101 protein-coding genes (2 of these 101 only partly in view) are annotated in these 115,343 nt (G+C 67.8%); 54 read left to right on the forward strand and 47 right to left on the reverse strand.

Annotation, left to right across the window (positions count from 1 at the left end):
* Together ACYVG2_RS00515 and ACYVG2_RS00520 are read left to right on the forward strand one after the other, a co-directional pair.
* Positions 1 to 125 carry the 3' portion of a hypothetical protein gene (locus tag ACYVG2_RS00515; protein ID WP_460779195.1) on the forward strand. The gene continues 142 nt to the left of window position 1, outside the view, so the window shows 125 of its 267 coding nt (coding positions 143-267); its start codon lies off the left edge, out of view; it ends in the stop codon at positions 123 to 125.
* Complete coding sequence (locus ACYVG2_RS00520; RefSeq protein ID WP_460779196.1) at positions 125 to 1,147, forward strand: MauE/DoxX family redox-associated membrane protein; 1,023 nt, start codon at positions 125 to 127, stop codon at positions 1,145 to 1,147. The genes ACYVG2_RS00515 and ACYVG2_RS00520 overlap by 1 nt, the downstream gene beginning before the upstream one ends.
* Before the next feature lie 4 nt (positions 1,148 to 1,151).
* On the opposite strand, the gene ACYVG2_RS00525 is transcribed toward ACYVG2_RS00520, so the two are convergent.
* The 3 genes from ACYVG2_RS00525 to ACYVG2_RS00535 form a co-directional block, all read right to left on the reverse strand.
* On the reverse strand, positions 1,152 to 3,011 hold the full coding sequence (locus tag ACYVG2_RS00525) for a DUF4012 domain-containing protein (protein WP_460779197.1): 1,860 nt from the start codon (positions 3,009 to 3,011) through the stop codon (positions 1,152 to 1,154).
* Between the two features lie 45 nt (positions 3,012 to 3,056).
* Complete coding sequence (locus ACYVG2_RS00530; protein WP_460779198.1) at positions 3,057 to 4,547, reverse strand: sugar transferase; 1,491 nt, start codon at positions 4,545 to 4,547, stop codon at positions 3,057 to 3,059.
* A gap of 324 nt (positions 4,548 to 4,871) precedes the next feature.
* Positions 4,872 to 5,957, reverse strand: coding sequence for a ThuA domain-containing protein (locus ACYVG2_RS00535; protein ID WP_460779199.1), 1,086 nt, complete (start codon positions 5,955 to 5,957; stop codon positions 4,872 to 4,874).
* 192 nt (positions 5,958 to 6,149) lie between these two features.
* Between ACYVG2_RS00535 and ACYVG2_RS00540 the strand changes: the two genes are divergently transcribed.
* Positions 6,150 to 7,208 (forward strand): P-loop NTPase family protein, encoded by a 1,059-nt coding sequence (locus tag ACYVG2_RS00540; protein ID WP_460779200.1) that lies wholly within the window; start codon positions 6,150 to 6,152, stop codon positions 7,206 to 7,208.
* Positions 7,209 to 7,241: 33 nt separating this feature from the next.
* Here the strand turns inward: ACYVG2_RS00540 and ACYVG2_RS00545 are convergent, their stop codons facing one another.
* A complete protein-coding gene (locus tag ACYVG2_RS00545) occupies positions 7,242 to 7,703 on the reverse strand; it encodes a VanZ family protein (RefSeq protein ID WP_448964172.1) in 462 nt (153 codons plus the stop codon).
* 180 nt (positions 7,704 to 7,883) lie between these two features.
* Between ACYVG2_RS00545 and ACYVG2_RS00550 the strand changes: the two genes are divergently transcribed.
* Positions 7,884 to 8,204: a response regulator gene (locus ACYVG2_RS00550; protein ID WP_460779201.1), complete on the forward strand. Its 321-nt coding sequence runs from the start codon at positions 7,884 to 7,886 to the stop codon at positions 8,202 to 8,204.
* An 18-nt stretch (positions 8,205 to 8,222) separates the two neighbouring features.
* Here the strand turns inward: ACYVG2_RS00550 and ACYVG2_RS00555 are convergent, their stop codons facing one another.
* The gene (locus tag ACYVG2_RS00555; protein WP_460779202.1) at positions 8,223 to 9,164 is read right to left on the reverse strand and encodes a Ppx/GppA phosphatase family protein; all 942 of its coding nucleotides are present in this window, start codon (positions 9,162 to 9,164) and stop codon (positions 8,223 to 8,225) included.
* Between the two features lie 41 nt (positions 9,165 to 9,205).
* On the opposite strand from ACYVG2_RS00555, the gene coaA reads away from it, so the two are divergent.
* Both coaA and glmS read left to right on the forward strand, forming a co-directional pair.
* Positions 9,206 to 10,150, forward strand: a complete 945-nt coding sequence (coaA, locus tag ACYVG2_RS00560; protein WP_448964169.1) for a type I pantothenate kinase — start codon at positions 9,206 to 9,208, stop codon at positions 10,148 to 10,150.
* Positions 10,151 to 10,220: 70 nt separating this feature from the next.
* Entirely contained in the window at positions 10,221 to 12,062 is a 1,842-nt protein-coding gene (gene glmS, locus ACYVG2_RS00565) for a glutamine--fructose-6-phosphate transaminase (isomerizing) (protein ID WP_460779203.1), read from the forward strand.
* Between the two features lie 142 nt (positions 12,063 to 12,204).
* On the opposite strand, the gene ACYVG2_RS00570 is transcribed toward glmS, so the two are convergent.
* On the reverse strand, positions 12,205 to 13,035 hold the full coding sequence (locus ACYVG2_RS00570) for an endonuclease domain-containing protein (RefSeq protein WP_460779204.1): 831 nt from the start codon (positions 13,033 to 13,035) through the stop codon (positions 12,205 to 12,207).
* Positions 13,036 to 13,243: 208 nt separating this feature from the next.
* Between ACYVG2_RS00570 and ACYVG2_RS00575 the strand changes: the two genes are divergently transcribed.
* The 8 genes from ACYVG2_RS00575 (at position 13,244) to ACYVG2_RS00610 (ending at position 19,499) form a co-directional block, all read left to right on the forward strand.
* Positions 13,244 to 13,603: a holo-ACP synthase gene (locus ACYVG2_RS00575; RefSeq protein ID WP_448964166.1), complete on the forward strand. Its 360-nt coding sequence runs from the start codon at positions 13,244 to 13,246 to the stop codon at positions 13,601 to 13,603.
* Positions 13,604 to 13,641: 38 nt separating this feature from the next.
* Entirely contained in the window at positions 13,642 to 14,715 is a 1,074-nt protein-coding gene (gene alr, locus ACYVG2_RS00580) for an alanine racemase (RefSeq protein ID WP_460779913.1), read from the forward strand.
* Positions 14,712 to 15,194 carry a tRNA (adenosine(37)-N6)-threonylcarbamoyltransferase complex ATPase subunit type 1 TsaE gene (tsaE, locus tag ACYVG2_RS00585; RefSeq protein ID WP_460779205.1) on the forward strand — a complete coding sequence of 161 codons (483 nt, stop codon included), beginning with the start codon at positions 14,712 to 14,714 and terminating at the stop codon, positions 15,192 to 15,194. Before alr ends, tsaE begins: the two co-directional genes overlap by 4 nt.
* A gap of 228 nt (positions 15,195 to 15,422) precedes the next feature.
* Positions 15,423 to 16,043 carry a tRNA (adenosine(37)-N6)-threonylcarbamoyltransferase complex dimerization subunit type 1 TsaB gene (gene tsaB / locus ACYVG2_RS00590; protein WP_460779206.1) on the forward strand — a complete coding sequence of 207 codons (621 nt, stop codon included), beginning with the start codon at positions 15,423 to 15,425 and terminating at the stop codon, positions 16,041 to 16,043.
* Entirely contained in the window at positions 16,040 to 16,636 is a 597-nt protein-coding gene (rimI, locus tag ACYVG2_RS00595; RefSeq protein WP_460779207.1) for a ribosomal protein S18-alanine N-acetyltransferase, read from the forward strand. The genes tsaB and rimI overlap by 4 nt, the downstream gene beginning before the upstream one ends.
* Positions 16,633 to 17,709 (forward strand): tRNA (adenosine(37)-N6)-threonylcarbamoyltransferase complex transferase subunit TsaD, encoded by a 1,077-nt coding sequence (gene tsaD / locus ACYVG2_RS00600; protein ID WP_460779208.1) that lies wholly within the window; start codon positions 16,633 to 16,635, stop codon positions 17,707 to 17,709. The genes rimI and tsaD overlap by 4 nt, the downstream gene beginning before the upstream one ends.
* On the forward strand, positions 17,706 to 18,200 hold the full coding sequence (locus tag ACYVG2_RS00605) for a hypothetical protein (RefSeq protein WP_460779209.1): 495 nt from the start codon (positions 17,706 to 17,708) through the stop codon (positions 18,198 to 18,200). Before tsaD ends, ACYVG2_RS00605 begins: the two co-directional genes overlap by 4 nt.
* Before the next feature lie 3 nt (positions 18,201 to 18,203).
* Complete coding sequence (locus tag ACYVG2_RS00610) at positions 18,204 to 19,499, forward strand: hypothetical protein (protein WP_460779210.1); 1,296 nt, start codon at positions 18,204 to 18,206, stop codon at positions 19,497 to 19,499.
* A 3-nt stretch (positions 19,500 to 19,502) separates the two neighbouring features.
* On the opposite strand, the gene ACYVG2_RS00615 is transcribed toward ACYVG2_RS00610, so the two are convergent.
* Positions 19,503 to 20,777 (reverse strand): class I SAM-dependent methyltransferase, encoded by a 1,275-nt coding sequence (locus ACYVG2_RS00615; protein ID WP_460779211.1) that lies wholly within the window; start codon positions 20,775 to 20,777, stop codon positions 19,503 to 19,505.
* Positions 20,778 to 20,914: 137 nt separating this feature from the next.
* Here ACYVG2_RS00615 and groES point away from each other — a divergent pair, with 137 nt between their 5' ends.
* The 3 genes from groES (at position 20,915) to ACYVG2_RS00630 (ending at position 23,607) form a co-directional block, all read left to right on the forward strand.
* Complete coding sequence (groES, locus tag ACYVG2_RS00620; protein WP_033104978.1) at positions 20,915 to 21,211, forward strand: co-chaperone GroES; 297 nt, start codon at positions 20,915 to 20,917, stop codon at positions 21,209 to 21,211.
* 81 nt (positions 21,212 to 21,292) lie between these two features.
* Entirely contained in the window at positions 21,293 to 22,222 is a 930-nt protein-coding gene (gene rarD, locus ACYVG2_RS00625; RefSeq protein WP_460779212.1) for an EamA family transporter RarD, read from the forward strand.
* A gap of 131 nt (positions 22,223 to 22,353) precedes the next feature.
* Entirely contained in the window at positions 22,354 to 23,607 is a 1,254-nt protein-coding gene (locus tag ACYVG2_RS00630) for an ABC transporter substrate-binding protein (protein ID WP_460779213.1), read from the forward strand.
* Positions 23,608 to 23,794: 187 nt separating this feature from the next.
* Here ACYVG2_RS00630 and ACYVG2_RS00635 read toward each other — a convergent pair whose 3' ends face one another.
* From ACYVG2_RS00635 to ACYVG2_RS00655, 5 genes are read right to left on the reverse strand one after another with little or no spacing between them, the layout of a single operon-like run.
* Positions 23,795 to 24,784, reverse strand: coding sequence for an NAD-dependent epimerase/dehydratase family protein (locus ACYVG2_RS00635; RefSeq protein WP_460779214.1), 990 nt, complete (start codon positions 24,782 to 24,784; stop codon positions 23,795 to 23,797).
* A 25-nt stretch (positions 24,785 to 24,809) separates the two neighbouring features.
* Positions 24,810 to 25,559 (reverse strand): ABC transporter ATP-binding protein, encoded by a 750-nt coding sequence (locus ACYVG2_RS00640; protein WP_448964155.1) that lies wholly within the window; start codon positions 25,557 to 25,559, stop codon positions 24,810 to 24,812.
* Positions 25,556 to 26,545: an ABC transporter ATP-binding protein gene (locus ACYVG2_RS00645; protein ID WP_460779215.1), complete on the reverse strand. Its 990-nt coding sequence runs from the start codon at positions 26,543 to 26,545 to the stop codon at positions 25,556 to 25,558. The genes ACYVG2_RS00640 and ACYVG2_RS00645 overlap by 4 nt, the downstream gene beginning before the upstream one ends.
* Complete coding sequence (locus ACYVG2_RS00650; protein ID WP_460779216.1) at positions 26,535 to 27,512, reverse strand: branched-chain amino acid ABC transporter permease; 978 nt, start codon at positions 27,510 to 27,512, stop codon at positions 26,535 to 26,537. The genes ACYVG2_RS00645 and ACYVG2_RS00650 overlap by 11 nt, the downstream gene beginning before the upstream one ends.
* 3 nt (positions 27,513 to 27,515) lie before the next feature.
* The gene (locus tag ACYVG2_RS00655; RefSeq protein ID WP_448964152.1) at positions 27,516 to 28,832 is read right to left on the reverse strand and encodes an ABC transporter permease subunit; all 1,317 of its coding nucleotides are present in this window, start codon (positions 28,830 to 28,832) and stop codon (positions 27,516 to 27,518) included.
* Between the two features lie 222 nt (positions 28,833 to 29,054).
* Here ACYVG2_RS00655 and guaB point away from each other — a divergent pair, with 222 nt between their 5' ends.
* The 12 genes from guaB (at position 29,055) to ACYVG2_RS00715 (ending at position 45,718) form a co-directional block, all read left to right on the forward strand.
* The gene (gene guaB / locus ACYVG2_RS00660) at positions 29,055 to 30,557 is read left to right on the forward strand and encodes an IMP dehydrogenase (RefSeq protein ID WP_448964151.1); all 1,503 of its coding nucleotides are present in this window, start codon (positions 29,055 to 29,057) and stop codon (positions 30,555 to 30,557) included.
* Positions 30,558 to 30,596: 39 nt separating this feature from the next.
* Positions 30,597 to 30,911 carry a DUF2277 domain-containing protein gene (locus ACYVG2_RS00665; RefSeq protein ID WP_448964150.1) on the forward strand — a complete coding sequence of 105 codons (315 nt, stop codon included), beginning with the start codon at positions 30,597 to 30,599 and terminating at the stop codon, positions 30,909 to 30,911.
* Between the two features lie 67 nt (positions 30,912 to 30,978).
* Complete coding sequence (locus ACYVG2_RS00670) at positions 30,979 to 31,530, forward strand: OsmC family protein (RefSeq protein WP_460779217.1); 552 nt, start codon at positions 30,979 to 30,981, stop codon at positions 31,528 to 31,530.
* Between the two features lie 65 nt (positions 31,531 to 31,595).
* Entirely contained in the window at positions 31,596 to 33,284 is a 1,689-nt protein-coding gene (locus tag ACYVG2_RS00675) for an ABC-F family ATP-binding cassette domain-containing protein (RefSeq protein ID WP_460779218.1), read from the forward strand.
* Positions 33,285 to 33,465: 181 nt separating this feature from the next.
* Positions 33,466 to 34,581, forward strand: coding sequence for a GuaB3 family IMP dehydrogenase-related protein (locus ACYVG2_RS00680; RefSeq protein ID WP_448964212.1), 1,116 nt, complete (start codon positions 33,466 to 33,468; stop codon positions 34,579 to 34,581).
* Positions 34,582 to 34,637: 56 nt separating this feature from the next.
* The gene (locus ACYVG2_RS00685) at positions 34,638 to 35,387 is read left to right on the forward strand and encodes an SURF1 family protein (protein ID WP_460779914.1); all 750 of its coding nucleotides are present in this window, start codon (positions 34,638 to 34,640) and stop codon (positions 35,385 to 35,387) included.
* A gap of 164 nt (positions 35,388 to 35,551) precedes the next feature.
* Positions 35,552 to 40,270, forward strand: a complete 4,719-nt coding sequence (locus tag ACYVG2_RS00690; protein ID WP_460779219.1) for an ExeM/NucH family extracellular endonuclease — start codon at positions 35,552 to 35,554, stop codon at positions 40,268 to 40,270.
* Between the two features lie 129 nt (positions 40,271 to 40,399).
* Complete coding sequence (locus tag ACYVG2_RS00695; RefSeq protein WP_448964146.1) at positions 40,400 to 40,918, forward strand: DUF3817 domain-containing protein; 519 nt, start codon at positions 40,400 to 40,402, stop codon at positions 40,916 to 40,918.
* Positions 40,915 to 42,492 carry a glutamine-hydrolyzing GMP synthase gene (gene guaA, locus ACYVG2_RS00700; RefSeq protein ID WP_448964145.1) on the forward strand — a complete coding sequence of 526 codons (1,578 nt, stop codon included), beginning with the start codon at positions 40,915 to 40,917 and terminating at the stop codon, positions 42,490 to 42,492. Before ACYVG2_RS00695 ends, guaA begins: the two co-directional genes overlap by 4 nt.
* A gap of 1 nt (position 42,493) precedes the next feature.
* Positions 42,494 to 43,894 (forward strand): glycosyltransferase, encoded by a 1,401-nt coding sequence (locus tag ACYVG2_RS00705; RefSeq protein WP_460779221.1) that lies wholly within the window; start codon positions 42,494 to 42,496, stop codon positions 43,892 to 43,894.
* A gap of 97 nt (positions 43,895 to 43,991) precedes the next feature.
* Positions 43,992 to 44,417: a YciI family protein gene (locus ACYVG2_RS00710; protein WP_460779222.1), complete on the forward strand. Its 426-nt coding sequence runs from the start codon at positions 43,992 to 43,994 to the stop codon at positions 44,415 to 44,417.
* Between the two features lie 17 nt (positions 44,418 to 44,434).
* Complete coding sequence (locus ACYVG2_RS00715) at positions 44,435 to 45,718, forward strand: RNA polymerase sigma factor (protein ID WP_460779915.1); 1,284 nt, start codon at positions 44,435 to 44,437, stop codon at positions 45,716 to 45,718.
* A 6-nt stretch (positions 45,719 to 45,724) separates the two neighbouring features.
* On the opposite strand, the gene ACYVG2_RS00720 is transcribed toward ACYVG2_RS00715, so the two are convergent.
* Complete coding sequence (locus tag ACYVG2_RS00720) at positions 45,725 to 45,997, reverse strand: GlsB/YeaQ/YmgE family stress response membrane protein (protein ID WP_448964142.1); 273 nt, start codon at positions 45,995 to 45,997, stop codon at positions 45,725 to 45,727.
* Between the two features lie 141 nt (positions 45,998 to 46,138).
* On the reverse strand, positions 46,139 to 47,038 hold the full coding sequence (locus tag ACYVG2_RS00725) for a Bax inhibitor-1/YccA family protein (RefSeq protein ID WP_448964141.1): 900 nt from the start codon (positions 47,036 to 47,038) through the stop codon (positions 46,139 to 46,141).
* Positions 47,039 to 47,126: 88 nt separating this feature from the next.
* Here ACYVG2_RS00725 and ACYVG2_RS00730 point away from each other — a divergent pair, with 88 nt between their 5' ends.
* Together ACYVG2_RS00730 and ACYVG2_RS00735 are read left to right on the forward strand one after the other, a co-directional pair.
* A complete protein-coding gene (locus ACYVG2_RS00730; RefSeq protein ID WP_460779223.1) occupies positions 47,127 to 48,113 on the forward strand; it encodes a glycerophosphodiester phosphodiesterase family protein in 987 nt (328 codons plus the stop codon).
* Positions 48,114 to 48,248: 135 nt separating this feature from the next.
* The gene (locus ACYVG2_RS00735; RefSeq protein WP_460779225.1) at positions 48,249 to 51,065 is read left to right on the forward strand and encodes a lamin tail domain-containing protein; all 2,817 of its coding nucleotides are present in this window, start codon (positions 48,249 to 48,251) and stop codon (positions 51,063 to 51,065) included.
* Between the two features lie 66 nt (positions 51,066 to 51,131).
* Here the strand turns inward: ACYVG2_RS00735 and ACYVG2_RS00740 are convergent, their stop codons facing one another.
* The 5 genes from ACYVG2_RS00740 to ACYVG2_RS00760 all read right to left on the reverse strand — a co-directional run bounded on the left by ACYVG2_RS00740 (position 51,132) and on the right by ACYVG2_RS00760 (position 55,194).
* Entirely contained in the window at positions 51,132 to 51,530 is a 399-nt protein-coding gene (locus tag ACYVG2_RS00740) for a YccF domain-containing protein (protein WP_460779226.1), read from the reverse strand.
* A 46-nt stretch (positions 51,531 to 51,576) separates the two neighbouring features.
* The gene (locus ACYVG2_RS00745; RefSeq protein WP_460779227.1) at positions 51,577 to 52,146 is read right to left on the reverse strand and encodes a hypothetical protein; all 570 of its coding nucleotides are present in this window, start codon (positions 52,144 to 52,146) and stop codon (positions 51,577 to 51,579) included.
* Positions 52,147 to 52,226: 80 nt separating this feature from the next.
* Complete coding sequence (locus ACYVG2_RS00750; protein ID WP_460779229.1) at positions 52,227 to 52,793, reverse strand: hypothetical protein; 567 nt, start codon at positions 52,791 to 52,793, stop codon at positions 52,227 to 52,229.
* A gap of 74 nt (positions 52,794 to 52,867) precedes the next feature.
* Positions 52,868 to 54,790, reverse strand: a complete 1,923-nt coding sequence (locus ACYVG2_RS00755) for an alpha/beta hydrolase (RefSeq protein ID WP_460779230.1) — start codon at positions 54,788 to 54,790, stop codon at positions 52,868 to 52,870.
* 29 nt (positions 54,791 to 54,819) lie between these two features.
* Positions 54,820 to 55,194: a DUF6507 family protein gene (locus tag ACYVG2_RS00760; protein WP_460779232.1), complete on the reverse strand. Its 375-nt coding sequence runs from the start codon at positions 55,192 to 55,194 to the stop codon at positions 54,820 to 54,822.
* A 115-nt stretch (positions 55,195 to 55,309) separates the two neighbouring features.
* On the opposite strand from ACYVG2_RS00760, the gene ACYVG2_RS00765 reads away from it, so the two are divergent.
* On the forward strand, positions 55,310 to 57,751 hold the full coding sequence (locus tag ACYVG2_RS00765; RefSeq protein ID WP_460779233.1) for an ATP-dependent helicase: 2,442 nt from the start codon (positions 55,310 to 55,312) through the stop codon (positions 57,749 to 57,751).
* 5 nt (positions 57,752 to 57,756) lie between these two features.
* Here the strand turns inward: ACYVG2_RS00765 and glsA are convergent, their stop codons facing one another.
* Positions 57,757 to 59,139, reverse strand: a complete 1,383-nt coding sequence (gene glsA / locus ACYVG2_RS00770) for a glutaminase A (RefSeq protein ID WP_460779234.1) — start codon at positions 59,137 to 59,139, stop codon at positions 57,757 to 57,759.
* Between the two features lie 93 nt (positions 59,140 to 59,232).
* On the opposite strand from glsA, the gene ACYVG2_RS00775 reads away from it, so the two are divergent.
* Together ACYVG2_RS00775 and ligD are read left to right on the forward strand one after the other, a co-directional pair.
* A complete protein-coding gene (locus ACYVG2_RS00775; protein WP_460779235.1) occupies positions 59,233 to 60,345 on the forward strand; it encodes an SseB family protein in 1,113 nt (370 codons plus the stop codon).
* Positions 60,346 to 60,383: 38 nt separating this feature from the next.
* A complete protein-coding gene (gene ligD / locus ACYVG2_RS00780) occupies positions 60,384 to 61,445 on the forward strand; it encodes a non-homologous end-joining DNA ligase (RefSeq protein ID WP_460779236.1) in 1,062 nt (353 codons plus the stop codon).
* Positions 61,446 to 61,472: 27 nt separating this feature from the next.
* Here ligD and ACYVG2_RS00785 read toward each other — a convergent pair whose 3' ends face one another.
* Complete coding sequence (locus ACYVG2_RS00785; RefSeq protein ID WP_460779237.1) at positions 61,473 to 62,213, reverse strand: hypothetical protein; 741 nt, start codon at positions 62,211 to 62,213, stop codon at positions 61,473 to 61,475.
* 64 nt (positions 62,214 to 62,277) lie between these two features.
* Positions 62,278 to 63,321, reverse strand: a complete 1,044-nt coding sequence (locus ACYVG2_RS00790) for an ATP-dependent DNA ligase (RefSeq protein WP_460779238.1) — start codon at positions 63,319 to 63,321, stop codon at positions 62,278 to 62,280.
* 97 nt (positions 63,322 to 63,418) lie between these two features.
* Here ACYVG2_RS00790 and ACYVG2_RS00795 point away from each other — a divergent pair, with 97 nt between their 5' ends.
* Both ACYVG2_RS00795 and ACYVG2_RS00800 read left to right on the forward strand, forming a co-directional pair.
* Positions 63,419 to 63,904: a hypothetical protein gene (locus ACYVG2_RS00795; RefSeq protein WP_460779239.1), complete on the forward strand. Its 486-nt coding sequence runs from the start codon at positions 63,419 to 63,421 to the stop codon at positions 63,902 to 63,904.
* A 236-nt stretch (positions 63,905 to 64,140) separates the two neighbouring features.
* Positions 64,141 to 64,632: a PadR family transcriptional regulator gene (locus ACYVG2_RS00800; RefSeq protein ID WP_460779240.1), complete on the forward strand. Its 492-nt coding sequence runs from the start codon at positions 64,141 to 64,143 to the stop codon at positions 64,630 to 64,632.
* 12 nt (positions 64,633 to 64,644) lie between these two features.
* Here the strand turns inward: ACYVG2_RS00800 and ACYVG2_RS00805 are convergent, their stop codons facing one another.
* Positions 64,645 to 65,307, reverse strand: a complete 663-nt coding sequence (locus ACYVG2_RS00805) for a TetR/AcrR family transcriptional regulator (RefSeq protein ID WP_460779241.1) — start codon at positions 65,305 to 65,307, stop codon at positions 64,645 to 64,647.
* A 63-nt stretch (positions 65,308 to 65,370) separates the two neighbouring features.
* On the reverse strand, positions 65,371 to 66,678 hold the full coding sequence (locus ACYVG2_RS00810) for an HNH endonuclease signature motif containing protein (protein WP_460779242.1): 1,308 nt from the start codon (positions 66,676 to 66,678) through the stop codon (positions 65,371 to 65,373).
* Positions 66,679 to 66,863: 185 nt separating this feature from the next.
* Between ACYVG2_RS00810 and sucC the strand changes: the two genes are divergently transcribed.
* Both sucC and sucD read left to right on the forward strand, forming a co-directional pair.
* The gene (gene sucC, locus ACYVG2_RS00815) at positions 66,864 to 68,030 is read left to right on the forward strand and encodes an ADP-forming succinate--CoA ligase subunit beta (RefSeq protein WP_448965240.1); all 1,167 of its coding nucleotides are present in this window, start codon (positions 66,864 to 66,866) and stop codon (positions 68,028 to 68,030) included.
* 29 nt (positions 68,031 to 68,059) lie between these two features.
* Positions 68,060 to 68,962: a succinate--CoA ligase subunit alpha gene (gene sucD, locus ACYVG2_RS00820; RefSeq protein WP_460779243.1), complete on the forward strand. Its 903-nt coding sequence runs from the start codon at positions 68,060 to 68,062 to the stop codon at positions 68,960 to 68,962.
* Between the two features lie 46 nt (positions 68,963 to 69,008).
* Here sucD and ACYVG2_RS00825 read toward each other — a convergent pair whose 3' ends face one another.
* Entirely contained in the window at positions 69,009 to 69,602 is a 594-nt protein-coding gene (locus ACYVG2_RS00825) for a TetR family transcriptional regulator (protein WP_460779244.1), read from the reverse strand.
* Positions 69,603 to 69,675: 73 nt separating this feature from the next.
* Here ACYVG2_RS00825 and ACYVG2_RS00830 point away from each other — a divergent pair, with 73 nt between their 5' ends.
* Positions 69,676 to 70,083, forward strand: a complete 408-nt coding sequence (locus tag ACYVG2_RS00830; protein ID WP_448965237.1) for a VOC family protein — start codon at positions 69,676 to 69,678, stop codon at positions 70,081 to 70,083.
* A 113-nt stretch (positions 70,084 to 70,196) separates the two neighbouring features.
* Positions 70,197 to 70,991 carry a hypothetical protein gene (locus tag ACYVG2_RS00835; RefSeq protein WP_460779245.1) on the forward strand — a complete coding sequence of 265 codons (795 nt, stop codon included), beginning with the start codon at positions 70,197 to 70,199 and terminating at the stop codon, positions 70,989 to 70,991.
* 57 nt (positions 70,992 to 71,048) lie between these two features.
* On the opposite strand, the gene ACYVG2_RS00840 is transcribed toward ACYVG2_RS00835, so the two are convergent.
* Positions 71,049 to 71,459: a RidA family protein gene (locus ACYVG2_RS00840; RefSeq protein WP_460779246.1), complete on the reverse strand. Its 411-nt coding sequence runs from the start codon at positions 71,457 to 71,459 to the stop codon at positions 71,049 to 71,051.
* A gap of 74 nt (positions 71,460 to 71,533) precedes the next feature.
* Here ACYVG2_RS00840 and ACYVG2_RS00845 point away from each other — a divergent pair, with 74 nt between their 5' ends.
* The gene (locus ACYVG2_RS00845) at positions 71,534 to 71,902 is read left to right on the forward strand and encodes a winged helix-turn-helix transcriptional regulator (protein WP_448965234.1); all 369 of its coding nucleotides are present in this window, start codon (positions 71,534 to 71,536) and stop codon (positions 71,900 to 71,902) included.
* Positions 71,903 to 71,943: 41 nt separating this feature from the next.
* On the opposite strand, the gene ACYVG2_RS00850 is transcribed toward ACYVG2_RS00845, so the two are convergent.
* A complete protein-coding gene (locus ACYVG2_RS00850; RefSeq protein ID WP_460779247.1) occupies positions 71,944 to 73,368 on the reverse strand; it encodes an NCS2 family permease in 1,425 nt (474 codons plus the stop codon).
* 89 nt (positions 73,369 to 73,457) lie between these two features.
* On the opposite strand from ACYVG2_RS00850, the gene ACYVG2_RS00855 reads away from it, so the two are divergent.
* From ACYVG2_RS00855 to purH, 3 genes are read left to right on the forward strand one after another with little or no spacing between them, the layout of a single operon-like run.
* A complete protein-coding gene (locus ACYVG2_RS00855; RefSeq protein WP_460779248.1) occupies positions 73,458 to 74,846 on the forward strand; it encodes a cell division protein PerM in 1,389 nt (462 codons plus the stop codon).
* A 9-nt stretch (positions 74,847 to 74,855) separates the two neighbouring features.
* Positions 74,856 to 75,437, forward strand: coding sequence for a phosphoribosylglycinamide formyltransferase (gene purN, locus ACYVG2_RS00860; protein ID WP_460779249.1), 582 nt, complete (start codon positions 74,856 to 74,858; stop codon positions 75,435 to 75,437).
* Positions 75,438 to 75,485: 48 nt separating this feature from the next.
* Positions 75,486 to 77,093, forward strand: a complete 1,608-nt coding sequence (gene purH, locus ACYVG2_RS00865) for a bifunctional phosphoribosylaminoimidazolecarboxamide formyltransferase/IMP cyclohydrolase (protein ID WP_460779250.1) — start codon at positions 75,486 to 75,488, stop codon at positions 77,091 to 77,093.
* A gap of 29 nt (positions 77,094 to 77,122) precedes the next feature.
* Here purH and ACYVG2_RS00870 read toward each other — a convergent pair whose 3' ends face one another.
* Genes ACYVG2_RS00870 through ACYVG2_RS00890 form a run of 5 tightly spaced genes read right to left on the reverse strand, consistent with a single transcriptional unit; the run spans position 77,123 to position 83,377 of the window.
* A complete protein-coding gene (locus ACYVG2_RS00870; protein WP_460779251.1) occupies positions 77,123 to 78,736 on the reverse strand; it encodes an ABC transporter ATP-binding protein in 1,614 nt (537 codons plus the stop codon).
* Positions 78,733 to 80,424, reverse strand: coding sequence for an ABC transporter ATP-binding protein/permease (locus tag ACYVG2_RS00875; protein WP_460779252.1), 1,692 nt, complete (start codon positions 80,422 to 80,424; stop codon positions 78,733 to 78,735). Before ACYVG2_RS00875 ends, ACYVG2_RS00870 begins: the two co-directional genes overlap by 4 nt.
* Before the next feature lie 3 nt (positions 80,425 to 80,427).
* Positions 80,428 to 81,444: an ABC transporter substrate-binding protein gene (locus ACYVG2_RS00880; protein ID WP_460779253.1), complete on the reverse strand. Its 1,017-nt coding sequence runs from the start codon at positions 81,442 to 81,444 to the stop codon at positions 80,428 to 80,430.
* Entirely contained in the window at positions 81,441 to 82,256 is an 816-nt protein-coding gene (locus ACYVG2_RS00885; protein ID WP_460779254.1) for an ABC transporter ATP-binding protein, read from the reverse strand. Before ACYVG2_RS00885 ends, ACYVG2_RS00880 begins: the two co-directional genes overlap by 4 nt.
* A complete protein-coding gene (locus tag ACYVG2_RS00890) occupies positions 82,253 to 83,377 on the reverse strand; it encodes a FecCD family ABC transporter permease (protein WP_460779255.1) in 1,125 nt (374 codons plus the stop codon). Before ACYVG2_RS00890 ends, ACYVG2_RS00885 begins: the two co-directional genes overlap by 4 nt.
* Positions 83,378 to 83,503: 126 nt before the next feature.
* Between ACYVG2_RS00890 and ACYVG2_RS00895 the strand changes: the two genes are divergently transcribed.
* The 5 genes from ACYVG2_RS00895 to ACYVG2_RS00915 all read left to right on the forward strand — a co-directional run bounded on the left by ACYVG2_RS00895 (position 83,504) and on the right by ACYVG2_RS00915 (position 90,447).
* The gene (locus ACYVG2_RS00895) at positions 83,504 to 84,997 is read left to right on the forward strand and encodes a DNA-3-methyladenine glycosylase 2 family protein (protein WP_460779256.1); all 1,494 of its coding nucleotides are present in this window, start codon (positions 83,504 to 83,506) and stop codon (positions 84,995 to 84,997) included.
* Positions 84,994 to 85,488, forward strand: coding sequence for a methylated-DNA--[protein]-cysteine S-methyltransferase (locus tag ACYVG2_RS00900; protein WP_460779257.1), 495 nt, complete (start codon positions 84,994 to 84,996; stop codon positions 85,486 to 85,488). Before ACYVG2_RS00895 ends, ACYVG2_RS00900 begins: the two co-directional genes overlap by 4 nt.
* Positions 85,489 to 85,781: 293 nt before the next feature.
* On the forward strand, positions 85,782 to 87,680 hold the full coding sequence (locus ACYVG2_RS00905) for an ABC transporter ATP-binding protein (protein ID WP_460779258.1): 1,899 nt from the start codon (positions 85,782 to 85,784) through the stop codon (positions 87,678 to 87,680).
* Positions 87,677 to 89,491: an ABC transporter ATP-binding protein gene (locus tag ACYVG2_RS00910; protein ID WP_460779259.1), complete on the forward strand. Its 1,815-nt coding sequence runs from the start codon at positions 87,677 to 87,679 to the stop codon at positions 89,489 to 89,491. Before ACYVG2_RS00905 ends, ACYVG2_RS00910 begins: the two co-directional genes overlap by 4 nt.
* A gap of 65 nt (positions 89,492 to 89,556) precedes the next feature.
* On the forward strand, positions 89,557 to 90,447 hold the full coding sequence (locus ACYVG2_RS00915) for a hypothetical protein (protein ID WP_460779260.1): 891 nt from the start codon (positions 89,557 to 89,559) through the stop codon (positions 90,445 to 90,447).
* 3 nt (positions 90,448 to 90,450) lie between these two features.
* Here ACYVG2_RS00915 and ACYVG2_RS00920 read toward each other — a convergent pair whose 3' ends face one another.
* From ACYVG2_RS00920 to ACYVG2_RS00950, 7 genes are all read right to left on the reverse strand, one after another.
* A complete protein-coding gene (locus tag ACYVG2_RS00920; protein WP_460779261.1) occupies positions 90,451 to 91,884 on the reverse strand; it encodes a GH1 family beta-glucosidase in 1,434 nt (477 codons plus the stop codon).
* A complete protein-coding gene (yicI, locus tag ACYVG2_RS00925) occupies positions 91,881 to 94,112 on the reverse strand; it encodes an alpha-xylosidase (RefSeq protein ID WP_460779262.1) in 2,232 nt (743 codons plus the stop codon). Before yicI ends, ACYVG2_RS00920 begins: the two co-directional genes overlap by 4 nt.
* Positions 94,112 to 94,999 carry a carbohydrate ABC transporter permease gene (locus ACYVG2_RS00930; RefSeq protein ID WP_448965211.1) on the reverse strand — a complete coding sequence of 296 codons (888 nt, stop codon included), beginning with the start codon at positions 94,997 to 94,999 and terminating at the stop codon, positions 94,112 to 94,114. Before ACYVG2_RS00930 ends, yicI begins: the two co-directional genes overlap by 1 nt.
* Positions 94,999 to 95,961: a carbohydrate ABC transporter permease gene (locus tag ACYVG2_RS00935; protein ID WP_448965257.1), complete on the reverse strand. Its 963-nt coding sequence runs from the start codon at positions 95,959 to 95,961 to the stop codon at positions 94,999 to 95,001. The genes ACYVG2_RS00930 and ACYVG2_RS00935 overlap by 1 nt, the downstream gene beginning before the upstream one ends.
* A 55-nt stretch (positions 95,962 to 96,016) precedes the next feature.
* The gene (locus ACYVG2_RS00940) at positions 96,017 to 97,324 is read right to left on the reverse strand and encodes an ABC transporter substrate-binding protein (RefSeq protein WP_460779263.1); all 1,308 of its coding nucleotides are present in this window, start codon (positions 97,322 to 97,324) and stop codon (positions 96,017 to 96,019) included.
* Positions 97,325 to 97,447: 123 nt separating this feature from the next.
* Positions 97,448 to 98,461 (reverse strand): LacI family DNA-binding transcriptional regulator, encoded by a 1,014-nt coding sequence (locus tag ACYVG2_RS00945; RefSeq protein WP_460779264.1) that lies wholly within the window; start codon positions 98,459 to 98,461, stop codon positions 97,448 to 97,450.
* 206 nt (positions 98,462 to 98,667) lie between these two features.
* Entirely contained in the window at positions 98,668 to 99,126 is a 459-nt protein-coding gene (locus ACYVG2_RS00950; RefSeq protein ID WP_448965207.1) for a GNAT family N-acetyltransferase, read from the reverse strand.
* A 119-nt stretch (positions 99,127 to 99,245) separates the two neighbouring features.
* Here ACYVG2_RS00950 and ACYVG2_RS00955 point away from each other — a divergent pair, with 119 nt between their 5' ends.
* Positions 99,246 to 101,462 carry an NADP-dependent isocitrate dehydrogenase gene (locus ACYVG2_RS00955; RefSeq protein ID WP_460779265.1) on the forward strand — a complete coding sequence of 739 codons (2,217 nt, stop codon included), beginning with the start codon at positions 99,246 to 99,248 and terminating at the stop codon, positions 101,460 to 101,462.
* A gap of 92 nt (positions 101,463 to 101,554) precedes the next feature.
* Here the strand turns inward: ACYVG2_RS00955 and ACYVG2_RS00960 are convergent, their stop codons facing one another.
* The 3 genes from ACYVG2_RS00960 to ACYVG2_RS00970 form a co-directional block, all read right to left on the reverse strand.
* Positions 101,555 to 103,003, reverse strand: a complete 1,449-nt coding sequence (locus ACYVG2_RS00960) for a L,D-transpeptidase family protein (RefSeq protein WP_460779266.1) — start codon at positions 103,001 to 103,003, stop codon at positions 101,555 to 101,557.
* A 139-nt stretch (positions 103,004 to 103,142) separates the two neighbouring features.
* Positions 103,143 to 103,616, reverse strand: a complete 474-nt coding sequence (locus ACYVG2_RS00965) for a hypothetical protein (RefSeq protein ID WP_460779267.1) — start codon at positions 103,614 to 103,616, stop codon at positions 103,143 to 103,145.
* 127 nt (positions 103,617 to 103,743) lie between these two features.
* Positions 103,744 to 104,151, reverse strand: a complete 408-nt coding sequence (locus tag ACYVG2_RS00970; protein WP_448965203.1) for a RidA family protein — start codon at positions 104,149 to 104,151, stop codon at positions 103,744 to 103,746.
* Between the two features lie 25 nt (positions 104,152 to 104,176).
* On the opposite strand from ACYVG2_RS00970, the gene ACYVG2_RS00975 reads away from it, so the two are divergent.
* The 4 genes from ACYVG2_RS00975 to ACYVG2_RS00990 all read left to right on the forward strand — a co-directional run bounded on the left by ACYVG2_RS00975 (position 104,177) and on the right by ACYVG2_RS00990 (position 110,512).
* Complete coding sequence (locus tag ACYVG2_RS00975; RefSeq protein WP_460779268.1) at positions 104,177 to 107,515, forward strand: family 20 glycosylhydrolase; 3,339 nt, start codon at positions 104,177 to 104,179, stop codon at positions 107,513 to 107,515.
* Positions 107,516 to 107,590: 75 nt separating this feature from the next.
* A complete protein-coding gene (locus tag ACYVG2_RS00980; protein WP_460779269.1) occupies positions 107,591 to 108,775 on the forward strand; it encodes an ROK family transcriptional regulator in 1,185 nt (394 codons plus the stop codon).
* On the forward strand, positions 108,775 to 109,740 hold the full coding sequence (locus ACYVG2_RS00985; RefSeq protein WP_460779270.1) for an ROK family protein: 966 nt from the start codon (positions 108,775 to 108,777) through the stop codon (positions 109,738 to 109,740). The genes ACYVG2_RS00980 and ACYVG2_RS00985 overlap by 1 nt, the downstream gene beginning before the upstream one ends.
* Positions 109,733 to 110,512 (forward strand): glucosamine-6-phosphate deaminase, encoded by a 780-nt coding sequence (locus ACYVG2_RS00990; protein WP_460779271.1) that lies wholly within the window; start codon positions 109,733 to 109,735, stop codon positions 110,510 to 110,512. The genes ACYVG2_RS00985 and ACYVG2_RS00990 overlap by 8 nt, the downstream gene beginning before the upstream one ends.
* A 13-nt stretch (positions 110,513 to 110,525) precedes the next feature.
* On the opposite strand, the gene ACYVG2_RS00995 is transcribed toward ACYVG2_RS00990, so the two are convergent.
* From ACYVG2_RS00995 to ACYVG2_RS01015, 5 genes are all read right to left on the reverse strand, one after another.
* Positions 110,526 to 110,927, reverse strand: coding sequence for an NUDIX hydrolase (locus ACYVG2_RS00995; RefSeq protein WP_460779272.1), 402 nt, complete (start codon positions 110,925 to 110,927; stop codon positions 110,526 to 110,528).
* Complete coding sequence (locus tag ACYVG2_RS01000) at positions 110,920 to 112,281, reverse strand: FAD-binding oxidoreductase (protein ID WP_460779273.1); 1,362 nt, start codon at positions 112,279 to 112,281, stop codon at positions 110,920 to 110,922. The genes ACYVG2_RS00995 and ACYVG2_RS01000 overlap by 8 nt, the downstream gene beginning before the upstream one ends.
* Complete coding sequence (locus ACYVG2_RS01005) at positions 112,278 to 112,649, reverse strand: YrdB family protein (RefSeq protein ID WP_460779274.1); 372 nt, start codon at positions 112,647 to 112,649, stop codon at positions 112,278 to 112,280. Before ACYVG2_RS01005 ends, ACYVG2_RS01000 begins: the two co-directional genes overlap by 4 nt.
* Positions 112,650 to 112,658: 9 nt before the next feature.
* Positions 112,659 to 114,812 (reverse strand): sigma-70 family RNA polymerase sigma factor, encoded by a 2,154-nt coding sequence (locus ACYVG2_RS01010; RefSeq protein WP_460779275.1) that lies wholly within the window; start codon positions 114,810 to 114,812, stop codon positions 112,659 to 112,661.
* 365 nt (positions 114,813 to 115,177) lie between these two features.
* Positions 115,178 to 115,343, reverse strand: the 3' portion of a protein-coding gene (locus ACYVG2_RS01015; RefSeq protein ID WP_460779276.1) for an N-acetylglucosamine-6-phosphate deacetylase. 983 nt of this gene lie beyond the right edge of the window; 166 of the gene's 1,149 nt are visible here — the last part of the coding sequence; the start codon falls outside the window, past its right edge; its stop codon occupies positions 115,178 to 115,180.

The following is a 115,343-nucleotide window of genomic DNA, read 5'->3' on the forward strand; positions in this document are numbered from 1 at the left end:
TGCATTCGCTCGCGACGCAGTTGGTCTCAGACGGGGTCTGCACGCAGGAGACGGCGTCGGCGGATGCCGGGCTGTTCACGCACGCGCTGATCGATGTGAAGCTGCTGCACGAGGTGGAGGACTGATGGCGTCGGTGTTCATGGTGGCGCCGCTGATATTGGCGGGCGTGCTCGTCGCCAGCGGTGTGGCGAAGCTGCGGCATCCGGAGAGCGAAGGGGCGTGGGCCGAGCTCGGAGTGCCGGCGGCGCTGCGCCGGGGTTGGCTCATCAGGCTGCATCCGTGGGCCGAACTGATGCTCGCGGGCGCGCTGCTGGAGTTCGGGAGTGCGCTGGGCGCGCTGGCCGCCGCGTGCGCGGTCGTGCTGTTCGGTGCGTATCTCGTGCTGATCGTGCGTCGACGCGCGTCGGGTTCGGATGCGTCGTGCACCTGCTTCGGTGCGCCGGAACCGATCACGACCCTCACCGTCGTGCGCAACGCCTGGTTCCTGCTGCTGGCGATCGTCACCGCCGCCGTTTCGTGGTCCGCGCCGCTGCTCGGCGGACCGCTCGCCGCGCTCGGGGGTCAGTGGCCCTGGCTCGTGGCCGCCGCTATGGCAGCGGCCACGTCCGCACTCGTGCTGTGGCATCCGGCATCCGCTGACCGGCCCGTCGCGGCCGGTGTGCCGACGGTGAAGACGAGGGGAGGGGAGGGCGGTGCCGCAGCTCAGGCCGACCCGGCGGAGTACATCCGCACCCGCACGCCGGCCGTGCCCGTCATCCTCGCCGACGGCAGCACGGTGAATCTGCGACAGCTCGCCGCACGCGGTCCGATGCTGCTGCTCGCCGTGAAAGAGGACTGCGGTGCGTGCCTTCCCGTGATCGCGGCGATGCCGCGGTGGCGCGCGCTGCTGCCGGAGGTGTCCGTGCGATTCCTGCTGTGGCCGGCACCGGAGAACAGCGCCCTCACCGAGCACGACGAGCCGCAGTCGCTGCACGATCCGTACTTCTACGTGCAGGGTTCGATCGCCGATTGGGCGACGCCCACTGCGGTTCTGATCGGCGCCGACGGCTACCTGGCCGGCGGGCCGGTGTCAGGCTACGACGAGGTCTCGGCCTTCGTCGGCGACATCTACGAGAGCTTGCACGGAGAACGCCCCGACGAGCCGTGACGGGTCAGCCGCAGCCCTCTGCGGTGAGCTGCTCTCCGACGGTGCGCACCATCGGGGTGTGACGTACCTCAAGTGGCCCGTACTCGCCAGCGGCACCATGGAACTCCACGGTGATCGTGTGGGTCTCGCCTGGGGCATTCTGCACCGGTACCTTGATCGCGGGCCGGCCGAGATGGGTCAGCGCCCTGGCCTCAGCGCTCTGGCCGTCGACGGTCACCGTGGCGCCCGTGGCGCCGACCGGGCCGTAGAGCACGAGATCCGTCGCGATCGTTCCCTTCGCGAAGAAACGGCCGGGCGCGACGTAATCGGCAAGACCTGCCACTTGATCCGCCGCTAGCGAGTTCGTCAGTGTTGCTGTCGTTGTGAACACCGGAGCATCCGGTGCCGTGCACTGTGTCGACTGCGCTGCGACGTCGAGCTGCATGTAATAGTCGAGCTTGCCTTCTGTGACATCGTTGACGTAGACGCCGACGGCCGTGGAAGCTGAGTTGTCGCTGGGCAGGCGTCCGGACAGACGTGACTCGGCCACGAGTGCGGTCTCTGCCTCCGCCGAAGGCACGTACATGAGTCGTCCCTCATCGACTGCCTTCGTCAAGCTGTCGAGCAGCGTTTTCGTGTCTGCGCTGCCAGATACGACAGCGTCGAAAACGGATGACGCAGCTGCAGCGAAGAATGCATCTTGCAACTCTGGCTCGGGGACGAGGGAATACACCTGGCTGAGTAGCAGCGGCACCGCATTCTCGCTGGTGAGCTCGATCGGCTGATCGATGACCTGATAGCTGCTCCCGTCGATCTCAGCAGGCTCGGGATTGATGACCGTCGGTCCTGTAGCGGCCAGCAGATAGCTCAGAGCGACGGGGTCAAACGAAACGACGGCATCCACAGGGGTGCCAAACGATTCAGCCCAGAAGGCTCGGATCAGCGAGGCTGTCTCAGTGAAATCGGGGCTCAGCGTGGTGTCCATCACCCAGCGGCCGATCTTGTCGCCGTACAGCGCCACGGTCTCGGGGTTCAGCTCGGTGACAGGGGTCGGTCGGGCGTTCTCGAAATCGCCGCTCGACGCCTGCTGCGTGATGCTGATGCGGCCCTGGTCGGCGGTGATGAGCACGATCGCGGCGGGGTTGCCTCCGGTGCCGCGCGACTCGGCGTTGTTCTGGAACACCATCAGGTAGTTGCGGGGTGCCTCGGCGCCGAGTGCGGTCGGGAGGATGCCGATGATGTCCTTGGCCGGCCCCAGCAGCGGCTGCATCTCGTCGACGGCTCCGGTGAGCTGACTGAGCGCGCCTTCGACCTGCGGGATGAGGGAGTCCCGGTCGATGCCGTCCAGGTCTGCCGCGGCCTTCTCGACGGCATCCGCCGCCTGCGTCACAGCCGCCTGCATGTCGGTGATCGCCGCGAGGTTGATGGCGCCGTCGACCGGCGTGAGCGCCTTGAGGCTCAGGCCCGTCGCGGGGGTCAGCGCGTCGTTGACGAGGTCGTCGGTGACGACGGCCGCGGTCCGGACGGCGTTGAGGTTGGGGCCGACGAACGGCACCCACTCGAGGTTCTTCCACATCTCGTCGTCGGTCTGCTCACGAGCATCCGCGGTGAGCGCTGACAGCGTCGCCGCGGTCGCCGCGGCACCCTCGGAATCGCCGGCGAGGATCTGATCCTTGGCGGTCGTCGCGAGCGGCAGCGCCTGCTCGAGTGAATCCCTGGCGGCCATCGCCCTGTCGTAGAGCCGGGTGCCGACGATGAGACCGACGACGGCGATCACGATGAGCAGCAGCACGATGCCGACAGGAACCCACAGGCGGAAGCTGCGAAGCAGGGGGCGGCGCTGTCGGTCGGCGCGTCGGGCGCGCTCGGCTGCTCTGGTCGTCATGAACTCATCGTACGAGCACGGGGCAGGTCGTTCCTGCGGGAGTGCTCAATACGCGCCCCGCCGCTGCAGCACCACGCGCAGCGTGCGCCACAGGATCGCCACGTCGCTCGTCAGCGAGCGGTTCTCGACGTAGTAGAGATCGAGGCGGATGCTGTCCTCCCACGACAGGTCGGAGCGGCCGCTGATCTGCCAGAGACCGGTGATGCCCGGCTTGACGAGCAGACGGCGCTGCACCCACTTCTCGTACGTGTCGACCTCGCTCATCAGGGGAGGCCGTGGCCCCACCAGTGACATGTCGCCGCGCAGCACGTTGACCAGCTGCGGCAGCTCGTCGAGGCTGAGCCGGCGCAGGGTGCGGCCGAAACGGGTCACGCGCGGGTCGCTGCGCATCTTGAACATGACGCCGTTGCCGTCGGAGTCGGCGAGCAGCCCGGGCAGGCGCTGCTCGGCATCGGTCACCATCGTGCGGAACTTGAGCATCGTGAAGCGTCGCCCCTCGAGTCCCACCCGGCGCTGGCGGAACAGGGCGGGGCCGCCGTCGCGGCGCACCATCGCCGCGAGCACGAGGAACAGCGGACTCAGCACGATCAGGGCGAGCGAGGAGACGACGATGTCGAACGCGCGCTTCGCGGCGTACCGCGAACCGGTGAAGGCCGGGTAGTCGACGTGGATGAGCGACAGCCCGGCCACAGGTCTGGCGTGGATGCGGGGACCGGCGATGTCGGTCAGCGCAGCGGCGACGATGAGATCGACGCTGCGCGACTGCAGATCCCAGCCGAACTGCCGCAGCTGCGCGGGGCTGATCAGATCGGAGCCGCTGTAGACCACGGCATCCACACCCGCGAGGTCGGCGCCGGCGACGGCATCCTCCAGGCTTCCCACGACGGGGATGCCCGGCAGCAGCTCGACACCGGGCCCGCGTTCGGTGAGGGCGCCGGTGATGACCAGCCCGGAGGCGCTGTCACGCTGCATCTCACGAGCGATGTGCAACGATTTCGCGTGCTCGCCGACGATCACGGCGCGCGACAGGTAGCGGCCAGACTCGCGCCGCGCGGCCAGCCAGCGCCGCCACAGCCAGCGGCTGGCGATCAGCGCCGCCACCCCGGCGGGCAGCGCCAGCAGCAGATAGGCGCGCGCGACGTCGATGTGCAGCAGGAACGCGAAGATCGTCAGCAGGCCGAACACGCGGATGCTGGCATCGGCCACGCGGCGGTACTCCGTCCAGCCGCTCCCGACCACCTTGGCGTCTCGCGTGTCGTACAGGCGCAGCCCGCACACCCACGCGAGGACGAACACCACCGAGACCAGGGTGTACGCGACCTCGAAACCCGCGCCCGTGACTCCCGGGATGTACAGGTCGGCGTTGCTCTGCCCGAACCGCAGGGCCTGCGCGCCGAACACGACCCCGACGATGATCAGCGAATCGGTCAGCAGCAGTCGCCACGCGTACTCGCGCTGCCATCGGCCGGCCTGCGCCGCGACGGCGGTGCTCTTCGCCGTGGTCGGTGCCGCACGCGCGATCGGTGGCGCGGTCACCAGTGGTGGTGCCGTGATCGCCGTCGTCGTCCGTTGGCCCTGCCTCCGCGTATGCGGTGACAGGATGACGTCCCCAGATATTGCCACAATCCCTCCCCAGAGAATGCGCGCCCCAGTTGCTCCCGACAGCGTCGGAAGCTGCCGCCTGCAGAACAGGTGGCGATGTCAGCGTTGCCCCAGCAAACGCCGCTTTCCTCCGGTTTGCACCGGAGGCCCAGATCCGCAGTCTATCCCCGGAGCCGGGATTGCGGAACCCGCGACTCGGTTCGTGCGACGCACTCGGGTCCGGGTGCGCAGGCGGAGCGCACCCGGACCCGAGCAGGATCAGGAGACGAGGCCCTCCTGCCACGTGATGAGGTCGGCGATCTTCTCGACGAGCACGTCGTCCTGCAGGCCGTGCGCCTTGCCCTCAGCCTGCTCGAGCGTGGCGACCGCGGCGGCATGGTCACCGGCATCCGCCGAGAGCTCGGCCTCGTCGAGGTACGCGGTCAGCTGGGCCGAGAGCTTCGTGTACTTCGTCGAGCCGTCGTCCAGGCCGGCCAGGATCTCGTCGACCTCGCCGAACGTGACGCAGTCGCCACCGCCCGTGACCAGTCCTGCGGTCCATTCGATGCCGCGGAGGATGTGCTCGAGGAAGAGCGGATCGCTCCATGATGCGTCCGTGTGACCGGCGCCCTCGTACCAGGAGCGGCCTCCCTCGAAGTTCTGGCACCACGAGATCGGGTGGTCGTCGCCCATCGCGCCGCGCCCGGGGTTGTACGTCGACTCATCGAGCGTGAGCAGCACGTGCACGTCCTCGCGCGGGTTGGTCGTGAAGTTGTACCACTCGTCGAAGCGCACCCATTCGGTCGGCAGCATCGAGGTCGACGGATGCGTCGGGCTCTCGACCCGCATCGTCGCGGTCTGCTGCTGGGGGTGGGCGACGAAACGCGCGCCGCCGCCGGTGAGCTCGCTGTACCACGGCACGGTGTGCATCGCGTCGGTCGCGGCGTGCAGTCCCACGAAGCCGCCGCCGTCGTGGATGTAGCCCTGCAGCGCCGCCAGCTCATCGTCGTTCAGCAGCCGCGGCCGCAGCGGGTCGAGGTTGTTCGTGCCGTCGACCGGCGAGGCGAAGATGATCGTCGCGTACTGGCCGAGGTCTTCCGCCGTCGTGAACGGCGTGCTCGGAAGCGTGAGGTCGGCCTGCCGTGAATCCCACACGTCGACGGTGAAGCCGTTCTCCTCTCCGAGCTGCATGATCGCGAGGGTCGTGTCGTCGATGTGCGAGTGTCGGAACCCGAGCGTCTCTCCGACGATGAGCACCTTGTATTCGTTTTCGGCCTGCGCCGCGGGCGCGGCGACGACCGTCAGGCCCAATGTCAGCCCCACCGCCGTCAATCCGGTGAGCGTGCGTCGTGCGTACCTGTTCATAGAGTCTCTCCTCGTCGAGCGGAACTGCGTGAACCGTGCTTCTGCCGACGCGTCATAAGTTGGAGATGACGACATATCGACTTCGGCTCGACTCTAGGGGAGCCCTGCGGGGTCGTCAATGAAGTGCGGGCACGTTCGAAGCCTCCCGCGCTGTAGTACGGTTGGGGCGAGAATCTGGGGGTGGATGCTGTGGTGACGAGTTCTGCGCTCGCCGTGTCCGCGCTGGGCGCCCGGATCGAACTGGCGTTCGGCGAGAACGTGCCGGAAGACGTCATCGCACGCGTTCGACGTGCGTGGTCGGGTGCGGCGATCGAGCCGGGACCCGCGTCCGATGCGGATCAGGTCGCCGATGCGCGCATCGAGATCGACGACGTGCAAGACGTCGAACGTCGTCTGGAGACGTTGTCGACGACGGTGACCCTCGACGCGCTGGTGCACAATCGCGGACGGCTCATGATGCTGCACGCGGCCGGTGTCGCGCTCGACGACGGCCGCGTGATCGCCTTCGTCGGCCCGTCGGGACGAGGGAAGACGACGCTCAGCCGCACGCTCGCGAAGCAGTACGGCTACGTCTCGGATGAGACGATCGCCTTCGACCACGAGCTGCGCGTCCTGCCGTACCGCAAGCCGCTGTCCGTCGTGCGCGCCGGCGCGCCGAAGGACCAGGTGTCACCGGCGGATGCAGGACTGCGCGAGCTGCCCGACGCCGATCTGACTCTCGCGGCGATCGTGCTGCTCGAACGCGATCCGGATGCCACCGAGCCCGAGATCGAGCACTTGCACTTCGCAGACGCGGCGCCTCTGCTCGCCGCGCAGTCGAGCTACCTGATCGAGTACGAGGGCACCGTGGGCGCTCTCGCCGAGCTGTGCGACCGGGTCGGCGGCGTGCGCCTGCTGCGCTACGCGGAAGCCGCCGATGTGCCAACCGTGATCGACGCGCTCCTCGAGCGGGATCCCGACCCCGCGCCCTGGGAGCGGATGCGTCTGGCCGGTGAGGATTCTGCCTCGACGGCGGATGCCGTGGACTTCGGCGACACGGTCGTGACGTTCTCGGAAAGCACGCTGCGCGTACTCGAGGGGATCGCTCCGACGGTGCTGCGCGCGACGCGCGGATCGACCGATCTCGACCGGGTCGTCGACGCGGTGATCGAGAGCCACGGGGCACCGCCGAACGGTGAGGCGTCGTCGATGGTGCGTGACGTGATCGACGAGCTCGCCGCCGTCGGACTCGTCGCAGCGCCCGTCGCCTGACGACTGCGCGGCGGGGTTCGCCTGCGCCGCTCGTCAGCGCACCGCTGCGCGGCGGGATTCGTCGAACGCCGGTGTCGACGCGAGGCGGGCGATGATGCGCACGAACAGGCAGCCCACGACCGCTCCCGCCGTGTTCGCGATCAGATCCGAGACGGTGGAGAACCGCGACGGCAGGAACAGCTGCACGAACTCGATCACGCCGCTGGTCACCAGGCCCAGCACTGCCAGATGCCAGGTCTTCAACCACGACCACGCCACGGCCAGCAGGAGCCCGAACGGGATGAAAAGAGCGATGTTCGCGAGGAACTCCAGCACCGTGTACGTGTACACGAACGGCACGTCGAGGCGGTACGCCAACGAGCGCGCGAGGCGCACGACGATCCCCGTGACCCGACTCGCCTGGTCGCCCGGAAGCCACACCACCAACGCCAACGCGATCGTGTAGGGGACGAGGAGGATGCGCGCGATCAGCGCGAGCATCGACACTTTGGGCATGGGGAGAGCGTAGCGAGGCGGGCTGTGCGTGGGCTTGGGAACCGGTGAGCTCTGCACAGGAGAGGACTCAGTTCCGGTTGTCCACGATTGACGGCATCAGGCCCCCGCGCTCTGATGCGCCGTCCTAGGTTGAATCCACCGCCGCGATGACCCAATCTCCGGCACAATGGGAGGATGTACATGTCCGTCGAGATGATCACGACGCTGGTCGGAGTCGTGTCGATGCTGCTCGCGCTCGCCGGTGGCTTCGGCTGGATGATCCACCGCATGGACTCGCGCATGGATTCTTGCGAGAGCCGGCTCGGCGCTCGCATCGATGACGTGGAAACGAAGCTCGGCGCGCGCATCGACGCTGTCGAGGAGAAGCTCGGCGCGCGCATCGACACTGTCGAGGAGAAGCTCGGCGCACGCATCGACAAGGTCGCGAGCGAGCAGGTGGAACTGAAGGTCGCAATCGCCCGAATCGAGGGCCCGCCGCGGCATCTCGTCTCCGCGCGCTGACACTGTGTCGGGTCCGCGTCAGATCCCGACGCCGCCCCAGCTGAGCGACTCGGTGTAGCGCAACAGCACGCCCTCGCGCAGCGCCCATGGCGACACCTCGAGCTCGTCGATGTCGAGCATCTTCATCGCGGTGTGAAGTGCGACGGCGGCGGCGACGATCTGGAACGTGCGATCGGGCGTGATTCCCGGCAGCTCCTGACGGGCGACGGCCGGAATGCGGGCGAGGCGCGGGATCCACGACTTCAGCGACGATCGCGAGAGCACAGTGCGGTCGAACCCGAGCCCTGACACCTCTCGCCCTGCGAGGTTCGCCAGCGAGCGGATCGCCTTCGACGACCCCACCATGTGGTCGGGGTCGGGGAGGGCGTTGAGTTTCTCGGCCACGGGTGCGAGAACTTCGGCTGCGTGCGCACGCAGCTGCTCGACAGCATCCTCACCGGGCGGGTCCTCGGGCAGGAACTGGACGGTCATGCGCCCGGCGCCGAGCGGGACGGATGCCGCGACCTCCGGCACCTCGTCGCCACCGGCGGCGAACTCGAAGGAGCCTCCGCCGATGTCGAGCAGCAGGATGCGCCCGGCGTCCCACCCGAACCAGCGCCGCACCGCGAGAAAGGTGAGCTCCGCCTCCTCCACACCGGTGAGCACCTGCAGCGGCTGACCGAGAGCGGCCTCGATGCGGGCGATGACCTCTTCGCCGTTGAGCGCCTCGCGCACGGCACTGGTCGCGGTCGCCAGCAGCGTCTCGACGCGCTCCGTCTCCGCGATCGCGCGCGCTCTGCTCACGGCGGCCTCCAGTGCCTGCACGCCCTCTTCGGTGATCGCACCCTCTGGCGTGAGGTAGCGCATCAGGCGCACGACGGTGCGATCGCTCGTCGTCGCCAGCGGGCGGCCACCGGGCCGGGCGTCCGCAGCGAGCAGGTGGACGGTGTTCGAACCGATGTCGAGGATTCCGAGGCGCACGGGACGAGACTACGCGTGTGGGCGCGGATACGATGTAACGCGTGACCACCGCCGACCCCACGCTGCCCCTGTCGCCGTATCGAGAGATCGGACGCGCGGAATGGGCGCGATTGGCGGCGGGCCTGGATCAGCCGCTGAGCGAGACGGAGGTCGTCGAGATCCGCGGCATCGGAGACCGGCTGAGCCTCGACGAGGTGCGCGAGGTGTACATGCCGCTGAGCAGGCTCCTCAGCCTGTACGCCACCTCGACCAAGCAGCTCGGCGCGGCGACCAGCTCCTTCCTCCAGGAGGACGACACCACCACGCCGTTCGTCGTCGGCGTCGCCGGGTCGGTCGCCGTCGGCAAGTCGACCATTGCCCGTCTGCTGCGCGAGCTCATGAGCCGGTGGCCGGGAACGCCGCGGGTGGAACTGGTCACCACCGACGGATTCCTATACCCGAACGCCGAGCTCGAGCGCCGCGGACTCATGGACCGCAAGGGCTTCCCCGAGTCGTACGACCGCCGGGCGCTGCTGTCGTTCCTCACCGAGGTGAAGTCGGGAGCGCCCGAGGTGCGCGCGCCCTTCTACTCGCACATGCGCTACGACATCGTCCCCGATGCGCACGTCGTCGTCCGGCGCCCTGACGTCGTGATCGTCGAGGGGCTGAACGTGCTGCAGCCGCCGCCCGCGCCGAACGACGTCGCAGTGAGCGACCTGTTCGACTTCTCGGTGTTCGTCGACGCCGACAGCGCCCATATCGAGAAGTGGTACGTCGACCGGTTCCTCGCGCTGCGCCAGGGCGCGTTCAGCAACCCGTCGTCGTACTTCAACGTGTTCGCGCACCTGACCGACGAAGAAGCCGTCACCACGGCCCTCGGCTATTGGAACGACATCAACATGCCCAACCTCGTCGAGAACGTGATGCCCACCAGGCACCGGGCGAGCCTCGTGCTGAACAAGGGCGCCGATCACAACGTCGAGAGCGTGCTGCTGCGCAAGCTCTGACAGGGGGGCGCAGCGTCCGTTCATAGTTCGTTCGGAACCCTCGCAAAAACCCGCGCTTATCCTTGTGACCATGTGTGGAATCGTCGGATACGTGGGCCCTCGCCCCAGCCAGGACATCCTTCTCGCCGGCCTCGCCCGTCTGGAATACCGTGGCTATGACTCTGCTGGTGTCGCCGTGATCGACGGCAACGGCGACCTCGGGATGCGCAAGAAGGCCGGCAAGCTCAGCATGCTGCGCGACTCGCTCGCCGACGCCCCGCTCGGCGACGGCACGACCGGTATCGGGCACACGCGGTGGGCGACCCACGGCGGTCCGACCGACGTCAATGCGCACCCGCATCTCGCGGACGACGACAAGCTCGCCGTCATCCACAACGGCATCATCGAGAACTTCTCGGTACTCCGCGAAGAGCTGCTCGCCGAGGGCGTCAGCTTCCGCAGCGAGACCGACACCGAGGTCGCCGCGGCGTTCCTCGGACGCGAGTACGCGAAGAGCGGCAACCTGCAGGAGGCGTTCCAGAACGTCGTCAACCGCCTCGAGGGCGCCTTCACGCTGCTCGCGATGCACGAGGACCACCCGGGCCTCGTCGTCGGCGCGCGCCGCAACTCGCCGCTGGTGATCGGCCTCGGCGAGGGCGAGAACTTCCTCGGATCCGACGTCGCCGCCTTCGTCGAGTACACCCGCAAGGCGCTCGCGATCGGTCAGGACCAGATCGTCTCGATCACGCCGTCCGAGGTCTCCGTGACCGACTTCGAGGGCAACGCCGTCGAGGCCGAGCCGTTCGACGTGTCGTGGGACGCCGCCGCCGCCGAGAAGGGCGGATGGTCGTCGTTCATGGCCAAGGAGGTCGCCGAGCAGCCAGAGGCCGTCGCCAACACGATCCTCGGCCGCGTGCACGACGGCCAAGTCGTCATCCCCGAGCTCGACGGGCTCGACGAGCTCTTCATCGGCATCAACCGTGTGATCATCACGGCCTGCGGCACGGCATCCTACGCAGCCCTCGTCGGCAAGTACGCGATCGAGCAGTGGGCCCGCGTCGCGACCGACGTCGAGCTCGCGCACGAGTTCCGCTACCGCGACCCGGTGATCGGCGACGACACGCTCGTCATCTCGATCAGCCAGTCCGGCGAGACCATGGACACGCTCATGGCCGTCAAGTACGCCCGCGAGCGCGGCGCGCGCACCCTCTCGATCTGCAACACGCAGGGCGCGACGATCCCGCGCGAATCGGATGCCGTCGTCTACACCCACGCGGGGCCGGAGGTCGCCGTGGCATCGACCAAGGCGTTCTCGGCGCAGATCACCGCGCTGCTGCTGCTCGGGCTTCACATGGGCCGCGTGCGTCAGACGCTGACCGACGACTCGGCGGTTGCGGAGCTCGCAGACCTTCCCGCCAAGATCGCCAGCGTGCTGGAGAAGGAGAACGAGCACGTCTCGCAGCTCGCCGGCTGGATGGCCGACACCCGCTCGGTGCTGTTCCTCGGTCGCCACGTGGGTTACCCGATCGCGCTCGAAGGCGCGCTCAAGCTCAAGGAGATCTCGTACATCCACGCCGAGGGCTTCGCCGCCGGTGAGCTCAAGCACGGCCCGATCGCCCTGATCGAGCCCGGCCAGCCGGTGTTCGTCATCGTGCCGTCGCCGCGCCACTCCGCGCTGATCCACTCCAAGGTGGTCTCGAACATCCAGGAGATCCGTGCCCGCGGCGCCCGCGTCATCGTGATCGCCGAAGAAGGGGATGCCGCAGTGCTGCCCTTCGCGGACGAGGTCATCCACATCCCGCTCGCGGGGCCCATGTTCGAGCCGGTGCTCGCGGTCGTGCCGCTGCAGATCTTCGCCATGGCCCTCGCCACGGCCAAGGGCCTCGACGTCGACCAGCCCCGCAACCTCGCGAAGTCCGTCACGGTCGAGTAGGTTCTCGGGTGCCTCGGCACACTTGTAGGTCGAGATGCACGGATGCATGCCGAGATCGGGAGGATGCCCCGGCATCCGTAGTTCTGGGCATGCATCCGTACCCGGGCCGTCCGGCAGTTGATCGACGTGCGGCCGGCTCGACTCATGCCCGGGCGCGGGCGAGCGCCGGCAGGATGGCAGCGACGACGGCGTCCCAGTCGTGCACGATCATCGCGTAGTCGAATCGCAGGGTCTCGTAACCGAGGGCGGATGCCGCGGCATCCCGCATCAGGTCGGCATGACGCTTGTTTCCGGTGTGGTTGTCTTTGCCATCAGCCTCGAGGATGATCCGTCCCCCGATGACGAAATCGACTCGGCCGACGCCGTCTATGACGACTTGGCAATCGAGTCGGATGCCCAGCAGATGCAGCCGGAGACGGAGCAGCGACTCCAGCCCGCTCTGGGCGTCGGATCGTGCGAGGTCCAACAGCCACTCGATGGACTTGGGCAGTTCGCGACGGATGCGCGCGCGATCGGATGCCGAGATCAGGCGCTGATTCCACGCCGATTCGTATGCGGCGAAGAACGCTTCGCGACTGAGACAGCGGAATGCATGGATCAGCGCGGTGGCCGCTGAGGCGATACCGAGGCCGGCGCGGCCGGCCGAATAGTGGGCGATGCACTCGCAGGGCTGATGCGGATGCCGGCGGCCACTGCCTCCCAGCCACACGTGGATCTCGGCATCCGGATTCGGGAGCACCCAGACGCCGTGCAAGCGAAGCGCGGCCGCGCATGTGAGTTCGCCGCCGTGCGCGGCCGCCGCGACCACACGCGCGTCGAGCGACGGAACCGCGAAGACGCCGGGGCGCACGCGGATGATGCTGCCGTTGTTCGTGTGTGCAGCCAGGTGTTTGCGGGTGCATTGGAAGCGTTGCAGAAAGGTGCCGCGAGCGATGCCGCCGAAGCGCTCGAGGAGGTCTGGGGGCTGAAACATCCTCCGATTCTGATGGTGGGTCCGAGCCGAGGAGAGTCGTCCACAGACGCTGGGCACGACTCGCGCCTGTGCAGAACGAGTCCTCGGGTACGGCTGCAGGTCAGAATCTACGGATGTATGCCGAGATCGGTGGGATGCCCCGGCATCAGTGGTTTTGGGCATACATCCGTACCAGGGGACGAGGTGAGAGGGCCGGTAGGCTGGAGCGGTGATCATCGGGACCGGCATCGACCTCGTCGACATCCCGCGGTTCGAGCGCACCATGTCCCGGACACCGCGGCTCATGGAGCGACTCTTCGCCCCGTCCGAGCGCACTCTCCGGCTGCCGTCGCTCGCCGCGCGCTACGCCGCGAAAGAGGCACTGATCAAGGCGCTCGGCGGATCGGACGGCGTGCACTGGACCGAGATCGAGATCGCGTCGGAGCCCTCCGGCAGGCCGCACTTTCTGCTCACGGGCACCACGGCCGCGGCCGTGAAGGACAAGGGCATCCTGAACCTCCACCTGACGATGTCGCACGACGCCGGCCTCGCCACCGCGTTCGTCGTCGCCGAGGGAGAGCCGCTGTGAGCGCGCACACCGTCCCGTTCCGTGAGGCCACGATCGAGATGGATGCGATCGCCGACAACACCCGGCACATCCGTCGTCTCACCGGAGTCGACGTCATCGCCGTCGTCAAGGCCAACGCGTACGGACACGGCGCCGCCTCGGCCGCCGTCGCCGCGCTCTCCGGCGGTGCCACAAGGCTCGGCGTCGCCGAGATCGCAGAGGGCATCGAGCTGCGCCGGCAGGGCATCAACGCGCCGATCATGGCGTGGCTGCACGAGCCCGGTCAGCGTTTCACCGAGGCGGCAGCGAACCGCATCGAGCTCGGCATCTCGTCCTTCGATCAGCTCGAGGCGGCCGGCGCAGCCGCCGGCGCCGACGGCCCCGTCGACGTGCACCTGAAGCTCGAGACCGGGCTCTCGCGCAACGGCGTCGCCCCGGGCGACTGGGGTCGGGTCTTCGCCGAAGCCGCGCGGCTCGAGAGGATCGGACGCATCCGCGTCGTCGGCCTCTTCAGCCACGTCTCCAACGCATCGCGTGCCGACGACCTCGAAGCGCTCGCGCGATTCGAGGAGGGGACCGCTGCCGCAGCATCCGTCGGCATCCGCCCCGAGATCAGGCACCTCGCCGCCACGGCCGCCGCGTTCGACATTCCCGAGACGAGACTGGATGCCGTGCGCATCGGCATCGGCATCTACGGGCTCTCGCCGTTCGATGACCGCTCGTCCGCCGACCTGGGGCTGCGTCCGGCCATGACCTTGCGCGCATCCGTCGCGGCCGTCCGCCGCGTACCCGCCGGCGCCGGCGTCTCGTACGGCTACGACCACAGGGCGAACCACGACACCACGCTCGCCCTGATCCCGCTCGGCTATGCCGACGGCATCCCGCGCCAGGCGTCCGGACGAGGCCCTGTGCTCATCAACGGTCGCCGGTTCACGGTCGCCGGCCGCATCGCGATGGATCAGTTCGTCGTCGACGTCGGCGACACGCATGTCGCTGTGGGCGACGAGGCCGTCGTGTTCGGGGATCCGACGCTCGGTGCGCCGTCGGCGACGGAGTGGGCGAACGCCGCGAGCACGATCAACTACGAGGTCGTCGCCCGCATCGGAAATCGAGTGCCGCGGCGGAACGCATGATCGACCCCGCCTTTCTCGGACGCCGCGAGATCGCGACGTCGGATGACATGGAGCACCTCGGCCTCGTCATCGGCGAGCAGCTGGAGCCGGGGGACCTGCTGGTGCTCACAGGTCCGCTCGGGGCCGGCAAGACCACGTTCACCCGCGGCCTCGCGGAGGGGCTCGGCGTGCGCGGACCGGTGCAGAGCCCGACGTTCGTGATCGCGCGCACGCATCCGTCGCTCGTCGGCCGTGCGCCGCTCGTGCACGTCGACGCGTACCGGCTGGGGTCGGCCGCAGAGCTCGACGATCTCGACATCGACTTCATGCGCTCCGTCGTCGTGATCGAGTGGGGGCGCGAGATGGCCCCGTCGATCGCGGACGCCTGGTGGGACATCGAACTCGAGCGCCCGGTCGGCGCCGCCGGTGACGACGTGGCGGATGAGGATCTGGATGCTGACGCACCGCGCGTCGTGACGATCGAGCGCGTCGTCCGCTAGGCGGTGCGCGCCGCGCTGGACGCCGCGGGCCTCACGCACGGCGGATGCCGGTACAGGTGTCAGTCCGGATCACAGTTGTCAGCGGAAACAGGGCAGTTCACGCTGACAGGTGTGCAGATCCACTGACAAGTGTGCGGGCGGGCGGGACCCACTCCCGGCAGTGAGCGCCGCGAAAGGGACCAGGACGCCCCTCAGCGACCACGGCGCGCGGCCGACTACCCTGGAGAGGTGATTCTCGCAGTCGACACCTCCCTGGGCACGGCCGTCGCGATCGTCGACGCCGATGGTCGTCGCCGCGCCGACGCGTCCAGCCCCGACCCGCTCGGGCACGCCGAAGTCGTCGGCACCTTGCTGCAGCGGGCTCTCGCCGAAGCGGGCGACGAGATCACGCACGTCGTCGCGGGCATGGGCCCCGGCCCGTTCACCGGCCTGCGCATCGGCATCGCCACCGCACGCGCGTTCGCGCTCGGCCGCGGCATCGACGTGATCGCCGTGCCCAGCCACTTCGGCGCCGCCCTCGCCGTTCTCGAGGAGAACCCGCAGATCGGCACGTTCGCGATCGTGACGGATGCTCGCCGCCGCGAGGTCGCGATCAGCCTGTTCCGCGGGCTCGACGACGACGGCATCCCGCATCTCATGTCCGAGACCGTGCTCGTGCCGCGCACCGGTGCCGAGGCGTACCTCGACGGACTCGACGGGCGCGAGGTCACGACGCTGGACGGGGCGGCCCTGGCCCGCGTCGGCATCCGCGCGGCGCACGCCGGACGCGAGCTCGTCGGCGCCGAACCCCTCTACCTGCGTCAGCCCGATGTCACGATGCCCGGCGCACCGAAGCGGGTGGGACTGTGACCATCCGCACTGCGACCCCCGCCGACCTCGACGCGATCATGGCGATCGAGAACGCCTCTTTTCCGACCGACGCGTGGAGCGCGGAGTCGATGGCGGCCGAGCTCGTGACCGAGTACAGCCACTACCTCGTCGACGAGGACGGCGGCGAGGTGATCGGCTACGCCGGACTCCGCTCGATCCGTGGGAATGCGGATGCCGACATCCAGACGATCGCGCTGATCGAGGCGCGGCGCGGGGAGGGGAGAGGTCGCAGGATGCTGCGGACTCTGCTCGACGAAGCATCCGCCCGTGGTGCCCGTGAGGTGTTCCTCGAGGTCCGCGCCGACAATCCCGGTGCAGAGGGCCTCTACATCTCGGAGGGGTTCGAGGAGATCGCCCGCCGCCCGCGCTACTACCAGCCGGACGGTGTCGATGCGATCGTGATGAAACTCGAGCTACGGCGGTGGGCTGCGTCGGTGGCCCCGCAGGCTCGGGCGGAGAACGCAGCCTTGGTCGGAGAGATCCCCCGCAATCCTCCGCCCGACGATGCGAACTCCGCCCATCACGGTGAGACCGAAAGTCGGGATGCCGCCTCGAAGGAGACCACGTCATGAGCGAACCCCTGGTCCTCGGCATCGAGACGAGCTGCGACGAGACGGGCATCGGCATCGTCCGCGGCCGCACGCTCCTGTCGAACACGATCGCCTCGAGCATGGACGAGCACGCCCGCTACGGCGGCGTCATCCCCGAGGTCGCCGCCCGCGCGCACCTCGAAGCGCTGCAGCCGTCGATCGAGGCCGCGCTCGCCGAGGCGCAGGTGCGGCTGGAAGATCTCGACGCCGTCGCCGTCACCAGTGGCCCAGGGCTGGCCGGTGCGCTCATGGTCGGCGTCGGTGCGGCCAAGGGACTCGCCGTATCGCTCGGCAAGCCGCTGTACGCCGTGAACCATCTCGTCGGTCACATCGCCGCCGACATCGTGACGCCGGATTCCGACCCGCTCGAGTATCCGACCATCGCGCTGCTCGTCTCGGGCGGTCACACCTCGCTGCTGCACGTGCGCGATCTCACGACCGACGTCGAACTGCTCGGCGAGACCATGGACGACGCGGCAGGCGAGGCCTTCGACAAGGTAGCCCGGCTGCTCTCGCTGCCGTACCCGGGAGGACCGGAGATCGATCGTGCGGCCGCAGAGGGCGATCCGAAGGCGATCCGCTTCCCGCGGGGCCTTTCTCGTGCCTCCGACATGGAGAAGCACCGCTACGACTTCTCGTTCTCGGGCCTGAAGACCGCCGTCGCCCGGTGGGTGGAGCGGTGCGAGGCCGCGGGCGAGGACGTGCCGGTGGCCGATGTCGCCGCGAGCTTCCGCGAGGCCGTCGTCGATGTGCTCGTCACGAAGGCGCTCGCCGCGTGCGCCGATCTGGGAGTGCCGCGACTGCTGCTCGGCGGCGGCGTGATCGCCAACAAGCGGCTGCGCGACGTCGCGATCGAGCGAGCCGCGGCTGCCGGCGTGACCGTGCGGATCCCGCCGCTTTCGCTGTGCACCGACAACGGCGCGATGATCGCCGCGCTCGCCGCTGACCTCATCAGCTCGGGCCGCCGACCGTCGACGCTCGCGTTCGGGGCCGACTCCACCCTGCCGGTCACCGAGATCCAGATCGCCGAGTCACGGGCGGAAGATGCCGCATGAGTGACAAGCGCGACATGAGCGACCCCGGCGAGCAGACCACGGCGTCGGATCAGCCGACGCTCGAGCGGCCCTCGGCGGAGGTCGAGCGCCCCGCCGGCGCGACCCGGATGCCCGGCGCCCCTCGCGACGGCTATACGAAGCTGCCCACCGGACCGGTCGGGGTCGAGCCCGTCGTCGCCAGCGGTCCTGCAGACACGGCGGGGATGCCGGCCGTGCAGTGGGCACCGAATGACGAAGCCGTCGCTGAGGACAACACCCGCCTGGCGCCGTGGGCCCTGCTGGCGGCGATCGTGGCGCTGTGCGCATCGTGGTTCGTCGGCTGGGGCATCCCGCTCGCGATCGTCGCAGTGGTGGCCGCGATCATGTCGCTCAGGCGACCGGTCGAGAGCCGCGCGATCGCGCTGTGGGCGCTGATCCTCGGCATCACCGCGACCATCTACAGTCTGGGCTGGCTCATCTGGGCCGGTATGCAGTTCGAGAATCTGGGCTGACGGATGCTGTCCGCCGACGAGACCGCAGAGCTGCGGATGCTGCAGGCCAAGGCCTACGGCCCTGACGGCGGCATCACCGCTGCGGAACTCGATCGACTGCGGGAGTTGAACCCCGTCCGACTGCGCAGCGCCGCGGTGGCGGAGGGTGCTGCGACCCCAGCGGGAGCGCCGGATCGCAGGTTGGACGCCGGGCTCGAAGTGGGCGCGGTGCCTGAGGCGAGCGGGCTCGCAACGGGCGCAGGGCCCGAGACGGCTCCGCGAACAGAGACGGATCCAGACCCCGAGCCCCGTACGACGACCTCGTCGACCTCGACGACCTCGACCACCTCGTCAGACGAGCCGAACGCTGACCCTCCCCAAGCGTCCGCTTCGACCGAGGGGCAGCCGTGGCGCAGGCATCCGCTCGCCTTCGCCGTCGCGGCATCCATCGCACTCGTCCTCGGAGTCGGGATCGGCTGGCTCGTGTTCGGCCGCGACACCGGGCCGGGCATCCCGATCACGGCCGAGCAGCAGGTGCGCGGCGAGCAGCTCGCCGAGGAATCGAATCTCGACGCCGGCTCGATCCTCCCGATGGCCGAGGACGACGACGTGCTCGTGTGGGTGGGCACGCGCGACTCGGGCGAGATCACGTGCATGATCATCGAGGACGGCGAACACGATGCGCCGTCGTGCGCGCCGACGGAGTCCATCGCCGAGACCGGCCTGTACGGGATGCTGTCCCGCGACGCACCGGCCGGTTCTCTCGAAGACGCGCCCGAGAACGCCACCGAGATGATCAGTGCGTCGATGGGCTTCGTCCGGGAGGACGAACCGGTCGTGATGATCCAGCGGGGATGGTCGTCCTCCGGGACGGACTACCTCGACCAGTTCACCGACTCCGAGCAGCGCGCGACGGCCGAGAGACTGCTCGACGACGGCCTCGACGAATGGTCGCCGATGCTCGCGGCGTACGACGGCGACACGCAGATCTGGATCGGCACGCGCGAGTCCGGTCAGCAGGCATGCATCTACTACGGGGGTGGTCCGGACGCATCCTCCGTCTGCGGGCCGATCGGAGAGGCGCAGACGGACGGGATGACGATGATGGTGCCGTACCGGGTGGGTGAGACTCCGAGCTCGGTGTCCGTCACGCTGCGCTACACCGACCAGATGATCGCGTCGGTCGTGATCACGCGCGACGCCGATGCATCCGGCGCTCCGGTCGGACCAGGGTCCGGCGACCCGATCGAGTTCACGTTCGAGGATCCGACGCACGACGACCTCGTGAGCGAGGGCGAGACCGGCGAGACCCCTCGCTGAGCCTCAGACGCGATCCGCCAGGATCGCCATCCGCCTGTCGCCCGCACGAGTGAGGATCAGCGTCGCGCTCTGCGAGCCCTTCAGAGTGAGCTTCTTGCGGAACGCCGCCGGATCGACGTCCATCCCGCGCTTCTTGATCTCGATCGTGCCGATGTCGTTGCTGCGCAGCGCCTGGCTGATGGCCTTGGGGTTCGCGGCCATCACCCCGCGCACCCGGAACGACTGCACGAACGGGCTCGTCAGCGCCGCGTCTCCAGTGAGATAGGCGATCTTCTCGTCCAGCATCCCCGCGTCGATGCTCCGCGCGACGTCCCCGATCAGGCGGGCACGGATGACGGCGCCGTCTGGCTCATGCACGAACGCGCCGAGCTCGCGGACTCCGGCATCCTCGGCATCCGCCCCCGCCGTGAGCTCGTGCGACTCGTCGCCGCGCATCACGAGCGCCGCACGCCGCACGCCTTCGCGCGCCAGAGCGCCGGACCACAGCACCAGTTCGACCACGCTGCCGTCGGCGCTGACCCACTGCGCCTCGGCATCGGCGGGAAGGGCGTCGCGATCGTGGCCGGGGCCGAGCTTGATGCCGGTCGGCATCCGCGAGGCGAGGTCGAACGCCCAGTCGAGGGAGGGGGAGTAGTCGGATGCCGTGACCCGACGCGTCTCGCTGTGACCTGTGGTGCGGCGGGCAGGGTCGAGCCACACCGCCGTACGCGTATCTCGGAGAAGTGCAGCATCTTCGGAGGAATCTGCCGAACTCGTCCGACGATGCTGCAGTTCTCCGAAGTCAGCGCTCGCGAAGTTCGCGCTCACGAACTCCTCGGCTGTGCCGTGCTGCACCGCGGCATCCTCCCCGAACGGTGCCAGGTTGTAGGCGGCGATCGCGGCGGTCACCTCATCGGCGTCCACAGCCACGACGTCGAGCCCGGCTCCTGCGAAGGCGAGGGAGTCGCCGCCGATGCCGCATCCCAGATCGGCCACGCGCGAGATCCCGGCCCGGCGCATGCGGCCGGCGTGCCGTGCGGCGACTCCCAGACGCGTCGCCTGCTCGAGGCCTGCTCTGGTGAACAGCATCCGCTCGGCGAAGCCACCGAACTTCGCCGCGCCCTTGGACCGCAGATGCGCCTGGCCGACCACAGCCGACACGAGATCAGGGGAGTGCCCGGCTCCGCGAAGGCGTGACACGGTCTGCGCGACCTCGGCGGTCGATGAGATCGTGCCCGCCTCGTCGAGCAGCCGAAGGCCCTCGGGGGTGAGCAGCGCGGTCAGCTCGGACATCTCCACCGGTTCAGCCTACGCGGCCGAAACTGGCACTCGCATTGCATGAGTGCCAGCCGACGCCCTACACTTGTGATTAGCACTCTCGGGTTGAGAGTGCGAACAAGTCTTTCGTGTCAGCGTCAAGAAAGAAGAGGTAGACCGTGTCGGTTTCCATCAAGCCGCTCGAAGACCGCATCGTCATCCAGCAGGTCGAGGCAGAGCAGACCACCGCTAGTGGCCTGGTCATCCCCGACACCGCCAAGGAGAAGCCCCAGGAGGGCGAGGTCGTGGCTGTCGGCCCCGGCCGCATCGACGACAACGGCAACCGCGTCCCGCTCGACGTCTCCGTCGGCGACCGCGTCCTGTACAGCAAGTACGGCGGAACCGAGATCAAGTTCGGCGCCGACGAGTACCTGGTGCTCTCGGCTCGCGACGTTCTCGCCGTCGTCGTTCGCTGAGCGACTCGACGACAGCGTAAAAGGCCCGGATGCTTCGGCATCCGGGCCTTTTCGCATCCCCGCCGGTCCTAGGGTGGAGCAGTGAGCCTCGAAGCATCGCCCCGCACCCGCGCAGCAGGAGCCGCGTACTCGGTGGCCGCCTACCTGATCTGGGGGCTCCTGCCGCTGTACTTCCTGCTGCTCGTGCCGACCGGGCCGTGGGAGGTCGTCGCGGCGCGCGTGGTCTTCTCGCTCGTGTTCTGCCTGCTGCTGCTCACCGTCGCGCGCGGATGGCGTCGCATCATCGCCATCATCCGGCAGCCGCGGCTGCTGGCGTGGACCGCGCTCGCCGGTCTGCTGATCTACGTCAACTGGCAGGTGTTCCTGATCGGAACCCTCAGCGGGCACGTCGTCGAGACAGCGCTGGGCTACTTCATCAACCCCATCACGACGGTGCTGCTCGGCGTCTTCGTGCTGCGCGAACGCATCCGCACACTGCAGTGGGTGGCCATCGGCATCGCGCTCGTCGCGGTGGTCGTCATCATCGTGGCGTACCGCGCGTTCCCATGGATCGCGCTGCTGCTGACGGCGTCCTTCGGCACCTACGGGCTGATCAAGAAGAAGATCGGACCCGCGGTGGATGCCGTGAGCGGTCTCACCCTCGAGTCGTTCTGGCTGATGCCGATCGCCATCGTGCAGCTGGTCGTCGTGGCGCAGACCACTGGCATCACCTTCGGCACCGTGAGCACCTGGCACACCGTGCTCATGCTCCTCGCCGGTGTCGCCACGGCTGTGCCGCTGCTGCTGTTCGCCTCCGGCGCCCGTCGCATCGATCTCACGGTGATCGGGATGATCCAGTTCATCACCCCGATCATGCAGTTCCTCACCGGTGTGCTGCTGCTGCACGAACCCATGCCCCCTGAGCGATGGATCGGTTTCATCATCGTGTGGATCGCGGTCGCGGTGTTCGTCATCGACCTGCTGCGGGCGGGTCGGCGAGGCAGACGAACCCGCGTCGCGCCGGTCGCGTGAGTGCGCGCCTGAGCGGCGTATTCAACGCGAAACAAGATCGTTAGCGCACCGATACCCAGCAAAAGCGCGCTCGCCATAAGGTGGGATCATCCGGGCATGTATCGCCATGCCCGTCGTCGCAAAGGAGCATTATGAACCGCACGCAGACGCGTACGAAGTGGCTTGCCGGCATCGCGCTGGTGGGCGCATCGGCGCTCGTGATCACGGGCTGCAGCACGCCGGCCCCGGAGTCCACAGAAGACACGGGCGGCGGCGATCGTCCGGCCGACGTCGATCTGACGCTCCAGCTGGGCTCGCTGCTTCCCTCCACAGGCTCGCTGTCCTTCCTCGGTGCGCCGATGGAGGCCGGTGTGCAGCTCGCCGTTTCCGAGATCAACGAGGCGGGCGCCGGCATCACGGTCGAGCTCACGTCCGAGGACGAGGGCGACCTCGACAACAAGGCGTACGAGACCTCGATCACCAACCTGCAGAGCGCAGGCGTCACCGCGATGGTCGGCGCAGCGTCCTCGAGTGTGACCAAGCTCATCCTCGACGGCAACGCGGGATCCGGCATCCTCACGGTCTCGCCGTCGAACACGTCGGCGGACTTCACGGGCATCAACCCGCTGTACTTCCGCACCGCACCGAGCGACAACCTCCAGGGCGAGGTGCTGGGCAACCAGGTCGCAGAGGACGGGCACAAGACGCTCGGCATCATCTACCAGAACGACCCGTACGGCACCGGCCTCTTCGAAGCCATCAAGGCGACTTTCGAGGGCACCGGCGGCGAGGTCGTCGCCGAGGCGTCGTACAACCAGGGCGACGGACAGTTCAACGCCCAGGTGCAGACGATCGCCGCGGCGAACCCGGATGCCGTCGCCATCGTGTCGTACGACCAGTTCGCCACGATCGCGCCGCTGCTCGGCAACGCGGGCGTCGACACGGGTGCGCTGTACCTCGTCGACGGAAACCTGAAGGACTGGCCGGACCTCGGTGTGAGCCTCGAGGGCTCGAAGGGCACGCGCGCAGGCGCTGAGCTGCCCGACGACTTCATCGACCAGCTGAACGAGGTCTGGACGGCCGAGGGCAACGAGCCGATCGACGCGCTGACCTACTCGGCAGAGGCGTACGACGCCACGATCCTCATTGCCCTCGCGGCGCTGCAGGCCGTGTCGGTCGAGGGCGAGGACATCGCCGGGCGCATGCAGGAGGTCTCCGGCGGTTCCGGTGAGGGTGAGAAGTGCACCAGCTTCGCCGACTGCGCCGAGATCATCAACGGTGGTGGCACGATCGACTACGACGGCTACTCCGGCGAGGTCACGTTCAACGACGACAACGACCCCGAGGGCGCCGCCATCGGCGTCTACGAGTTCGACGCCGACAACGTCCACGCGCGCATCAAGTAACACGCACTGAGAAGGGGCTCCGGATGCAGCATCCGGAGCCCCTTCTTCGTGCGTTCGCGACGGCCGAGTCGGGCGACACCTGTCAGTCGAAATGACGCTTGTCAGTCCAGATCACCGGTTATTCGCTGACATCTGTGAATGAGACTGACAACTGTGCGCCGAGCCGGCGGTGCACGTGCGGCATGCGCTACCCGGCGGACAGGGCGTGCGCCGCGATCCGGTCGAACTGCGCGTCGCGGTCGGCGTCGACACGCTGAGCATCGGGATGGCCGTCGAAGTACGACAGGATGCGGCGCGCCCCCTCATCGAACGTGATGGTCGTCCGGAACTCCGGCACCAGTGCCTGCACCTTCGAGGTGTCGAACACGATCGAGTGCGCCTTGTCGCCGAGCAGCGTCGGGCCGAGCTCCGCCGCGAACGCCGCGATCGTGTCGGAGGCGACGTGCACGAGCTGCGGCGAGGGCACGCCGGCCGCATCCGCGAGCCACCCGTAGATCTGGTTCCACGTGGGTGCGTGCGAGCCCGTGATCGTGTACGCCTCGCCAATCGCCTCCGAGCGGCCGATCAGCCCGGCGAAGGCGACGGCGAAATCGTCGGAGTGCGTGATGGTCCACTGGGTCGTCCCGTCGCCGTGCACGATGACCGGACGGCCAGCGCGCATACGGGCGACGTCGGTCCAGCCGCCCATCGTCGGGATGGACTGCGCGTCGTAGGTGTGCGACGGGCGCACCACGGTGACGGGCAGACCCCGGTCTCTGTGCGCGCCGAACAGCAGATCCTCGCACGCGATCTTGTCGCGGGAGTACTTCCAGAACGGGTTCTCCAGCGGCGTCTGCTCGGTGATCGGCAGCTGCGCCGGCGGCTTCTGGTACGCGGACGCCGAGCTGATGAACACGTACTGCCCTGTGCGGCCCTCGAAGACGCCGAGGTTGCGTTCGATGTCGGCGGGGGAGAACGAGAGGAAGTCGGCGACCGCATCGAACTCGCGACCCCCGAGCGCGGTCTGCAGCGCAGCGGCGTCGTGGATGTCGGCGGACACGACCGTGACGTCATCCGGCAGACCGCGTCGCCCGCTGCCACGGTTCACGACCGTCACATCGTGCCCACGCTCGATCGAACGGCGCACGCACGCCGCGCTGATGGTTCCCGTGCCACCCAGATACAGAATGCTCGTCATGAGGACGAGCCTAGAGGGACACGGACTACGCCGCGTCCCCCAGCGTGCCGAGGTACAGGCCGATCACCTTCGGATCGTTCAGCAGCTCGCGTCCGCTGCCCTCGTGCGCGTCGCGGCCCTGATCGAGCACGTAGCCGCGGTCGCAGATCTGCAGGCAACGCCGAGCGTTCTGCTCGACCATGATCGTGGTGACGCCGGCCTTGTTGATGTCGGAGACGCGGATGAACGCGTCATCCTGCCGCACGGGGGAGAGACCCGCTGAGGGCTCGTCGAGCAGCAACACCGACGGATCCATCATCAGCGCACGCGACATCGCCACCATCTGACGCTCGCCACCCGAGAGGGAGCCGGCGCGCTGCTTGAGCCTGGTGCCGAGCTCGGCGAAGATGCTGCTGACGAACTCCAGCCGTTCGGCGTAGATCTTGGGGTTCTGGTAGAGCCCCATCTGCAGGTTCTCCTCGATCGTCAGCGACGGGAACACGTTGTTCGTCTGCGGCACGAACGCCACACCTCGTCGGACGAGCTTGTCGGCCTTCAGGCCCACGATGCTCTCGCCGTTGACCGTGATCTCGCCGCCGCGCACCTGCACCATCCCGAAGATGGCCTTCAGCAGCGTCGACTTGCCGGCCCCGTTCGGGCCGATGATGCCGATCAGCTCGCCCTTGCGGGCGATGAGGTTGGCGCCGTTGAGGATGTTCACGCCCGGCAGATAGCCGGCGTGAACGTCGGTCATCTCGACGACGACGTCTCGTGAGTCGACGGTGTCCGCAGTCATGCCTTCCCCTCCTCGGGGTTCCCAATCTCGGCTTCCGCCTCGGCTTCTATCTGCTCACGCAGCTCGGCGGCCGCGGCATCCGAGATCACCGGCATCCGCCCGGTGACGGCGCCGAGATCGACATCCTGATGCGCACCGAGGTAGGCATCGACGACGGCCGGGTCGTCCATGACGGTGCTCGGCGGGCCCTCGGCCACGACGCGACCCTCAGCCATCACGACCACCCAGTCGGCGATGTGACGCACCATGTGCATGTCGTGCTCGACGAACAGCACGGTCATCCCGAGGTCCTTCAGATCGAGGATGTGCTCGAGCAGCGACTGCGTCAGCGCCGGGTTGACCCCTGCCATCGGCTCATCGAGCATGACCAGCTGAGGGTCGCTCATCAGCGCCCGCGCCATCTCGAGCAGCTTGCGCTGCCCGCCGGACAGCGAGGCCGCGAAATCCTTCTCCTTGGCATCGAGCTTGAAACGCGTCAGCAGGTCACGGGCGCGTTCCTCGATCTCCGCCTCCTGCGCGCGCCACAGGAACGGGAAGAGCCCGGCCCAGAAACCCTCGCCGCGCTGCCCGGGCGCCCCGAGCTTCATGTTCTCGAGCACGGTGAGCAGCGAGAGCGACTTGGTCAGCTGGAATGTGCGCACCTGCCCCATGCGGGCGACCTTGAAGGAGGGCACGCCGGACAGGTTCCTGCCGTCGAACGACCAGGTTCCCGAGTTGGGCTTGTCGAAGCCGCAGAGCAGGTTGAACAGGGTCGTCTTGCCCGCACCGTTCGGTCCGATCAGAGCCGTGATCGCGCCGCGGGGGATCTCGAGGTGATCGACGTCGACAGCGGTGAGACCGCCGAAGTGCCGCTTGACGTTGTCGGCGACGAGGATCGGGTCGACCTTGGCGACGCCTGGCTCGGCCGGCCCCTTCGCGAGACCCGTCGTCTTGGGACGCGTGACGTTGCCGGTCGCCGGAGCGCCGGGGGTGATTTCACTTGACAAAGGTCATCTCCCTCTTGTTTCCGAGGATGCCCTGCGGTCTGAAGATCACGATCAGCATCAGCACGATCCCGATCACGATGTATCGCACCACGTCGGCCTGGTTCGTCGTCATCGGCAGAGCGCCGATGCGCGCCAGCTCCGGCAGCAGGCCGCCGAGGAACGCGAACACGACCCAGAACAGCACGGCGCCCAGCGTCGGACCGAGAACGGTCGCTGCACCTCCCAGGAGCAGGATCGTCCACAGGAAGAACGTCAGCGATGTCGAGTAGCTGCCGGGGATCACCGCGGACGGGAGCACGAACACGACGCCGCCGAGGGCCCCGATCACGCCACCGACCACGAGCGCCTGCATCTTGTATGCGAAGACGTTCTTGCCGAGCGAGCGCACGGCGTCCTCGTCCTCGCGGATGCCCTTGAGCACTCGCCCCCACGGGCTGCGCATGAGCGCCCACACCAGCAGCACCGACACGGCGAGCACGAGCAGGCCGAACACGCGCACCCAGAGGTCGTTCTCGTTGTACGTCCACGGGCCGAAGCCGTAGATGCCGGGAGGGAACGGGTTCATGTCACGGAAGCTCTGGTGATAGCCAGAGAGGCCACCGGCCGAGTTCGTCCACTCGCGGAACAGCTCGGTGAGGAAGAGCAGTCTGACCACCTCCGCCGTCGCGATCGTCGCGATGGCGAGGTAGTCCGCGCGCAGTCGCAGCGTCGGGATGCCGAGCACCAGGGCGAACAGCGCACCGGCGAGGACGCCGACGAGCACGCCGGCCCACCAGGGGAATCCGAAGCTGAGAATCGAGATCGCGTACCCGTAGCCGCCGACCGCCATGAACGCCGCCATGCCGAAGTTGAGCAGGCCGCCGTACCCGAAGTGCACGGCGAGACCGGTCGCCGCGAGCGCGTACGCGATCGTGGTGGGACTGAACAGGTACGAGGCGGTGTTGCCGAAGATGTTTCCGAAGTCCATGCGTCAGCCCAGCCTTTCCCTGCGCCCGAGGAGGCCCTGGGGCCTCACGAGAAGGATCACGATCAGCGCGACCAGTGCGGTGGCGTACTTGAGGTCGGACGGTACGCCCAGCAGCGTCGAGACCTCGACGGCGAGCCCGACGATGATCGAGCCGATCAGTGCGCCGATCGCCGAACCGAGACCGCCGAGCGTGATGGCGCAGAAGATGAGCAGCAGCATCTGCATGCCCATGTCCCATTTCACGCCGGGGCGGAAGTACGCCCACAGGACGCCGGAGATCGCGGCGAGCATGCCGGCGACGATCCATACGATCCGCACGACCCTGTCGACGTCGATTCCGGATGCCGCGGCCAGCTGCGGATTGTCGGAGATGGCCCTGGTCGCCTTGCCCACGCGGGTGCGCGTGAGGAAGTAGGCCATGCCGAGGATGACGACGAGGCTCGTCCCCATCCCGATCAGGTCGATGTAGGAGAGCGAGACCGGGCCGAACTTGATCGGCGTGGGGCTCGCGCCCTGCAGCTGGTAGGTGCTGCCGCCGATCATGTACTGCATGAAGTAGCGCAGCGCGAGCGAGAGCCCGATGCTGACGATCATCAGCTGCACGATGCCGAGGCCGCGCCTTCGCAGCGGACGCCAGAGGCCGGCATCCATCGCCAGGCCCAGCAGACCACCGCCGATGACCGCGGCGATGATGCCGAGCCAGAGCGGCAGATGCCAGAACGTCGTGAACAGCAATGCGATCACTGCGCCCCAGGTGACCATCTCGCCGTGGGCGAAGTTCGACAGGCGGGTCGTGCCGTAGATGAGGGCCGCGCCCATGGACGCGAGCCCCAGCAGCAGACCGAAGTTCAGGCCGCCGACGATGCGCGAGAGCAGTTGGTCGACGAACGAGGTCGTCTCGCGCACGCCTTCGCCGAGGAAGAGGTTCACGATCTTCGTGTTGGTGAGGGCGAACTCCACCTCCTGCGATGCGGAGTCGCCTTCGACGATCACACCCTCGGGGAGGGTGTCCTCATCCACCGTCAGGGTGTAGGCGTCCTTCTCCGGAACGTAGAGTCGCCACTTGCCCTCGGCATCCGTCTCGGTCTCGGCATCGAAGCCGTTCCCCTCGATCTTGACGGTGACGTCGGGGATCGGCTCGTCATCGAACGTGATCACCCCGGCGAAGTAGAAATCGGTGATCTCCTGGCCGTCATCCGTCTCGTCGGCGAGAGCGGATGCGGGTGGTTGGAGCACCAGAGCTGACAGAGCGATCAGCACGCCGAGGAACGCGACCAACCATGGCCGGACGCGACGGACGGCTGTAGACGTGGGTCTCACGCAACCTCCACTGTGAGTGCTCGCCGCGGGTTCGGGTCGACTGCGGGCTGGGTCTGAGCGTAGTGCGGGATCGACCGATTCACTAGCCACGCGGCCGATTGGTGATCCAGGCGTGACGTGGCGGACACATGAGAGGCGACTTCGGGAATGTTCTTCAGCCTGCGGCGTTTAGAATCTGTACAGACGGCAGACCAGTCATACTCGCGCGCAGGAGGCTCATCCATGGAACAGCACGACCCCTTCGGCTTCGTCGGACTCACCTATGACGATGTGCTGCTCCTGCCAGGTCATACCGATGTGATCCCCAGCGAGGCCGACACGTCATCGCGGATCACCCGCCGCATCTCGGTCGCCACGCCGCTGCTGTCCAGCGCGATGGACACCGTCACCGAGTCCCGCATGGCCATCGCGATGGCGCGCGAGGGCGGCATCGGCATCCTCCACCGCAACCTCTCGATCGCCGACCAGGCCGCGCACGTCGATCGCGTCAAGCGCAGTGAGTCGGGCATGATCACCGACCCGATCACGACGACGCCGGACGCGACCGTCGAAGAGGTCGACAACCTGTGCGCGAAGTACCGCATCTCCGGCCTGCCGGTCGTCGACCCCGACGGGCACCTCGTCGGCATCATCACGAACCGCGACATGCGCTTCGTCTCCGGCTTCGAGCGTCAGACCACCTTCGTCAAGGACGTCATGACGTCGACGGATCTCGTCACCGCCAAGGTGGGCGTGCCGGCCGGTGAGGTCATCGCGCTGTTCGCCAAGCACCGCGTCGAGAAGCTGCCGCTGCTGGATGAGGACGGCAAGCTCGCCGGTCTCATCACGATCAAGGACTTCGACAAGAGCGAGAAGTACCCCCTGGCCACGAAGGACGACCAGGGCCGGCTGCGCGTCGGCGCCGCGATCGGCTTCTTCGGCGACGCGTGGGAGCGCGCAGAGGCGCTGCGCGACGCCGGCGTCGACGTGCTCGTCGTCGACACGGCCAACGGGCAGTCGCAGGGCGTCATCGATCTCGTGCAGCGGCTCAAGGCAGACGAGTCGTTCGCGCACATCGACATCATCGGCGGCAACGTCGCCACCCGGGAGGGCGCGCAGGCGCTCATCGACGCGGGTGTGGACGCCGTCAAGGTCGGCGTCGGACCCGGATCGATCTGCACCACCCGCGTCGTCGCCGGCGTCGGCGTGCCGCAGGTCACGGCCGTGTACGAGGCGTCTCTCGCCGCCCGCCCCGCAGGCGTGCCGGTGATCGCCGACGGCGGACTGCAGTACTCGGGTGACATCGCGAAGGCGCTCGTCGCCGGTGCGGACGCCGTCATGCTCGGTTCGCTGCTCGCCGGAACCGACGAGTCCCCGGGCGAGATCGTCTTCCAGTCCGGCAAGCAGTTCAAGCAGTACCGCGGCATGGGGTCGCTCGGTGCGATGCAGACGCGCGGCAAGCAGACCTCCTACTCGAAGGACCGCTACTTCCAGGCCGACGTGCCCAGCGACGACAAGCTCATCCCCGAGGGCATCGAGGGTCAGGTTCCGTACCGCGGACCTGTGTCTGCCGTGGCCTATCAGCTCGTCGGAGGCCTGCGTCAGTCGATGTTCTACGTCGGCGCCCGCACGATCGAAGAGCTCAAGACGCGCGGCAAGTTCGTGCGCATCACCTCGGCAGGGCTGAAGGAGTCGCACCCGCACGACGTGCAGATCGTCGTCGAGGCGCCCAACTACAAGAAGTGACCTGGCGCGCGTCGGCGGCTCGGCGTAGCGTGTGCTGGCATGTGCCGCAACATCGTCCCGCTGAACAACCTGGAACCCGCCGCGACCGACGACGAATGCCGCGACGCGGCCGTGCAGTTCGTGCGTAAGATCTCCGGATCGAATGCGCCCTCGCGCGCGAATCAGGCGGTCTTCGATCGGGCCGTCGAAGAGATCGCGCAGGCGACCCGTGCCCTCCTCGACGGTCTCGTCACCTCGGCGCCGCCGAAGAACCGCGAGCAGGAGGCCGCGAAGCGCCAGGCCAGGTCGGCCGACCGCTACGAGGCGATCCGCGTCTACCAGCAGGAGAAGCGCGCCGCGCGCGCGGCGACATAGATCCGTGATGTGACGCCGGATGACGGCATCCGCCCCGCAGCCGCCGGCGCGTCGTTATGGTCGCGTCATGACTCTTCTCCAGGACCAGATCGCACCCGTCGCCGATGTCACCCCCGAGGAGCGTGCACAGCGCCTCACCGATGCGGGCACCGCGTGGAACGAGCGCATCGCTGCTGATGCCGGAAACGCCGAACTGACCTACAAGGTCGTCGGCCGCGGCATCGGATCGGTGGCCACGGAGGTGCGCGCGGGCAAGCACCGCTTCCTCGTCGACGAGCCGGGCGCGCTCGCCGGTGACGATGCGGCGGCGAGTCCCGTCGAGTACGCCCTCGGCGCGCTCGTCTCGTGCCAGGTCGTCGTGTTCCGTCTCTACGCGCAGGCGCTGGGACTCACGATCGACGAGATCGAGATCACCGCCGAGGGCGACCTGAACGTGCAGAAGCTCTTCGGGATCGACGAGTCCGGCCGCGCCGGATTCCACGATGTGCGCCTGAAGATCGACATCTCGGGTCCGAACAGCGCCGACGAGTACGCGAACCTCCGCAAGGTCGTCGACGAGCACTGCCCTGTGCTCGACCTCTTCGCGAACCCGGTGCCGACCTCCAGCGCACTGGTCTGAGCATCCGTCCCACGGAACTGATAGCCTGATCGGCTCGCCATGCGGGCGGAAGGACGGCTTCACCCGTGGGCTACATCGACATCTCGGCCATCTCACTGACCCTGCCCGACGGCAGACCGCTGCTCGACGAAGTGACGTTCCGTGTAGGAGCGGGCTCGACGAGCGCGCTCATCGGACCGAACGGCGCCGGCAAGACCACGCTGCTGCGCATCGTCCGCGGCGATCAGGCACCGGACGCCGGTGTCGTCACGATCGACGGCGGCCTCGGCGTCATGGATCAGTTCGTCGGGCACGGCGAGGCGGGGCAGACGGTGCAGGAGCTGCTGGTGCGGGTGGCCCCTCGCCGCATCCGCGCCGCGGCTGAGTCGCTGGAGGCGGCTGAGAACGCCCTGATCGAGCGCGATGAGCACGACACGCAGATGCGGTACGCCACGGCGATCGCCGAGTACGCGGATGCGGGCGGTTACGAGCACGAGACCGTGTGGGACCAGTGCACGGTCGCGGCCCTCGGCGTGCCGTTCGAACGCGCACGTTATCGAGAGCTCGACACACTCTCCGGCGGAGAGCAGAAACGGCTCGCGCTCGAGGCCCTCCTGCGCGGACCGGATGACGTGCTGCTGCTCGACGAGCCGGACAACTACCTCGACGTCCCGGCGAAGCGCTGGCTCGAGCAGCAGCTGCGCGAGACGCCGAAGACCGTGCTGCTGGTCTCGCACGACCGCGAGCTGCTGGCCCGCGCCGCCGATCGCATCGTGACGCTCGAACCGGGCGGCGCCGGTGCATCGGCGTGGGTGCACGGCGACGGCTTCGGCAGCTATCACCAGGCCAGGTCAGACCGGATGGACCGCCTCGACGAACTGCGCCGCCGATGGGACGAGCAGCACGAGAAGCTGCGCACCCTGGTGGCGAACCTCAAGGTCAAGGCAGAGGCGAACGACGGTTTCGCTTCGCGGTACCGCGCCGCTCAGACCCGGTTGCGCAAGTTCGAGGAGGCCGGGCCGCCGGAGGAGCGTCCGCCGTCGCAGGAGTTCGACATGCGCCTGCGCGGATCGCGCACCGGCAAGCGTGCGGTCGTCGCTGAACGACTCGAGCTCACCGGCCTCATGCGGCCCTTCGACGCGGAGATCTGGTACGGCGACCGGATCGGCGTGCTCGGATCGAACGGCTCGGGCAAGTCGCACTTCCTGCGGCTTCTCGCCAGAGGCGGCACGGATCCCGATCCGACCCTCGGCCACGTGACGTCGACAGGGGAGCAGGTGGATGCCGTCGCTAATACGGGCCGCGCGACGCTCGGCGCCCGCGTGGTGCCCGGTCTGTTCGCGCAGACGCACGCGCATCCCGAGTTCATCGGACGCACGCTGCTGGAAGTGCTGCACCGTGGCGATGAGCGCAGGGCGGGGATGCCGCGCGAGGCGGCCAGCTCCGCGCTCGACCGCTACGGGCTGGTGCGGCAGGCGCAGCAGACGTTCGATTCGCTGTCGGGCGGTCAGCAGGCCCGGTTCCAGGTGCTGCTGCTCGAGCTCTCCGGCGCGACGCTGCTGCTGCTCGACGAGCCGACCGACAACCTCGATCTCGAGTCGGCCGAGGCGCTCGAGGAGGCGCTCACGCGGTTCGAGGGAACCGTGCTCGCCGTGACGCACGACCGCTGGTTCGCGCGCTCGTTCGACCGCTTCCTGGTGTTCGGCAGCGACGGCGACGTGTACGAATCGGATGCGCCGGTGTGGGACGAGCAGCGGGTCGCGCGGGCGCGCTGACCTTGCCATGTCCGTCGGCGCCCCCTCTGACCGTCCGCGCCCCCTCCGGCCGCCGCACGCGCGAGGGGGCGTGGGCGACGCGAGGGGGCGCCGACGCGTCGAAGGTGCGGCACGCGCGCCTCTGGTAGAGGAGTGCGTAGACACGCGAACCCGGCGCCCCGGGTAGGCTGGACGGGTGAGCATGGACATCGAACTCGGCCGAGGCAAGCGCGCACGTCGCGCGTACACGTTCGACGACATCGCGGTGGTGCCGTCGCGGCGCACCCGCAACCCTGAAGACGTCTCGACCGGCTGGTCGATCGACGCGTTCCAGTTCGACACACCGATCATCGGCGCGCCGATGGACTCGGTCGTCAGTCCCAGGACGGCGATCATGCTGGGCCAGCTCGGCGGCCTCGGCGTGCTCGACCTCGAGGGGGTCTGGACGCGCTACGAGGATCCGGAGCCGCTGCTGGCCGAGATCGCCGGCCTTCCGGCCGACAAGGCGACCGTGCGCATGCAGCAGCTCTACTCCGAGCCCATCAAGCCCGAACTCATCAAGGCGCGACTCGCCGAGATCCGCGATGCGGGTGTCACGGTCGCCGGGTCGCTCACGCCGCAGCGCACGCAGGAGCTCTACGAGACCGTGGTCGCCGCCGGCGTCGACCTGTTCGTCATCCGCGGCACGACGGTGTCGGCCGAGCACGTGTCGAGCGTCGCCGAGCCGCTGAACCTCAAGAAGTTCATCTACGACCTCGACGTCCCCGTCATCGTCGGCGGCGCCGCGACCTACACCGCGGCCCTGCACCTCATGCGCACTGGCGCCGCCGGAGTGCTCGTCGGATTCGGCGGGGGAGCGGCGTCCACGACACGCGCGACCCTCGGCATCCATGCGCCGATGGCCACTGCCGTCTCCGATGTCGCCGCCGCGCGCCGCGACTACCTCGACGAGTCGGGCGGACGCTACGTGCACGTGATCGCCGACGGCGGCGTCGGCACGTCCGGCGACATCGTGAAGGCGCTCGCGATGGGCGCGGATGCCGTCATGCTCGGCGTCGCGCTCGCCAGGGCGACGGACGCCCCAGGACACGGCTTCCACTGGGGGCCGGAGGCGCACCACCCGCAGCTTCCCCGCGGACGCCGCGTCGCCGTCGAGGGCATCGCCACGCTCGAGGAGATCCTGTACGGACCGGCGCCCGTCGCCGACGGCACGGCGAACCTCATCGGGGCGCTGCGCAAGTCGATGGCGACCACCGGATACTCCGACCTCAAGGAGTTCCAGCGCGTCGAGGTCGTGCTCGCGCCGTACCACTCTTGACCGGCACGCAGATCGTGACGACCCCGCAGGAGTTCCCGCCGACTCTTCGCGAGGTCATGCTGCGCCCGCGATGGATCGGCGTGCTGCTGCTCGCGCTTGTCGTGGCCGGCGTCTTCGCGTTCCTGGGGCAGTGGCAGTTCGAACGCGCGATCGACACCGAGCCCCCGCCCGCAGGGATCACGGAGGACGTGCGCCCGCTCACCGACGTCGTCCAACCGGGACAGTACCTGCCGGAACCGTATGTCGGTCAGCGCGTCGAGACAGCGGGCACCTGGGTCGCCGGTGACTTCCTCGTCGTGTCGTCCCGTTTCAACGACGGCGCCGAGGGGTATTGGGTCACCGGGCAGCTGCGCGTCGACGAGCGCACCTCGATCGCCGTCGCGGTCGGGTGGGCACCGGATCGGGAATCCGCGGATGCCGCAGCATCCGCCCTCGAGGAGAACGCCGCAGGCACCGAGGCGACGATCACCGGCCGCGTGATCTCCGACGAGGGCACCGCTCTGCCGCCTTCGGACGATCCCTTCGCGATGAACCGGATGTCTCCGGCGATGCTGCTGAGCCAGTGGCACGACACGGAGCAGCTGTCGGTCTACCGCCCGTACCTCGCATCGGTCGAGGCGCCCGACGGCCTCATCGACATCGACTCGCCAGCGCCGGACGAACTCTCCAGCGTCAATTGGCTGAACATCTTCTACGCGATCGAGTGGGCCGTGTTCGCCGGATTCGCGTTCTACATCTGGTACCGCCTGGCGAAGGATCGCTGGGAACTCGAGGTCGAGGAGTTCGAGGACCCCACCTCGCACTGACCGCTGCCGCGCCGATCGAATGACGCTCTGGTTACCGATTGGCGAATTCGATTGAGGATGTCGGCGCCGCTCCGTATGCTCACCAACATGTGTGCGCGCTGTGAGCGCGCACGACGGCAGTCTTACCCGAGCTGTCGTTCGAGTCGATCGAGGAGACAGCACCGATGATGTCCGCCCCTGACGACCGGAACCTCAAGGTCTCCGTGTCGCACCGTACAGGCAGGGGCCGCATCGGCGCCCTTGCCGCGACCTGTGTCTTCGCGCTCGGCGCAGGCGCCCTGGTCGCAACCCCCGCATTCGCCGAGACGACCGGCACGGGGGTGGTCATCAACGAGGCGTATCTGTCCGGCGGAAGCGCCGGCGCGGCCTTCACCAACAAGTTCGTCGAGCTGTACAACCCGACCGCCGCCGACATCACCCTCGACGGGATGTCGCTGCAGTACCGCTCCGCGACGGGGACGGCCGCCTTCAACGGTGTGGCGCCGCTGACCGGCACCATTCCGGCGGGTGGCTACTTCCTCGTGCAGGGAAACAGCAACGGCACCAACGGCGCTGCGCTGCCGACCCCGGATGTCGTCAGCACCCTGACGCCGAGCGGCACCAACGGCACGCTCGCCCTCGTCGAGGGCACGGACGCCGTGAACCTCGCGCCCGGCTCGGTCGCGGGTGTCGACGGCGTCGTAGACGTGCTCGGCTACGGAACGTCGAACACGTTCGAGACCGCGGCGGCGACCCCGCCGGCGGGCAACACCGACGTGAAGTCGCTCAACCGCACGAACGGCGCGGACACCGACGACAACAGCGTCGACTTCACGCTCTCGGCCACCATCACCCCTCAGGGCTCCGGTGTCACCGAGCCGACCGACCCGGTCGATCCGGTCGATCCGGTCGAGCCGACCACCGTGTCGATCGCCGAGGTGCAGGGCACGAGCGATGTCTCGCCGCTCGACGGCCAGACCGTCACGACCACGGGCATCGTCACCGGCGACTACCGCGTGGGCGGCTACAAGGGCATCTCGATCCAGACCGCCGGCAGCGGTGGCGACGCCGACGCCACCCCCGGCGCATCCGACGGCGTCTTCGTCTTCCTGAACGCGCTCGCCCCGACCCTGGCGATCGGCGACCTGGTCTCGGTCACCGGTACGGTCTCGGAGTACTTCGGTCAGACCCAGATCTCGCCGGCGGCAGTCGAGGACGTCTCGGTGGTCACGGCAGGCGTCGGTGTTCCCGAGGCGACGCCTCTGCCCGAGACGGTGAGCGGCGCCGACCGCGAGGCCTACGAGAACATGTTCGTGGCACCCGCCGGCACCTACCGCCTGGCATCGAGCCACCAGCTGTACAACTTCGGCACGCTCTGGCTCACCCCGGGCGAGCTCAATGTCAAGAGCACCGAGACGACGCGTCCCGGTGCCGACGCCGATGCCATCGCGGCCGCGAACCGCGCCGAGCGCATCCTGCTCGACGACGGCTGGAACTCGCAGGTCACCAGCGGCGCCCACACGGGTGAGCAGCCGTACTTCACCACGGGCACGGTCGTCCGCAACGGCGACGTCGTCGACTTCGCCGACGCCGGGTACGTGCTGCAGTACGGTTTCGAGGACTGGCGTCTGCAGCCTGTCGTCGCGATCGACGACGCGAGCGACGCGGCCTACAAGGCGACGTTCACGACCGAGAACCCCCGCACCGACGTGGCCCCCGAGGTGGGCGGCGACGTGCAGGTCGGCGCGTTCAACGTCTTCAACTACTTCACGACGCTGCAGAGCGAGAACCCGGAGGCGCGCGGCGCCAAGACGGCGGAGCTGTTCGCGGCGCAGAAGTCGAAGATCGTCACGGCGATCAACGACCTCGATGCGGATGTGGTCGCGCTCATGGAGATCGAGAACTCGATCCACTTCGGCAAGCCGGTCGACACGGCCCTCGCCGATCTGGTCGACGGTCTCAACGCTGACGCCGGCTCCGACGTCTGGGAGTACGTCCCTACGCCGGAGGCGCTGCTGTCGACCGACACCGATGTGATCACGAACGCGATCATCTACAAGAAGGATGCCGCGACGCCCGTCGGCGACAGCGCGACAGTGGTCGATGAGACCGTGTGGGGCAACGCCCGCGAGCCGATCGCGCAGACCTTCGACCTCGATGGCAAGATCGTCTCGGTCGTCGCGAACCACTTCAAGTCGAAGTCCGGCGACGGCGACGAGCCGGCCGACGGCCAGGGCCACTTCAACGCCGACCGCACCGCTCAGGCGCAGTCGCTGCTCGGCTTCACCGAGACGCTGGCTCAGACGAGCGGAAGTGACGACATCCTGCTGCTGGGCGACTTCAACGCCTACGGCCAGGAGGACCCGATCGACGTGTTCGCGCAGGCCGGCTGGACCGATCTCGTGCCCGCTCAGGCCGCAGGGCAGTACACGTACACGTTCGACGGCGAGCTCGGCTCGCTCGACCACGCGATCGCATCGCCTTCGCTCACCGCGTCGGTCACCGGCACAGGCGTGTGGGGGATCAACTCCGCTGAGTGGAGCGACCGCGGCTATTCGTTCGGCGCGGCCGAGTCCGGCACGCCGTTCCGATCCAGCGACCACGACCCGGTGATCGTCGGCATTTCCAGCGAGATCCCGCCGGTCAGCATCGACATCGTCACGATCAACGACTTCCACGGCCGGATCGAGGCCGACGGCGTCGCAGCCGGTGCCGCTGTTCTCGCGGGTGCCGTCAACTCCGTGCGCGATGCGAACCCGAACACGATCTTCGCCGCCAACGGCGACTCGATCGGTGCATCGACGTTCACCTCGTTCATCGACAGCGACAACCCCACGATCGATGCCCTGAACGCTGCGGGCCTCGAGGTCAGTTCGGTGGGCAACCACGAGTTCGACCAGGGCTGGGAGGACCTGCGCGACCGTGTGCAGCCCCGTGCCCAGTGGCCGTACCTCGGAGCGAACGTGTTCCTCAAGGGCACCGATGAGCACGCCGGCGACGCGTACTTCGTCAAGGAGCTCGACGGCGTGAAGGTCGGCTTCATCGGCGCCGTGACCGAGGACCTTCCGAGCCTCGTCTCCGCGGACGGGCTCGCCGACCTCGACATCCGCGACATCGCGGACTCCGTCAACGCGGTGGCCGAAGACCTCAAGGACGGCGACGAGGGCAACGGCGAAGCGGATGTCATCATCCTGCTCGTGCACGAGGGCGCGGCGAACACCGATGCCTCCAGCATCACCCCCGAAACACCGCTGGGGGAGATCCTCGACGGTCTCGACGCCGACGTGGACGCGGTCTCCACCGCGCACACGCACCAGGTCTACAACCACGTGATCGACGGTCGTCCGGTCTTCCAGGCTGGTCAGTACGGCGAGGGCTTCGCCCTCACCTCGCTGAGCGTCGACCCGAAGACGAAGGAGCTGCTCTCGATCACCAACGAGATCAAGCCCCTCACGAGGACCGAGAAGGATCCGGTCACCGGCAGGGACGTCGTCATCCCGCTGTACGACGCCGACCCCGAGGTGCAGAAGATCGTCGACGCGGCCAAGGCCCAGGCCGACGTGCTCGGAGCGGAATCCGTCGGTGAGATCACGGGCGACTTCAACCGCGCTCGCCAGAGCGACGGCACCGAGAACCGCGGTGGCGAGTCGACGATCGGCAACTTCGTGGCCGACGTGCACAAGTGGGCGACCGGTGCGGACATCGCGATGATGAACCCCGGTGGTATCCGCGCGAACCTCACATACGCGTCGTCGGGGGCCTCCGACCCCGACGGCAACGTGACGTTCCGCGAAGCCGCGACGGTGCAGCCGTTCGCTAACACCCTGGTGACGCTGAACCTCACCGGTGCACAGGTCGAGGCGGTGCTCGAGGAGCAGTGGCAGCCGGAGGAGGCGAGCCGTCCGTTCCTGAAGCTCGGCCTCTCCGAGGGGCTGCAGTACACCTACGACCCGACGGCGTCGGCGGGGGAGCGGATCACGTCCGTCACCCTGAACGGTGAGCCGATCGATCCGGCGGCGTCGTACCTCGTGGCGGCCAACTCGTTCCTCGCCGCGGGTGGAGACAACTTCTTCACCTTCGCTGAGGGCACCGGCAAGGCGGACACCGGCAAGGTCGACCTGCAGTCCACGGTCGAGTGGTTCGACGCCAACGGCACGGCGGCGCCCGGCCTCGCGCAGCGCGCGGTCGGCGTGGCGCTGAGCCCTGCGGATGCCGACGGCTACAGCGCCGGCGACGAGGTCACCATCGCGCTCTCCTCTCTGGCCTTCACGGGCGGAGATGCGGCACCGACCGAGGCCACGGTCTCGCTCGGAGACAGCGAACTCGCCGCGGGCACTGTCGACCCGACCGTGGTCGACACCACAGATGAAGCAGGGCGCGCGAGCCTGACCTTCACCGTCCCGGAGGGCGTGTTCGGCGAGCAGCGGCTCACCGTCGCCACCTCGGACGGCACGAGCGTCGAGGTGCCCGTCACCTTCGCCGCCGCGCCGGTGGCAGAGGGAGAGATCACGCTGAGCGCGACCTCGGTCGCGGCCGGCGGTTCGGTCACGATCGACGGAACCGGGTTCGACGCCGCACTGGATCTGGTGATCGAGCTGCGTTCGACGCCGGTCCAGGTCGGCACCGTGACGGTGGCCGGTGACGGCACGTTCTCGGTCAGCGTCACGATCCCGAAGAGCACAGCGGCCGGTGCGCACACGCTCGCGGTGATCCAGCCTGATGGTGCCGAGGCCACTGCGGCACTCACCGTGACGGCCGCGGCCGGAAGCGGTGGTTCCGGTGACGTTGGCGGTGAGCTGGGCGTCACGGGTGCCGACCCGACGCCGTACCTGTTGGTGGCAGCGATCCTGCTGCTGCTGGGTGCAGCGTTCGTGTTCGTCCGCCGTCGCCGCATCGAGCAGTGACCCCGCGCGCAGCGCAGTGAGATCGGAAGCGCCTGGTGCCCCTCGCGGGTGCGCCAGGCGCTTCCGCGTGCGCGGCGGCGTCCGATCGTGGCGGCGGGAGCCGCGACGACCCCGGGTAGACTTGACGGCATGCCCGAACCGAAAGCCGCCTCCTTCCCGAAGATCCGTGGGGCGCTGAAGTTCTACCAGATCGCGTCGATCATCACGGGTGTCATGCTGCTGCTGCTGCTGGCGGAGATGATCCTGAAGTACAGCCCGACGCACGTCGAGCTGTTCGCCGGCGGTTCGGGCGGATTGCTCTGGTTCGCGCCGGTCATCGTCGGCGACGGTTGCCAGTGGTTCTCGCTCTTCGTGCCGGGCGGCATGGGGTGCGACCTCGTCTCCGCGGGCGACGGCACGAACCTGTCGTTGTTCATCCTCGTGGCGCACGGCTGGTTCTACGTCGTGTACCTCTTCTCGGTCTTCCGCCTGTGGAGCCTGATGCGCTGGCCGTTCAGCCGCTTCATCACGCTCGCCCTCGGCGGCGTCATCCCCGCGCTCTCCTTCATCATGGAGGCCAAGGTCTCTCGTGAGGTCAAGGCGTACCTCGCATCACGTGAGGCGGCCGTCGCCGCCGAAGCATCAGAAAACCAGGAGGCAGCGCGATGAGCGCCGACACCGCACAGCGTCCCGTCCTCGTCGTTGACTTCGGCGCGCAATACGCACAGCTCATCGCGCGTCGCGTGCGCGAGGCCGGCGTGTACAGCGAGATCGTGCCGCACACGGTCAGTGCCGCAGACATCGCCGAGAAGAACCCCGTCGCGCTCATCCTCTCCGGCGGTCCATCGTCGGTCTACGAGGAGGGCGCCCCTGCGCTCGACGGCGACATCTTCGATCTCGGCGTCCCGACGCTCGGTATCTGCTACGGCTTCCAGGTGATGGCCCGCGCCCTCGGCGGCGAGGTCGCGAACACCGGACTCCGCGAGTACGGGGCGACGGATGCCGCGCTCACGGGCGACGGCGGCGTGCTGCTCGGCGGGCAGCCGGACACCCAGAACGTGTGGATGAGCCACGGCGATCAGGTCGCCCGCGCACCCGAGGGCTTCGATGTCCTCGCATCCACCGCCGACACCCCCGTCGCCGCCTTCGGCAGCGCCGAGAAGCGCTTCTACGGCGTGCAGTGGCACCCAGAGGTCAAGCACTCCGATCACGGCCAGGAGGTCATCGAGAACTTCCTCCACAAGGCAGCGGGACTCGCATCCGACTGGAACAGCGGCAACGTCATCGAAGAGCAGGTCGCCCGCATCCGCGAGCAGGTCGGCTCCGCCCGCGTCATCTCCGCCCTTTCCGGCGGCGTCGATTCTGCCGTGTCCACGGCGCTCGTCCACAAGGCCATCGGCGACCAGCTCACCGCGGTCTTCGTCGACCACGGCCTTCTCCGCAAGGGAGAGCGCGAGCAGGTCGAGCAGGACTACGTCGCCTCGACCGGTGTGCGACTGATCACGGTGGATGCCGCCGACACGTTCCTCGGGCACCTCAAGGGCGTCAGCGATCCGGAGCAGAAGCGCAAGATCATCGGTCGCGAGTTCATCCGCGCATTCGAGAAGGTGCAGCTCGACCTGGTCGCCGAGGCCAAGGCAGAGGGCGAGCCGATCAAGTTCCTCGTGCAGGGCACACTGTACCCCGACGTCGTCGAATCCGGCGGCGGCACCGGCACCGCGAACATCAAGTCGCACCACAACGTCGGCGGGCTGCCGGAAGACCTCGACTTCGAGCTCATCGAGCCGCTGCGCACCCTGTTCAAGGACGAGGTGCGTCAGATCGGGCGCGACCTCGGTCTCCCAGAGGCGATCGTCGGCCGCCAGCCCTTTCCGGGGCCGGGCCTCGGAATCCGCATCGTGGGTGAGGTCACCGCTGACCGTCTCGAGATTCTGCGTGAGGCCGACGCCATCGCCCGCGAAGAGCTGACCAGGGCCGGTCTCGACGGTGAGATCTGGCAGTGCCCCGTCGTGCTGCTCGCCGACGTGCGCTCGGTCGGCGTGCAGGGCGACGGCCGCACCTACGGGCACCCGATCGTGCTGCGCCCCGTCTCGAGCGAAGACGCGATGACCGCCGACTGGACCCGTCTTCCGTACGACGTGCTGTCGAAGATCTCGAACCGGATCACCAACAGCGTGCGCGACGTGAACCGAGTGGTGCTGGATGTCACGTCCAAGCCCCCGGGAACCATCGAGTGGGAGTGACGTGGGCGGGATCTCGCTAGATTCCGCACTGCCGGATGCTGAGTACCTCGTGCTCTCCAGCCGGCTCGTCCCCGATCTCGACGGGGGCTACACGATCGCGACGCTGTCGCGCGCGAAGCAGCTCGCCGCGGCCGGCGTCGCCGACGGTCGAGGACCCCTGCTGCTGACTTTCGATCCGGCGGATGCCACGGCCCATGCCGCGCATCGGGCGACGTTCGCACGGCGCGGTGCGATCGTGGATCCTGCACGCATGCGCAACCTGTTCGACGAGGCCGCATTCCCCGGCGGTGGTGCGGCCGCGTGGCTGCACGACGCGGCATCCGCAGACCTGTCGACGCCAGCGCCCGATCGCGAGTACCGGGTGCTTCGCGACGAGGAGGACCGCCCGTTCGCCGCGTTGCCCGTGATCCCGGGGAACCCTGATTGGCACCTCACGGAGGAGCCGGTGCTCGTGTACGACGCGACAGCACAGGTGATCGGCGGGGTGGCAGGGTTCCGGGCTCTGTACGCCGCATGGCTCCAGCACATCACGGCCGCCATCACCGACAAGCAGATCGTCGTGATCTGCGAGTCACGCCAGCTGGGCGAGCTCATCGCCGACTGGGATCACCCGCGCGTGCGCATCATCCACACGATCCACACCATGCACCTCGAGGCGCCGTACACACCGGATGCCGCGCTCAACGCCCTGTGGACGCGCTGGTTCGCGCTGGCGGATCACTTCGATGCCGTGGCATGGCCGACGAGGACGCAGCGTGACGATGTCGTCGCCCGGTTCGGCGACGCCACTCGCCATGTCGTGATCCCGAACGGGGCCCCCGATTCCGCAACGCGTGCGGCAACCGTGCTCGAGCGCGAACCCGGTCTCGTCGTCGTGCTCGGCCGCCTCGCGCCAGGCAAGCGCATCGACCATTCGATCCGCGCGTTCGTCGCCGCGGACGTCCCCGGATCCCGGATGGAGATCTGGGGCGGGGGAGCGGAGCACGACGCGCTGCAGACGCTGATCGACGACCTCGGCGTCGGTTCGCGGGTCATGCTCGCCGGACATACGGATTCCCCGGGGCGGGTGCTCGAGCGGGCATCGGTCGTGGTGACGTCCACGGCGTTCGAGGGCCAAGGGCTGTCGATCCTCGAGGCGCTGCTGCACGATGTGCCTGTCGTCTCGTACGACGTGCGCTACGGGCCTGGTGACCTGCTCGCCGGCGGCGGTGGGATCCTCGTACCCGACAGTGACGAGGCGGCGCTCGCCGACGCGCTGCGCCGAGTTCTCACCGATCCTGAGCTGCATGCGCGCCTGGTGGCGGAAGCACCGGTCGCGGCATCCGCGTGGAGCGCCGAGCGCGCGATCGATGCGTTCGCGGCGACGGTGCGCGAGGTTCTGACGGCGCCGTCCCGCCGCTGATCCAGATTTTTTTCTTCACGATGTCGATTCGGGTCTTTCCCGTTCGACGTCTTAGTGAGAGGGTCGAGAACGATCCCCCCGGACCAAGGAGAAAATCATGAAGTTCATGCTGATCATGCGCGCGGACGACTCGGGTGTCGATGCATACAAGGACATCCCGTTCGAGCAGATCATCGAGGCGATGGGCAAGTACAACGAGTCCATGATGAAGGCGGGGGTGCTGCTCGCCGGTGAGGGCCTGACAGACGCCGCAGAGGGCTTCGTCGTCGACTTCTCGGCGGAGGCGCCGCTGGTCACAGACGGCCCTTACGGTGAGACCAAGGAGCTGTTCAACGGCTTCTGGATCATCGAGGTCTCCACGCGCGAGGAGGCAGCGGAGTGGGCGAAGCGCGCGCCCCTCGGCCCCGGCGCGTTCCTCGAGGTGCGTCGTGTCACCGAGATGGAGGACTTCCCCGCCGACAACGAGTGGATCCAGAAGGAAGAGGGCTGGCGCGACGAGCAGGCGCAGCGCGCCCAGCAGTGAGCCCGCAGCCCGACGAGATGACCGACCTCGATCCGCACGGCGAGACGGAGCGCTCCACCAGCAGCGTGGAGCGCTCCGTCGCCGCGGTGTGGCGCATCGAATCCGCGAAGATCGTCGCCACGCTCACACGGATGGTCGGTGATTTCGGTCATGCCGAAGACCTCGCCCAGGAGGCGCTCCTCGACGCGTTGACGCAGTGGCCGTCCGAGGGCGTACCGCGAAACCCCGCCGCATGGCTCACAGCCGTGGCGAAGCGCAAGGCGATCGACGGCTGGCGCCGCCAGGAGCGGCTCGACGACAGGATCGCTGTGATCGCCCATGATCTCGAGCGGGAGCAGGCTGATGCCGCTGATGCCGACCCCTGGGATCCGGATGAGATCGACGACGACGTGCTGCGCCTCGTCTTCGTTTCGTGCCACCCCGTGCTCTCGCGAGAGGCGCGGGTCGCGCTGACACTGCGGGTGGTCGCGGGGCTGTCGACCGAGCAGATCGCTCGGGCGTTCCTAGTGCCGGTCGCCACGGTCCAGCAGCGCATCGTGCGCGCGAAGAAGACGCTGGCGGCGGCGAACGTGCCCTTCGAGGTGCCGCCGCGCGACGAGTACGCGGAGCGACTGAGTGCGATCTTCGGTGTGCTCTACCTGATCTTCAACGAAGCCCATGCCGCGAGCAGCGGCTCCGACTGGATGCGCCCCGAGCTCGGCGAAGAGGCCATCCGTCTGACACGCGTGCTCACCGCGCTCGTGCCCGAGCAGCGCGACGCCCACAGTCTGCTCGCGCTGATGGAGCTCACGGCTGCACGATTTCCCGCACGGGTCGATGCCAACGGGGAACCGGTGCTGCTGGCGGATCAGGACCGGTCACGATGGGACAGGAGCCGTATCACCCGCGGGCGTGCCGCGCTCGCCGCGGCCGACCGCCTGGGCGGAGGACGCACGGCCTACGGGTTGCAGGCGGCGATCGCGGAATGCCATGCGGTCGCGGCATCCGTCGAAGACACCGACTGGGAGCGCATCGTGGTGCTCTACGAGGCGCTGGGGCGCATCGCGCCGTCGCCCGTCATCGAGCTGAACAGGGCTGCGGCCGTGGCGATGGCCACCGGTCCGTCATCCGCTCTCCGCATCATCGACCAGCTCGCGGCATCCGACGCTCTGAAGGGCTACCATCTGCTTCCGGCGACCAGGGGGGAGATGCTGCTGCGCCTCGGACGCAGAGAAGAGGCCCGTTCCGAATTCGCCACCGCCGCGAGACTCGCGGGGAACGAAAGGGAACGGGCCCTCCTGGAGGCGAAAGCCTCCGAGTAGTCGGATCTAGTCGCGGACCTTGTCTCCGCGGCCGACGATCAGACCGTAGATCAGCAGCACGATGATCGCGCCACCGATCGCGAGAGCCCACGTGGAGAGGCTCCAGAACTCGTTGAGACCGACACCGAAGAGCATTCCGCCGATCCAGCCGCCGAGGACGGCTCCGACGACGCCGAGGATGAGAGTGACGATCCAGCCGCCACCCTGCTTACCAGGCAGGATCAGTTTTGCGATCGCTCCGGCGATCAATCCGAGGATAAGAAATGCGAGGAAACCCATGATGTAAATCCCCTTTCTGTAGCGGTGAGCCAACTATGCTCCCCACTTTGCACAAAAGCCACCCCCTTGCGCGCGTGTCGAGAATATGGGAAAAGGCCCCAACTCCGAAGAGCTGGGGCCTTTCCGCAGACCATTTCGCGGTCAGTTGCTGCCGCGGGCGATCGCGATGATGCGCAGGATCTCGATGTAGAGCCAGACAACGGTGACCATGATGCCGAAGCCGCCGACCCAGCCGTAGACGCGGGGTGCGCCGTTGCGCACGCCCTGCTGGATCTGGTCGAAGTCGAGCACCAGCGAGTACGCCGCCATGAAGACGACCAGCACGCCGATGATGACGCCGAGCGGGATGCCCATGATCTCGACGCTGCGAAGGCCGAATGCGTTGTCGTTGATGCCGGTCCACATGAGCACGAGGTTCAGCAGCGAGAAGACCAGGTAGCCGACCATGGCGATCATGAAGATCTTCGTCATCTTGGCGGACGCGCGGATCTTGCCGCTGGCGAAGAGCGCCAGGGTCACGCCGACGACGGCGACCGTCGCCAGCGTCGCCTGCACGACGATGCCGGGGTAGAGGAGTTCGAAGAACGCCGAGATGCCTCCGACGAACACGCCCTCGAACGCGGCGTAGGCGAAGATCAGCGCGGGGCGCACCTTCTTACGGGACGTGAAGGTGATGATCATCGCGAGGACGAAGCCGCCGAGTGCACCGACGATCATCGGGAGCATCGACACGCCGGCCCGCGGGTCGACGCTCACGCCGCCCAGCGTCCACACCCAGCCGACGACCGCGGTGACGAGCAGGATCGCGAACAGTCCGGCGGTCTTCCAGACCGTGTCCTCGACGCTCATGCGGTCGGTCTCGATGGCGCCTGCCGGCGGGGCGGCGTACATGCCCTCGAGCTGCGCGTTGGCTGCGGCATCCATCCCCGCGTGCGCGAGCGATGCGGTCTGCGCGGACTGGCCGGCAGCACCGGGGTACGTGGCGACGTTCCGAGGATCCTGCTTCTGGAATGCCGGGTTGTTGAATGCGAAATTGCTCATGGTGGGCCTCACTCCGAGTGGGTCTTAAGGTCGCTTTCCTCAACGATACCCGGGCTTTGTGATGTATGGGGTGTTCTACGCTGAGAGCATGCCCAGGAGGTCTCCACTCGTCATCGGTCATCGTGGCGCCCCTGGCTACCGCCCTGAGCACAGCAGGTCCTCGTACGAGCTCGCGCTCGCCATGGGCGTCGACGCCGTCGAACCCGACATCGTCGCGACCAAGGACGGCGTGCTGGTCGTGCGCCATGAGAACGAGATCTCCGGCACGACCGATGTGGCGGAGCATCCGGAGTTCGCCGACCGCAAGACGACCAAGCGCGTCGACGGGCAGGCGCTGACGGGCTGGTTCACCGAGGACTTCACCTGGGACGAGATCGCCACTTTGCGCACCACCGAGCGGATTCCTGCGGTGCGTGCGGCGAGTGCGACCTTCGACGGCGGACAGGGCGTGCTGCGGCTCATCGACCTGCTCGACATCGTGCGTGAGGGTTCCGCCGAGCACGGCCGCGAGATCGGCGTTGTGCTCGAGATCAAGCACGCCACCTACTTCGAGAGCATCGGTCTGGATCTGGTTCCGATGATCATCCACGACCTCCGAGAGGCGGGGTGGGCCGATGGAGAGCTTCCCCTGATCATCGAGGCTTTCGAATCGACGGTGCTCGCCCGTCTGCGCGCGCACGGCATCCCCGCCTCGTACGTCTACCTCATCGAGGCATCCGGTCGCCCGTACGACCAGCTCGTCGCACACGGCAAAGCCGCCGCGACGTACAAGGCCACGGTCACACCGCACGGGCTGGACGCCCTGGTCGGCGAGGTCGACGGCATCAGCGTGAACAAGCGGATGCTGCTCGCCAAAGGCAGCACGATCGTCGCCGACGCGCACGCCAGGGGCCTGAAGGTCTACACCTGGACGGCGCGGCCGGAGAACGCGTTCCTCGCGGCGGAGTTCCGCGGCGAGGGAGGCAAGGCGGCATTCGGCGACTACGAGTCGGAGTGGGCTGTGCTCGCCGACACCGGGATCGACGGGGTCTTCGTCGACCACCCCGACCTCGGCATCGCGTTCTTCCGCGGCTGACGCCGTCCGGGCGCGCGCATCGAAGCGCCCGCCGGACATGGCCCGTTCACTCGGTGTACACGTTCCCGACTCAGAAATTTAAGCGCGACTCGATGGTCTGATCCCATCCCGTTCCTCTTCTGACCCTGGAGTCACATGTCTCGCCTGCAACGCGGGCTCGCGACGACGGCGGTGTGCGCGATGAGCGCCACTCTGCTGCTCGCAGTCCCCACCTCCGCCCTCGGCGCCGAGGCGCCGCTCGGTGTCCGGATCAACGAAGTCGTCTCCAACGGCGGCAGCCCCGACGATTGGATCGAGTTCTACAACCACTCCGACGCCGACGTCGACCTGAGCGGCTACGTCGTCCAGGACAACAGCGACAAGAACCCGTACACGTTCCCCGAGGGCACGGTCGTCGCGCCGGGTGCGTACCTCGTGCTCGACACCCTGTCCGACGCGGGCGAAGGCGACTTCGACTTCGGGCTCGGCAAGGGCGACAGCGTGCGCGTGTTCGCGCCGGGAGATGCCAATGGGGCTGAGCCGCTGCTGCAGACGACCTGGCCCGATGGCACGCACGCCGTGCCGAGCTGGGGCGCGCAGGAAGTGGACGGCGAGCTGGTCTGGAGCATCACGGGTGCCTCGACCAAGGGCGCGGAGAACACGTTCGAGGTGATCCCGGAGGAGCCGGAGGAGCCCGTGGAGCCGGTGGCCGGTTCGATCTTCATCAACGAGGTCGATTCGCAGCCCGCCGACTGGGTGGAGTTCTACAACCCCGGTGACGCGGCGTTCGACGTCTCCGGGTACGAGATCCGCGACAACTCCGATGACCACCGCTGGCAGTTCGCGCCGGGCACCTCGATCCCCGCGGGCGGATTCCTGCTCGTGGAAGAGGGAACGGTCGGCATCGTCGACGGCGTCGAGACGGCGTTCCGCGACCCGATCGGGATCGGCTCAGCCGACCGCATCCGTCTCTTCGACACCTCGGGTGCGTTGATCGACGACACCCTTCCGTGGGAGGGGCACGCCGCGATCGACGGCGACTTCGCCGCCGCGACACTCGCCCGCTGCATCGACGGCGAGGGAGCCTTTGCGCTCGCGACGCCGACACCGGGCGCGCCGAACACATGCGTCACCCCTGCCGTCGTGATCAACGAGATCGAGTCGAACGGCGATGCCACCGACTGGGTCGAGGTGCACAACACCGGAGCATCCGCCGTGGACATCTCCGGTTGGAGCGTGATGGACGACAAGCCCGTCGACCACGCGGCCGAGACCACGCCGCTTCCCGCGGGCACCGTGCTCGCCGCAGGCGGATACTTCGTGTTCGATCAGCCGGCCGACTTCGTGTTCGGCCTCGGCGGCGGCGACACCGTCACGGTGCGTGACGCGAACGGCAAGACGGTCGCCGAGCACATCTACGCCGACCACGCGAAGGGCGTCTGGGCGCGCTGCGGCGACGAGTTCGTCGATGTCGCCGTCTCGACCAAGGGCGCGGTCAACGACTGCGAAGGCGGCGCTGAGCCCGAGCCGCAGCCGGAGCTCGCTCCGTGGCCCGGATCCGCTGATGTGCGCGTTCTCGACTCCGCGCCGATGTTCCTCGAGGACAGCTCGGGACTCGACGTGCAGGAGACCGCCGACGGAACGTTCCTCTGGGCCGTGGACAACGGCGAAGGCCGCATCTGGAAGCTGAAGGCCGCGGCTGACGGTTCGGTGTCGATGGTCGACGGCTGGGCCGATGGCAAGCGCGTGCGCTTCCAGAAGGACGCTGCCGATCCCGGTGCTGCCGGCCCGGACACCGAAGGCATCACCACCGATGCCGACGGCCTGGTGTACGTGGCATCCGAGCGCGACAACAGCGCCAAGGGCGTCAACCAGAACACGATCCTGCAGGTCGACCCGGAGGATCCGGGCGCTGACCTCGTCGCACTCACCGAGTGGGACCTCACTGCGCTGCTCCCGGCCGTCGGTGCGAACCTCGGCATCGAGGCGGTCGAGTGGGTGCCGGATGCCGCGCTCACCGGCACGCTCTTCGATGACAAGGCGCAGGCCGCCTACGACCCCGCGGCGTACGCCGGCAAGAACGACGGACTCTTCTTCGTCGCTGTCGAGGACAACGGCGGGGTGTACGCGTTCGCGCTGACCGCCGACGGATCGGCACAGCTCGTCTCGACGATCGATCCCGGCCTTGCGGGCGTCATGGCGCTGGACTACGACACGGTGCTCGGAGTGCTGTGGGCCGTATGCGACGACGGATGCCACGGAGCGTCGGCGCAGATCACCCTCAACGGCACGGCGGAGCCGGGCATCGCGCACTTCGCACGAGCTGCAGGCCTGCCTGACATCAACAACGAGGGCTTCGCCACGGCGCCGGCCTCGCTCGCGTCGAACGGTCAGCGTCCGGTGTGGTGGTTCGCCGACGGCTTCGCCTCCGAGGCGCTGCGCACGAGCACGCTGCCGGCCGGCGGCGGCGAGGGCCCCGGTGAAGGTCCTGGCGAGGGTCCGGGCGAGGGTCCGGGCGAGGGTCCGGGCGAGGGTGGAAACCAGCCCGGTCCTTCGATCGAGCCGCTGCCGGGCGATGCGATCGTGGAGGGCAACCGTGGGGGAGCGACGGTCGACAAGACGTCGGTCGCACCCGGTGAGCAGGTGACGATCACGGTCGCGCAGCACGCCGGCACCGACGTCGAGGTGTGGATGTACTCAGATCCGACGTTCCTCGCAGACGGCACGCTGAACGCCGCGGGAGCGATCACTGTCACGATCCCGAAGGACGCCGCAGCAGGTGCCCACCGTCTCGCGGTCTACTCCGCGGACGGTGAGCTGCTGGGCTGGGTGAACATCCAGGTCACGGCCTCGGGTGGCGGTCTCGCGGCCACGGGTTCCGAACTCCCGGCGGGCGCACTCGTGCTCGCACTGGGACTCCTGTTCGCCGGTGCGATCGCAGTGACCCTGCGCCGCCGGCGGCAGACGGCCTAGCCGAAGAACACTGAGGGCGCGTGGAGCCGATCGCTCCACGCGCCCTCAGCGCTTTCGCGCGCGCGGTCAGCGCTTCGAATCGAACGGGCCTCTCCGCGTCGAGACGATGTCCTTACCGAGCGGCATGAGCGAGATCGGCACCATCTTGAAGTCGGCGATGCCCATCGGGATGCCGATGATCGTCACGCACAGGGCGATGCCGGAGACGATGTGCCCGATCGCGAGCCACCATCCGGCCAGGACGACCCACACGACGTTGCCGAGGAAGGCTCCGACCCCGCCTCTGGGCTTCTCGATGATCTGCCGCCCGAACGGCCAGAGGGCGTAGCCCGCGATGCGGAACGAGGCGATCCCCCAGGGGATCGTGACGATCAGGATGCACAGGATGATGCCCGCGAGCGTGTAGCCCAGGAACAGCCACAATCCGGACAGGACCAGCCAGATGACGTTGAGGATCGTGCGCATGCACAGATTCTGACACCCGCGGCCGAGAAGGCGCTGGGGGTGTCGGTCAGTCGGATTCGTCTGGCCAGTACCTGGGCGTGCCGTCCTCGTTGTAGCCGAAGCTCAGGCGGGCCGTCGGATGCTCTGTTGCAGGTCGGTCTTCGACCTCGACATTCGTGGCCGTGGTGACGCCGGGGAGCTGGATCTCCGCGATCGTGGCCCAGTCGCCGGGTTCACAGGTGCTGTCCGCGTAGATGGTGGCGGAGTCGAAGAGCTCACCCGGGCTGAAGTCGATGGTGATGCGCTCCACGTGGGCGTCGGGCTTCGCGGCTTGGATGGCAACATTGGGGACCTCACCGGTGTAGGTGCGGGTCTTGATGTCGGTCCACCCGTTCTCATCCAGCCATTCTCCGATGCGGTGCGCGGCCTCGGCGGGTGTGCCGTCGATTCTCCATCCCTCGGGAGTGGTGCGGCCGAAGCGGAAGTCGTAACCGTCATTCCCGCAGGATCGTGGAGTGTCGCCGTATCGTTCGAGGCGCCATTCCCCGTCGAGGATCTGCATCTGCACGTCGGCGACCGCGGCCTTGTACTCGAAGTTCACCGTCCTGGCCCGCTCGAACAGATTCTCATCACTCACAGATTCCCCACATCCACTCAACACCAACAAGGCACCCACGAGGACGGGCATTGCTGCAACGTGCCGGGTCAGCGCACGCATCACTCGGATTCGTCGCTCCAGAATCGGCGTTCGCCGTCCACGGTGTACCCGAAGCTCGGGTCAGCGGTGGGGTGCTCCGTGGTGGGCTGAAGTTCGAGGTTCTTCTCGTCGTTCGGATATCCGGGGCGTCGCAAATCGGAAATTGCTTTCCAATCGCCGGGTTCGCAGGTGCTGTCGGCGTAGATGGTGGCGGAGTCGTAGTGTTCGCCGGGGCTGAAGTCGATGGTGATGCGCTCCACGTGGGCGTCGGGCTTCGCGGCTTGGATGGCAACATTGAGGACCTCACCGGTGTAGGTGCGGGTCTTGATGTCGGTCCACCCGTTCTCATCCAGCCATTCTCCGATGCGGTGCGCGGCCTCGGCGGGTGTGCCGTCGATTCTCCATCCCTCGGGAGTGGTGCGGCCGAAGCGGAAGTCGTAACCGTCATTCCCGCAGGATCGTGGAGTGTCGCCGTATCGTTCGAGGCGCCATTCCCCGTCGAGGATCTGCATCTGCACGTCGGCGACCGCGGCCTTGTACTCGAAGTTCACCGTCCTGGCCCGCTCGAACAGATCCTCATCACTCACAGATTCCCCACATCCACTCAACATGAGCACTGCGCTCATAGATACGGCGATCAGGCTCATCCGGCGACGACGCATCATTGCGCAACCTCCTGGGCGACCGCAGCGTCGACGAGGTCGATGATCGTCTGCTTGAAGGATTGTGACATCGGGTCAAGATACCCGACCGCCTCATCATCCATGACGGGGACGGGGTCGCCGGTCAGCGACGGCTCGAACCCGTCGAACCGGTAGTACCACTCCGTACTGCGCTGCGAGTTGTGGCCCTCGGTGCGCTCTCCATGCTCCCCGGCCCCGTCGCCGTAGCCGGGCACCCACCCGCCGTCGGCGCTGAACACCTCGACGCCATCGATCTCGCGAGGATCGATCGAATGCTCGGATACCGGCCAGCGGCCGATCGGGGCGATGAAGTCGTCTTCCGCATGAGTCGCATGCAGAACCAGAAGGCCATCATCGATCTGGCTGCTCAGCGCTCTGGCTGTGTCGTCGGTGATGCCGGCTGAACCGTAGAGCCAGGCATTCTCGACCAGTCCTGGGTTATCGGCGACCATCTGGGTTCCCGATGTCGTGCCGAGAGAGTGCAGGCCGAGATTGAGCTGCGCGTTCGGATTGTTCGCTTCGAGGCCACGGAGCAACTGCGCCATCCGCTCTGCACCGGCGTCCGGACGCTCGATGTTCCACACATTGCCTGTGTCGCCGGAGTCCCACTCCATGAACAGGACTGTCGCGGTCGTCGTAGACGAGTCGCGCTTTCCGAGTTCGCGATCGAGTTCAGCTTTCAACTCGATGGCGCTGTCTGACCATTCGCCGAGCTGACCCGTGTCTGTGGCGATACCGTGTGTCAGCGTCGTGATCTGATTCGCCGCGTCCACGTCACCGAACCCAACGCTCACCCGCGGACTGCCGTCGTCTGTCTCCAGGAATAGAGATAGCAAGGACATTGGTGGTTCTGGATTCTCAACGGCGCTCTTCAGCAGGGAATCAAGCTCCTCAAGTTGACTCCGCTGCGTCTCGTTCAGATCCCCCGCGAGCAGCTGCCTCAACGTCTCGCGATTGAACTCCGTCTTGTCGGCCGCGCGCAGCCCGTTGAGGTTGCCGATGACGAACGGAGCGAGTGCGAAGAGCTGGGCGAGCGGTCCCGTCTGCCATGCGCCTTCGCCGTCGGATCCGCGAGACGACTGAGCCTCGAGTCCCTCCCACAGTCGGATGGCACGAGCAGGGTCGACGAAGCCGACCGCGCTGGCGAAATCGGGGTGCGATGCGAGCCACGCCTCGGCCTTCGAGCTGTCGGCCGTGCTCAGCCATTCGAGCCGAGCCGCAGACGCGTCGGAGAGCGAGACCTCCAGCTGCTCGGCCAGACCGAGATGCGTGATGGGACCCATCGGATACGAAGACTCCACGACGCCCCAGTACGTCTGCGATATGCGCAACTCCTCGCCCCAAGCCCCGCGCACCTCGTCTCCGCCACTGATCCTCTTCAGTTCGCCGGCGATCGACTCCTCGGCATCATCGATGTCGCGGCGGAATCGCTCGATGTCGGACTGCAGATCGCCGACCGCGCGATCGGCGGCGTCCGCCGCGTGCAGGGCATCCATGCGATCCGCGCGCGCACTCGTCGTCGTCGAAGAATCCTGATCGGCATCGAATGCCGCCCAGTAGGCGGTCTCCGCCGTCTGAGCCTCCGCGTGCGCGTCGGCGTGGTCCTGATTCACCGTGACGTTCCGCGCGGCGAGCTCCTCACGGCGCGCCTTCAGCGACGGAAGGATGTATGTCGCGGCATCCGACAGCACACGGCGGCCTTCGAACATGGCCGTGACGAAATCCTGCATCGATGCCGTCGGCGGGTCGAGCATGATCTGGGCGCCTTCGGCGCCGGTCACGTCGAACACCTCCGGGATGCGCTTCCAGCGTTCCTGGGCGTCGAGCATCGCCGACTGCAGCGTCGTCGCGGCAGTGGTGATCCGGTCCACGAGTGCCTCGACAGCGCCGGCGTCGACCACGTGCGGAAGCGATGGAGAGACGGCCGCCCTCATCGGTATGACCCGTCGGTGACGTAGGCCGCGTAGGGCGCGATTCCCCACGCATCCTCGGCGTGCTTCTCCGCCGTCGAGACGTTGTCCGCCATCTGCTCGTCTCCGGCGACGATCGCGACCGTCGCCTCGCCCACCGCCGCCGCTGAGCCGCTGACCGAATGCATGAGCTTGCCCGGAACGAGCCGGCGCTGCGACATGAACGCTTCCCAGGCGGAGGAGAGCACGGTGCGCCCGTCCGCAGTGAGAGCCGCCCTGCCGTTCGTCGCCGCATCGTCGATGCCGGTGTATGCGCTCTCGAACTGCGGACCCAGGTCGTCTATGCCGGCGAGAACGCCGAGCACGCCGTCCGGATCGACCCGCCACTGTCCCAACGCGACCCCCCGATCGTGCGCGGATCGCGCAACCTCGGTCAGCTTATCGGCAGGGCGGATGCTTCGGCTAGAGGCGGCGACCGACGTCCGTGCCCCGGCCTAGACTCGTAAGGTCATGACCGAAGCTCCTCTCATCGTTCCCGCCGTTCCGGGCCAGCCGGGCCAGGACGACCTCCTGGCCGGCCTCAACCCCCAGCAGCTCGAGGCGGTCACGTATCGCGGCCCCGCGCTGCTCATCGTCGCCGGTGCGGGCTCGGGCAAGACCAGCGTGCTCACGCGACGAATCGCCTCGCTGCTGCGAAGCCGGGAGGCATGGCCGAGCCAGATCCTCGCGATCACCTTCACCAACAAGGCTGCGGGTGAGATGCGCGAGCGCGTGGTCGATCTCGTCGGTGATGCTGCGCGCGGCATGTGGATCTCGACGTTCCACTCCGCGTGCGTGCGGATCCTGCGTCGCGAGGCCGACCAGTTCGGCTTCACCAAGTCGTTCACGATCTACGACTCCGGTGACTCGCGCGCGCTCATCAAGCGGCTGGTGAAGGAGCACGAGGCCGACGCGTACGGGCTGACGCCGGCATCCACGCAATCGCGCATCTCGAAGCTCAAGAACGAGCTCGCCGACGCCGAGTCGTTCGCGCGCCAGGCCAACATGTCCGACCCCGCGGAGCGCAAGTTCGTCGAGATCTTCTCCGACTACCAGCGTCAGCTGCGCAAGGCCAACGCCTTCGACTTCGACGATCTCATCGGCCAGACCGTGTTCCTCTTCCGGGCGTTCCCGAAGGTCGCCGACACCTACCGACGGCGTTTCCGGCACATCCTGGTCGACGAGTACCAGGACACCAACCACGCCCAGTACGCGCTCATCCACGAGCTCACGCGACCCGTGTCGAGCGATTCTCCGGATCCATATGCCGCGAACGGCATGATGATCTTCGAGCCGGAGACCACGCCAGAGCTCCCCGGTGCTTCTCTGACCGTCGTCGGTGACTCGGACCAGTCGATCTACGCCTTCCGCGGAGCTGACATCCGCAACATCAGCGAGTTCGAACGCGACTTCCCCGGGGCCCGCGTCGTGCTCCTCGAGCAGAACTACCGCTCGACGCAGAACATCCTCTCCGCAGCCAACGCCGTCATCGGCAACAACTTCGACCGCAAGGACAAGAAGCTCTGGAGTGACAGGGGAGCGGGCGACAAGATCGTCGGCTTCACCGGCTATTCGCAGCACGACGAAGCCCAGTTCGTCGCCGACGAGGTCGAGGCGCTGCACCGTTCGGGCATGCCCTACTCCGAGATGGCGGTATTCTACCGCACGAACTCGCAGTCGCGTGCGCTGGAGGAGATCTTCATCCGCTCGGCGGTGCCGTACAAGATCATGGGCGGCACGAAGTTCTACGAGCGCGCCGAGATCAAAGACGCCATGGCCTACCTCATCGCGGTCGCGAATCCCGCAGACGAGATGTCCGTTCGCCGCATCCTCAACAAGCCGCGGCGGGGCATCGGCGACGTCACCGAGACCGCGATCGCACGTTTCGCCGAAGACCGCGGCATCTCGTTCCGCGATGCTCTGTCTGTGCCGGCCGAACTCGGTGTCGGCCCGAAGATCCAGGCGGGCATCGGCCAGCTGGACGCCGTGCTGAAAGAGGCGACCGAGATCCTGCTGCCGTCGTCAGGCGAGGTGCCGCCGTCGACCTCCGTGGCCGAGGGGCTCACGCTGCTGCTCGCGAAGAGCGGGTACCTCGACGCGCTGCGTGCCAGCCGCGACCCTCAGGACGAGGCCCGCGTCGAGAACCTCGACGAACTGGTCGCCGTCACCCGTGATTTCGCCCGCAACAACCCGGACGGCACGATCGTCGACTTCCTCACCGAGGTGGCGCTGGTCGCCGATGCTGACGACCTGGACGACGAGTCCGGCTCGGTGTCGATGATGACGATGCACACGGCCAAGGGACTGGAGTACGACGCGGTGTTCGTGACCGGCGTCGAAGAAGACCTCATCCCGCACCGCATCTCAGCCGGAGAACCCGGTGGCCCGCAGGAGGAGCGCCGTCTGTTCTACGTGGGCATCACGCGTGCGCGCAAGCGACTGCACCTTTCCCTCGCGATGACCCGCGCGCAGTTCGGCGAGGTCTCGGTGGCCATGCCGAGCCGGTTCCTGCAGGAGATCCCCGGCGACCTGGTCGACTGGCGCCAGTCTCCGGGAGACGTGAACTCCCGCGGCGGCATGCAGTCGCGTGCGCTCAACGCACGTCGCGGCGGCGGATCCGGCGGCTTCGGCTCGGGTGGTGACCGCTTCGGCGTGAAGCCGCTGGCACCGCGCGACACACTCAAGCCGCTGTCGACCTCGATGGACAAGTTCCCCAACAAGGTCACCGGCAAGGTGCGCGACAACGGCGACCTCGAACTCGCCGACGGCGACCGCATCCGTCATTCCGATTTCGGGGAGGGACGAGTGGATGCCGTCACGGGCGAGGGCGCGAAGCGCATCGCTCACGTGCGATTCGAGTCCGCCGGGCTGAAGAAGCTCCTCATCAAGATCGCACCGATCGAGAAGCTGTAGCGGGCTCAGCCGTTCGGGTTCGCGCCGGCCATGGCTGCGGCATCCCGTACGGCGTCATCGAAGCCGGCCGATTGCGACAGGCCGGCGACACCGAGACTGCGGCCCTGCGGGTCGCTCGCGATGACCCGCATGCCGCGCGCACGGCACCAAGTGGCCAGCGCGGCGAGCATCCATACCGCGACGGATTGCAGCTGCGTCACCTCGGTGAGATCCAGAACGATGACCGCCGGTGAATCGCGATCGGCCGGGCGCGCCTCGAGCCAGGTGTCGAGATCGAGCAGCAGACGCTCGGCGCCGTCGAAGTCGATGTAGCCACGCAGACGCCACACCGCCAGGTCGTCGGCGTTCTCCTGCAGGATCTGCGAGGCGACGTCGTCCTGTTCCGCGCCGAGCCCGGCGGCCAGCTCGTCATTGGCGGAGGTCACCTCGGCCGCCGACAGCGTCAACGGACGATGCAGCACGTGAAGTCCGAACCGCGTCGCGAGCTGCTGAGCCGCCGCGACGCCGCGCACGCTCGCACCGCTCGCATCCAGTCGCGGGCTGAACAGGCCCAGACCGAACTCACCGGGCGAGCTCGCGACGAGTCCACCCGCGACGCCGGATTTCGCCGGAAGGCCGGCGCGAAGCAGCCACTCGCCCGCGTAGTCGTACATGCCGCACGTGGCCATGATGGTCATGACGTGCTGGCAGGTCTCCGCACTGGTCACACGCAGCCCCGTCAGCGGGTTCACGCCGCCGTTCGCGAGAGTCGCCCCCATCACCGCGATGTCGCGCGCGGTGACGAGCACGGAGCACTGCCGGAAGTACGTGTCGAGCGTCTCGGTCACAGGCGCGGTGAGCGAGCCAGCGCCGCGCATCAGATAGGCGAGCGCGCGGTTACGGTCGCCGGATTCCTGTTCGGAGGCCAGCACGGCATCGTCCACGCTCAGCTCGCGGCCGGCGAAGGCGCTGAGGCGGGCGAGGATTCGTTCGAAGCGCTCTTCGGCCGACCGCCCTGTGACGAGCGACGTCGTCACGATCGCGCCCGCGTTGACCATCGGGTTCGGGGGTCTTCCGGTGCCTGCCTCGAGTTTGACGGAGTTGAAGGCCTCACCGCTGGGCTCCGCTCCGACTCTGTCATGCACTGCGTCCAGCCCCTGATCATCGAGCGCCAACGAGTACACGAACGGCTTCGAAGCGGACTGGATCGTGAACTCCACGCCCGTGTCGCCGCTCTCGTAGACACGGCCGTTGAGTCCGCACAGGGCGATCCCGAAACGCTCCGGATCGGCGCCCGCCAGTTCCGGGATGTAGTCGGCGACCGAACCTCGCGTGTCGCCGACGAGTCGATCGTGCACGACGTCGAGAAATGACGTGACGATGTCGGAGAGCTTCTCGGGGGCTGCCATGGGCCCATGCTACGGGCCGGGCGGGCGCCACTGATCTCGCGCACGATCAGCGTGGATGCCGGCGTCAGTGCGCTGCGGGTTAGGCTGATCGATATGGCATTGTTCTCCCGCCGCAAGAAGACCGACGACGCGCCGTCCGAGTCGCAGACGCCGATCGAGGCGAATGCTCTCGACGAAGCCGTCGAACAGGAGCAGGCACCCAGCGAACCGGTACCCGAGATCGGGATCTCGGTTCAGGCGTTCCGTGGAGTCGGCGCGACGGCCGGACCCGAGGTGAAGCTCCCGGATCCCGATGAGTCGAAGCCGAGCAGCCCTGTCGCGGCAGCGCGCCCCACGGCACCTGCGCCGGCGCCCGTACCTGAGAAGCGCTCGCTTCCGCTCGCTCCTGCGCTGCCGCCGGCGCAGACCGAATCGGTTCCCGGCATGAAGGACAACGTGCTGCTGCGCACCGCGCTCGCCGAGATCGAAGAGGGCGCGACGAACGAGCAGTTGATCGGCGTTCTGAGGCAGATGCTCCAGGGCCACCTCTTCCTGCGCGTGAGCGGCGATGCACGCGCGCAGATCAGTGAGGGCAAGCCGCTGTCGGTGGCCGTGGTGCGCGACGGCGATCGGGCGTTCATGCTCGCGTTCAGCTCGGCGGTCGCCGTGCGCGATTCCGTGCAGCGCGAGACGGATCCCACTGCGACCTCAGCCGTCGCGCAGCCGGTGACCGCTGTGCTGCAGCAGGTCATCTCCGGTGGCTTCACGGGGCTCATCGTCGATAACGCCTCAGGGGTGCACCGCGCGGTGTTCCCGGTCGAGATCCTGAAGAAGGCGCTCGAGCAGGCCGACGCCGAGATGACGATCAAGTCTCTCCTCGCCGCTCCGCGCGAGCAGGACACGGCGCAGAAGGTCGGCGACGCTCTCGCCAAGACGAAGGTCTGGGTCGCTGTCAGCGACGGCACGAGCGGTGCGCAGGTCGGCATCGCCGAGGCGCAGACCACCGATGGGCGCCGCTTCCTGCAGGTGTTCTCGCACCCGCTCGAGGTCGTCGCCCTCGGACGTGGCGACAAGCCGCTGCCGTTCAGCCCCGAGCAGCTCGCGAAGGTGCTCACCAGTCACGCGGGGATCGCCGGGGTGCTGGTCGATTCGGCAGGGCCGTCGCTCATCGTCGAACGCGATGCGCTGGGCGCGGTGCTCGTCCTCGCGGTCGATCTCGGCGACTGAGACTACCGCGTTCGGATCGCCCGCCCTAGTCTCGGAGCATGGCTTCTGAGCGCGTGACGTTGACGATCTCCGACCCGGAGGGGGAGCAGGAGATCGACCTCTCCAGCCCGAACAAGGTGATCTGGCCCGACGCCGCAGACGGCGGTATCACCAAGGGCGAGTTGGCGGACTACTTCCAGGCTGTCGCTGAGCCCTTCCTCAACGCGAACGGCAACCGGCCGGTGTCTCTGGAGCGCTTCCGCGCGGGCATCGGGGGAGAGAGCTTCTTCTCCAAGAACCCGCCCAAGGGCACCCCCGACTACGTGGATTCCGTGACGGTGACGTACAACAGCGGGCGTCAGCATCCGCAGATCGTCCTCAATCGACCCAGTGCGATCGTGTGGGCCGCGCAGATGAACACGATCGTCTTCCACCCGTGGGCGTCACTCGCGACAGATACTGACAATCCCGTCGAGCTGCGCATCGATCTCGACCCGCAGCCGGGAACCGACTTCGCGGATGCCGTCACCGCCGCGCACGGTCTGCGCGAAGTGCTGCGCGAGGGCGAGCTCGAACCGTTCATCAAGACCAGCGGCAATCGCGGCCTGCACGTGTTCTGCCCGATCCAGCCCACGCACGAGTTCCTCGACGTGCGTCACGCGGTGATCGCCGCCGGGCGAGAACTGGAGCGGCGGATGCCGAAGCAGGTCACCACGAACTGGTGGAAGGAAGAGCGCGGTGAACGCATCTTCGTCGACTTCAACCAGGCCAACCGCGACCGCACGATGGCCGGTGCCTACAGTCCGCGCGCGCTCCCCGCCGCGACGGTGTCGACGCCGGTGGGATGGGACGAACTCGACGGTCTGGATCCGACAGCGTTCACCATCCGCAGCATCCCCTCCCGTCTGGCAGAGATCGGTGACCCGTGGGCGGGTATTCAGGACGAGCCCGGTCGGATCGACACGCTGCTCAAGTGGTGGGAACGCGATCTCGAGAACGGCCTCGGCGAACTGTCGTTCCCTCCGGACTTCCCGAAGATGCCAGGTGAGCCGCCCCGTGTGCAGCCCAGCAAGAAGGTCGCGGAGAACTGGGATGCCGAGGGCAACCGCGTCGAGGACTGAGCGACCAGCGCGAATCGACTCGCTCGCTCAGTACGACGGCGCCTCGTAGGTCTTGGCGGCATCCGGGTCGCGGATGCTCTCCGGATCCTGCTCGATGTCGATGTTGTCCGTGTCGTCGCCATCACCGGCGAACCAGACGAAGACGGTGCCGCCGGCGATCGGTGCGTCCGGGATGGGCGTGTACAACTGGCCCGTCGCCTGCTGCTGCCCGGAGGGCGTCGGGTAGCTCACGGTGACGGAGAACAGCGGATGATCGCCGAGCCATGTGTTGTGGAAGTGGACATGTTCGACGACGCCCTGCACACGCCTGCCGATCTCGTGAAGGGCCTTCCTGCGCACGATGTTGTCGCCGTGGGTGCGCGTCTCGCGCGTCGCGCTGCGGATCCGTCGCCAGGCGAGAGCCGCGAAGATGATCGAGACGGCTGCGATGATGAGGATGGCCAGGGGATCGGTCGGATCGGCTGATGCGATCGAGGCCGTGGCGACGAGTGCGCCGATCGCCGCGCCCGACAGGGAGGCGGCGGTGCCTGCATCGGACATGAGCGGCAGTCTGGCCGTCCAAGTAGGCGAGTAGTCGACGGCGAATGCGGCGAGTGACCCGCCGATCAGGCAGCAGGCGGCGAGCCAGGGATCGCTCGGCCGAGCGGGCCAGAGCGGCCCGATCGGAATGATGACCGGTACCAGGTACGCGGCCAACGCCCACGCGCCGACGGCAGTGAGGGCGCCGGTGATCCCCAGCAGCACGATGAGTGCCTTCCAACCGCGCATGGTCGCCTCCTTGTGGAAAGGAGGTTATCAAGCGGGGGCGTCGCTCCCGATCACAGGTCCGCGATCACACCAGGACCTCGGCGAGGTCGTAGCCGGCCACGGTTTCGAGCTGGTCATAGGTGCACGAGCGCGCATCGCGGTCGGGTCGCCAGCGCTCGAACTGCACGGTGTGCCGGAATCTGGCACCCTCCAACTGGTCGTAGCGGACCTCGAGCACCTTCTCCGGGCGCAGCCGCACGAACGAGACATCCTTCGAGCCCGAGAACCTGCTGCGCTCGCCCTCGCCCGTCACCGCGGCGCCGTCCTCATCGCGCTCAACGAGCGGCGCGAGTTCGTCGACCAGTTCCTGGCGCCGCCTGTCGCTCCACGCGGCGACGCCGCCGACCTGACGGAGGACGCCGTCCGCGTCGTAGAGGCCCACGAGCAGCGATCCGACACCGGAGCCCGACTTGTGGATGCGGTAGCCGAGGGCCACAACATCGGCCGTGCGGGCGTGCTTGACCTTGATCAGCGTGCGCTTGCCCGGCGCGTAGGGCTGATCCAGGGGTTTCGCGACAACGCCGTCGAGGCCGGCGCCTTCGAACTCTTCGAGCCACTGCCGGGCGGTGTCGGGATCCTCGGTGGTGCGCGTGAGGTGGAGCGGATGGTGCGTCTCGCCGAGCAGCGCTTCAAGTCGCGCCCGGCGCTCTCTGAACGGCCGCTGCTGGAGATCTTCATCGCCGTCGGCGAGCAGATCGAACGCGATGAACATCGCCGGGGTCTCGGCGGCGAGCCGAGCGACGCGGGATGCTGCGGGATGGATGCGCTGGCTGAGTGCCTCCCAATCAAGTCGCTGCGCGCCCGGCTCGCCGGTGGCGACCACGATCTCGCCGTCGAGCAGGCACGGGCCGGGGAGGATCTCGGACAGCGCCTCGACGAGTTCGGGGAAGTACCGCGTGAGGGGCTTCGCCCCGCGCGAGCCGATCTCGAGCGCGTCCCCGTCCCACGCGATCAGACCGCGGAAGCCGTCCCACTTCGGTTCGAACAGCATCCCGCCGCCCGTCTTGGCAGGGTCGGGGACGGCGGCTGCGGCCTTGGCGAGCATGGGGGCAGGGATCTCGTACAACATGCGTCCATCATCCCGGTACCCGCGTCGCCGCGGAAGGGCGCTCTTCGGTGCGCAGAATGGTCTGGCGCTCACAGCCAGACGTGTCATCCTGAGAACGATGAATGAAACACAGGGGCCGACCCCCGCAGGCACGTCCCGTCCATACCGCAACCTCACCGAGGCGCTTCGCGCGCACCGCATCGACGCGCAGAACCACGAATACATCACCGCGATCACGGATGCCGTCGGCATCTCCTCGTTCATCGATCGCGGTCGCTACATCGAAGCGATCCGCACCGACGACGGTGCGCCGTTGCACATCGGCAAGACGTACACGAACGGATTCACCGAGGGCGAGCAGATCGTCGTCGGCGGGACCGTCCTGCGGCTGCGCCCGAGCGAGGGTCGTGAGCCGTACTTCTACGTGACCCATCCCAGCGAGTTCCGCCCGATCGCGGAGAAGACCGCTTCTGCGCGCGCGCCGCGCAAGGCGGCATCCGCAGTCAGTGCACCGCGCCCGACGAAGACGATCGAACGCGACTACGGCACATGCGACGTCTGCTTCATGGTGCGCAACGCATCAGGCGGGTGCAGCTGCGACTGAGTTCCTGCAATCCGCCACGGCCTCACCAGATCACTGCGATCGCGGCGTTGGCGAGTGCGAGCCCGCCGACCAGCGAGATCCAAAGGCCGATGTCCATGACAGATCTCACTTTCAGTGTGGTTGCGCGCGGGGAGGTAGTGGTCGGGAACGGTGGATGCTGAAGAGCACGGCGAGTGCGGCTGATCCGACGACCTGGTAGACGAGCCACACCGGCCCTGAACCGGAGACGCCTTGGCTTGCGCCGTGATCTGGAGTCATGGGGCGTGCAGTTCTGGGGCAACGTCCAGCAGGGTTCCATCTACCACGGGCTCCGGAAGTTGCATGATGACGGCCTACTCGCGCAGGCGGCGACGGAGCATGGTGGGGCGGGGCCGGTACGCACGACCTACACCCTCACAGCAAAGGGCGAAGCTGCCTTCCACAGACTGCTCGAGAAGGCACTCAGCTCCGATCGCGCAGACCTCGCCATGACGATCGCTGGAATCGGCTTCATGACCGAGCTGACCCGGGAACGGGTGCTGGACCTGCTGCGCATGCGCGTGCGCTCGTACACGGAGTGGCGAGCCCGCGTCGTCGATCCATATGAACAGGAACCCGACGCCGATTGGCAGCATCACGTGGAGGCGATTCGGCTCTGGGCTCACACCGCGGACAGCGCACTCGAATGGACGCGAGCCCTCATCGGTCGGCTCGAGGGCGGGGCCTACGTGATGGCGGGAGAAAGCTGAGGGATACCCGCGTCAGTTGAGGTCCGACTGCAGGCGGCGGGTGACCTCGGCGATCGGCATCGCCCGCGGGAAGACCGCGACCACCATGTCGTCAGGCGCTTCGTCCGCGCTGTCCGGAAGAACGCCGTACCTGCGACGGACATCGTCCAGGGCGCTCTGCAGCACCGAAGGGGCGACGCGCTTCGTCCCGCGGAGCAACTGACGAAGCACGTGATTGTGCACCGCGGTGACGAGGGCGGCGAAGCCGACGGCGTCGAGCGGATCGATGCCGGGCAGCGCGCCCCGAAGGTGCTCGTCGAACAGCCGCTCGTAACGGAACACCGTCACGATCTCGCGCTCGCGCAGCGCCGGCACCTGCCGTACGACCTGATAGCGCAGGCGGGCGATCTCCGGGTCGCGGGCGAAGTGGGAGAAGACGTGCTGGGATGCCTGGCAGACGGCCTCCCACGGGTCGCGGTGGCCTTCGGCGAGAAAGGCCCGCACCTCCTCGAGGAGTACTTCGTGGTCGGTGAAGACGACGTCCTCTTTGCCTCCGAACTGGCGGAAGAAGGTGGAGCGTGAGACGCCGGCGGCTTTGGCGATCTGCTCCACCGAGGTCTGGTCGAAGCCCTGGGCACGGAACAGGTCGAGCGCTGCGGCCACGACGCCGGTGCGCGGTTCTGCGTTCTGCTGCATAGCGAGAAGCCTAGACGTGTGCGCGCAGGATGCGTGTGCACACGGATGCGTGCTCAGCGCAGTTCAGAACGGTGGGGCGATTGCGGAAGAGGTCGGTGGTGGCTTGCTCTGGTGTCCGGTGGGTGTGGTGACTTGGACTGAGTTGTCTGGGCGGGTGCGGTAGATCGCTCGGGTGAGGTGTCGGTGTCTGTGGTCGCGGGGGCAGAGGGGTCGGAGTTCGTGGAGGTTGGTTTTGCCGCCGTGGGCCCAGGGGGTTTTGTGGTCGATGTCGGCGTCTTGGGCGAGGCGGTTGCAGCCGTCTCTGGCGCAGGTGCCGTGCTGAAGGGCGAGCCATTCGCGTTGTGCCCGGGTGGCGCGGCGGGAGCGGCGGTCCATGTCGATGACGACGCTGCGGATCGGGTCGATGATCACCCGGCGGAACGCGTTCGCGTCGAGGAACAGTTGCTTCGCGGTGAGCGGATCGATCGGACCATGCCCGACAAGCTCCGCCTGCCGCGGTGCCGAGTCCGCAGGGCGAGCAGCACCAGCCGCACGTTCGGCGTCGAGGAGCTCGACAGGGATGGTGACGAAGATCTTCGTCTTCACCGCCGTGTCGGTGCCGACCCCGCGCAACCACGCCGAGCACAGGTCCGCGCGGATCTGATCCCTCGTACGGCACTCGTCCGGATGCTTCTGCAGGTGCTTCGCGGTGGACGTCAACCGGCGCTTCGCGGCGATCGCCTCGACCGTCGGGATGTACGCCATGAACCAGCTCATGCCGTCCTCATCCTCCTGCACCACCACCCGACGCTCCCGCACCTTCCGGCCGTGGCGCGTGTCCACCCCGACCGGATCCAGCCGGTCCACCAGGGTGCGCAGCCGGCGCAGGAACATCGCCGGTGGACACGACAGCGCCCACTCGGACGCGGCCTCGTCGATCAGACGCATCGCCTCACGTTCGAGGTCGAGCTCCTCCTCCGACGCGCCGACATCGGCACGCACCCGCGCCAACGCGCCGACGGTGCGGCCGACGAGATACATCGACACGAACCCATCCCTGGCCTGCGCCCACAGCAACGGCAGATGCGCCATCGCCTGCTCCGCCGTGAACAGCACCCCACGCACGTACTCCTCCGAACACCGAAGCCGCAACGCGATATCGAAGATCGCCGCACGCACCGCCTGATCCACGGCATCCTTATCCGCCGTGTGGTGCACATACACCTCAGGATTACGACGCGCCAACGCGACAGCATCCACAATCCGACACGACCGCCTCGCCTCATACCGATTCAGATCGACATCCGCACACTGCAGATCATCCAACGCAGACTCGACGAAGAACGCCGCATCACGCGGCCGATCATCCACATCATCGAACCAAGGTTCCATGAATCCAGACTAGCCGAAATGTACGAACGTCACAATGGGTATGAATCGGAAAGAGGAACATACCTACGACTCTGAACGACGGGCGGGCGACGCGGAGTGCTCAGACGGAGGTAGTAGGCTTGAGGACTGGTCGATGTCTCGACATCGAGAGACTTTCCGGACCGAGACCCAGTGAAGGAAGCACAGTGGATCTGTACGAGTACCAGGCACGAGACGTTTTCGAGAAGTACGGAGTGCCGGTCCTCGCCGGTATCGTCGCGGACACCCCCGAGGAGGTGAAAGCGGCAGCAGAGAAGCTCGGTGGAGTGGTCGTCGTCAAGGCGCAGGTCAAGACCGGTGGCCGCGGCAAGGCCGGCGGCGTGAAGGTCGCCAAGACCCCCGATGAGGCGTACGAGGCCGCGAAGTCGATCCTCGGCCTCGACATCAAGGGCCACATCGTCAAGCGCGTCATGGTCGCAGCCGGCGCCCGCATCGCCGAGGAGTTCTATTTCTCCGTGCTGCTCGACCGCGCGAACCGCTCGTACCTGTCGCTCTGCAGCGTCGAGGGTGGCATGGAGATCGAGCAGCTCGCGGTCGAGAAGCCCGAAGCGCTCGCTCGCATCGAGGTCAACCCGCTGACCGGTATCGACAAGGACAAGGCCGTCGAGATCGCTCGCGCCGCGAACTTCCCCGAAGACCTCATCGAGAAGGTCTCGGACGTCTTCGTGAAGCTGTACGAGGTCTACAAGGGCGAGGACGCCACGCTCGTCGAGGTCAACCCGCTCGTCCGCACCGAAGACGGCGACATCATCGCCCTCGACGGCAAGGTGACCCTCGATGAGAACGCATCGGAGATCCGCCACCCCGAGCACGAGGCGCTCGAGGACAAGGACGCCGCAGACCCGCTCGAGGCGAAGGCCAAGGAGTCCGGGCTCAACTACGTCAAGCTCGACGGCCAGGTCGGCATCATCGGCAACGGCGCAGGACTCGTCATGTCGACGCTCGACGTCGTCGCCTACGCCGGCGAGAACCACAACGGCGTGAAGCCGGCGAACTTCCTCGACATCGGCGGTGGAGCATCCGCTGCCGTCATGGCGGCCGGTCTCGACGTCATCCTCGGTGACCCGCAGGTCAAGAGCGTGTTCGTGAACGTCTTCGGCGGCATCACCGCGTGCGATGCCGTCGCGAACGGCATCAAGGGTGCGCTGGAGACGCTCGGCGACACCGCTTCCAAGCCGCTCGTGGTGCGCCTCGACGGCAACCGCGTCGACGAGGGTCGCGCGATCCTCGCCGAGTACGCCCACCCGCTCGTCACCCTCGCCGCCACCATGGACGAGGGCGCTGACAAGGCCGCCGAGCTGGCGAACGCCTGATCCGCCGCTGAGACACAAGGACTGAAGAAATGTCGATCTACCTCAACAAGGACTCCAAGGTCATCGTCCAGGGCATCACCGGTGGCGAGGGCACGAAGCACACTGCACTCATGCTGAAGGCAGGCACCCAGGTCGTCGGCGGCGTCAACGCGCGCAAGGCCGGAACGACCGTCTCGCACACGGACAAGGACGGCGGCGCGGTCGAGCTCCCCGTCTTCGCATCCGTCGCAGAAGCCATGAAGGAGACCGGCGCCGACGTGTCGATCGCCTTCGTCCCGGGCGCCTTCACGAAGGACGCGATGATCGAGGCCATCGACGCCGAGATCCCGCTGCTCGTCGTCATCACCGAGGGCGTCCCCGTCGGTGACTCGGCAGAGGCATGGGCGTACGCGCAGAGCAAGGACAACAAGACCCGCATCATCGGCCCGAACTGCCCCGGCATCATCACGCCTGGTGAGGCGCTCGTCGGCATCACCCCGGCGAACATAACCGGCAAGGGCCCGATCGGTCTCGTCTCGAAGTCGGGCACCCTGACGTACCAGATGATGTTCGAGCTGCGCGACCTCGGCTTCTCGACCGCCATCGGCATCGGCGGCGACCCGGTCATCGGCACCACGCACATCGACGCGCTCGCAGCGTTCGAGGCCGACCCCGAGACCAAGGCCATCGTCATGATCGGCGAGATCGGTGGTGACGCTGAAGAGCGTGCCGCCGACTACATCAAGGCGCACGTCACCAAGCCGGTCGTCGGCTACGTCGCGGGCTTCACGGCTCCTGAGGGAAAGACCATGGGCCACGCCGGCGCCATCGTCTCCGGCTCCGCAGGCACCGCCCAGGCGAAGAAGGAGGCCCTTGAGGCCGCCGGAGTCAAGGTCGGAAAGACGCCGTCCGAGACGGCTGACCTGATGCGCGCGATCGTCGAAGCGCTGTAAGAGCTGTTCTGAACGACGGCCTCGGGGATATCCCCGGGGCCGTCGTTCATTTCTGGGCCCGCTGCGAGGGGCGCGACACCGCATCGAGCAGGACGTCGAGCGACTCGTGCGCGCGGGACCGCGCCACGGAGTCTCCAGGGTGCTCCGACAGCCATAGGGCGAGTTCGTTCATCGCCCCCGAAAGCGTGGCGGTGAGTGCGTCGAGAAGTGCCGCATCGACTCCAGCCTCGGCCAGTCCTTCACTCAGCAGAACCGTTGGTCCGTCGGAATCGAGGCGACGCCAGTCTTCCCAGCTCAATACCGCGGGCCCGTCGATCAGCAGGACGCGCGCCGCCGCGCCGCGGGTTATCGCGTCGAGAAATGCGTGGCTGCCGATCCGGAGGCCGTCAGTGCCGTCCCGCTCATCAGTGGCTTCCGCGATCGCTTCCGCGATGTGCTGCTGCTGCGCGGACGCGACGGCCGTGAACAGCTGCGGTTTCGAGCGGTAGTGATGATAGACCGCACCTCGCGTGACGTCAGCCGCGCGCGCCACCTCGTCGACCGAGACAGCCGCGTACCCCTTCTCGGCGAAGTGGGTGGTGGCGACTTCGAGGATGCGTCTTGCGGTCTCGGCCGCGTGTGCGGCAGATGTTCTCGCCATGTTGTTTCCTTACGTGCGGTGTGTATGTATTCTAGGTCCGTAAATACAAACACTCTGTACGTAAAGGATCAGGATGAACATCACAAGCTTCTATCCGGTACTCATGGTCGATGACGTCGCGGCATCCGCGCGGTTCTATCGGGAGGTGCTGGGTTTCGAGACGACCTTCGAGGCTGACTGGTACGTGAGTCTGAAGCACGATGCCGGTGAGTTGGCGATCCTCGACCGGACGCATGAGACGATTCCGAACGGCTTTCGAGTATCGGCCGCCGGTCTGCTGCTCAATGTGGAAGTACCGGATGCCGCCGCTGAGCATGCGCGGATGGTCGATGAGCTGCACCTGCCGGAACGGCTGGCGTTGCGCGATGAGGCATTCGGGCAACGGCACTTCATCGTGGAAGCGCCGGGCGGGCTGCTCATCGACGTGATCGAGCCGATCGAACCGTCGGACGAGTACGGCGCGGCGTACGCGGGGCAGTGATCGCATCTGGGAGCGCTCCCAAAGCCCGATAGGCTGGGTGATTCGTTGCCCCCGCGCTGTGGCTGTTCGGCCGTCGCGGGGGCATTTTCATGTGTTCTCTGGGGAGGGGAAACTTGTCTCATTTCAGCGCATTCGCGCACTCTGCATCCGATTCAGGAATCGATCGTCGCGCGGTGCTCAAGGCCACCGCATGGTCGGTTCCCGTCATCGCCGTCGCCGTCGCCACGCCGCTGGCAGCCGCATCGGTCGCGACGCCCGTCGTGTGCACCGTCGTGCCGGTGGGGGAGTTCGTCGTGTCCGGCGGCGTACTCAGCGACAACGGCGCTCAAGGGACCGTCCCGACACAGAACGGATACTTCGGCACGGGTTGGACCCCAGCGAAGGCGCCCTCTGGTGATGCGGCCAGCGGCTACACGCAGACCGATGCGGCCGTCGCTCCTGCGCCTGCCAGCTGGTGGCAGGGCGGTGGTGAGATCGACGAACCCGGCTTCTTGTCGCTGGATGACCACAACAACACCGCGGGTGCCGCATCCGATCCTGTCACCGTTACACTGCGGTTCGCGGCGGGCGTCGCCGCGGGCGTCACCTACCAGTTCGCGCTTCCGATCTACACTTCCGCTGCCTATCTCGGCACGCAGCATCTTGATGTGTCGATAGCGGGCGCCGGTGTCTCGCTGCCCAACATCGTGCAGGGCTACGTCGGCGACAGGACGACGTCGGATGTGCCAGCCGAGTTGAGCGCCTATCCTGCCTTCTCCGCATCCCAGCAGCCGGGAGCCTCGTTCACGCCGACCAGCGACGGCACCGTGATGTTCACGTACACGTTCACGCTGTCGCACGTGATCGCGGGGCAGCGTCAGAACGCGGACATGCTCGTCCAGGCGCCGAAGCTGCTCAGCTGCGCGTGAGCAGCATCTGATCCCGGGGCGGATGCTGCATGCATCCGCCCCGGGATCTCCGGCTGCTCAGTCGAGAATCGCGTATGCCTCGACCTCGACGAGCACGTCCGGCTCGAACAGGATGTCGACACCGATGAGGGATGCCGGGGGCAGAGGCAGCTCGAGTCCGATCTCCTCGGCGACGTTCTCGACCCCCTGCGTGAACGCACCCATGTGCTCGGGGCGCCATTGCGTGACGAAGAAGCGCAGCCGCACGACGTCGGCGAAGGTCGCACCGGCGCCGGCCAGAGCGCGGGCGGCGTTGCGCAGCGACTGCTCGACCTGACCGGTCAGATCGCCGGTGGCCACATGCGCGCCGTCGGCATCGCGTGCGATCTGCCCGGCGACGTGGACGTGCCGCGTGCCGGTCGCGACGGACACGTGGTGGTAGGGAACGGGCTGCAGGAGGCCGTCGGGGCTGAACGTCTTGACGGGCATGGGAAGTGTCCTCTCGTGAGTGGTATCCCATGTCTACTTGGTATGCAGCGGCTACTTCAACGAGACTAGGTTTCATGCAGGAGACCGACGACCGACCGATCATCACCGGCGCCCACCGCGAACTGCTCGACCAACTGCTCGACAAGTGGTCGCTGCATGTGCTCGACCAGTTGTGCGAGCACGGCGCACTGCGGTTCAACGCCTTGCGTCGGATGATCCCGGCGATCACGCAGAAGTCGCTCACGGCGACCTTGCGGCGTCTCGAGCGCAACGGCATGGTCGAGCGCGTCGTCGTGAGCGATCGGCCTGTCGCGGTAGAGTACCGCATCGCGCCCGTCGGTCAGGGACTGCAGGACCTCATCGACGCGTTGCTGCTCTGGACGACAGCGCACCTTCCCGAGGTGGAACGGGCGCGCGAGCGCTTCGACGGCTCGCTGATCTGAAGGGCGGATGCCGCAGCATCCGCCCTTCGAACATCAATGTGTCAGATGCCGACGCCGAAGAGCGCTTCGATCGGTCCGCGGGCGAAGAAGAGCACGAAACCGGCGGCGACGATCCACAGCAGCGGGTGGATGGTCTTCGCCTTGCCCGAGAGGGCGTTCACGACGACCCAGCTGACGAAGCCCGCGCCGATGCCGTTGGCGATCGAGTACGTCATCGGCATCACCGTGGCGGTGAGGAACACCGGCAGCAGCACGCGGAAGTCGCCGAAGTCGATGTGCCTGATCTGCGAGAGCATCATCGCACCGACCAGCACGAGCGCGGCCGCGGCGACAGCCCCGGGAACCAGGGACGTGAGCGGGGTGAAGAACATCGCGAGCAGGAACAGCGCACCGGTCACGGACGTCGCGAGACCAGTGCGTGCACCCTCGCCGATCCCGGAGCCGGATTCGACGAACACCGTCGCCGACGACGATGATGTCGCGCCACCGACGATCGCGCCGACGCCCTCGACGACCAGTGCCGACTTGATGCGCGGGAAGTCGCCCTTCGCATCCGCGAGATCGGCTTCCTTGGCGAGGCCGGTCATGGTGCCCATGGCGTCGAAGAAGTTCGAGAACACGAGAGTGAAGACGAACATGACGAGTGCGACGAAGCTGACCTTCGTGAAGTCGAAGCTGAAATCGACCGCGCCGATCAGGCTGAGATCGGGCAGGCTCATGATGCCGCCGGCGAAACCGAAATCGAGGCCGAACGGCCAGATCATGTTCACGATCGCGGCGAGCACGGTGCCGCCGACGAGAGCGATCAGGATGGCGCCCTTGAGGCGTACGGCGATCAGCACTCCGCCGAGCAGGAGCGTGATCACGAACAGCAGGGTCGGCACGGTCGCCACAGAACCGCCCACACCCAGATCAACCGGGGGAGAGGCGTTGTCCGTCGCGGTGACGAAGCCCGCGTTCACAAAGCCGATGAAGGCGATGAACAGGCCGATGCCGACGGTGATGGCGAGCTTGAGCTGCACGGGCACCGCGTCGAAGATCATCTTCCGAAGGCCGGTGGCGGCGAGCAGCACGATGATCGCGCCGTTGATCATGACGAGAGCCATGGCCTCGGGCCATGTCACCGATCCGACCACCGAGAACGCGAGGAAGGCGTTGATGCCCAGTCCTGCGGCGAACGCGAACGGCAGTCTGGTGATGATGCCGAACAGCAGCGTCATGACTCCGGCGGTCAGCGCCGTGGCCGCCGCGACCGCGCCGCCGTCGAGCACCGTGCCGTCGACGTCCGGCGTGGAGAGGATGATCGGGTTGAGGATCACGATGTAGGCCATCGTGACGAAGGTCACGACTCCGCCGCGCACCTCGGTGCCGATGGTGGAGCCTCGTCTGCTGATCTCGAAGAAGCGATCCAGCGCGTTCTTCGGCTCAGCGGTGTGCTCCGGGGCGGGCGATGGGGCAGTTGTCATCGGGAACCTCCGTGGAGACGATATCGTGTCCGCGGCGTCGCGCGCGCCACCGTGGGCCAGTCAGGTTCTCGTCGTAGTCTCGTTGAGACATGCAACGCCTCCTCGTCGCGATCCTCGCCGCGGTCGATGCCGCCATCGCGGCCGCCGTCGGCCTCGCCGTGCTGCTCGCGCCCCTCACGCTGCTGTGGACGCTCGCTTTCGGGGCGACCGCCGATTGGGGAGCGCTCTGGCCGGCATCCGCGACGCTCTGGCAGTTCGGTCACGGGGTGCCGCTGGAGATCGTCATCCCCGATGAGGTCGTGACAGCGGTCGGCATCTCACCGGATGCCGCGCGCTTCACGCTCTCGCTCACGCCGCTGGCCTTCCTGATCTTCACTCTGCTGTTCGCGGCACGCTCCGGCACGAGAGCTGCGCGCTCGGGCACGTGGCTGCTCGGCGTCATCGCCGGGTCGGTCACCTTCGCGCTGATCGCGGCAGGGGTGGCGTCGACGTCGCACATCGCCGGCGCTGAGGCATCTTTCGCGCTCTCCATCGTTCTGCCGTCGTCCGTCTATCTCGTGGGCGCGCTCTGCGGTGCCCTCCGCTACGCCTGGCGAGAGGGGGACGGCGGCATCGTCGACCGCCTGCACGACATTGCGGACGGCTGGGGCGACTGGGGCGTCCTGCCCACCGAGATCGTGCGCGGCACCACCGTGGTGATCGTGAGCCTGGCGGGGATCGCGGGCGTGGCCGTCGCCGTGGCCGTGGCCCTGCGCGGCGGCGAGGTGGTCGCCCTCTTCGAGGCCGCGCGCGTCGATGCGACGGGGGTCACCATCCTCACGCTCGGTCACCTCGCCTACCTGCCGACGCTGCTCGTGTGGGCCGTCGCGTGGCTGGCGGGTCCCGGAGTCGCGGTGGGCGCAGGCACCGCCGTCTCTCCGGCAGGTACTCAGCTCGGCGTCGTCCCCGGCATCCCCATGTTCGGCCTGCTGCCGGAGAACAGCTCCATCTGGATGCTCATCGTCGTGCTGCTCCCGGTCGGCGCCGGCGCGTTCGCCGGCTGGATCGTGCGCTCGAGGCTCGTGTGGGAGAACGTCGCCCGCCCGCTGGGTCCGCGGCTCGCGATCACGGTCGGCATCGCGCTGGGCAGCGCGGGCGTCGTCGCTATCGCCGCTGCGCTGGCATCCGGCTCCATCGGGCCCGCACGACTGGCCGAGGCCGGGCCGCACGTCGGGTGGACCGCGCTCGCGATCGGCGCAGAGGTGCTGGTGGGCGCGGCGATCCTGCTGCTCGCACCGCGGCACCGCGACGAGCTCGCGGAGGAGCGCACTGATCGCTGGGTCGCCGAGATGGGCGCGTCTCCGACTGCGGATGCCGGTGCACCATCGAGTGCTGCGGCGGGGGACACGCCTGCCGCTGACGATCCCGATGCGAACGACACGGCACCGCTGGACGAGCACGGATTCTTCGGGGACGGCAGCACTCCCACGCACCGCTAGACTGGCCGGGTGCTCACGGTCGCCGTTCTCATCTCGGGCACCGGCTCGAATCTCCGCGCTCTGCTCGAGGCCGCACGCCACCCCGACTTCCCTGCGCGGATAGTCGTGGTCGGCGCCGATCGCGACGCCGAAGGGCTCGCCCATGCTGAGGAGTTCGGCGTTCCCACCTTCACGGCCCCGTTCCGCGCCTTCGACGATCGCGAAGCATGGGGGCAGGAGCTCGGACGTCAGCTCGACGCCTGGAACCCCGACCTCCTCGTGCTCAGCGGGCTCATGCGCCTGCTGCCGGCATCGCTGGTGGCGCGCTACAGCCCGCGGATCGTCAACACTCATCCCGCATACCTGCCCGAGTTCCCCGGCGCTCACGGCGTCCGCGACGCTCTCGCCGCCGGTGCGCGGCAGACCGGTGCCAGCGTCATCGTCGTCGACGACGGCATCGACAGCGGGCCGATCCTCGCGCAGGAGCGCATTCCCGTGCTCGAGGACGACACCGAACAGACTCTGCACGAGCGCATCAAGCCCGTGGAACGGCGGCTGCTCATCGACGTCGTTCGACGCATCGCCACGGGCGATCTGGCGCTGACACACTGATTTCCGCCCCCCTGTACCGCATCCGAAAATCGCATGAAGGAGCCCTCCATGGCCGGTCCGCGCCACGACTCGTCCCTGTACCGCGAACGCGACACCGTACCGATCCGGCGCGCACTCGTCTCGGTGAGCGACAAGACAGATCTGCTCGAACTGGCGGCCGCGCTGGCCGGCGCCGGCGTCGAGATCGTGTCGACGGGGTCGACGGCGGCGACGATCCGCGACGCCGGCCATGAAGTCACCGACGTCGCAGCGGTCACCGGCGTGGCCGAGATGCTCGACGGCCGGGTCAAGACGCTGCACCCGCGCGTCCACGGCGGCCTGCTCGCCGACCTTCGCCTGGAGGACCACGAACGCCAGCTCGCCGAACTCGAGATCGAGCCGTTCGAGCTCGTCGTCGTGAACCTGTACCCCTTCGTCGAGGCTGTCGCATCCGGGGCATCCGGCGACGACGCCGTCGAGCAGATCGACATCGGTGGCCCCGCCATGGTGCGCGCTGCCGCGAAGAACCACGCCAACGTCGCGATCGTCGTGTCGCCCGAGTCGTATCCGGCGATCATCGAGGCCGTCGCCGCCGGAGGCACGACGCTTTCGCAGCGCCGAGAACTCGCCGCTCGCGCGTTCGCGCACACCTCCAGCTACGACACCGCCGTCGCCGCCTGGTTCGCGGAGGGGACGCTCAACGACGGCGGCGAGCTGCCGGAGCACTTGACGATCAAGGCCGAGCGCCTGTCGACCCTGCGCTACGGCGAGAACGCCCATCAGCGCGGCGCGATCTACACCCGCGTCGGCGGTCACGGCATCGCACAGGCCGTGCAGCTGCAGGGCAAGGAGATGTCGTACAACAACTACGTCGACGCGGATGCCGCGCTGCGCGCCGCCTTCGACATGGTGCTGCCTGCCGTCGCGATCGTGAAGCACGCGAACCCGTGCGGCATCGCGACGACGGCGCCGAACGCCCTCGACCCCATCGCCAGCGCGCACCTGCGCGCGCACGAGTGCGACCCGGTGTCGGCGTACGGCGGCGTGATCGCCACGAACGGCACAGTGACGCTGAAGATGGCCGAGAACCTCAAGGACATCTTCACCGAGGTCATCGTGGCCCCGTCGTTCGAGCCGGAGGCTCTGGCGGTGTTCAAGGCGAAGAAGAATCTACGCGTGCTGCAGTTGCCTGACGACTGGCAGCAGGAGCAGATGGATGTGCGCCTGGTGTCCGGCGGGCTCCTGCTGCAGGATGCCGACCGCTTCCCCGACGAGATCGGCGCCGTGGCGGACAACTGGCAGCTCATCACGGGCGAGCGCCCCGCGGACGACGAGATGTCGGATCTCATCTTCGCGTGGAAGGCCTGCCGCGCAGTGAAGTCCAACGCGATCGTGCTCGCGCAGGGCAAGGCCACGGTCGGCATCGGCATGGGCCAGGTCAATCGTGTCGACTCGTGCCGCCTCGCGGTCGAGCGCGCAGGCGATCGGGTCAAGGGATCGGTCGCGGCATCCGACGCGTTCTTCCCGTTCGCCGACGGCCCTCAGATCCTGATCGACGCGGGCGTCAAGACGATCATCCAGCCCGGTGGATCCGTGCGCGACAACGAGGTCATCGCTGCGGCGGAGGCCGCCGGGGTGACGATGTTCTTCACGGGGGAGCGCCACTTCTTCCACTGAGTCCGGCGGGCCCGCCGCGCGACGGATCGTCAGAGATGCACCTGGCGATCCGCCGCGGCGATCGTCGCCGGGCGGTGTGCGATCAGCAGGATCGCCCTGTCCTCGTCACCGCGCAGCAGCTCGAGGATCGCCTCGTCCGCCTCCGGATCGAGGGACGCCGTGGCCTCGTCGAGCACCAGCACTCGTGGGTCTCGGAGCAGCGCACGGGCGATCGCGACGCGCGCTCGCTGACCGCCGGAGAGCCCTGCGCCGTGCTCGCCGATCGGAGTCTCCAGCCCGATGGGCAGCGCGGCCTCCGCGGAGAGCAGCCCCGCGGACGCCGCCGCGCGTCGAATCGACTGCTCACTGGCATCCGGATCGCCCAACGTGATGTTGGAGCGGATGGTGCCTTGCAGCAGTGGCGATGACTGCGGTACGACGGCGACGAGGCGGCGCAGATCTCGATCCGCCAGAGCACGGATGTCGATCCCGTCCATACGCACAGCGCCGGCATCCGGATCCCAGAGGCGCAGCGCCAACCGGGCCGCAGTCGTCTTGCCGGCGCCGGACGCTCCGACAAGCGCGACGGTCTCGCCAGGACGAACGTGCAGGTCGAATCGGTCGAACACAGCTGTACTCCCGTCATAGCTGAAGCCGACGCGGTCGAACACCAGGCCCTTTTCCTCGCGGGGTTCTGCCGTCGGTGAGAATGCAGCTGTCGAAGCCGGTTCGTCGAAGGCCTCCACGATCCTCTCTGCCGAAGCGCGGAGCATTCCGGCGCCGCGGAGCAGATCGATGATCTGTGCCGCCGGTCCCAGCCCGGCGACCGACACCGCCACGGCCAGGGGGACATCGGCCGGGTCGAGGCGCGAACCTGCCAGGAGCGCGATGCTGACGGCTCCGATGACCGCAGCGGCGAGCGTCAGATCAGCGATCCCGCGCTCCAGCCCCACTCGAGCCGCATCTTTCACCTGGACTCGCGCCAGCCGTCGCTCCTCCTCGGTGATGCGGTCGATCCGAGCCTCGAGGGCATCCGCACCGCGCAACTCACGCACACCCCGCATCGTGTCGAGCAGTTCCGACCGGACATTGCCCGCCCCCGCGGCGAGCGCGGCGCCGTTGCGGGCTGCGATACGCGCTGTGCACAGCGGGACGGCGACGGCGATCAGCAGCAGCGGAAGCCACACCGCGAGCAGCGCAGGGTTGATCGTCAGCGAGACGACTGCGCTCGCCGACAGCACCAGCACCGCCGACAGCGTCTGCGCCACCGTGTGCGCGTACAGCCACTCCAAGGTCTCGATGTCCGCGACCAGAGTCGACACGAGATCCCCGGTGCGGCGGGGGCGGCGTCGAGAAGGCAGCGCTCGCCGCAGGGAGGTGAAGACCCGCCCTCGCAGCACGCCGATGAGACGGTAGGCGAGGTCGTGCGAGACCCACGATTCGCGCCAGGTCGATGCGGCCACGACCGCGCAGAGCAGCACGAGCATCACGGTGAACGACGGGAAGTCCTCACCGGAGCCGGTGACGACCCGGCCGACGACCACGGCGAGGCCGAGGGCGATCGCCAGGGTCGCGCCCTGGACGACGACGCTCCACAGCACGGTCTCGATGAACCGCCCACGATATGTGGCGATGACGGGAAGCAGCCGGCGGATCGCTTTCATCGAGCGCTCCCGATGTGGATCCGGGCATGCGGTCGACCACGTGCAGGAGGTCCGTCTCCCGACGAGATGATGCCGCCCTGGTCGAGGGCGATCCAGCGATCGGCGTGAACGCATGCGCTCTCGCGATGGGCGATGAGGATCGTCGTGCGTCGCGGATCGTGAGCGTCGACGCCGTCCATGACGCGCCGTTCAGTCTCGGCGTCGAGCGCAGACGTCACCTCGTCGAGGATGAGCACGGGTGCGCGAGCGACCAGGGCGCGCGCGATCGCCAGGCGCTGCCGCTGACCACCGGACAACTGATCACCGTTCTCGCCGAGGACGGTGTCGTATCCCTCCGGGAGATCGCGGATGACCTGGTCGATGTCGGCCGCAACCGCCGCCTGCTGTATCTCGGCATCGCTCGCATGCTGCCGGTACAGCCGAAGATTCTCCTGCACTGACCACGCGAACAGCACCGGATCCTGGGGGACCGTCACCACACTCCGCGCGAGGGCCGATCTTGTGCGCTGCGGCAACGGGATGCCGTCGAGGAGGATGTCACCGTCGTCGGGGTCGATCTCGCGCTCGAGCAGCCGTCCGAGCGTGCTCTTGCCTGATCCGGATGCGCCGAGGATCGCGACGGTCTCGCCCGATTCGATCTCAAGCGTGATCCCGCGGATTCCGCTGTCGGTACCCGGGTACCTGTACGTCAGATCGCGGATGGAGATCTCTGCGCCCCCCGCCGCGGGTGTGGCGACTGTGCCGTCATCGGGCACCGCCGCGTGCAGCGAGAGCAGCCGGTCGAGCCCATCGACGGCAGTGAGTCCGAGGTAGCCCGCATGCCAGTGCGTGCTCAGTTCGGAGAGCGGGCGGAAGCACTCGCGCGACAGCAGCAGCACGACGATCGCTGTCGTCGCAGGGCTTCCGGTGAGTACAGCGGATGCCGCGGCGAGGACGGCGAGGACGGTCCCCAGATGCATCGCCAGCGCGCTCAGTCCGCTCTCGATCAGAGAGACGCGCATCTGCGCCATGGTCGACAGGCGCAGTGCCTCGGCCCGCTGCTCGAGTTCGGTTCCGAATCTCTCGGCGGCTCCGAACGCCCGCAGCAGCGGGATCGACTGCAGCGCTTCGACGTAGTCGCCGGACAGCCGAGCAAACGCAGCCCAGCGGGATCGTCCGTTGCGCAGCAGACGGGCGTCCCACAACCGTGGGACGATGACCGCCGAGGCACCGGCGACCGCGAGCACGGCCCCTGCGCCGACATCCTGAGCAGACACCAGCGCGATGATCGTCGCGGGCACCAGGAGCACCACGACGAGCTGCGGCAGGTAGCGCGTGTAGTAGGCATCGAGGCCGTCCACGCCGTCGATGACCGTCGCCGCCGTGTCTCCGGAGCGGCGCTCCGCTGCGGGGATGTCGGCTGTCCTCGCCAGCAGACGCCTGCGCAGCGCGATGCGCACTGACGCGCCGATCCGTGCCGCAAGCGGTTCGCGCAGCCAGACCACACCTGCTCTGGCGAGCGCCACGACCACGAGGATGATCAGCGCGAAACCGACGTCCCCGTCTCCACGAACCAGCGCAGTGATCACTGCCGCCGTGACGAAAGCGAACGTCACATGCAGCCCGGAGATCAGCATCCCCACCGCGGCGAGCGCCGCGATCGCGCCCGGCACCGCGCCGGCGAGCTGGAGGAGACGTCGGTGGATCACCGGTCAGAACCGCTCGGGGTAGAGGTGCTCCGCAATCTGGCGCACGACGCTGATGTTGCCGAGCGTCCCGGGGAACATGTCGGCGCTGGCGACGGCGATCAGTCGGTCTTCCTTCACAGCGGGCATGTCCGGGAAGGTGGTCGTGAGGTACGCGCGCACCGCGGCTTCGTGCTCCGCATCGTTCACGGAGAAGACGATTGCATCCGGCTGCTCCGCGGCCAACGACTCCGGCGTGATCGTCGCGGCGAAGAAGTCGGAGAACGCGGGCTGGTCGGGCGTGTAGACGGTGTCCGCACCTGCGAGCGTCAGGATGTCGTGCTCGACGCCGGCGCCGATAGCGGACAGCGTCGTGCCCTCGACATAGACCTCGGCGACCCGAAGCCGGTCGACGCCCTCGATCACGGCGGCGACCTCGGCGAGATCCGACCGCGCGTCATCGATGAGCTCTGCCGCCGCGTCCTGCACCGCGAAGATCTCGCCGAGGTTCTCCAGGTCGATGAACAGGTCCGCCACTTCGCCGCTCATGCGACGGTCGAAGCATCCGCCGGTGGCGACGTACACCGCTGCCCCCGCTTCCTCGAGCTGCGCGATGCTGGCGAAGCCCTGCTCGGCGGTGAACTCGTAGGTCGTGGGCGAGTACACGAAGTCGGGCGCGACTGCCAGCAGATCCTCACGACTCGGAGGCGTGAGCCCGGCGAGCACCGGAACGTCTGCGGCGAGGGAGGCGACGTCGTCCGGCAAGGCCAGGGCGGTGGCCTGCGCCTGTCCTACGAGCCGATCCGCGAGGCCGAGGCGCAGCAGGAGTTCCGTCTGCGAGGGATGCATCCCGACGACCGCCTCCGGTGCGCCGTCGACGACGATCTCACGACCGCAGTTCTGCAGGCTCGTCCGCTGCGCGTCGTCGGTGTCGTCGGCGGGCGTCGACGCGACGGAGGAGCCGCAGCCGGTGGCGAGCAGCGCGGCGACGGCGAGGGTGGATGCCCCGGCGACGCGAAGCGCGATGGAGGAAGAGGATGTCATGGTCGGACACTTTCTGTTCGGGTGGTCGATTGCACGGGTGCGTGCCGTTCTTCGTTCTGGCGGTGGAAGGCGAGCACCTGGCCGGCGCGGTCGCCTATGAGGCGTGCATCGACGCCGAATGTCGCGCGGATGAGGTCGGGAGTCAGGATCTCCGACGGTGGGCCTTGAGCAACGACACCGCCATCGGCGAGCACCACGACGCGGTCGCAGTATTGAAGTGCGAGATTCAGATCGTGCAGGGCGGCGATCACCGTGCGTCCCAGTCCGCGGACGATGCTCATCAGCTCGAGCTGGTGTCGGATGTCCAGATGATTGCTCGGCTCATCGAGCACGAGAACCGGTGTCTGCTGGGCGAGCGCCCTGGCCAGCATGACGCGCTGTCGCTGGCCGCCCGACAGCGTGGCTGCCATCCGCTCCGCAAGATCGCTCACGTCGACGCTGCGCATCGCCTCGTCGACGATCCTCAGGTCCTCGGCACTGTCGCGTCCGAAAGAGGCCCGGTGCGGCGCGCGCCCGAGCAGCACGAGCTCGTGCACGGTGAGATCGAAATCAGTGTGCGGATCCTGAAGCATGACGGCGACGGCACGGGCCGCTTCTCGTCCACTGAGGCGGTGCACATCCGTGCCGTCGACGCGTACCTGGCCCTCTCGTGGACGCACGGCACGATACAGGGTCCGCAGCAGGGTGGACTTTCCACTGCCGTTCGGGCCGATCAGGCCCACGACACTTCCCGAGTCAGCGGTCAATGATGCTTCGTGCACGATGTCGCGGCCGCCCAGGGCGACGGTGACGCCATCGAACTCGACCTTCATCGGCCGAACCCCGCCTGCTCGGCGCCGCTTCGACGCATCAGCCAGAGGAAGAAGGGGGCGCCGACGAATGCGGTGAGGATCCCCAGCGGAATCTCGGTCGGCATGGCGACGGTGCGAGCGAGAAGGTCGGCGATCATCAGGAAGACCGCCCCGCCGAGTACGGTCACCGGCAGCATCCGTCGGTGATCGGCCCCCACCACTATGCGGGCGATGTGCGGGATGACGAGGCCGACGAAGCCGATGCCGCCTGCCACGGCGACGACAGCTCCGGTGAGGAGCGACGCCATGACGAGCATCAGCGCCCGCAACCGCGAGGGATTCACGCCGAGTGATGTCGCGGATTCGTCTCCGGTCATGAGGGCGTTGAGCGAGCGCGAGAGGAACATCGCCACGACGATCGCGACAGCGAGAGCGATCGCCGGCCCGAGGAGGCTCGGCATCGTCGCGGCCGAGACACTGCCGAGGAGGAAGAACAGGACGCTCACGACGTTCTGCGCGTCGGTCGAGATCGTGAGGTAGCTCGTGATCGCGCTGAAGAGCGTTCCGAGGGCGACGCCGGCGAGGATCATGCGCGTCGGGGACAGTGCGCCGTCCTTCCTCGCCATCACGGCGACGCATGCGCACGCGATGACAGCCCCGATGAAGGCGGCGATGTTGAGTGAGAGGCCGCCCAGCGTCGCCGATCCCAGCACGATGACGAGTACCGCGCCCACGCTCGCACCGGAGGAGACACCGAGGATGTACGGTTCGGCGAGCGGGTTGCGCACGGTGACCTGCATGAGCGCCCCGGCGAGAGCCAGCCCTGCGCCGGCGAGGCCCGCCAGAAGGGCGCGGGGGAGGCGGAACTGCCAGACGGCCTGATCCTGCAGCGGGGTCAGGGAGCCGTCCGACATCCACGCCATCCCGGGAAGCAGATGCCCCAGGACGATCTGTGCGGCCTGCACGGGATCGACATGAACCGCCCCGACCGCGCCCGAGACGATCACGAGCAGCACGATCACCAGACCCAGCGCGACGCTGATCCACGAGGTGCGGCGAGCCAGCCGGCTCCCGGGGCGCGGGGTGCTCTCGCGGTGCGGGGGACCGACGTGCAGTGATGGCGGTTCGGTGAGGTGGGACACAAGCGCTCACCCTACTGAGAATGATTATCGAATTCAATACGACGCGCTCCGGGGTCTTTCGAACGTCAGTACTGCCGTGTCTGATTTCCGCGAGTCAGCGGCATTCGGACGTGTCAGAGTGTAGGCATGACCTTCCCCTCACTGAGCACGATGAGCTTCGATGAGCGATACCGGGCGATCGATGCGCGCGACATCCGCTTCGACGGCCAGTTCGTCACGGCCGTGCACTCGACCGGCATCTACTGCCGCCCGTCGTGCCCGGCGCGCACGCCGAAGCGGGAGAACGTCAGCTTCTATCCGACGAGTGCCGCAGCGCATGAAGCCGGTTTTCGCGCCTGCAAACGCTGCCTGCCCGAGGCGGCACCCGGATCGCCTGCGTGGGACCTCCGCGGCGACGCGGCCGCGCGCGCCATGAGGCTCATCGCCGACGGCGTCGTCGAGCGGGAAGGGGTCTCCGGGCTCGCCGCGCGGCTCGGCTACTCCTCTCGTCATCTCACCCGACTGCTGACCGCTGAACTCGGAGCCGGACCACTCGCCCTCGCTCGTGCGCATCGTGCCCACAACGCGCGGATGCTGCTCGTCGGCACTGACCTGCCGATCTCTGACATCGCCTTCTCTGCCGGATTCGCCAGCATCCGCCAGTGCAACGACACGATCCGAGAAGTGTTCTCGCTGACCCCCACCGAATTGCGTGCACGGCGAAAGATCTCGCCGGTCGCGATGCCGGGGGCGATCGACCTGCTCCTCCCGCATCGGGAGCCGATGGATGCGGCCGGTATCTTCGCGTGGATGGCTGCACGCGCCCTGCCCGGGGTGGAGAACACGACCGCGAATTCGTTCTCCAGGCACCTGCGCATGCCAGGCGGCCCCGCGTGGTTCGAGGTGCGCCAGGACGGTGCTTCCGCGCTGCGCCTGCGCGCTCGAGTCGCCCAACTCGGCGACCTCGCCCCGCTCGTCGCGACCGCTCGGCGGATATTCGATCTGGATGCCGACCCGATCGCCGTCGACGCGGCGCTGTCTGCGCACCCGCTGATCGCTCCGCTCGTCGCGCGCGTGCCCGGCATCCGCGTGCCCGGCGCGGCGGACCCGCATGAGATGCTCATCCGGGCGATGGTCGGTCAGCAGATCACGGTCGTCGCAGCCCGCACGGCGCTCACGGCGCTGGCCGTGGCGCTGGGGGAGAAGGTCGAGGACGGGCACCTCTTCCCGACGATGTCCGCGATCGCCGAGCGCGGCGCGGAAGTACTGCGCGGTCCGGCCGCGCGCATCAGAGCCATCACCGGTGCCGCCGCGGCTCTCGCCGACGGATCGCTGACGCTCACGGTCGGAGACGACCGTTCGGCGCAGCGTGCCGCGCTCCTCGCCATGCCGGGGATCGGCCCGTGGACCGCGGACTACGTGCGGATGCGCGTGATCGGCGACCCGGATGTCTTCCTCCCCGGCGATGTCGCCGTACGCGCCGGGGCCGCGGCATCCGGACTCCCGTCAGATCCGAAACCTCTCACCGCCTGGGCCGAGCGCATCGCGCCCTGGCGCAGTTATCTCACCGCGCACCTGTGGCGCGCCGCGCCCGTTCGCACTCCCAAGAAAATGAAGACGACGATCAAGGAGCTCTCATGACCGCTCTCATCCAGACCATCGACACCGCAGACGGTGCCTTCACCCTTCTCGTCGACGGCGATCAGCGCGTGCTCGCCTCCGGGTGGACCTCCGATCATGAGGCCATCATCACCCGGCTCGCCGCGCGCACGCGCCCGGCCGACATCCGGGAAGGGGAGACGGATGCTGCGGCGGCCGTCGACGCGTATTACGACGGCGACCTCGCAGCCATCGACTCCGTGCCGGTGCGCCAGTTCGGCACCGAGATGCAGCAGGCCGGCTGGGATGCGCTGCGCCGGATCGCACCGGGGGAGCCGCTGACCTACACGTCCTTCGCCGCGGGGCTCGGCAATCCGCGGGCGGTGCGGGCCGCGGCATCCATCTGCGCGCGCAACGCGCCGGCGCTCTTCGTCCCCTGCCACCGGGTGCTGCGCACAGACGGCTCGCTGGGCGGCTTCGCCTGGGGACTGCCGGTGAAGCAGTCGCTGCTCGAAAGGGAAGCCGCGGCCTGAGCGCGAGGCGCACGCATCAGCTCGCGTCGAGCGGAAGCGACGCGAACAGGGAATGTCTCTTGCGTCCAGCTGGTTCACAGCAATAGGCTGGAGGGCTGTCGCACCGACCGGGCGACGATGCCGAGCCTGAGGAGGACACCATGATTTCGATCGCCGCTGCGCAGATCACCGTTCTTGGCTCGAACCCGGTGTACCGCGGATAGCGCTTCACTCCGCACTTCGATTTCCCGGCTCCTGGCCTCGCGGCCGAGCCCATCTCTCTTCTCTTCCGCATCGAAACTCGTCTGAGAGTCATGTCTTCCTCGTCATCGCAGAAACAGTCCTCTTCGCTGTCCACTCCAGCCGCACTCTGGCGCCTCGCACCGTTCGTCCGTCCCGTGATCTGGCGGTTCGTGGGGGGCGCCGCGAGTGCTCTCGGCGCCGCCGTCATCGCTCTGATGATCCCGCTCGTGCTCGAGCAGATCGTGCAGGGCCCCATCCGCACCGGGTCGATCGGTCTCATCGTCCTCGGTGCCGTCGTCGTGCTCGTGCTGGGCTTCGGCGAAGCGCTCATGGTGTGGCTGCGCCGCTGGTTCATCCTGAAGCCCTCGACCGAGGTCGAGTACCGCATGCGCACGCTGCTGTACTCGCGTCTGCAGACGCTGCCGGTCGCCTTCCACGATCGCTGGCAGTCCGGTCAGCTGCTCAGCCGCATGATGCAGGACATCGGCCTCATCCGCCGGTGGTTGGCGTTCGGGCTCATCCTGCTCGTCGTCAACCTGCTGACTATCATCATCGGAGCGGTGCTCCTGTTCCGCTGGCATTGGCTGCTGGGCACGATCTTCATCGTCACCGCGATCCCGCTATGGATCACGGGCTACCGCTTCGAGAAGCGCTACGGGCGCCTTGCACGTCAGAGCCAGGATCAGGCCGGCGACCTCGCGACCAGCGTCGAGGAGAGCGTGCACGGCATCCGCGTGCTGAAGGCGTTCGGTCGCGGAAAGCACGCGCTCAGCCGTTTCAGCACTCAGGCCGAGTCGCTGCGTGCGACGGAGCTCAGCAAGGCGCGAGCGGTCGGATCCATCTGGTTCTGGCTCGATCTGATGCCGCAGATCGCCTTCGGGCTCAGCCTGATGTCGGGCATATGGCTAATCTCGCAGGACGCGATCGAGCTGCCGGAGCTGTTCGCGTTCTTCGCGATGGCGACCGTACTGCGTTGGCCGATCGAGTCGATCGGGTTCCTGTTCTCGTTCATGCTGGATGCCCGTACCGCATCCGACCGCGTGTTCGACATCTTCTCCGAGACGAACAGCATCACCGACCCCGAGCACCCGGTGCACATCGAGGAGCCTCGTGGCGAGCTCGTCTTCGAGAACGCGCACTTCCGCTATCAGGATGCCGGCGAGGCCGAGCGCGATCTTCTCGACGGCATCGACCTGGTGCTGCGACCGGGAGAGACCATGGCGCTGGTCGGTCTCACCGGCAGCGGCAAGACGACCCTCACCACCCTGCCGACCCGTCTGTACGACGTGACGGGAGGACGAGTCCTGCTCGACGGCGTCGACGTACGCGACCTGACGCTCGTGGAGCTGCGCCGCCACATCGCGATGGCATTCGAGGACGCCACGCTGTTCTCGGCATCCGTCCGCGAGAACGTGCTGCTCGGCCGTGCCGAGCTCGACATCCACGGCGAAGAGGGCGAGCGCGTACTGCGCGAAGCACTGGAGGTCGCGCAGGCGACGTTCGTGGATGCGCTCCCGGATGGCGTGGAGACCGTGATCGGCGAGGAGGGGCTCAGCCTGTCCGGTGGGCAGCGCCAGCGCCTGGCGCTCGCACGCGCCGTCGCGGCGAACCCCAGGGTGCTGGTGCTCGACGACCCGCTCTCGGCGCTGGACGTCGATACAGAGGCCCTCGTGGAAGAGGCCCTGCGGCGTGTGCTCGCCGACACCACGGCGATGATCGTCGCCCACCGCCCGTCCACCGTCGCGCTCGCCGACCGGGTCGCGCTGCTCGAGCGCGGCAGGATCACGGCGGTCGGCACGCACTCCGAGCTGCTGCGCACCAGCTCGCACTACCGGCACGTGATCTCCAGCCTCGAGGCGGAGGAGGCCGCGCGCACCGGTGCCATCCCGATCATCACGGATGAAGACCTCGAAGCGAGGGGCACCGCCGTCGAAGCATCCGCCACCGAGGAAGAGGAGGTGCAGGCATGAGCGCGACACTCACCGGGACCGAGGGCGAGGACCGCTCCAACTACACCCGCGAGGAGAGCAAGGCGATCCGTCAGCGTTCGCTGCGGCTGCTCGGCTCTCTCGTGAGCCCCCTGCGCGCGCAGATCGTGCTCGCGGCGATCGTGCTCGTGCTGTCGACGGCCCTCCAGGTCGCCGGCCCCATCCTGATCGGCGTCGGACTCGACTGGGCCCTCCCGGCCGTGATCGACAACGCCGACTGGATGCCGACCTTCGGAATCGGGATCATCTACCTGGTCGCGGGCGGTGCCGCGGCAGCGCTGATCGGCTGGTACGTCGTGATCGCCGCACGCATCACCCAGGCGGTGCTGATCGATCTGCGCAAGCGGATCTTCCTGCACACGCAGCGGCTGAGCCTCGAGTTCCACGAGACCTACACCTCCGGGCGGATCATCTCGCGGCAGACGAGCGACCTCGACTCGATCAGGGAGCTGCTCGACGGCGGTCTCAACAACCTCGTCTCCGGCGTGCTGTTCGGCGCGTTCACGTTCATCACGCTGCTCGTGTGGGACTGGCAGTCCGGAGTGATCCTGCTGATCGCCCTGATCCCGCTGTACCTGCTCATGCGCTGGTTCTACTCGCGCTCGCAGGTCATCTTCCGCGAGTCGCGCGTCATCAGTGCCAAGGTCATCGTGCAGTTCGTGGAGACCATGACGGGCATCCGCGCCGTCAAGGCGTTCCGCAAGGAGCCGCGCAACGACGCGAGCTTCCAGAAGGTCGCCGGTGACTACCGTGACGTGAACCGCCGTTCGATGCTGCTCTTCGGCACCTTCGAACCAGGGCTCATGACGGTGGCCGCCTTCACACTGGGCCTCGTCGTGCTCTGGGGCGGCATCCGCGTGTCGACCGGCGCACTGACGGTGGGCGTGCTGCTGTCGGCCGTCCTGTACGTGCGGAACTTCTTCGCGCCCATGCAGGAGATCGCGATGTTCCTGAACTCCTACCAGTCCGCCACGGCGGCATTGGAGAAGGTCTCCGGAGTGCTGGACGAGGTGCCGACGGTACCGGACCCCGAGAAGCCGGTCGACCTGTGGGAGTCCCGTGGCCACGTGAACTTCGACGAGGTCACTTTCGGGTACTCGGGCGAGAAGACGATCCTGCCGAACTTCAGCCTCGACATCCCCGCGGGGCAGACCATCGCGCTCGTGGGCACGACGGGAGCGGGCAAGTCCACGCTCGCGAAGCTCATCTCGCGGTTCTACGACCCCTCGCTCGGACGCGTCACGCTCGATGGAGTGGACCTGCGTTCGCTGCATCCGAAGGATCTGCGCCGGGCGATCGTCATGGTCACCCAGGAGGCATACCTGTTCAGCGGAACGGTCGCGGACAACATCGCGCTCGGGAAGCCGGATGCCACGATGGACGAGATCCGCGCAGCCGCGAAGGCCGTGGGGGCCGATGAGTTCATCGAGGCCCTTCCGGACGGATACGCCAGTGACGTGAACAAGCGCGGCGGGCGCGTGTCGGCCGGACAGCGGCAGCTGATCTCGTTCGCGCGGGCCTTCCTCGCCGACCCCGCAGTGCTGATCCTCGACGAGGCCACCGCGTCGCTCGACATCCCGTCAGAGCGGCTCATCCAGGATGCGCTGCAGACGCTGCTCGCCGATCGGACGGCCATCATCATCGCGCACCGGCTGTCGACGGTCGCGATCGCCGACCGGGTGCTGGTCATGGAGCACGGCCGGATCATCGAGGACGACACTCCTGAGACGCTGATCAGCGGCACGGGCAAGTTCGCGCAGCTGCACGCGGCGTGGCAGCAGACGCTGGTCTAGTTCGCATGCCGCTGAAGTTGATGCGCGGGGGTCGGCACGGGTGGCAAGCTGACTAGCATGAAGGAGTGGATCCCGTCTTACTGGCAGCCGAGTGGTGGTGGGTCGCGCCCGCTGTGGTCGGAGCGGGCGCCGTGACGGCTGCGGGGATGCATCGACGTGGAAGCGCGAGCGGTCGGCGCCTGGCGTTCGATGCAGCGAGAGAAGACCTGAAGGAAGCTCAGTTCCGGGCGGCAGAGACTCGGCGGGCCGTGAAGCTCGCGAGGGCGGAGCACGCTCGACTCGTGGCGGAACGCACCGCCGCGCGCGCCTCGGCCGCCGATGTCGCCAGCGCCAGACGCGTGCTCAAGACCGCGGAACAGGATGCGCGGGCGGCGGCGGCCGATGTGCGGGCACGCCGGGTGCACTTGAACGTCGCACGGGCGGAGATCCCGCTGGCCTCCAAGCCCGAACGCTATCCGGTGGCGCGCCTGCACCGCGCGCACGATGCGATCACCGCGCGGTGGATGGACTACGAGACCGACCCGGCGAAGCTCATCGCGTATCCCACGATGAGCGACGCCAAGGAACCTGCGACGGCCGCGTTCCTCAGCGCCTCGCGGACCGCGCAGGAACTGCGACCGGCGGTGGGGGCGCGCACCACGACGGCTGAGTTCGCTGCGTACCGGGATGCCGTGGCCCAGCTCGAGCGGACGTTCGACGTCGCCGAGCACACGGCGAAGGCGCGCGCTGCCGGCAGGGACCCGAATGCGACCGCCGCCTGGCAGGACACCGCTCAGCAGGTCTTCACCCGGTCGGCCGATGTGCTCGACAAGGCGGCAGGTGCCGCGGCATCCGCGTTCGCCGCCTGGAACGCGCGCAACAGGCCGAACGCGGACGGAGAGCCCGACGCCGCGGCAGGCGACCAGCCGGGGCCGAAGCCGCCGAAGATCTGGCCGGTGCCGCGGCGCGACTCCTGACGGCTACGCCGGTATCGCGCGGGTGCGCACCAGTTCTTCGTACCAGTGGCCCGAATCCTTGACCGTGCGCTCCAGCGAGTCGAAGTCGACACGGACGATCCCGAATCGCTTGGCGTAGCCGTAGCCCCACTCGAAGTTGTCCAGCAGCGACCACACGAAGTAGCCGCGCAGATCGACGCCTCGCTCGATCGCGCGGTGCGCTGCCGTGAAGTGGCGACGCAGGTAGTCGGTGCGCTCGGGGTCCGGCACAGAGCCGTCCTCGGCGACCTCGTCCTCGAATGCGGCCCCGTTCTCGGTGACCATCAGCGGCTGCTCGGGGAACTGCTCCGACAGGGAGACGAGGAGCTCCTCGAGTCCCTCCGGTGCGATGTTCCAGCCCATGGCCGTGTACGGTCCGGGCTGCTGCACGAACTCGACGGCCTGGTCGCTGCCCGGCCAAGCCGTACCGGCGGACGTGCCCTTGTGGCCGTCGTTCTGCTGCTTCTCCGACACGCCGTCCCACAGCCGCACGGTCGCCGTCGAGTAGTAGTTCACGCCCAGTACGTCGATCGGCTGGTTGATCGTGGCGAGATCGCCGTCCTGCACGAACGACCAGTCCGTCACCTCGGCGGTGTCCGCCAGCAGATCGGACGGGTACTCGCCGCGCAGCATCGGATGTGTGAAGGCACGGTTCGCCAGGCCGTCGATGCGGCGCATCGCCTCTGCCGCACCGTCGCCCTGTCCACGCAGCACGTGGAAGTTCAACGTGACGGAGTAGTCGGGGTCGCCGGTCGAGGTCGCGCGCAGCGCCTGCACGGCGCGCCCGTGAGCGAGGTTCAGGTGATGCACCGCCGAGAGCGCCGAAGCGGGTTCGGTGCGCCCTGGTGCATGCCCGCCCTGTCCGTAGCCGAGGTAGGCGGAGCACCACGGCTCGTTCAGAGTGGTCCAGGTGTGCACGCGGTCGCCGAGTGCCGCGCCCATGATCTCGGCGTACCGCTCGAAGGCATCGGTGGTGCCGCGCGAGGTCCAGCCGCCCGCGTCTTCCAGATACTGCGGGAGATCCCAGTGGTACAGGGTCGCGACGGGGCGGATGCCGCGTTCGAGCAGCCCGTCGACCAGACGCGAGTAGAAGTCGACGCCGGCCTGGTTCACACCGCCGTCTGCGGTCGGCTGGATCCGTGGCCAGGCGATCGAGAACCGGTATGCCTCGAGCCCGAGCCCCTTCATCAGATCGAGGTCTTCGTCGACGCGGTGATAGTGGTCGCACGCGACATCGCCGGTGTCGCCGTTCCAGACCTTCCCCGGCGTCTTGCTGAACGTGTCCCAGATCGACGGGGTGCGGCCGTCCTCTGCCGCGGCACCCTCGATCTGGTAGGACGCGGTCGCCGAGCCGAACGTGAACCCTTCGGGGAAGACGAGTCCTGAGTCGCGGTAGTCGGGTGAACCGATGGCGGTCATTCGGTGATCTCCTCAAGATCTGCGGTGTACTCGCGGCTGACACCGTCGGGTGCGGTGACGGTGATCGAGCGCGTGCCCGACCCGCCGCGGAACACGCGCAGGGTCAATTCGTCATGGTAGTCGTAGTCCGGGCGGTCTTCACGGGAACCCCACGGCAGCAGCGTCCCGGGGCGCACGTACAGCGGCAACGACATGTAGTCGTGCGTCTCACGCAGCCAGCGTCCGCCCTCGACGACCTCTCCAGTCAGCAACGAGGTCCACTCGCCCTCTGGCAGATAGAACTCGACTTCGCCCGACTCGGCGAAGACCGGTGCCACCAGGAGATCCGGTCCGAGCATGTACTGCCGGTCCAAGTGCGCGACGGCCGGATCGTCGGGGAACTCCAGCTGCATGGGTCGCATGATCGGTGCTCCGGTGCGCGTCGCATCCAGGCCCACCTGATACAGGTACGGCATGAGGCGCATCTTGAGACGCGTGAAGAAGCGGGTGACATCGACCGCCTCGTCATCGAACGCCCACGGCACCCGGTAGGAGGAAGAGCCGTGGAAGCGGGAATGCGAGCCGAGCAGGCCGAACGCCGTCCATCGCTTGAACACACCGGCATCGGGCATGCCCTCGAAACCGCCGATGTCGTGGCTCCAGAAGGCGAATCCGCTGAGCGCGAGCGACAGTCCGCCGCGCAGCGTCTCGGCCATCGACGCGAAGGTCGACGTCGAGTCGCCGCCCCAGTGCACAGGCATGCTCTGGCCGCCGGCCGTCGCCGAACGTGCGAACAGCACGGCTTCTCCTTCGCCGCGCGCCTCGGTGAGCACGTCGTGCACCGCCCGGTTGTACAGCTGCGCGTAGAGGTTGTGCATGCGTGCGGGGTCGGAGCCGTCCGCCCAGACCACGTCGGTGGGGATGCGCTCGCCGAAGTCGGTCTTGAAGCAGTCCACGCCCTGGTCGATCAGGCCGCGCAGCTTCGCCTGGTACCAGGCGACGGCATCCGGGTTGGTGAAGTCGACCAGCCCCATGCCGGCCTGCCACAGGTCCCACTGCCAGATCGATCCATCCGGACGCGTGACGAGATACCCGGCGTCGCCGGCCTCGCGGAACAGGGGAGAGCGCTGTGCGATGTAGGGGTTGATCCAGACGGAGACCCGCAGATCCTTCTCATGCAGCCGCTCGAGCATGCCGGTCGGGTCCGGGAAGACGCGAGGGTCCCATTCGAAGTCGCACCAGTTGAACTCCCGCATCCAGAAGCAGTCGAAGTGGAAAACCGACACCGGCAGCTCGCGTGCCGACATCTCATCGATGAACGAGTTCACCGTCTGCTCGTCGTAGTCGGTCGTGAAGCTCGTCGACAGCCAGAGGCCGTAAGACCACGCGGGCACGATCGGGGGGCGTCCGGTCAGCGCGGTGTATCTTCCGAGCACCTCCTTCGGCGTGGGGCCGGCGATCACGAAGTACTCGAGCACCTCGCCCGGCACCGAGAACTGCACGCGCTCGACGGCCTCAGAGCCGATCTCGTAGGAGACGTGACCCGGATCGTTGACCAGGATGCCGTAGCCGCGGTTGGAGAGATGGAACGGGATGCTCTTGTACGCCTGCTCGCTCGATGTGCCGCCATCGGCGTTCCAGATCTCCACGGTCTGGCCGTTCTTGACGAGCGGGCCGAAGCGCTCGCCGAGACCGTAGATGAGCTCGCCGACGCCGAGGTCGAGCTGCTCGTGCACGAAAGTCGTCTCCGTGAGCGCGGGTGCGCCGCTGCGGGCGTTGCCGACGATGCCGTGGTCGACCTGCGCGTCGGGGGAGAGACGCAGATAGCCCTGCGCCTTGTTGCCGCTGCCGGTGACGCGCCTGCCGTCGACCTCGAACGACAGGTTCCACGGTGCGCCGGGGGTGATTCTGGCGGTGATCGCGCCGCTGGTGAGCGCACCGCCGTCGTCCGACACCGATGCCTCGCCCGCCGTGGTCGCGCCGGGGAGTGCGAACCCGCCGTGCCAGCGTCCGCCCTCATGATGCGCGATGCGCACGCGGATCACGCCCTCGGCAGGGGAGGAGAGGGTCGTCGTGAGCACCGGCCGGTTGAGTACATCGCCGCGCTTGGCGATGACCATGGTCGGTGCGGTCACGACGATGCCGCGTCCGTCGGGGGTGTCGTCGGTGGTGGCGATGTCGTAGGCCTCCTGCGCATACAGCGCGGTGACGCCTGGACGAAGCTGCCAGAACCCGTCGGTGAACTTCATTACTTGACTGCTCCTGCCGTGATGCCGCGTGTCAGCGTGCGCTGGAAGATGAGGAAGAAGATGAGAGTGGGGATGATGCCGAGAAGTGCCGATGCGCTCGTCGTCGTGACGTCCATCAACCGATCGCCCTGCAGCACGCTGATCGCGACCGGAACCGTCTGGTTCGCGTTCGAGGCGAGGAACGTCAGCGGGATCAGGAACTCGTTCCAGGTCCAGATGAAGAAGAAGATGAGCAGCACGGAGAGCGTCGGACGGCTGATCGGGAAGACGACCCTCCAGAGGATCTGCCAGCGGCCGGCGCCGTCGAGGGAGGCGGCTTCGAGGATCTCCTTGGGGAAGGTGCCGTACACGGACGACAGCAGGTAGGTCCCGAACGCCGCCTGGATGACGGTGAAGACGATGATCACCGACCAGACGTTGTCGTACAGGCCGACCGATTTGAACATGTAGTACAGCGGATACAGCAGCGCCTCCTGCGGCAGCAGGTTGGCCAGCAGGAACAGCAGCACGATCCAGGAGCGTCCACGGACGCGCCCGATGCCGATGGCGAACGCGTTCAGCATCGAGATGACGACTGCGAGCACCGAGACGATCCCGGCGATGAAGATCGAGTTCCACACCTTCTCGGGGAAGTTGACGCGCTCCCAGAACTTGATGATGCCGCCGAGGTCGATCGACTCAGGCAGCGCGAGCGGCCCGGAGGTCGCATAGTCGACGGGCGACTTGAACGAGTTCACCAGCACGAGGTAGAACGGGGCGATGACCAGGAGCGCGCCGATGACGACGAGCGCGAGCAGAAGCCAGTCGACGGGGCGTTTCTTGGTCATTCCGCCGCGTGCGCGCCTCTTGGCGGGCTTTCCGGTGACGATGGCAGTGGTGGCGTGCATCACAGTCCCGCCCTTTCCTTGCGCTCGAGGGAGTTCTGGACGCGGATGAAGACGATCGAGACGATGACCACGACGATCGTGAGCACAGTTGCGATCGTCGCGCCGTAGCCGACGTTGCGCTTCGTGAAGAACTCCTGGTACGCGTAGTACGCGGGCACGAGGGTGGAACCAGCGGGACCGCCGCGCGTGATGATGTAGACCGGACCGAAGACCTTGAGGGCTGCGATCGTGCACGTGAGCGTGACGACGAAGATCTCCGGGCGGATGATGCTCATCGTTATCGCCGAGAAGCGCTGCAGCCAGTTCGCGCCGTCGAGCTCTGCCGCCTCGTACAGCTCGGGATCGACGCGTTGCAGCGCCGCCATGAACACGACGACGGGGTAGCCCAGCTGCACCCAGACCATGACGACCATGAGCACGATCAGTGCCGAGGGCATCTGGCCGAGCCAGTCGTACGCGGGAGCCCCGAACCAACCGAGGATCTGATTGAGCGCGCCGTCGCCACCGGGTCGGACGATCCAGCCGATGACGATGCCTGCCACGGCGATCGGCAGGATCTGCGGCAGGTAGTAGGTGGCGCGGAGGAAGCTGCCGACCTTGCCGCCGAACTTGCGTCCGACGACGTCGAAGAGCAGTGCCGCGACGATCAGACCGACGATCGTGGGCACGACGACCATCGCCAGGATCATCCACACCGAGTTGATGAAGGATGTCCAGAAGTCGCCGTCGGTCAGGATCTTCTGCCAGTTCTCGAGCCCGATGAACTCCGGTGCGCGCACGCCCTTCCATTTCGTGAAGGTGAGGTACACGTTCCATACGAGCGGGACGATGACGATGATCAGCAGCAGGGCGAAGCCCGGAAGCAGATACATCCAGTAGGCGCCGGTCCCGCCGCTGCGCTGCGGGATCGACGGCTGTTCGGGCGGCAGCTTCGTGCGGCCCCGTCGTGTGTCAAGTGACATGTTCAACTCCAGAAGGGCGCGGGGGCGGCCGTCGGACGGCCGCCCCCGCTGTGGATCAACGGAACTCTGCGGTGCCTTCGTCGTACTGTTCGCCGAGGTTGGCGTTGGTCGTCTCGACGTCCTGCGCACCGGTGATCAGGCCCTGAAGCTCCTGGACGAGCACGTCGTAGAAGCCCGGTGCCGGCCAGTCGGGGTAGAAGGAGAGACCGTCGGCATCGAGGACGCCGTTGAAGGTCTCGATCAGCTCGGCGCTCTTCGCGTCGGTGATGTCGGCGGCGTCGACGGCGACGGGGAGGCCACCGTTGTTGCCGATGATGGCCTGGATCTCCGGGCGCATCGTGATGTCGATGAACTCGTAGGCGAGTTCCTTGTTCGCTGCGTTCTCCGGCACGACCCAGAGGTTGCCCGATGATCCGAGTGACAGATCGGCACCGGGGAATGCGGTGAGCGTCCAGTCGAAACCGGTGGCCTCTGCGACGAAGCGCCCGAACCACCATGACCCGGAGACGAAGATGGGGGAGGTGCCGTTGATGAAGGAGACACCGGCGTCCTCGGCCTTGACCGATGAGACGTCAGAGGCGATGTAGCCCTTGTCGACGTACTCCTTCAGCGTCTCGGTGGCCGAGGTGACCTCGGGCCCTTCCCAGTCGACCGGGTCCTTGTAGAGCTGGTAGTCGTCGACGAAACCGCGGTCGCCCTCGAGGAGCGCGAGCTGATACCACAGCTGTCCCAGCGGGTACTCGGCACCGGCCTCAGCGAGCGGCGTGATCCCCTTGGCGACGAAGGCGTCGAGCACGTCGACAAACTCCTCGTAGGTGGTGGGGATCTCGAGACCCGCGGCGGCGAAGGCGTCCTTGTTGTAGTAGACGCCGACGAATTCGCCGTAGTTCGGGATGCCGAACCACGACTCGCCGCCCATGACGCCGTCCTCGCTGTACTTGGCCGTCGTCTGCAGAGACGGGGCGAGCTGCTCGTCCCACCCGTACTCGGCCACAGCGTCGGAGATGTCGGTGATCAGGCCCGTCGAGGCCAGGAATCCTGCCGTGGCGTTGCCCTTGTTGAACTCCATCAGATCGGGGGCCGCATCGGTGTCGAGCACCTGGCTCGCCGTCTTCTGGATCTGCTCGAACGACTTCTCCTCGAACTCGACCGTGGCGCCGGTCTCCTCTTCGAAGATCTTGATCGCCTCGGCCCAGGCCTTGCCCATGGCGCTGTCGGCGCCCTCGTAATGCCACAGCTTGAGCGTGTCGCCGTCGCCGCCTTCGTCGGTCGAGCCCGACGTGCACCCGCTCAGGGCGAGACCTGTCGCGGTCAGCGCCGCCAAGGCGGCGAGCGTCTTCTTTCCTCGGATGATGCGTGCCATCGTCGGCACTCCTTTCTCAGTGGCCATGCGGCCGGACACTTCGGTGGGGTGTGTTCAGTTGTGGTGCTGCTGTGCGTCGAAGCGTTTCGACACGGGACATGCGGACAGGGAAGCGAAGAAGGTTCACTCTCGAGTGGGAGCGACCGAACCGGCCGACAGATACTCGGGAGCGAGGAGGTGGACCTCGGGTCGAAGGCGCTCGCCTTCGACGTGGCGAACGGCCAGATCGACGGCGAACTCGCACGATCGCTGCGGCACGAGCGGGATGGTGTCGACCTGCACGGGCAGGGATGCCGTCTCGAAGGAGGCGGCTGCCGAGATCACCGCGACGTCGACACCCACGCGCAGTGAACGCTCGGCGAGCGACGACAGCAGCACTTCGTGGACATCGCCCACGGCGTGGACGATGAACGCGCGCTGACCGTCGTCGAGCGCGGCCTCGACGGCGGCGCGCACGACCGCGGTGTCCGTGGCGGTCTCGCCGGTGGTGACCCAGTCGACCTCGACGCCGCGCTCGACGGCGCGTTCCTGCACGCCATGCAGAAGCCTGCGGGGGAAGTTGGACTTGCGATACGAGACCTCGGTCTGCCCGAGCAGGACGACGCGCCTGTGTCCGGCGTCGGCGAGGCGGTCGACGGCGATGTGGCCGACAGCGGCGAAGTCGAGGTCGACGCAGATCAGGTCGTCGTGATCGTCGGGGACTCCGATGAAGATGGTGGGCGTCCGCATCGAACGAGCGATGGCCACGCGCTCGTCGTCAGGTGCGACGTCCAGCACGAGGATGGCATCGACGAGCTTGCTCGCCGCCACCCGGTTCATGCCCTCAGAGGCCTGCTCGTCGGTCAGCAGGAGGATGTCGTAACCGCGACGGCGTGCCGCGACCGCCGCGGCCAGCACGAAGGCCATGTGGGTCGGTGCGTGCGTGTCAGCACGCAACGGCTCGGTGAGGGCGAAGATGTTGGTGCGGCGCCCGGCGAGCATCCTCGCGCCGGCCTCGGGCTGGTAGCCGAGGGCGGTGACGGCGTGCTCTATGCGCAGGCGCGTCTTCTCGGAGACGGGACGCTTACCGCTGAGAGCGTAGGACACGGTGCTGATCGACACTCCGGCGGCCTTGGCCACCTCGTGGATCGTCGACATGTGCACTCCATCGTCGCTGCGGGATCATCGAAGCGTTTCGACGGCGCTTCTTGAGAAATCGTAGACAACAGTGCTCGTGAGCGCAAGCCATTTGTGGCTTTTGCCAACAAATCGTGTCGACCGACAGGATCCTCGTCGCGCAGTCCGATGCCCGGAAGGCGACGAGGCCTCGGTGGGGGAGGGGATCCGAGGCCCCGCCGCCGGTCTCAAGGGGCGAGTCGGATCTCCGCGATGACCTCGGCGTACTCGGTCTCGCCCACTGGCGTGAAGCCGACGCGCTGGAAGAACGCCTCAGGGCCGTTGTCGCCGGACTCGTAGATCACGTTGACATGATCCATTCCTCGCGCCCGTGCCTCATCGAGGAGGCTCTCCACGGCGAACCGTCCCACGCCGCGGCCCTGGTCGTCGGCGTCGACGTTGATCCGCCAGAGCACGGAGCGGAAGTGCTCCTCCTCGGCTTCGGGATCGAAGCTGGCGCTCACGAACCCGACGACCTCGTTGCGATCGAGGATCACACGCTGCCACGAGGTCTGCGGATTGATCACGGTCGCCGCGATGCCGTACGAGACCGGGGCGAGGTACTGCTCCTGCCCTGGCTTGAGAGACAGATTGTTCACGGCGACGATCGTCGCAGCGGAGAGTTCGACCACGCGCAGTTCCGTCATACGCCCAGGGTAACCTCTCCGGGCGCGGTGTGCGCCCGAAAGAACACTGCGAAAGCCGCTCGGCCACTCCGGTATCTTGGTATCGAGACAGTTTTGACTCGTGAACGGAGAAACTCCCGGTGACCGACGACGCCATCATCTACACGTACACGGACGAGGCACCGGCTCTGGCCACCGCGTCGCTCCTCCCGATCGTCCAGGCCTTCGCAGGCAAGGCGGGGATCGAGATCGAGACCCGCGACATCTCGCTGGCAGGACGCATCCTCGCGGCGTTCCCGCAGAGGCTCAGCGCTGATCAGGAGGTGTCCGACGCGCTCGCCGAACTCGGCGGACTCGCGACGCTGCCCGAAGCGAACATCATCAAGCTGCCGAACATCTCGGCATCCATCCCGCAGCTCAAGGCCGCGATCGCCGAACTCCAGGCTCAGGGCTACGACATCCCGAGCTTCCCCGATGAGCCGTCCTCGCTCGAGGAGAAGGACGTCCGCGCTCGCTACGACCGCATCAAGGGATCCGCAGTGAACCCGGTGCTGCGCGAGGGCAACAGCGACCGTCGTGCACCCCTCGCGGTGAAGAACTACGCGAAGAAGCACCCGCACACGAACAAGCCCTTCGCTGAGGGGTCGAAGACCCGCGTCGCCACGATGACCGACAACGACTTCAAGCACAATGAGAAGTCCTGGGTCGCCGCTCACGACGATGTGCTCAGCATCCGCCACACCGCTGAGGATGGCACGGTCACCGTGCTCAAGGACGACCTCAAGGTGCTGCCGCGCGAGATCATCGATGCGACGTTCCTGTCGGCATCCGCGCTCGACGCCTTCCTCGCAGAGACGTTCGCGGCGGCCAAGGCCGATGACGTGCTCTACTCCGTGCACCTGAAGGCCACGATGATGAAGGTCTCCGACCCGATCATCTTCGGCCACGTCGTGAAGACGTTCTTCGCGGACGTCTTCGACCGCTTCGGCGACAAGCTCGCCGCCGCCGGCCTCAGCGCCAACGACGGGCTCGGCTCGATCCTGTCCGGACTCTCCGGGATCGAAGGCGGTCAGGAGATCGCCGACGAGTTCGCCCGTGCGCTCGAGGGCGGCCCGCGGCTGTCGTACGTCAACTCCGACAAGGGGATCACCAACCTGCACGTCCCTTCGGACGTCATCGTCGATGCCTCGATGCCGGCACTCGTCCGCAACGGCGGCAAGCTGTGGGGCGTCGACGGCGGCGAGGCCGACACTCTCGCCGTCATCCCCGACTCCTCGTACGCCGGCGTCTACCAGGCCGTGATCGATGACGTGGTCGCCAACGGACCGCTCAACCCGGCCACCATCGGCACGGTGCCGAACGTCGGCCTCATGGCGCAGGCCGCGGAGGAGTACGGCAGCCACGACAAGACGTTCGAGATCGCGGCCCCTGGCCTGGTCGAGGTCGTCGACAGCGAAGGCACTGTCCTCATCGAGCACACCGTCGGTGCCGGCGACATCTGGCGGGCGACCCAGACCAAGCACATCCCCGTGATCGACTGGGTGCGCCTGGCGGTCTCGCGTGCCCAGGCGACCGGCGACCCCGCCGTCTTCTGGCTGGACGTGAACCGGGCGCACGACGCGCAACTGATCGCCAAGGTGCACCAGGCGCTGGCGACGCTCGACACCAAGGGCGCGCAGATCTCGATCCTCGCGCCGGAGGAGGCGACCCGCTACACGCTCGCACGCATGCGCCACGGCCTCGACACCATCTCGGTGTCCGGCAACGTGCTGCGCGACTACCTGACGGATCTGTTCCCGATCCTCGAGGTCGGAACCAGCGCGAAGATGCTCTCGATCGTCCCGCTGCTCGCCGGAGGCGGACTGTTCGAGACGGGTGCAGGCGGATCCGCGCCGAAGCACGTGCAGCAGCTCGTCGAGGAGAACTACCTGCGATGGGATTCGCTGGGCGAGTTCTTCGCGCTCGCGGCGTCGTTCGAGCACTTCGCGCAGCGCAACGGCAATGACAAGGCGCGCGTGCTCGCTGAGACGTTGGATGCTGCCACCGGGACCTTCCTGGAAGAGGATCGTTCGCCCGGACGCAAGCTGGGCACGATCGACAACCGCGGCAGCCACTTCTACCTGGGCCTGTACTGGGCTCAGGAACTCGCAGCGCAGACCACGGACGCCGAGCTCGCTGCGGCGTTCGCGCCGATCGCCGCAGACCTCGCTGCCAAGGAGCAGGAGATCGTCGCCGAGCTCAACGGCGCTCAGGGCGGGGCCGCCGACATCGGCGGCTACTACCGCCCCGACGTCGAGAAGGTCACGAAGGTGATGCGTCCGTCGCAGACCCTGAACGGCGTCATCGACTCGATCTGACGTCGACATGAGGAAGGGCCGGATGCTGACAGCATCCGGCCCTTCCTCATATGTCCTGCAGCTCCGCGCTGGTCGGCGGCGGGCTCCGTCGTTCAGTAGTGGACGTAGACGTTGACGCCCTCGGGCGACCAGTTGTACAGCCACTGTGCGGCGGAGACGGGCATGCCGACGCAGCCGTGGCTCATCGGCGTGCCCCAGTTGCTGTGCCAGTAGACACCGTGCAGCGCCTCGTCGCCGTTGAAGTACATGACCCACGGCACATCGGGCTGGAAGTAGTTCGGCGCCTGCGTGAGGTCGCGGTTGCCCATGTTCTGGCTGCTGGTCTTCCAGCCGACCTGGAACGAGCCGGTGTGCGTGGCGAACTCGCCGGCACCGGAGGAGACGCTCCATGAGTCGACGACGACGCCGTTCTCTATCGCGGAGACGGTCTGGTTGGAGAGGTTGACGTCGATCTCGCGCACGAGGGTCGTGCTCGCGAACGGAACCTCGGTGACCTCGATGGGCTGGATGGCCTCGCCGCCCTCCAGCTTCTCGGCGAAGTCGGACGCGAGCGCACCGGTGTCTCCGAGCGTGCGGCCGGTGACACCGACGGTCAGCTCCTCGAGCACGTCGCCGCCGGCGTTGACGATCGACTCGGCGTCGACCGGGGCGCGGTTGACGGCAGCGGGAAGCGTGTCGACTGCGGACTGGATCGCAGCCTCGTCGGCCACGACGCTCAGCTCGCCGTTCTGTTCGACGATCTCGATCCATGTCGCAGCGGTGGCGGGGGCGATCGGGACCGTGCGCTCCTCACCGACGTAGAAGCCGATCGTGGCGAGCATCGTGTTCAGCTGTTCGGTGAGGCCGGTGGCGTCTGCATCGGTCACGGGGGCCGGTGCCTCCGTCGGGTCGCCGGAATACGCGAGTGCGGTGTCCCCGTCGGCGAGCGCAGCGGTCAGCGCCGTCGTGAGTCCGTCCAGATCCACGCCAGTGCCCGGCACGGCGGGGGTCGTGACGTACTTCGCGGAGGCGGCGTCGAACGACACGGCGGCGTTGACGGCATCCGTGTAGCTGGCGGGGATCATCTCGCGCAGCGTGTCGTGCGCGAGATCGGTGTCCAAGGTGATGTCGCCGGCGATGGGCTCAGGCATCCATGCGCCGACGTTCCACATCGGGTGCGAGGCGAACGCCTCATCAGCCAGTGCGCGGGCATCGATCGACGCGCCGAGGTCTGCGCCTGTGACGATCTGATCGTCACCGGCGCCGGTCAGCGTGATCTCGGTGTTCGCGAGATGCGCGGTGACGACGTCTGCAGCGGCGCCCGGCGTCAGCCCGCCCACTGGCACTCCGGCGATCGTCGTGCCGGGGGCGATGAGGATCGTCGATGCGGCTGCCGCGCCGAGAGCGAGTGCGCCGACCGTGATCCCTACCCAGAGCCCGACCCTGCGCTTCTTGGGAGCCGGCTCGCGCGGAGCCCACTCCACCGAACGCTCGCCGTCGACAGACGCGACGACAGCGGTCTGCGCGGTGTTCGCGTCAGGTGCTTCGATAAGACCGGTCACCAACTCACCCCCCGTGATTCAGCGTGACATGTTTCTTTATCATACCGGCCGCCAGATAACGACAAGGCAACGGTTGTGCGCCATGAACGATGAAAGCCCCGCGACCTGTCGAGGTCACGGGGCTCTCATCGCGCGGATGTCAGCTGCAGAGTTCCTGCAGCGCCGTCGCGGACGTGGTCACATCACTCGTGATGGTGGTGATGTCGGATGCCGCCTCGAGGTCCTGATCGATGAGGACTGCGGAGAGCACGTCGCCGAGGGCGACGAAGTTCTCGTGCACAGCGGTCGTCGCGTCCTTGACCTCGGCGTTCGAGACGCTGTCCGCAGCCTCGCCGAACGCGTCGACGACCGTGCTGAACTGGTCGACGGTGGTCTGCGGGTCGGTGGCGCCGGTCGTGTCGATCTCACCCGCTGCGCTGCTGGCCTCCTGCAGCTTCGGAAGGACGATGCCACAGGCCTCCTCGACGGACTGGTCGGTGTTCGTCTCCTCGACGGGGGCGGAGTCGCCTGCCTCGTCGGACTTGTCGCCCTCAGCAGCGGGCGTGCCAGAGCAAGCGGTCAGGCCGAGCACTGCGACGGCAGCCATGGTCCAAGCGGCGATACGGCGGTTCATAGGTTTCCCCTCAATGACGGCACCACGGACTGCGGTGCGATTCTCCGGTCGTGCGACCAGTCAAACACAAGTCGCGTCCGCACGACGATGGGGAGAAGGACCCATGGGCTCGCCGGCGCCCCTGCGGTCACTCGGAGACGATGGCGATGCCGTCGATCTCGACGAGCATCTCCTCCCGGGGAAGGCCGGTGAAGACCGTGGTGCGAGACGGCAGGATACCGCTGGGCGTGTGCGCGCTGACGAACTCGCCATAGGCGTCGTTCATGATCGCGAAGTCCTCGCGCTTGGTGAGGTAGACGCGCAGCATCACGACGTCGTCGAACGTCGCACCGGATGCCTCGACGATGGCCTTGACGTTCTCGAGCGTGCGGGTGGTCTGTGCGGCGACGTCGCCGGGGAAGAGATACTCGTTGGTGGCGGCGTCGACCGGTCCTTGACCGGACACCTGGACGAACGGGCCCTTGCGGACGCCCTGCGAGAAGGTGTGCGCGGGTGCGGGGGCGGAGGTGGTCGTGATTCGCGTCTTCGTGCTCATCCGACCAGCCTAGTAGCCTTGTTAGATGCCTCAACAAATCACGGATCAGTCGCCGTCGCGCGTGCTCCTCAGCGCGGAGCGTGCCGCTGCCGGACAGGTGCGCGTATACCGGGCCGCGACCGTGGTCGACGGCACCGGCGCTGCACGGTACGTCGCCGACGTGGTCGTCGAAGGTGCACGGGTCGTCGCGATCGTGACACCGGAAGACGCGCGGAAGATCGAGATCGAGCAGGGCGGCACCGACCTCGAGGATGTCGAGATCGACGCTCGTGGCCTCGTGCTGGCGCCGGGGTTCATCGACATGCACGCCCACAGCGATCTGGCCGTGCTGGAGGGTGCAGCGCATCGGGCCAAGATCCTGCAGGGCGTCACGACCGAGGTGATCGGGCAGGACGGGCTCGGATACGCACCGCTCGACGACGCCACGGCATCCGCGATCCCCGCGCAGATCGCAGGCTGGAACGGTCTGCCCGCCGACGTCCCATGGCGCACGATGGACGATCTGCTCGTCTCGATCGACGCTGCGACAGCCGCGAACGTCGCCGTCCTCGTGCCGCAGGGCAATCTGCGCATGATCGCGGTCGGGCACGAGAACCGGCCGGCGACCAGGATCGAACTGCGCCAGATGACCGAGATGCTCGACGCGGCGCTCGACGCCGGGGCCTTCGGGATGTCGAGCGGGCTCACCTACACGCCGGGGATGTACGCCTCGACGGCGGAGCTCGAAGCGCTGTGCCGCGTCGTCGCGGAGCACGGCGGTTACTGGGCACCGCACACCCGCAGCTACGGCGCCGCCGCGCTCGACGCCTATCGCGAGGCCCTCGACATCGGTCGCCGCACCGGGTGCGCCATCCACCTGACGCACGCCACGATGAACTTCGTCCCCAATCGGGGCCGCGCAGCCGAGTTGCTCGCGCTGATCGACGACGCCATCGCTGACGGCGTGGACGTCACACTCGACACCTACCCGTACCTGCCCGGTGCGACCACCTTGACGGCACTGCTGCCGAGCCGGCTCGCCGAGGGCGGCGACCTCATCGCCGCGATCAGGAGGTTGGACGCCGAAGGCCGTGAGCAGGTGCGAGTGGAGCTCGAGGACATCGGGTGCGACGGGTTCCACGGCGAACGCGCGGACTGGACGAGCATCGAGATCGTCGGCACCGCGAACGCTGACCTCGCGCCGCTCGTCGGCAGGACGGTCGCCCAGATCGCCGAGGACGACGGGCGGCGAGCCGTCGACGTCGTCCTCGACACGATCGTGGCGGATGCCGGTGCCACCGGCATCCTGATGCACATCGGCGACGAGGAGAACGTTCGCGCCATCATGCAGCACGAGCGGCACACGGGCGGCAGCGACGGCATCCTGATCGGTGCGAAGCCGCATCCGCGCGGGTTCGGCGCATTCGCACGCTACCTCGGCCACTACGTGCGCGAGGAGGGCGTGCTCACGCTGGAGGAGGCGATCCGGCACCTCTCCGGTACGCCGGCGGTCCGCCTCGGGCTGCAGCGCGGCGATGCGCCGCGCGGCGTGATCCGCGAGGGGGCGGTGGCTGATCTCGTGCTGTTCGATCCCGACACGATCGCAGCCGGCGCGACGTTCGAGGCGCCGCGGACGGATCCGGTGGGCGTGATCGAGGTGCTGGTCGGTGGAGTCCCTGTCGTCGCCGGCGGCGTCGTCACGGGCGACACGCCAGGGCATGCGCTGAGAATGCCGCCACCGCCGCACCGCGCCACCGTGCCGCTGATCGAGGGGCACATCGACGCGGCGGCCGCGCCTTTCGTCTGGACGCCGCACACTCCGGTGCATGCGCCCCCGGCGCTCGCGGCTGTCGCCGAACTCCTGCGGCACGGTACGCCTGAGGGCGACGCGAGCGATGCCCCGGCCATCACCCTGACCCTGGATGTCGCCGTGGGGGAGGACGCGGAGCACGCCGGCCATGTCGGCGCTGAGGCGTTCCGCATCACCGTCGCATCGGACGGCATCGAGGTGAGGGGCGCATCCGCGGAAGGCGTGTTCCGCGGCACGACGGCGCTGCGCCAGCTGCGCGACCCCGACGAAGAGTCCTCCCGCATCCCCGCCGGTGGCTGGGAGGGGGCGCCCGCCTACGGCTGGCGCGGCGCGATGCTCGACGTGGCGCGGCACTTCCGCCCGGCCGAAGACATCCGCCGCCTCATCGATCTGCTGGCGCTGCACCAGCTGAACATCCTGCACCTGCATCTGACGGACGATCAGGGCTGGCGTTTCGAAGTACCCGGCTTCCCGCGGCTCACCGAAGTCGGTGCGCGTCGGGACGCGACCCAGCGCGGTCACGGGCCGCTCGCCACGGTCGAGCCCGGCGTGCACGAGGGCTTCTACACCTCCGCGGAGCTGCGCGAACTGGTCGAATACGCCGCTGCGCGCTTCATCACGATCGTTCCCGAGGTCGAGCTGCCCGGGCATGTGCAGGCTGCGCTCGCCGCATATCCTGCACTCGGCAACACAGACGTGCAGAGCGTCGACGGACCGATCACAGGGCCGTGGGAGCGCTTCGGCGTCAACCCGCGCACGCTCGCGCCGACCGACGAGTCGCTGGCCTTCGGCAGGGCGGCGATCGACGCGCTGTGCGCGATCTTCGACTCGCCGTGGATCGGCATCGGCGGGGACGAGGTGCCGGTCACGGAGTGGGCGGAGAGCCCCGCAGCCGCAGAGAGGATGGAGCAGCTCGGGCTCGCATCGCCGCGAGAGGTGCAGCCGTGGTTCACGGCGCAGTTCGTCGAGCACGTGCGCACGCACGGACGTACGGCACTGGCCTGGGACGAGGTGCTGGAGGGCGACGTCCCGGATGGCGTGCGCATACTCGCATGGCGCGGTCCTGTCGCACTCGAGACGGCGATCCGCCGCGGCATCCCCGTGGTCGGATGCCCTGACCTGGAGACCTATCTCGACTACCGGCAGTCCGAATCGGCCGACGAACCGGTGCCTGTGGGGCCGCCGCTGACGCTGGAGCACGCGTACACCCTTCGGCTGCCCGAAGGGGTCGTCGGCGGCCAGACCAACGTCTGGACCGAGCATCTTCCGAGTCGGGAGCGAGTCGACTTCGCCATGTTCCCGCGGCTCAGTGCGATCGCCGAGCGCCTCTGGCTCGGAGGCGAGCCGGGGGACGGCGAGGCATTCGTGCGCCGCCTCCGCGTGCATCTGCGACGATTGGCCGGGGCAGGGGTACGATATCGTCCACTCGACGGGCCGGCACTCGATCAGCGGCGACCGGGCGTTCCCGGGAAACCGATGACCGTCGCCGCACGCGAGCAGATCGTGTCAGAGCTCGTCGCGGGACTGCGAGCCGAGTCCGCGGAATCGTCGACGCACGGCGAGAATTCAAAATAACGTTTCGGTAACCCTCCCGTCGCTCCGGCGGGTCACAGGTTGCGAAATTTTTGTTCGTAAGGTCTACTAACAAATATGTCCGAATCGGATCTGAGTCAACCGGCACCGACCGACTACGCCGGTGCCAGTTCGCATGCCTTCGGACCGTCCCGTCACCTGCGATCGCGCACGAAGGTCCTGCCCGAGCACGCGCGCGGACACAATCGCGCCCTGGTGCTGCAGACGCTCTATCACTCGGGTGCCATGAGCCGCGCCGACCTGTCGCGCGAGACGGGCCTCACGCGGGTGACGATCTCCGACCTCGTGGCGGAGTTCATCGCCGACGGCATCGTCGTGGAGCTCGGTGTGCGAGAGACGGCCGGTCCTGGCAAGCCGCCGATCCTGATCGACATCGATCGACTCGGTCACCAGATCATCGGCATCGATCTCTCGGATGCCGAAGGGTTCCGAGGCGCCGTCCTGAGCCTCGACGGCGACGTGATCGAGCGGCGCGAGGTGGCGCGCCCCGAACTGCCGGACAGCGACCTCGCCTATGCCGCGCTGCTCGAACTCGCGAACGCTCTGATCGCGGCCGCGACCGCGCCGCTGCTGGGGGTGGGCGTCGGAACTCCGGGTGTGGTGCGCCCCGACGGGGTCGTGCTGAGCTCGCCGAACCTCGGATGGACGGACTTCCGACTCGAGGCGCAGCTCGGTCGAGATCTCGATCTGCCGGTGCTCGCCCGAAACGACGCGAACGCGGCGGTGCTCGCCGAGTACACCTTCGGCGACGCCAGAGCCGACTTCATGCTCATCAAGATCGGCGTCGGCGTCGGTGCGGGACTCATCGCCGGAAGCCAGCCGTTGCTCGGCAGCCGGTTCGCGGCGGGAGAGATCGGTCACGTCGTCGTCGGCACCGACGGAGGTCCTCGCTGCGTCTGCGGCCGGGACGGCTGTCTTGAAGCCTGGTTGAGCGTGACGCGTCTTCGGGATGCTGTGGAAGCGCAGCCCGCCGCGAGGGACGAGATCCTGCGTGATGCCGGCAATCGGATGGCCATCGCCATCGCGCCGATCGTGACGGCGCTCGACCTCTCGGAGGTCGTGCTGTCCGGCCCGGCGGATCTTCTCGACGGCACGCTCATCGATGCGGCCACCTCGACCCTGCGCGAACGCACGCTCGAGGGCGTCTTCGACGACGTCGTGATCCGCCTCACAGGGCAGGACGACATCGTGCTGCGAGGAGCGGCCGTCATGGTGCTCTCCGGGCAGCTGGGAGTCTCATAGTGGCATCGGCAGTGCAGACCGGCCCGGTCGGCCGGTCCGTTCGCGTGGGCCTGGACATCGGCGGCACGAAGACAGATGCCGTCGCGGTGACCGAGGGCGGCGAGATCATCGGTCGCCTGCGTCGTGCCACTGGCCACGGTGACGAGGCGGTGGTGGCGGACGTCGTGAACGGCGTGCGCGAACTGCGCGCAGAGTTCGCCATAGCGGCCTCTGACATCGTGAGCGTCGGTGTCGGCATCCCCGGTCTCGTCGACACCGCGAGAGGCCGCGTGCTGCACGCGGTGAATCTGGGCGTCGAGTCGCTGGACCTCGCTGCCAGAGCCTCTGAGCCTCTCGGCGTGCCGGTGGTGGTGGAGAACGACGTGAAGGCGGCGGCGCTCGGAGCCGCGGCGCTGCGGGGCGATGCCACCTCCATGGCCTACTTGAACCTCGGTACCGGTGTCGCCGCTGGCATCGTGACCGATGGGGGGATCTGGCGCGGATCGCGTGGCACCGCCGGCGAGGTCGGACACATCTCGGTCGACCCGAACGGCCGCGTCTGCAGTTGCGGACAACGCGGTTGCATCGAGACCCTCTGCGGTGGTGGCGCCCTCGCCCGCGCCTGGGGTCGCCCCGGTGCGCTTCCCGTCCGCGACATCTTCGACGCTGCGGACCGCGGCGACGCGGAGGCGCTCAGGCTCCGCACAGACCTCGCCCGCGGCGCAGCCGCCGCGGTGCGCGTGCTGGTGCTCACCGCCGATGTCGAGACCGTCGTCATCGGGGGCGGGATCACCGCCCTCGGCGACCGCCTCGGAGACGGCATCCGCAGTGCTCTCATCGCCGACGCAGCGGGTTCGCCGTTTCTGCGGTCGCTGCACCTGGATGAGAGAATCGAGCTGCTCCCGACCGGTTCCCCTGCGGCTGCTCTCGGCGCCGCTCTGGTCGGAGCGCACATACCTCAAGAGGAGATCGTCGCCCATGGCTGAAGTCGTCATCGTCGAGAACGCAGCGGCAGCGGGTGCCCTGGTCGCGGACGAGATCGTGCGGCTCATCGTGAGCCGCCCTGATGCGGTGCTGGGACTGGCGACGGGGTCCACGCCGCTGCCCGTCTACGAGGCCCTGCACGGACGACTCGCCGGCACCGACGTGTCCCGGGTGCGCGGATTCGCCCTGGACGAGTACGTCGGCATCGATCCCGCGCATCCGGAGAGTTACCGCTCGGTGATCACCCGCGAGGTGGTGGAGCCGCTCGGGCTGAACCCCGAGCAGATCCACGTGCCCGACGGCGCGGTCTCGGGCGTAGAGCACGCGGGCGCCGACTACGAGGCGGCGATCGCCGCCGCGGGCGGTGTCGATCTGCAGATCCTCGGAATCGGCACAGATGGTCACATCGGCTTCAACGAGCCCGGGTCGTCATTCGCATCCCGCACCAGGGTGAAGACGCTCACGAAGCAGACCCGTGAGGACAACGCGCGCTTCTTCGACTCCATCGACCAGGTACCGATGCACTGCATGACGCAGGGCCTGGGCACCATCCTCGAGGCTCGTCACCTCGTGCTGCTCGCCTTCGGCGAAGGCAAGGCGCGAGCGGTCGCCGACGCGGTCGAGGGACCGCTCACGGCGATGCTGCCTGGGTCGGCGATCCAGCTGCACCCGCACGCGACGGTCGTGGTGGATGAGGCGGCGGCCTCCGAGCTCACGCTCTCGGACTACTACCGCTACACGTTCGACAACAAGCCGGTGTGGCAGGGGCTCTGACCCGCCGAACAGGTCAGCGGGCGGGCCACGCGAGCGGCAGCAGATGCTCGACGCTGAGCGGTGCCAGAGGCAGTGTGCCGATCTCGTCGGGCGTGATCCAGCGCAGTTCCGCGAGTTCGGCCTGAACCGTGACGGTGTCGGCCTCGATCGTGAGCGCGAAGGCATCGGCGACCACGCGGTGACCCGGTTCGTTCGCGGCGGCCGAGACGAACCGTCCCAGCGGTCGCAGGCCCGCTTCGTCGACCTTGAGTCCGAGTTCCTCGTCGAGCTCCCTCGCCAGGGTCTGCGCAGGGCTCTCGCCGGGCTCCGGCTTGCCGCCTGGCTGCATGAACTTCGTCGTGCCGTGCTTGCGCACCACCAGCACCCGGCCGTCCGCATCGTGGATGATCGCTGCGCTCACGTGGATGTCAGGCACGGGTGAAGACCTTTCCGGGGTTGAGGATCTCGAGCGGGTCGAACACGGCCTTGATCTGACGCTGAAGCTGCCACTGGTCGTCACCGAGCTCCTCCGCGAGCCAGCGGCTCTTGAGCATTCCGATGCCGTGCTCTCCGGTGAGCGTGCCGCCGAGCCGGATCGCGGAGCGGAACAGGTCGTCAGCGGCCGCCCAGACCCGGTCGGGTACGACCTCGCCTTCGAAGATGAAGTTCGGATGCAGGTTGCCGTCTCCGGCGTGCGCGACGGTGGGGATGTCGAGGCCGTACACCTGTTCGATCCTGGCGATCTCGTCGTACATCGCAGGCAACGCGCTGCGGGGCACCGAGACATCCTCGATGAGCGTGGTGCCGAGGGCCGCCATCGCCGGATGCATCGAGCGCCGGATCGCGAGCAGACGGTCTCCCTCCTCGCGGTCGTACGTGAGCGCGACCTCGCCGCCGCATCCCCGTAGCGTGGCGGCGATGAGGTCGGCCTCCGCCCTGGCCGCAGGACCGTCGGTCTGGATCGTCAGCTGCGAGCTGCCGGCTGTCGGCGCGGGCAGTGCCAGGAGGGCGTGCACGGCGCTCAGCGCCTTCGCATCCATCAGCTCCATGATCGCCGGCTGCACACCGGATGCCGTGACCGCTGCCGACCCGGCCGCCGCAGCACGCACGGTCGGGAACAGGGCGGTGAGCGTGCAGATGCCTCCGACGACGAGGCGCCGCAGTTTCAGCGTCGCACCGACGACGACGCCGAGCGTGCCCTCCGAACCGATCACGAGGGACGTGAGGTCGAGTCCGGTGACGCCCTTGACGCTGCGATGACCGAGGTGCAGGAGTCGCCCGTCGGCGAGCACGATGTCGACGCCGAGCACGGCATCGCGCACGACACCGTACTTGGCGCACAGCAGCCCTCCTGCTCCGGTGGCGATGTTGCCGCCCACGCTGGAGATGTCGCGGCTGGCAGGATCGGGGGGCCACCACAGACCGTGGTCGGCGAGCAGCGCGTTCAGATCGGCGTTCAGGATGCCAGGCTCGACGACGGCGAACAGGTCGTCCGGCCGCACCTCGAGCACGCGGTTCATGCGCAGCGTCGACAGGACGATCTCGCCAGGGCCGGCGTTCGCGGCTCCCGCCAGACCGGTGCCAGCACCGCGCACCACGACCGGGGTACGCGTCTCTGTGGCGATCCGCATCGTCTGCTGGACCTGATCGATCGTCTGCGCATACACGACGGCGACGGGGCGCCCGGCGGACGAATGACCTGAACGATCCGCCCGTGCGGCCTCGAGGGCGGCTTCGGTGACGTCGACGATGTCACCGAGCGCGCTCCGCAGGGCCGCGGCGACCGTCATCGCAAGTCTCGCCTGCCCGCGAAGAGTCCCGAGGCGACGGCGACGACGGCGAAGCCGAGGCCGACCCAGGCCTGATCCATCGACCACCAGGCGAGTGTCACACCGGCGTAGATCAGCAGTTCGACGGCTGCGCGCACGAACGGATGCAGGCTCAGCACAGGTCGTGGAGAGAGGAAGAGCGCCCACACCAGGAGGACCAGCAGAGGAGTGCCGATCCCGAGCACGACGTTCCACGGGAACGGCCACATCGCGAAGCCCCAGAGCGCGAGCGAGGCGATCGCCGCGATGAGGATGACGGCCCGGATGATGTCGAGCGGGGTGATGTTTGGACGATTGACACCGGGGACTGCGTCGGGGGCTTCGGGCATGCTCCCAGTCTATTCGGCGGGCGTGGTGTCCTCGGCCGGGGGCGTGGCTTGGGTCGAAGCTGGGTCGATCACCGTGGACGCGGCAGGGGCAGGCTGCTCGTCCATCGTTGGCGAGTCAATGACCGGTGCTTCGTCTGCCGGTGCCTCGAGTACCGGTACCTCGTCGACGGGCGCAAGTGGTTCCTCGGGTACAGGAGCGACCTCGACGGGTGCCGGCGGCGCATCAACGGGTGCAGTCGATACTGCTGGCTGTTCTACCGCAGCAGGAACCTTCTGCTCCGCGCTGATGGGCTCGCCCGACGCGACATTCGTCGCGTCGACGTCTGAAGTCGCCGTCGCGACCGACGAGGATCCCAGTCCGAGTTCTGCCAGCGTCGTGTGTCGCGGGAACTCGGTGCCATTGTCCGTCAGATAGTGAATCGTGACATCCGCACCGAGAAGTATCTGACGGAGCGTGGGTCTCAGGTCTATCGAGCCGCTGCCGTCGGTGTCGAGAACGATCTGATCGGCGCCGCCCGAACTTCCGTCCAGCAGCGCTTGAACTGTGGCTCCGGCCAGTCCGGAAACCGGTACGGTGACATGCAACTTCAGATCGTCGTCTAACCATATGCGAGATCCGCCGATGGTGACTGGTTCTGTGGGACCCGTTGCCGGAGGGTCAGTTCCTGGGTCTGTGCCGGGATCTGTCGGGTCTGTGGGATCGGTCGGGTCTGTGGGATCGGTCGGGTCCGTGGGATCCGTGGGATCGGTCGGGTCTGTGGGATCGGTCGGGTCCGTACCCGGGTCTGTGTCCTCACCATCGCCCGGATCCGTGCCCGGGTCTGTCGTGCCCGGGTCTTCGTCGCCGCCGCTGCCGTCCTCGGGAACCGGCGAAACGACCGGGGGCGCAGTGGCTGTCGAGCTCGAGGCGGTCTCATCGTCGATGGCGGGCGCCTTGACCGCGGGTGCCTTGTCGACGTCGTCTGGGTTCTCGGGCTTCTCTTCCGGTATCTCGAGGATGAACTTCTCGTCTTCGATCGCCGCTCCCGGCTTGAGTTCGGAGGAGATCGAAGAATCGCCTGCTTCGCTCGCGCTGGGCATTGAGGTCACGGGGTTCGCCTCCATGAGCCCCGGCACGATCGTGGTCGCAGCCACGACGCCGGCAACTACCAGCGCTGCTGATCCTGCTCCGACGAGGGCGCCGATGCCGGTCACTGCACCGGTCGCAGAACCCCCGGTTGCGCCGGCGCCCGCCGTGCCGGCGCCGACCGGGCTGCCGCCGTCGCCGGCAAGACCGCCCAGGGCACCGCTACCGGCACCTCCGACGACGGCCCCGCCTTCGACGACGCTGGACGGCATCGCAGCCAACGCCACGATCGGGATGCCGCCCCCTTGAAGCGTCGCTGTGTAGCCGGCTGCTCCGCCGACGCCGAGGACGAGGGGGAGAAGAACGAGAGCGAGACGGTTGGAGACGTCCTTCGCCTCTGCGACGACGATCATGCAGCGCGCGCAGTCCTCGATGTGCTCATCGAGACGCTTCTGATCGCGTGAGCTCAGGTTTCCGCGCGAGTAGGCGCCGAGATGCTCGATGGTCCACTGGCACTCGGACCCGGACTCGGCGTTGCGCAGGTGCGCCTGGATCCACGCCTCGCGCAGCCCCTCGCGGGCGCGGAAGGCGAGCTGCGATACCGCGCCGGCCTTCATACCGAGCAGCGGAGCGACCTCGGACGGCTTCATCTGCTCGATCTCGGTGTACCAGAGCACCTCCTGCCAGCGCGAGGGGAGGGCGCGGAAAGCCTGCGCCGTCAAGCTGCGGTCGAGTGCCTCATCTGCGGCCTGCTCCGTGCTGTCCGGATCGGCGACCGTTTCGAGCTCGTCCATCGCCGTCTCGCGGCGGGATCGGCCCCACGCGGCCGCGGTGTTGCGGATGCTGGTGAACAGATACGCGCGGAAGGATCCGTTCGGACCGCCGCCCTTGATGATCGCCTGGTAGATGCGAGTGTACGACTCCTGCACCAGATCATCCGGATCGAGGCTCGACGTGATCGAACGGGCGACGGACACACCCGACGGATAATGACGTCGCCACAGTTCCGCGAACGCGTCGGCGTCGCCCGAGCGGGTACGCAGGATCAGGTCGGCATCTGCTGATGCCCTGATGGCGGTGTGGTCGTGGTTCTGCACTGGCTTCCATCTGTCGTGAGAGTCGGATGAGCTCTCACATGAAGAGACGCGTGATCAGGTCGATGCTCACGCGCCCGGACCATTCTCCCTCGAAACTCTCAGGTAGGCCAGCCCTGTGGACAACTCGGAGAGAACTCCCAAAAAGTTTTCTGCCGTATCGCGTGATGAATCGGCTCCGTCGTCGTCTCATCAACCAGAGACAGCCATCAGAACTCCACCGGGGGGCGGAGTTCGGCACCGGTGCGGGGGCTTTTGCACCGGTCGGGTGGGCTCAGAACCTCGGGGGAGGAGTTCGAGCCCACCCGCTCTCAGCTCGGAGGGGAGACGAGGTCGCCGCTGGGGAGCGGCGACCTCCTTCCGTCCGGTCAGCCGAGCGACGCACCGGTCTGCACATGCACGACGCGCAGTCGCGCATCCAGCAGTACTGCGTCGCCGAGATGACCCGGCACCAGGCTGCCCAGCTCGCCGGCCAGGCCGACCGCTGCGGCGGGCGTCTGCGTGAGCGCGCGCACCGCCTCGACCAGCGGCGCA

The sequence above is a fragment of the Microbacterium shaanxiense genome (assembly GCF_054779995.1).

Coding starts and splice junctions, on each gene's coding strand:
- ACYVG2_RS00900 (WP_460779257.1), top strand. CDS start 84,994: ATGACCGCTCTCATCCAGACCATCGACACCGCAGACGGTGCCTTCACC.
- ACYVG2_RS00940 (WP_460779263.1), bottom strand. CDS start 97,324: ATGGCACGCATCATCCGAGGAAAGAAGACGCTCGCCGCCTTGGCGGCG.
- ACYVG2_RS00610 (WP_460779210.1), top strand. CDS start 18,204: ATGCTGTCCGCCGACGAGACCGCAGAGCTGCGGATGCTGCAGGCCAAG.
- ACYVG2_RS00630 (WP_460779213.1), top strand. CDS start 22,354: ATGAACCGCACGCAGACGCGTACGAAGTGGCTTGCCGGCATCGCGCTG.
- ACYVG2_RS00535 (WP_460779199.1), bottom strand. CDS start 5,957: ATGAACAGGTACGCACGACGCACGCTCACCGGATTGACGGCGGTGGGG.
- purH (WP_460779250.1), top strand. CDS start 75,486: ATGGCCGGTCCGCGCCACGACTCGTCCCTGTACCGCGAACGCGACACC.
- ACYVG2_RS00670 (WP_460779217.1), top strand. CDS start 30,979: ATGACTCTTCTCCAGGACCAGATCGCACCCGTCGCCGATGTCACCCCC.
- ACYVG2_RS00945 (WP_460779264.1), bottom strand. CDS start 98,461: ATGTCGACGATCCACGAGGTGGCCAAGGCCGCCGGAGTGTCGATCAGC.
- sucD (WP_460779243.1), top strand. CDS start 68,060: ATGTCGATCTACCTCAACAAGGACTCCAAGGTCATCGTCCAGGGCATC.
- ACYVG2_RS00905 (WP_460779258.1), top strand. CDS start 85,782: ATGTCTTCCTCGTCATCGCAGAAACAGTCCTCTTCGCTGTCCACTCCA.
- ACYVG2_RS00545 (WP_448964172.1), bottom strand. CDS start 7,703: ATGCCCAAAGTGTCGATGCTCGCGCTGATCGCGCGCATCCTCCTCGTC.
- ACYVG2_RS00980 (WP_460779269.1), top strand. CDS start 107,591: ATGTCCGAATCGGATCTGAGTCAACCGGCACCGACCGACTACGCCGGT.
- ACYVG2_RS00870 (WP_460779251.1), bottom strand. CDS start 78,736: ATGAAAGCGATCCGCCGGCTGCTTCCCGTCATCGCCACATATCGTGGG.
- ACYVG2_RS00550 (WP_460779201.1), top strand. CDS start 7,884: ATGTCCGTCGAGATGATCACGACGCTGGTCGGAGTCGTGTCGATGCTG.
- glsA (WP_460779234.1), bottom strand. CDS start 59,139: ATGGCAGCCCCCGAGAAGCTCTCCGACATCGTCACGTCATTTCTCGAC.
- alr (WP_460779913.1), top strand. CDS start 13,642: ATGGATGCGATCGCCGACAACACCCGGCACATCCGTCGTCTCACCGGA.
- ACYVG2_RS00685 (WP_460779914.1), top strand. CDS start 34,638: ATGCTGCGCCCGCGATGGATCGGCGTGCTGCTGCTCGCGCTTGTCGTG.
- ACYVG2_RS01005 (WP_460779274.1), bottom strand. CDS start 112,649: ATGCCCGAAGCCCCCGACGCAGTCCCCGGTGTCAATCGTCCAAACATC.
- ACYVG2_RS00785 (WP_460779237.1), bottom strand. CDS start 62,213: ATGCGCGGTTGGAAGGCACTCATCGTGCTGCTGGGGATCACCGGCGCC.
- ACYVG2_RS00640 (WP_448964155.1), bottom strand. CDS start 25,559: ATGACTGCGGACACCGTCGACTCACGAGACGTCGTCGTCGAGATGACC.
- ACYVG2_RS00910 (WP_460779259.1), top strand. CDS start 87,677: ATGAGCGCGACACTCACCGGGACCGAGGGCGAGGACCGCTCCAACTAC.
- ACYVG2_RS00970 (WP_448965203.1), bottom strand. CDS start 104,151: ATGAGCACGAAGACGCGAATCACGACCACCTCCGCCCCCGCACCCGCG.
- ACYVG2_RS00690 (WP_460779219.1), top strand. CDS start 35,552: ATGATGTCCGCCCCTGACGACCGGAACCTCAAGGTCTCCGTGTCGCAC.
- ACYVG2_RS00735 (WP_460779225.1), top strand. CDS start 48,249: ATGTCTCGCCTGCAACGCGGGCTCGCGACGACGGCGGTGTGCGCGATG.
- ACYVG2_RS00635 (WP_460779214.1), bottom strand. CDS start 24,784: ATGACGAGCATTCTGTATCTGGGTGGCACGGGAACCATCAGCGCGGCG.
- ACYVG2_RS00840 (WP_460779246.1), bottom strand. CDS start 71,459: ATGCCCGTCAAGACGTTCAGCCCCGACGGCCTCCTGCAGCCCGTTCCC.
- ACYVG2_RS00920 (WP_460779261.1), bottom strand. CDS start 91,884: ATGACCGCCATCGGTTCACCCGACTACCGCGACTCAGGACTCGTCTTC.
- ACYVG2_RS00570 (WP_460779204.1), bottom strand. CDS start 13,035: ATGTTTCAGCCCCCAGACCTCCTCGAGCGCTTCGGCGGCATCGCTCGC.
- ACYVG2_RS00845 (WP_448965234.1), top strand. CDS start 71,534: ATGCAGGAGACCGACGACCGACCGATCATCACCGGCGCCCACCGCGAA.
- ACYVG2_RS01000 (WP_460779273.1), bottom strand. CDS start 112,281: ATGACGGTCGCCGCGGCCCTGCGGAGCGCGCTCGGTGACATCGTCGAC.
- guaB (WP_448964151.1), top strand. CDS start 29,055: ATGGAACAGCACGACCCCTTCGGCTTCGTCGGACTCACCTATGACGAT.
- ACYVG2_RS00885 (WP_460779254.1), bottom strand. CDS start 82,256: ATGAAGGTCGAGTTCGATGGCGTCACCGTCGCCCTGGGCGGCCGCGAC.
- ACYVG2_RS00935 (WP_448965257.1), bottom strand. CDS start 95,961: ATGTCACTTGACACACGACGGGGCCGCACGAAGCTGCCGCCCGAACAG.
- ACYVG2_RS00680 (WP_448964212.1), top strand. CDS start 33,466: ATGGACATCGAACTCGGCCGAGGCAAGCGCGCACGTCGCGCGTACACG.
- ACYVG2_RS00855 (WP_460779248.1), top strand. CDS start 73,458: ATGCAACGCCTCCTCGTCGCGATCCTCGCCGCGGTCGATGCCGCCATC.
- ACYVG2_RS00740 (WP_460779226.1), bottom strand. CDS start 51,530: ATGCGCACGATCCTCAACGTCATCTGGCTGGTCCTGTCCGGATTGTGG.
- glmS (WP_460779203.1), top strand. CDS start 10,221: ATGTGTGGAATCGTCGGATACGTGGGCCCTCGCCCCAGCCAGGACATC.
- ACYVG2_RS00810 (WP_460779242.1), bottom strand. CDS start 66,678: ATGGAACCTTGGTTCGATGATGTGGATGATCGGCCGCGTGATGCGGCG.
- ACYVG2_RS00695 (WP_448964146.1), top strand. CDS start 40,400: ATGCCCGAACCGAAAGCCGCCTCCTTCCCGAAGATCCGTGGGGCGCTG.
- ACYVG2_RS00765 (WP_460779233.1), top strand. CDS start 55,310: ATGACCGAAGCTCCTCTCATCGTTCCCGCCGTTCCGGGCCAGCCGGGC.
- ACYVG2_RS00795 (WP_460779239.1), top strand. CDS start 63,419: ATGAATGAAACACAGGGGCCGACCCCCGCAGGCACGTCCCGTCCATAC.
- ligD (WP_460779236.1), top strand. CDS start 60,384: ATGGCTTCTGAGCGCGTGACGTTGACGATCTCCGACCCGGAGGGGGAG.
- ACYVG2_RS00930 (WP_448965211.1), bottom strand. CDS start 94,999: ATGCACGCCACCACTGCCATCGTCACCGGAAAGCCCGCCAAGAGGCGC.
- ACYVG2_RS00725 (WP_448964141.1), bottom strand. CDS start 47,038: ATGAGCAATTTCGCATTCAACAACCCGGCATTCCAGAAGCAGGATCCT.
- tsaD (WP_460779208.1), top strand. CDS start 16,633: ATGAGCGAACCCCTGGTCCTCGGCATCGAGACGAGCTGCGACGAGACG.
- tsaE (WP_460779205.1), top strand. CDS start 14,712: ATGATCGACCCCGCCTTTCTCGGACGCCGCGAGATCGCGACGTCGGAT.
- ACYVG2_RS00805 (WP_460779241.1), bottom strand. CDS start 65,307: ATGCAGCAGAACGCAGAACCGCGCACCGGCGTCGTGGCCGCAGCGCTC.
- ACYVG2_RS00950 (WP_448965207.1), bottom strand. CDS start 99,126: ATGACGGAACTGCGCGTGGTCGAACTCTCCGCTGCGACGATCGTCGCC.
- ACYVG2_RS00715 (WP_460779915.1), top strand. CDS start 44,435: ATGACCGACCTCGATCCGCACGGCGAGACGGAGCGCTCCACCAGCAGC.
- ACYVG2_RS00880 (WP_460779253.1), bottom strand. CDS start 81,444: ATGACATCCTCTTCCTCCATCGCGCTTCGCGTCGCCGGGGCATCCACC.
- ACYVG2_RS00895 (WP_460779256.1), top strand. CDS start 83,504: ATGACCTTCCCCTCACTGAGCACGATGAGCTTCGATGAGCGATACCGG.
- ACYVG2_RS00790 (WP_460779238.1), bottom strand. CDS start 63,321: ATGTTGTACGAGATCCCTGCCCCCATGCTCGCCAAGGCCGCAGCCGCC.
- ACYVG2_RS00525 (WP_460779197.1), bottom strand. CDS start 3,011: ATGACGACCAGAGCAGCCGAGCGCGCCCGACGCGCCGACCGACAGCGC.
- ACYVG2_RS00965 (WP_460779267.1), bottom strand. CDS start 103,616: ATGAACCGCCGTATCGCCGCTTGGACCATGGCTGCCGTCGCAGTGCTC.
- ACYVG2_RS00665 (WP_448964150.1), top strand. CDS start 30,597: ATGTGCCGCAACATCGTCCCGCTGAACAACCTGGAACCCGCCGCGACC.
- ACYVG2_RS00605 (WP_460779209.1), top strand. CDS start 17,706: ATGAGTGACAAGCGCGACATGAGCGACCCCGGCGAGCAGACCACGGCG.
- ACYVG2_RS00520 (WP_460779196.1), top strand. CDS start 125: ATGGCGTCGGTGTTCATGGTGGCGCCGCTGATATTGGCGGGCGTGCTC.
- ACYVG2_RS00720 (WP_448964142.1), bottom strand. CDS start 45,997: ATGGGTTTCCTCGCATTTCTTATCCTCGGATTGATCGCCGGAGCGATC.
- ACYVG2_RS00710 (WP_460779222.1), top strand. CDS start 43,992: ATGAAGTTCATGCTGATCATGCGCGCGGACGACTCGGGTGTCGATGCA.
- yicI (WP_460779262.1), bottom strand. CDS start 94,112: ATGAAGTTCACCGACGGGTTCTGGCAGCTTCGTCCAGGCGTCACCGCG.
- ACYVG2_RS00650 (WP_460779216.1), bottom strand. CDS start 27,512: ATGGACTTCGGAAACATCTTCGGCAACACCGCCTCGTACCTGTTCAGT.
- ACYVG2_RS00990 (WP_460779271.1), top strand. CDS start 109,733: ATGGCTGAAGTCGTCATCGTCGAGAACGCAGCGGCAGCGGGTGCCCTG.
- ACYVG2_RS00775 (WP_460779235.1), top strand. CDS start 59,233: ATGGCATTGTTCTCCCGCCGCAAGAAGACCGACGACGCGCCGTCCGAG.
- guaA (WP_448964145.1), top strand. CDS start 40,915: ATGAGCGCCGACACCGCACAGCGTCCCGTCCTCGTCGTTGACTTCGGC.
- ACYVG2_RS00830 (WP_448965237.1), top strand. CDS start 69,676: ATGAACATCACAAGCTTCTATCCGGTACTCATGGTCGATGACGTCGCG.
- ACYVG2_RS00975 (WP_460779268.1), top strand. CDS start 104,177: ATGCCTCAACAAATCACGGATCAGTCGCCGTCGCGCGTGCTCCTCAGC.
- ACYVG2_RS00850 (WP_460779247.1), bottom strand. CDS start 73,368: ATGACAACTGCCCCATCGCCCGCCCCGGAGCACACCGCTGAGCCGAAG.
- ACYVG2_RS00825 (WP_460779244.1), bottom strand. CDS start 69,602: ATGGCGAGAACATCTGCCGCACACGCGGCCGAGACCGCAAGACGCATC.
- ACYVG2_RS00730 (WP_460779223.1), top strand. CDS start 47,127: ATGCCCAGGAGGTCTCCACTCGTCATCGGTCATCGTGGCGCCCCTGGC.